Consider the following 115,343-nt stretch of genomic DNA (forward strand, 5'->3'; position numbering starts at 1 on the left):
TATGGTAATACTTATCTCATACAGACGTGTAATGCATAGTACTGAGTATGAAAGTTATAGTGCAGATCAGATTAACATGATTGTAGTTACAGAACTAGACTAATCTCATACAACTGTGAAGAACATCAATTAAATCTGTATTATTATTTTTTATACAGTAATCTGATTTATTTCATTTTATTTTTTTTTTTTTTTTAATGATACGGCGACCACCGAGATCTACACCTCTCTATTCGTCGGCAGCGTCAGAGTTGTATAAGAGACAGCCTGTATCTTGTCATGTTATGTGATGGAGATTTTAGTAGTTGTTTTGGTGGTGATAAAAAGTTCCATCTAAAGATGGGTGTGTTCACAATCCGCTGTTTAGCAGTTTGAGATAGTCGGGACTTTCGGAAATTGAATTATGCCCGACACCTGGTATGACCCGTATCGTTGCCACGCCGTCGGCGAAGTGTCGGTAAAGCCGCTCGGTACTGGAACGCGGTATCACTTCGTCGTGCTCGGCCGCGATCAATAACGTCGGCACCTTGATGCGAGCGGCGTATTTCCAGGAGTCGAAGCTGTCCTTGAGCAGCCATTTCACGGGAAAGATCGGGTACAGCCGGGCCCCGAGTTCTTCGAGACTGTTGTAAGGCGTGATCAGCACCAGGCGCGCCGCCGGCCGTTGGCTGGCGAGGCGCACGGCGACCCCCGAGCCCAGGCTGCGACCGACCACGGCGATATGGGGATGCGTGGCGTAGACCTGGTCGAACAGGGCCACGGCATCGCGCTGGATCGCCTCTTCGGAGGGCGAGCCGGAACTGCCACCGTAGCCTCGGTAGTGCATCAGGTAGAGCGCATGATCGGGGAAGGCCCGGGCGAACCCGGGCAGGCTGCGGGACACGTCCTCGGCATTGCCGCCAAAATAGATCAACGCCTTGGCGCCGTCCCGGGGGCGCACGGTGACCAGCACCTGCGCGTCGTCGACCGACAAGGTGAGCAGCGCTGCCGAAGCGTCGAGGGCGCGTGGTTGCGGGAAATAGATAAGCGCGCGCTGGAACACGAACAGCGCCACACAGAGCACCAGGTACAGCGCTGCGACGATGACGACGAGTGACACCAGGATGCGCGACATTCGGCTAACGTTAGTGGGCGGCATTGACTGCTCTGGGCCTGAAGGCTGCTATCGCCTGATAGCGCTCAGAGTGTAGTCGATCGACAGTGGACGCACCGGAGGGCCCCCATGCCCATCGTTCTGAAGTGGCTCGACGTACGGCCAGCCGAAAGAACGGCGCTGATGTTGGGTTTTGCCTTTCATTTCTGCGTACTCGCCAGCTACTACCTGGTGCGCCCGTTGCGCGATGCCCTGGGGTTGGAGGGTGGCGCCGACAAACTGCAGTGGCTGTTCACCGCCACGTTCGTGGTGATGCTAATGATGGTGCCGCTGTTCGGCGCGCTGGTGTCGCGGTTGCCGGCCATCCGCTTCGTGCCGTTGATCTATCGCCTGATCGCCTTGTCGATGCTGGTGTTTGGCGGCTTGATCGCCAATCACGTCGCGCCGGTCGCGGTAGGGCGGGTGTTTTTCGTCTGGATCAGTATTTATAACCTGTTCATTGTCAGCATCTTCTGGAGCGTGCTGGTGGACCGCTTTTCCAGTGAACAGGGGCGGCGCCTGTTCGGCTTCATAGCGGCTGGCGGCACCCTGGGCACCTTCATCGGGCCTTTGCTGGCCGCGACCATGGCCACGCGCCTGGGCCCGGTGGCGTTGACCCTCGCGGCGGCGCTGCTGCTGGAAGCCGCGGTGCGCTGCTATCGGGCGTTGTTGTCCCGCACGCAATCGCAGTCCGGCAGCCGCCTGCTGGATGATCGGCGCCTGGGCGGCAGCATGCTGGCAGGCATCACCCTGATCGTGCGCTCGCGCTATCTGTTGGGGCTGGTGCTGTTCATGCTGTTGCACACCAGCGCCGCGACCCTGCTGTATTTCGAACAGGGCCGGATCGTCGCCGGTCGCTATGCTGATGTGGCCAGCAGGACGCAATTTTTCGCCGTGGTCGATTTGATTGTGTCGGCATTGACCCTGATTTTTCAGCTGTTGCTGACGGCGCCGTTGATTCGTCTGATTGGCGTCGGCGGGGCGCTGGCCGCCTTGCCGCTGGCGACGATCGTGGCGTTCAGCGCCATGGCCCTGGCACCCGTGCCGACCACCGTCGCCCTGGCACAGGGGTTGCGCCGTGCGGTGGAGTTCGCCATCGTCCGGCCGGCCCGCGAAGTGCTGTGGACCGTGGTGAGCCGGGAGGAAAAGTACAAGGCCAAGAATGTCATCGAAACCCTGGTGTATCGCGGAGGCGATGCCGCCAGTGGCTGGCTGTCCGCCGGATTGACGGCACTGGGCGCCGGGTTCGGCCTGGTGGCGCTGGTGATCGTGCCGTTTGCCGGGCTGTGGGGCGGGTTATGCCTGTGGTTGGCCAGGCAGCAACAGCAAAAGGCTGACAGCAAACATGTGGAAGGACCATTCCATGAGCCAAACTGATGGGTATACGCGTCGACAACTACTCACGTTGGCCGCCGGTGCTTCGGTGGTCTTCACCTTCGATCCGGCCTTCGCAGCGTCCCCGCCGTCGAAGGAAACAGGAGGCAAGAACATGCTGACCCGAGCCATCCCCTCCAGCAACGAGCCGTTGCCCGTCGTTGGCCTGGGCACTTATCGCGGCTTCGATGTCGCGCCTTCGGACCCTGCCTACAAGGACCTGCCCGCGGTGCTCAGTGCGTTGTTCCATAAGGGCGGCACGGTGGTCGACAGCTCGCCGATGTATGGCCGCGCCGAACAGACCACCGGTGAATTGCTGTCGATCCACCGGCCGCGCTCGCCAGCCTTCCTGGCCACCAAGGTCTGGACCCGCGGCCGCGAAGAAGGCATCGCGCAGATGGAAGAGTCTTTCAAATTGTTACAGACCGATCGCATCGATCTGATGCAGATCCACAACCTGCTGGACTGGAAAACCCACCTGCCGACCTTGCGCAAATGGAAGGAAGAAGGGCGCATTCGCTACATCGGCATCACCCATTACACGGCGTCGGCGTATGACGAGGTGGAGGCGGTGCTCAAGGCCGAACAGCTGGATTTCCTGCAGATCAACTATGCCCTGGATGATCGCGGCGTGGAGAAACGGCTGCTGCCGCTGTGCCGGGAGCGCGGCGTGGCGGTGATCTGCAATCGACCCTTCGGGGGTGGTGGCCTGATCGCACGCTTGAAAGGCAAGCCGCTACCGGGCTGGGCCGCGCAAGTGGGGGTCAGCGGTTGGCCGCAACTGGCGCTCAAGTTCCTGCTGGCGCACCCGGCGGTGACCTGTGTCATTCCAGGGACGGGCAACCCGCGCTACATGACGGAAAACGCCGGTGCCGGGTTTGGTCCGATGCTGACCGGGGCGCAGCGCGAGCAGTTGATCGATCTGGTTGGGTAGGTGGATCGTTACCCGGCCTTGGTCCATTTGATCAGATTGTTGCGCAGCGTCACGACTGCCTTCTGCATGTCCATGAACTCCTCCGGCGTCAGCCCGGTGGCGTCGGACAGGCCCAGTTCCGGGCGGCCTTCGCGTAGCTGTCGACCTTCCTTCGTCAGGCTGACCCGCACCTGGCGCTCGTCCTCGGGATCGCGCTGGCGGTGCAGATAACCCATCGCTTCGAGCTTCTTCAGGATCGGCGTCAGGGTGTTCGATTCCAGAAACAGCTTTTCGCCCAGGCTGCCCACGGTCTGGTCGTCTTGTTCCCATAGCGCGACGATGGTGATGTATTGCGTGTAGGTCAGCCCCAGCTGCTCGAGAATCGGCTTGTAGGCCTTGCCGAACGCCAGGTTGGTGGAATAGACCGCAAAACACAGGAAGTCGGAGAGCTTCGGGTTGGCGGGGGCCGTCTTGTCGGTGGTTTTCATGTGCATCCTCGTTGGCCGCGACACGTGGCTGGCAAAAACCTGAATATACCTCGTATGCGATTCTATCGGAATGGTGCCAGCTTGCGGGTTGCGACCGGTTCGCCGGTGAAGGCGAACCGGTCACAGGATGGATCACGCCGTCAGGGCATTAATGACCACATCGATATTGCCTCGGGTCGCCTTCGAGTACGGGCAGATCTGGTCGGCGGCGTGCGCCAGTTCCGTTGCGACGTCCTGGGTCAGGCCCGGCACGCGCAGCGTCAAGCGTGCCTGGAGGAAATAGGCCGCACCGGTCTGGCCCAGATCGACCTCGATAATCACCGCCAGATTGGACGGGAGCGTCACCTTCATGTTTTTCGCCGCCAGCTCGACGGCGGCGGTGTAGCAGGCCGACCATGCGCCGGCGAACAGCTGCTCGGCGGTCGGGTGCGGCACGATGGCGGTGAACTCGTGAGACAGTTTGGCGTTACCGGGCGACGACAGCTGGATGTCGAGGCCATGGGCAGAGTTGCCGGCGTCGCTGAACGTCGTGTGGGTTTTGCCTGTCGCCAGTACTTTTTCGATCTTGTTCATGGATGAGTCCTCATTGTCTGGATGGTTTTTATGATCGCATGCGTTTTAAGCGTATGCGATATATATGGCGTATCGAAGCTGTCGATCGATATCAACGTCGCGCGGTGGATCATGCCGTGAGGACGTTCAGGGCCACGTCAATATTACCCCGCGTCGCCTTGGAGTACGGGCAAATCTGGTCGGCGGTGTGTGCCAGCCTGGTGGCGACATCGTGCGCCAGACCCGGCACGCGCAAGGTCAGTCGAGCCTGGAGGAAGTAGGCCGGACCGGTCTGGCCCAGGTCGACTTCGATGTCGACGGACAGGTCAGAGGGCAGCACCACGTTCATCTCACCGGCTACCAGCCCGACGGCGGCGGTGTAGCAGGCGGACCAGGCGCCGGCGAACAGTTGCTCGGCAGTCGGGTGCGGCTGGGTGGCGGCGAACACGTGGGCCGGTTTCGCGTTGCCGGGGGTCGACAGGGTGATGTCGAGGCTGCCGTCATGGCCGCGCGAGGTGAGGCCAGCTTCGCTGACGGTGGTGTGGGTTTTGCCGGTGGCCAGGACTTTTTCGATCTTGCTCATGGGGTGAATCCTCAGGGGCTGGAGAGTTGTGATTTATTAATCGTGTACGTTTGTATCGTATGCGATGTAAATAATACTCGCGCAGCCAGCGATCGAAGTCAAGCGCTCGTCGGGGGGCTCCCCGACGAGTGGTCGGGCTTCAGGCGGGGTAACGGTGGTGTATCAAGTGCGGGAAGGAAAAGCAGCGGGGCGGCCGTTGGACCGCACCGCTGTGTATGCAGTGAGCCGGGGTACTGACCGCTTTCACCCCAATAGCCGCGAGATCAGCGTTCCGGCAGATTCCAGCGTGTACGCAGGTGCTGATATTGCGTCTCGGGCATTTGTATCAGCAGCGGCGACTGGCGCGGATCCAGCCAACCGAACAAACGGGAAATATCCGCTTGATCCATGGCGGTACAGCCAAGCGTCGGCGAGGAGGGGGCCCGCCAGATATGGAAGAAGATGCACGAGCCCAAGGCGGGGGATGCCGGCGAGTTGTGCTCGATGACAATGCCTTGGCGATACGTGTCATCGTCACGTCGCATGCGTTCGGAACTGTTCCAGTCCCTGGCTGTTGTCGCCCCGTCGACCAGCTCGTTGTAATGTTTGGAGTGGCTGTCATCCACGCATTCGCTGGTCGGGGTTAACGCCAGGTAAGGCAGCTGGGTGTTGGCCGCGCTGTCGTAGCCGAACGCCGTTCCCAGCTTGAATATCCCGGCCGGCGCTTTTCCATCGCCTTCGCGTTTGACCGGGCCTTCGCCTTGCTCGACGCTGGCCGCAAGACCCTTGCCCCAGGCCAGCCCGTTCTTACCCAGAACCACCGGAAAGGGATCGGCGTATTTCTCAAAGGTGGACCCGCGTCGAACATAGCGCTGGGCGGTGCCCTGGATGTCAGTCCAGTTTTTGCTGGTGACCACTATCAGCTGTTGGCTCGTATCGAGAAGGTTGCTTGCCTGCAGCGGCGTGATGGGGAAATCCATGACGTCCTTGCGCGGACCCGCCCCACTGTAGGTGAAGTGCCACCACTCCTTGTCGTACCCGGAAAACCCTTCCTGTTCCATGGTCCGGCTAAGTAGCTGGCGATTTTTCCGGGCGTCGGCGTTGATCAACGAAGTGTCGGTGTGCGCGCGCTCATCGAAGCAGTCGTAACCGGTGCCCATGTCGAGTGCGCCGTCACGCCAACGCTGGCCGTAGGGCGCCGTGCAATCAACTTGCGCGGCCGCGGGCGACCAGGTTTCAGCCGGGAGCGCCTGCGGACCGGTCAAGGTCAGGTCCACGGTCGAGCCTCGGGAGTGATTGGATACGCGGGCCACATAACCCAGGCGCCAGAAGTCCTGTTTGTCTACGCGCGGATAGAATTCGGCTTTGCGCGGGTCACCCGGCTCTGTGGCGAAGCGCCCCATGTCGGCAACCGCACGGCCGGGTCGATAACAGTCGAATACCTTCAACCCATAGCCCTGAGCCCGCAGTGCCTTTTGTACCCGGGCGAGGGCCTGGGCCGCATCCCGCGTCAGCAGGCACTGCGCCGCGGTGTAACCGTCGAGCGGGTGCCCGGTGAAGTTGTGGGCGCTGGCATAGCGGATGTCCTGCTGGATGCCCGGATCGATCGAACGCAGATACACCATGTCCTCGGGGCGTGATTGCGCAGCGGCCATGGCGGCTGCGAAAACGCTCAGGCACAGGATCCAGCGTGGCCATGAGCCTGCGCGCAGCTTCCCCGGACGCTGCACAAATGGCCTGGAGAAAGACGCGGATATGACTCGGCACACAAGGCGCATGCAATGCCTCCGATGATGCGGGCTGCTGCTGGTGGTGTAGGAGCAAGCTTGCTCGCGATAGACGTTAACGATAACGCGTTTCCCCTGAATAAACGCGTCGCCTTTGAGACCATCGCGAGCAAGCTCGCTCCTACAAGCCGCCGTCCACGCTACGAGGCCAGCGCAGCAGGTTACTTTCACGCAGCGCCTCAGGCAGTAAAGCATCAGGAAACCCCTGGTAGCACACCGGGCGCAAGAAACGCTCGATGGACGTCATGCCCACCGACGTGAAGCGACTGTCCGATGAAGCCGGAAACGGTCCGCCATGAACGGTGGCAAAGGTGACTTCCTGCGGATGGGCGAAGGCGTTGACGACGATGCGTCCGGTGCGCCGTTCCAACACCGGCAGCAGGCGCTGGGCCAGTTGCAGGTCACTGTCCTCGAGGTGCAGGGCGGCGCTGAGCTGGCCGCGCAGCGAGCGCGCGACAGCCAGCATTTCATCCGCGTCCCTGACCTTCACCAGCAGTGCGCAGGGGCCGAACACTTCCTGGGCCAGCGTGGGGTCGCGCAGGAAAATGGCGCCGTCGACCTCGAGCAATGCCGATCGGCCGTCAAGCAGCGCATTCACTGCGTAGCCTTCGGCGATGCGACGGGCCCCGGCGTTTTCCATGGCGGTGAGCCCGCTGACATAGGATGCATGGATCCCCGGCGTCAGCATGGGCCGTGCCGCTGCTTCGCCCACGCGCTTGACCATGGCGCTGCGCAGCGCTTCAAAGCCCATTCCTTCGATGGCAATCAGCAGGGCAGGCTTGAGGCAGGCTTGCCCGACATTGACCAGCATGCGTTCGATAAAACCATCACCGATCCGGTCGCCACGTTCAGCCAATGCATCGGGGAGGATGAACGTGGGGTTGACGCTGGTCATTTCGGTAAACACCGGAATCGGTTCGGGGCGTTGCTGCGCCCGACGGTACAACGCCATGCCGCCTTGCTCGGAGCCGGTGAAGGTCACCGCCTTGATCAGGGGGTGATCGACCAGGGCTTCGCCGATCGCATTGCCGTTGCCACGCACCATCGAGAACACGCCTTCGGGCAGCCCGTTGTCCTGCACGGCCTTGCGGATGGCTCGGGCCTGGATTTCCGAGGCGCCAGGGTGAGCGTTATGCGCCTTGACGATGACGGTCGCGCCGGCCGCCAGGGCCGAAGCGGTATCGCCCCCGGCGACCGAATAGGAAATGGGAAAGTTGCTGGCACCGAAAACGGCCACCGGGCCGATCGCGATCTTCTGCAGGCGATGGTCCATGCGCGGGCGTGGCTGGCGATCAGGTTGTGCCGGGTCGATGGCCAGCTGCAGGAAGCGGCCTTGGCGCACGACCTCGGCGAACTGGCGGAACTGGGTGGCGGCTTTTGCCGCCTCGCCCTCAAGCTGGGCGGCAGGCAGACTGGTTTCCAGCGCCGCCCGCGCAGCAAGCTCCTGGCGAACGGCGTCGAGGTTGTCGGCGATGCTGTCGAGGAAGGTCGCACGGCGGGCGAGCGAGGTGTGGCTGTAACTATCAAAGGCCTCGTCGGCGAGTCTTGCAGCCTGGTCAACCTCGGCCACGCCACCCAAGGCGAATTCCGGTTCGATCAACTGGTGGGTGGCGGGATTGAGCGCCTTCATCGTCCCCTCGGTGGGCGGGACGTCGGTTGCGCCGATCAGCAGGGTTCCTGTCAATTTCATGGGGTTACTCCTGCGATGCCAGGGCGGCGATGAGTTCGTCCGTGGCCACAATGGCATGGGCGAACGTCGGGCCATTGAGTTCATGGGCGGCGTGCATCATTTCCGGCTTGAACGCGGCGGTCGCATCACGCACCAGGGTGACGTGGTAGCCGAGCTCGGACGCATAACGGGCGGTTGCCTCAATGCAGGTATTGGCCAGCAGGCCCACGATGATCACGTGGGTGATGCCTTTTTGCTTGAGGCGAAAATCCAGGTCGGTGTTGGCAAAACCACTGGAACCCCAATGCTCCTGAACCACGATATCGCCGTCCCTGGGTGCGAAGTCGGGGTGCCATTCGCCACCCCATTCGCCGCGTGCGAAGTGGTGCATGTGCATGACCTTGCACTGGGTCGGGCTCGGATGATCCCAGTTTTCGTAGTCGCCTTGTTCCCAACGGCGGTGCGGTACGATGACCACCGGAATGTCCCGGGCGCGGACCGCACGGTCGAGGGCGCGCAGGTTGTCGAGCAGGCCGACTTGCGTGGCGATCGGTGCAATCAGGGGATAGACCTTGCCGCCTTCCGACAGGAAATCGTTGTAGGGATCGACTAGCAGGTAAGCGGTTCTGTCGAGTGGATAGTTGGCTTTGGACATGGCGACGTTCTCCAGGGATTTTCGGTGGCCGGTGCCGTGGAGTTGCCATGGCACGCTGTAGATATGATAATCATAGTGACATTGAAAGAGGCAAGTCCATATGTCGGCAAACCCAGGCACTTCACAATCCTTGTGCCCGATTTCAAGGGCCGAGGACATCGTGGGCGACCGCTGGACCGTGCTGGTCCTGCGCGAGCTGTTCATGGGCAGTCATCGCTTCGACGAGATCCAGGCGCAGACCGCAGGCACCCCGCAAATGGTCGCCACGCGCCTGAAAAACATGGAGGCTGATGGCCTCGTCACGCGGCGCCCTTACAACGAGCGGCCACTGCGCTACGAATACCACCTCACCGCGAAAGGCGAGGCCTTCTACTCAGTGGTGCTGGCGCTGCGCGCCTGGGGCGAAACCTGGTGCAAGTCGCCCGAGGAGGGGCTGGCGGTGCGTTATACCCATCAAACCTGCGGCCAGCCTGCCGGGCTCGGGCCGCTGTGCGAGCACTGTGGCGAGCCTTTGCGTCGTGGCGAACTGATCAGCGAGCACAGCGAAGCGTATGCCGCCGAACGAACAGCACGGCGCGCAGCCTTCAAGGGCAATCGTGGGTCGGACTCGGTCTGAATGTCCCGCCGTTAGAGTGATCGGACTGCTCCAGGTATCTTTTAAAGAGATTACTCTGATCATTTTAATTCGCTTCTGAAGATTGCTTCTTCGCGAGTACTGTCCGCCCATCTGAAGAAAAGAAGGGCAGATATGAATAGTGTGAAACCAACCATCGCCAGTGAACCAGCATTGCGACCAGCCTCCGCAGGGTGGAGCACCCTGGCCGGTTTTTGCGCCAGTCTGGTGGGTATCGGCCTGGCGCGATTTGCCTATACGCCGTTGCTCCCGGCCATTATCGGCGCGCAATGGTTTGCCCCTTCGAAGGCCGCTTACCTGGGCGCCGCCAACCTCGCGGGCTACCTGGCCGGGGCGATTTTCGGTCGGTCCATGGCGGCCAGGACGTCAACGGCGTTTACCCTCCGGGCGATGATGTTGCTGGCAAGCCTGGCGTTTTTTGCCTGCGCCTGGCCTGTGTCCTTCGCGTGGTTCTTCGCCTGGCGCTTTCTTTCCGGTACGGCCGGTGGTGCGCTGATGGTGCTGGCCGCGCCCACTGTCCTGGCGCATGTGCCTGCCTCCCGACGAGGACTGGCAGGCGGGGTCATTTTCATGGGCGTGGGTGTGGGCATCGCGGCCTCCGGCACCCTGGTCCCGCTCTTGCTTGAACAGGGCCTGCGGCAAACCTGGCTTGGTCTTGGGCTGATTTGTCTGGTGTTGACGGCCATTGCCTGGCGCGGATGGCCAACGGAGCACGCGCCTGCGGCCACCTCCACGCAGCACCGTCGACCGGCGGCCAACGGCACACTCAAGGCGCTGTACATCGAGTACGCACTCAACGCAGCGGGTTGGGTGCCGCACATGATTTTTCTGGTGGATTTCGTTGCCCGGGGCATGGGCCAGGGCCTGCAGGTCGGCGCCCAGTACTGGGTGCTGTTTGGCATCGGCGCCACGGTCGGTCCTCTGCTGGCGGGCGTATTGGCCGACCGGATCGGCTTCGGCCGCGCCTTGCGCGTGTCTTTCATCATCGAGGCCATCAGCGTCGCCGTACCGGCCCTCGGCCTCGGGAGCATCTGGCTGATGATCTCCAGCGTGGTCGTCGGCGCCTTTGTCACCGGTACCGTGCCACTGGTGCTGGGCCGGGTGCACGAAATACTGGCCAGGCATCCCGCCCAACAGAGTTCCGCCTGGCAAACGGCTACGGTCGGTTTTGCCTTGTTCCAGGCGGTGGCGGCCTATGGCTTGTCGTTTCTGTTCTCGTACAGCGGGGGCAATTACAATGTGCTGTTCATTATCGGCACGTCGGCTATGTTGCTGGCCTTTGTCATCGATGTCGTTGCGGTCAGGAAAACCAATGGCCTATAACGGAGCGTCTCTTCACGTGAGTTATGCCGAGCGCAATCTTGCCTATTGGCGCCGTCGCTTCATCGCGCAAACCCGATGCACTGCCAGCAGCACCTGATCGGGCTATGACGCCAGGGGCATTGGTGCAGCGGCGGCACCGTCCAGGCGAACGCTCTGCAGAAAGGTGCTTAACGCACTGGAAAAATAGCCATCGAGGCGTCGGACAAACACCGTCTCCACGGCGGCGAGTTCTGGCGCGATTTCATGCGCGGCAACCAAGCCCTCGCGCACGGCGTTCGCCACCACGCCTCGGGGCAACAGCGTGACCCCGACTCCGGCGGACACGCAGGCGATGATGGCGTCGATCGAGCCAAACTCCAGCGGCTCGGGGGCCTGGATACCCAGGCTGGCCAGCAGGGAATCCAGGCGCTGTCGGTAAGAGCAGCCGATGCGAAAAACCACGGTCTTCAAGGTGTCGATGCCAGCGACAGCCTCCAGGCTGTGAATTGCCGGGGAGGTGACCAGTACCAGCTCTTCGCGAAACACCAGTTCGCTGTGCAGTTGCGGATGGTTGACCGGGCCCGCGACGAACGCCCCTTCCAGCCTGGAGTCGATGACCGCTTGAATCAGGCTGCAGGTGGTGCCTGTGCGCACCACCGGTCGGACCTCAGGGTAAGCCTTGGCAAATTTTGCGATCAGCTGCGGCAGGCGCAGCGCCAGCGTGGTCTCCAGCGTACCGATCTCTAGCACACCGTTCGGCTGCCCATCGTCGCGCGCGGCGCAAGACGCATCCAGCAACAGCTTCGAAAGCCGTGCGGCGAAGGGCAGCAGGCGGCGTCCCGCGGGTGTGACCTGAACGCCCCTGGCGCTGCGCTGAAACAGCGTCACACCGAGCTCGTCCTCCAGTGAGCGAATCCTCGCGGACACGTTGGACTGCACGGTATTCAGCTCGGTGGCCGCCTTGTTCATGCTGCCATGGCGTGCCACCGCATCCACCACCTTGAGATCCGTTACATCCATCGCGTTCACCTATCTCAAGAACCAATAACTAATCATCAAAAAGACGCTTTCGAGAGATTAGTTTTCAAGGGCGATGAAGGCAAGCAGTTAAGTCGAATTGCGGTGCGCCAGATTCATCAAAACAGATCATACGAATCATTAATGATCGTTTTACATGATCTTTAGCCAGGCATAGGTTGATCAGGCAAACAAACCGCAGCCAGTGGCGGATCGAGTCTTCGAATCCGAGGTTGTGGAACAACAATAATTTCCCACTGCACCACGGAGTCAACGTGAATCACGCATCTGAATCAGCCAGAATTCGCAACCATCCCCGGTACAAGGATTTGGTCTCACGGCAGCGAAGATTCGTCGCTTGCCTGACCGCCGCAACCCTTGTGCCGTACTTCACGTTTATCCTCGTCGCCGCGTTTGCCCCCCAGTTGCTGGCGACGAAGCTTTCCACCACGAGCACGATCACTATCGGTTGGCCGCTGGGTGTCGCTTTCATTATCGGCGCCTGGTTGTTTACCGGCGTGTACATCCTGCGTGCCAATGGCGAGTTCGATGAACTGACCGCAGAAATCCGCGTGGGGGCAGTCGTATGAAACCTGTCGTTCAATACCTCATCGTTCCTGCACTCCTGGGCACGACCGCCATGGGGGCCATGGCCGCCGACGTGTTGCAGCACGTCGAAAAACAACCCCTGAACATCACCGCGATCTCGATGTTTCTGGTCTTTGTGGTGACGACCCTGGGCATCACCTGGTGGGCCGCCTCCAAGACCAAATCCATGGACGATTTCTACACCGCGGGTGGTGGGATTACCGGCTTCCAGAACGGCCTGGCACTGGCGGGCGACTACATGTCGGCCGCGGCTTTGCTGGGTGTCACCAGCATGATTTTCTTTAACGGCTTCGATGGCGTGCTGTACTCGATCAGTTTCTTTGTCGCCTGGCCCCTGCTGTTGTTCCTGTTTGCCGAGCGCATCCGGAACCTGGGACGCATCACCATTTCGGACATTGCCTCGTTTAGGCTCGATCAAAACCGGATTCGAACCCTGACCGCCTTCGGTTCACTGACCGTGGTGTGCTTCTATCTGGTGGTGCAAATGGTGGGGGCGGGGCAGTTGATTCAGTTGCTGTTCGGCCTGCCTTACAACTATGCGGTGATTGCGGTCGGTCTGTTGATGGCGGTCTACGTCTCCTTTGGCGGCATGGTCGCCACCACCTGGGTGCAGATCATCAAGGCCGGGCTGCTATTGGTGGGCGGCACCTTGCTGGCGTTCCTGGCGATGAGCAAGTTCGGCTTTTCCTTTGAACTGCTGTTCGAGAAAGCGGTGGCCGCGCACCACGATGGCGAGCGGATACTGTTGCCCAGCAAACTGGTGGCCGACCCGCTATCGCTGATCTCACTGGCACTGGGCCTGGTGTTTGGCACCGCGGGATTGCCGCATATCCTGATGCGCTTCTTTACCGTGGCGGACGCCAAGCAGGCGCGTAAATCGGTGTTCGTCGCCACCGGTTTCATCGGCTTTTTCTACCTGATCGTTGGCGTGCTGGGCCTGGCTGCGATCGTGATCGTCGGGCAGGACCCGGCCTTCTACGAATCCGGCATATTGGGTGGCAAGCTCATCGGCGGCGGCAACATGCCGGTGATGCACCTGGCCAAGGCCGTGGGCGGCGACTTCCTGCTCGGCTTCATCTCCGCCGTTGCGTTTGCCACGATCCTGGCGGTGGTGTCCGGACTGACCATGGCCGGTACCTCGGCGATTTCCCATGATCTTTATGTGATGGTCTTCAAGAAAAACCGGGCCGATGCCAAGGACGAGCGGCGGGTGTCGCGCCTCGCTTCGGTGGGCATCGGCATCGTCGCGGTGGTGCTGGGTATCTTGTTCAAGGACCAGAACATTGCCTTCCTGGTGGCGCTGACGTTCGGCGTCGCGGCCTCGGTCAACTTCCCGATACTGGTGCTTTCGATGTACTGGAAAGGGCTGACCACCCGAGGGGCGTTGATCGGTGGCATTGCCGGCCTGATCAGCGCCGTCAGCCTGGTCATTCTCTCGCCTGCGGTGTGGGTCAAGGTGCTGGGCAACGCCGACGCGATCTTCCCCTATGACTACCCGGCGATCATCTCGATGAACCTGGCCTTCCTGTTCACGTGGCTGGGCTCGGTCACCGACCGCAGCAGCGAAGCTGCGCTTGAGCGCGCGCGTTTCGATGATCAGCTGATCCGTGCCCGGACCGGGCTTGGCGCATCCCGGGCTGTCAGCCATTAAGGGGCGATCCCCATCATCTCCATATCCTGATTTTGCGCCATCTGCAAAAGGAGTCAGCCATGCAACTACGAGACAATGGCTTGAGATTTTCACCCATTACTGTCGTGCTCCATTGGGTCGTGGCGTTATCGCTGCTCACGATCCTGTGCCTGCAGGTTTCTATCGCCCACGCCACCGGCGAGGCCGCGCGGATGGAGTTCGCGAGGGTTCAAAACCTGATCGGCCTGATTCTGTTTCTGGTATCGATCTATCGGTTCTGGGCCAGGATCACGGCTTACCATCCTCTGCCCGTGGGCACCCCCAACCCCATAGAGGTGATCATCAGTCGCTCCGTGGCGGTGGCGCTCGCCCTGGCGATGGTGCTGCTGCCGATCGCGGTCTGGGCTTCAAGGTCTGCCGCCGGAGAAGCAACGGATCTGCCCTGGGGCTTTTCGATTCCAGCGCTGCTGCCTGCCAATGAAACGCTGAAACACGTTGTCGATGTGCTGTTTGATATCGGCGCCTCGTTGTTCCTCGCCGGCCTGGCCCTGCATCTGTTCGGCGCAGTCAAGAATCACTTTCTCCTGAAGAACGACACGCTCAAGCGGATGCTTGGAAAACATGTGGAGTTGTGAGCAATGAACGAAGACAGATTCGATTTTGCGGGTAATGCCATTACTCGCCTGTGTGGCGTCAAGTACCCGATCTTTCTCGGCGGCATGGCGGCTATTTCCGGCCCGCAACTGGTGGCGGCAGTCGCCAACGCCGGGGGGATGGGCGTCATGGGCGGGCTGCGTCTGCCGCCGTTGGCCTTGCGTCGATGGCTGCAGGAAACCCGCGCGCTGACCGACCAGCCCTTTGGCGTGAATCTGGTACCGCAGTTCGGCGGGCCGGATGTATTCGAAGCGCAATTTCAGGTGGTGCTCAAGGAAAAACCCCGACTGCTGTCACTGTTTTATGCCGAAGCGTATTCCGCCGACATGATCCCCCGGGCGAAAGACGCCGGCCTGGTGGTCATGGTGCAAGTGGGCTCGGTAGCACTGGCGAAAAAGGCGATCGCCCAGGGGGCCGACATTATCGTGGCGCAAGGCAGCGAGAGTGGCGGTCACCTGAATCGCGGCACGATCGGCATCATGCCGTTGTTGCCTTCGATCATTGCCGTCGCCCAAGGGCGTCCCGTCCTGGCGGCCGGCGGCATCACCACCCGCGACGATGTCCGCGCCTTGATGTCACTCGGTGCGTCCGGGGTGGTGGTGGGCACCGCTTTCATCGCCACCGATGAGTCGAATGCGCATCCGCTGTACAAGCAGAAAATCGTCGAGGCGACTACCGATGACTCCGAATACCGCACGGGCTATTCGTTCGGCTGGACTTATGGCACGCCGCACCGGGTAATTCCCAATCGGGACAAGTGGAACCTGCTGCGCTTCATCGGCGGCGGTGCCCGGGCGATCGACAAGCCGCGCATGGCCAGGAAGCTGTCGCTGTACGCGGGTCAGGGTGTGGGGAAAATCCACAGCGTCGTCCCTGCAGCGCAGCGCATGGCTGAACTTGCGTTGGGGTTGCCACTGACCACATTCCGGCCGCAAGCCGGAGAGGGCGGTGCCATCGACTATGCCGCTCAAGGCAGGATCTGTCTGTAGGAGCGAGCTTGCTCGCGATGAACTCAAAGGCGCCGCGTTAATCCTGAAAGCACGCGTTATCGTTAACGACCATCGCGAGCAAGCTCGCTCCTACACAGGCCGGGCAATCTGCTCATGGGCCATCCCAACGAACGCACTCATGGCCGAGGTGAGCATCGAGTCGTTCCTGCGGATGAACACCGTTGAAACCCTGGCGAACTCGGGCGGCAAGGTGTGGCAGCGGATGCCGTGGCGCACACTGCAGTTTTCGGCGATGGCCTTGGGCAGCAAGGTCACGCCCATGCCCGCGGCGACGCAGGACAGGATACCGTCGAGCGTGCCCAGTTCCATGATCTGGTTGGGCACCAGCCCGACCTGGTAGAACCAGTTTTCCAGGGTCGAGCGATAGAAGCAGCCCGTGCGGAATACGAGCACGGTTTGCTGGGGCATTTTATCGATCAACGCAGCCAGTGAATCGAACTGACTGCTGCTGACCAGCACCAGTTCTTCCTGGAAAACCTCTTCCTGCGCCAGCGCCGAGTTCTGGTGGAACCCACCAACGAAGGCACCGTCGAGTCGATGCGCTTCGATCGCCTTGATCAGCTCCACCGTGGTACCGGTGAGGAGCGACAGCTGCACGTCGGGGAATTTTTCGCGGTACCTGGTGAGGACCTGGGGCAAGCGAATGGCGGCGGTGGTTTCCATCGAGCCCAACCGCAGCAGCCCTGTCGGGCTACCGGTGTCCATCAAGGCGCTGCGACTCTCTTCGGTGAGTTGCAGGATGCGCCGCGCGTAACCAAGGAAGGTTTCGCCCGCCGAGGTCAGCACCACCCCGGACTTCTTGCGGATGAACAGTTCGCGGTTGAGCTCGGCTTCCAGCTCCTTCACCCGCATGGTGACATTGGACTGCACGGTGTTCACGTTGACCGCCGCGGCGGTGAAGCTGCCCAGCTCGGCCACCGCGCAGAAAATCTTCAGCTGGCGCATTTCCATGATCATTGTTACCTATCATAAAAAGTGATGGATGGCATCACGAGGCATCATTTTACTGGCTTTGTCGGCGGTTAGTAAAGTGAACAAAACAGGACTGACGAGCGGGGCATGACGATGACACCGACTTCACACATTGACCATGTCTTTGCCGGTGGCCTGGACGTGTTGAAACCCGAGGGGCAACGCACGGGCATCTTCAAACGGAAAATCTCAGGCCCTGCTCGAGTGGAGCTGAACGGGATTGTCGGTGACCAGCACGGCGATACCAGGGTTCATGGCGGGCCGGAAAAGGCGGTGCATCAATATGCGGCGCAGCACTACCAGCGATTGGCCCAGGCGTTTGCGCACAGTGCCCCGGAGCTGAATCCGGGCAGCCTGGGGGAGAATGTTTCAGCGCATCAGCTCTCTGAACGGGATGTGCATATCGGTGACGTGTTCCGGATGGGCAGTGCGGTGTTGCAGGTCTCTCAGCCGCGCAGTCCGTGCTGGAAAATCAATCATCGCTTCGATGCCGAGCGGATGTCGATGTTCGTCGCCAAAGAGCGAATCACCGGTTGGTATTACCGGGTCATCCAGCCGGGATTCATCGAGGCGGGGGACGGCATAGAACTGCTGGATCGGCACACCGAGCGCTTTTCCATCGACGAGTTCTGGCAGGTGCAGCTGTCGCATCGGCCGGTGATCGATGATCTGCTGGCGTTGGCAACAACCCATGGTTTGGCCGAAGACTGGAAGCAACGTCTGACGAAACGGGCAGAGTGGCTGCAAAAGACGTTCAGGACTGAGACAACGGCACAGCTACAAACACAGCTTCATAAGTTGTGATCAAAAGATCATTAATCATCATTTTACATGATTCATTTTTTACAGGTGGTGCCATGTCGAATCCTCTGCTGTCCCTGCTGAACATCGAACTTCCGATTATTCAATCGCCCATGGTCGGCGTTTCCACCCCAAGACTCGCGGCTGCAGTGTCCAATGCCGGTGCGCTGGGCTCCATCGGCATCGGCGCGAGCAACGTCGAACAGGCGCGGGCCATGCTGCGAGAGACGACGGCGCTGACAGACAAGCCCTTCAATGTGAATGTGTTCTGTCACCAGCCTGCCGTCCATGACGAGGTTCGAGCGTCGCAGTGGTTGAATGTCCTTACTCCGTTTTTTGCCGAGTTCGGGGCGCAGCCGCCTGCCTCGCTGCGTGAGATCTATACCTCGTTCGTCGAGGACCCGGACATGCTGCAGATGCTGCTGGAAGAGCAGCCAGCGGTAGTCAGCTTCCATTTTGGCTTGCCTGCGCAACCGGCGATCGATGCTCTCAAGGCCGTCGGCATCGTCCTGTTATGTTCGGTGACCAACCTGACCGAAGCGCGGTTGGCCGAACACGCAGGGGTGCATGCCCTGGTGGCTCAAGGTTACGAAGCCGGGGGACATCGCGGGGTATTCGACCCTGAGCAGGACACTGAAATGGGAACCTTCGCGCTGGTACGCGTGCTGAGCGCCGAATGCAGCCTGCCGGTAATTGCGGCGGGCGGCATCATGGACGGCGCAGGGATCACGGCAGTGATGCAGCTGGGAGCCAGTGCCGCGCAGTTGGGTACGGCGTTTATCCTCTGCCCGGAATCTTCCGCCAACGGCGCTTATCGTGAGGCCCTGAAAGGTCCGCGGGCACACCAGACCCAGGTCACCAGCGCCATTTCCGGCCGTCCCGCCCGGGGCATGGTCAATCGCAACTTCACTGGCCTGGAGGTGACTGGCGCGCTGCCGGATTATCCGCTCACCTATGACGCCAACAAGGCGCTCAATGCGGCGGCAAGCGCCCGCGCCAACACGGATTTTGCCGTACAGTGGGCGGGGCAGGGGGCTCCACTGGCCCGGGAGATGCCGGCGGCGGCGTTGGTCAAGCTGCTGGCGGCGCAGATGAGATTCTGATTCGCTACAGCCGTTTCCCGGGTGCGGAATTCATGACCGGCGGTCAGTTGCCTGGAATTTTCAATGATGCCCGTACTCGACCGTTCGATCAGCAATGGCTTTTCAATGGCGGTGATTTCCGCCCGGGGCACACGCAATGATATCGGTCGAAGACTTCAGGACCCAATCCCACGCACTGCTGATCGAACTGGATGCCGCCACGATGGGCATGATGGTGCTGGTTTCATCCAGATGCGTTTCAGGGCCGGCGTGGGACGATGCGACCAAAAGACATCACGATGCGTACGAGATCTGGAACGCCTTTCTCAACGTGCCTGATTCCGTTCCGCCTACTCACTGAACTCATCACCCTCTGACCAAGGACGGCTTTGGGGCGATACGCCACGCCAGTAGACGGGGAGCGCCAGGCATCGACGCCCGATCCGGTGAATTCCTGGACTGAAGGATTTTTGCGTTTCAGCGCAACGATCGGAACGCCGTGCGCAGTTCCTCAATAAACAACTGCGGCTGTTCCCAGGCCGCGAAGTGGCCACCCTGTTTCGCCTGGTTGAAGTAGATCAGGTTGCCATAAGCGCGCCTTGCCCAGCTTTCCGGCGGGTAATAGACATCATCCGGAAACACCGTGACGGCCACCGGCAACTTGATCTCAGTAGTTTTCTGCGCGGCCGAAGAGAGCGGGCTGCGGCCCATGTTCTCCCAGTAGAGCCGTGCTGCCGAAGCGCCGCTGTTGGTCAGCCAGTACAGCGTAATGTCATCCAGCACTTGATCCCTGGTCGGCGACTGCCGAGGGTCGGCGCCGTATGTCCATTTGGCGAAACCTGGATGCACCAGCAGCAGCGCCGCGAGGAACACCGGCGAGTCCGTCGCGCCGTAGCCGATCATTTGCGGCCGTGCGGCCATCATCGTGCTGTAGGCCAAATTGCCCTGTTTGACCAGGGTGGCGACAGCGTCGAAAGTCGCGCGCTCCTCCTCGGAGAATCCCGCCGGCGCCGGCCCGCCGACAGCCAGTGCCGCGCCGGCCTCCGGCGGAATCGTCGCCGGCAGATTCAGATGAATGCCGCGCAACCCGGCCGGTGCCTGTCGCGCCATCGCGCTGGTGATGGGGCCACCCCAGTCGCCGCCCTGGGCCACGTAGTGGGTGTATCCCAGGCGCTGCATCAGCTGCGCCCAGACCCGCGCGATCCGGTCCGGGTCCCAACCGGGGCCAGCCGGTTTACCGGAGAAGCCGTAACCTGGAATGGACGGTATCACCAGATCAAATGCATCGGCGGCCTTGCCCCCGTGTGCGGCCGGGTCGGTGAGTGGGCCGATCACCTCGATGAACTCGAACACCGAGCCAGGCCAACCGTGGGTCATGATCATGGGCAGCGCGTTCGGACTGGGCGAGCGCACCCAGATGAAGTGGATATCGACCCCGTCAATGGTGGTCATGTACTGCGGCAACGCATTGAGCTGCGCCTCGGCCTTGCGCCAGTCGTAATCGGTGGCCCAGTAACGAACCAGATCCTGCAACTGCGCCAGCTGTGCGCCCTGGGAGCGATCGGTAACCGTTTCCTTGTCCGGCCAGCGGGTTGCGGCAATGCGGGTGCGCAGGTCGGTGAGGTCCTTGTCCGCGATGGCGACGTGGAAGGGGCGGACGGCGTTCGCGTCGTCGGTGGGCGCTGTACTGGCGGGGGGTGGAATGGAAAGCGAGAGGACAGCCAGAACGACCGCGAGTAGGTGCTTCATCTTCACTACCTCGGTTGAGGGGCAGGATGAGTTCGCTCGTGATCAGCATAGCATCAGTGAAGAATGGGTCTTTCAGCCCGTGCACAGGGCGCATCGTTTTCCAGCTTGAGGGAGCGGATCGGCAGAACCGCGCATCGGGGTTCTGCCGCCACTCTCAGTCATTCACGCACGTTCTGGTACAGCATCAACCTCGACGTTTCATGCATACCCCGGGTCAACTCGACCAAGCGCTTGAACTCGTCCGGGTTTTTCTCTGCCACGTTGTCCAGCGGCGTCTTCGAAGCCAGGTCGTGGAGTGTCGGCGAGCTGCCGTCGTGTTCCATCTGCACCATGTAGTGCTGGGTGACGCCGGCAATCAGCGGGAAGGTGCCTTCGCGCAATACCAGCGGCACGACACGTTCACCCTCGGGTGCGGGTTGCTGGATGTCCCGGCCCATGCCGCTGTTGCGGAATTCGAGGCCGGCCATGCCTGCCACCGTCGGCAGCAAGTCCACCAGGCCCACGGCTTCCTTGACGGTACGCGTGCCGAGCAGGCCCGGGGCGTGGATGATCATCGGTACCGCGTTGCTTTCCAGGCCCAGTTGCTCGTAGGCCGGGGCCAGGAACGGGATCTGCGCGATACGGGTGTTGTGGTCGCCGAACAGCACGAAAATGGTGTTGTCGTACCAGCCGCCTGCCTTGGCGATTTCCATCAGGCGACCGATGTTGAAGTCCAGCAGGCGCACGGCGTTGTACTGTTCGACACTGCGCGATCCGGCGGCCTGTACTTCTTCCAGGGTAGGGTGCTTGACCTCGAAGCCGTCATTGGTCTTGGGAATGGTGAAGGGGCGATGGTTGCCGGCTGTCTGCACGTAGGCGAAGAACGGTTTGTCCTTGGGCAGTGCCTGTAGGATCTGGTCGGTTTCCTTGAACAGGTCCAGGTCGGAAATGCCCCATACGTCCACCACCGGGGACTTCCAGTCACGCTCTTCGAACAGGCGGACGCCGTCGATGCTCTGCCGGATCAAGGCATTCATGTTGGCCCAGCCGGAGTTGCCGCCAATGGTGTAGAGCTTCTCGTAACCGGTGAAGGCGTTGATCAGGGTGTGCTGCTTGGTGATCAGCGGGTTGCGGGTCGCGGTTTCCTGACGAGTGACGTCAGGCACCCCGCTGATACTGGCCCAGACGGTTTTCGCGGTCCCGGTCACCGGCACATAGAAGTGCTCGAAGAACCAGCTCTGGGTGGCCAGGCGATCGATGTTCGGCGTCGGATTGATCGGGTTGCCATAGGCGCCGACGGCGCTGGTACCCAGGGATTCGAGCATGACGAACATCACGTTCGGTGGTCGGTTACCCGGTACCTTGTAAGGCTGTGGTGCTTGGTGGCGCACGAAATCAAGGCGTTGCGGGTCAGGCTGTGCCACCCCCAGGTACTTGGCCATGGCGGGATAGTGTTCACGCACCTGCGCTTCGTCGTAGCGCGATTGGCCGACCTTGACCGTGTCGTACAGGAAGATCACCGGATTCAGGCCCAGTGCGGCGACCTGGTTGTTACCCGAGAAGAACGCATCGCTCCAGCGCAGCGGCACCGGGTTTTCCAGGTTCATGTTCTCGACTCGGCCCAGAATGCCCAGCAACACCACCACCACCATCACCGCGCTGCCCCATGTGACGGAGAGCGGGTGGATGACTTTGCGCGGGCGGTCCAGGGTTACGCGTTCCAGGCGCACCAGGGCCAGGGTCACCAGGGCGACGGTTGCCAGCCAACCCAGTGAAATCCAGATGACCGGGTAGGTCTGCCAGACCATGTCCCGGGAGATTTGCGCATCTTCGATAAAGCGCAGCACGGTGGCGTTGATTCTCACGCCCAGGTACGCGTAATGGCCGAAATCGATGATGTAGATCAGCAGCATGACGCTGAGGATCGCGGCCAGGTACACCCGTGCGATCCGGCGCAGCAGGCGGCTGGTGGTGAGGTTCCAGCGCGGAATCCAGGCCAGCAGCGCCACCGGCAACATCACCAGGATGGCCAGGCGCAGGTCGAAACGAAAGCCGATGCCCAGGGTTTCCAGCACGGCCGGTTCAGCGCTCAACGCGTTGGCGTCAAAGCCGGAAAAGCCGAAGAAGAACACCACCCGCAGCAGTGCAAACAGTCCAAATGCTATGGCTATTGCGCCCAGCCAGTAATGTAAACGTCGCGATTGCAGCCAACCCATCCGTGTTCCCCTAAAAAATGTCGTGAATCTAATTTCGCAATGAGCCGCGCAGCGTGTTCAACCAGCCAAAGGTCCAGCGCAAGGCCAACACCAGCAGTGCCAGGCAGCAATACAGGCCCAGCAGCGGATCGACCAGGTAGTCCCAATAATTGTGCGATGGCTTGATGCCGACGAGGAACGCCAGGGTCGCGCCGGCCAGCATCACGACGGCCAGGTAGTTGCGCAGGTAAAACAGGCCGAGTGTCAGCAATGCGACGAACACCAGCATCGGGCGCGGGCTGAAGCCGAACCGATAGGGGTCCAGGTCGCTCAAGCCCAGGGTGGCCGGGTACAGCACCAGGGCCATCACGGCAAAGAGGATCAATACGCTGGTTTGACCCTGCTGCGCAGGCGGCAGGAGATCCATTCGACGCAGGCAACCCCAGGCCATGAACACCAGGGTGGTGACGGCAAGGTCATCGATGTGGCTGCGCAAGTACGCGGCCAGGGTCAATCCGTCCAGCGGGATGAAGCTGACGGCCAGCAAGGCGAGCAACAGCGCGACACGCCAGGCCTTGTTCAAGCCAAAGGACGGCAGCAGCAGGAAGAGGATCATTGCGAAGCTGAGATGGGCTTGCCAGAGGTTGATCAATGGACACGCTCCGCCAGCCAGGCATCGTTGAAGGTCACGTGCTTGATGAAGGTGTTGTTCCAGGAATACACCAGGTGATACATACCGTCGGGACTGCGGATGAAGTAGGGGTATTCATATTCGAATTCGCAACCCTGGCTTTTGCAGACACGGGTGTCGAGGTTGCTCAGGAACTGGGCTTCCAGCGGTTGGCGGAGCGCGCCACTGGAACCGCGAAATTCCTGGCCGATGATTTCCTTATAGGCCTCGGGTGAAAACGGCGCACCCAATGGATCAGGGGATTTGTCCAGGTCCCGGAGCGAACGCCAATCGTCCATCTCTGCGTCGGTACCGTACAGGCTCAGCTTGAATCGCCCCTCCTGCAGGTCATTGAGCGCTACCAGCAACCCGTGTTCGGGGGTCGCGACCGCCGCCAACGAGGAGTTCGGATTCGATGGATCGAGCGGGTAGGGTTCACTCCAGGTTTGCCCGGCATCTTCAGTGCGGGTCGCCAGCACCCGGTGGTGGACGTTGCCGGCGTAGCGCAGCAAGGCCACACCGCGCTGCCCATCCAGCGGAACCACCGTAGGTTGCAGGGAGTTATTGCCGTGGCTGATGCGGTATTTGTCGATCACATTGCCGTCCGCACTCAAATACAGGTACTCGGCAAATTTGCCGAGAAACTCGTGATAGACCGGCAGGCCGATCGAACCGTCGGCATGAAACACCGGTGCCGAGCGGACCAGGGTGCTGATGTTCAGGAAGGGGGACGTGATCAATTGGCGCGGTTCGGACCATTGGCGGCCAAAGTCGTCCGAGACCATCACATTGACCGCACTGCCGGCCCAGCCGCCCATGGACACGGACACGTAGAACAGCCAGAGGCGATTGTCCGGCGCGAGTGCGACCACCGGATTGCCCAGCTTGCGAATGTATTTGCGGGTGCCCTGTTGAGTCGAGTCACGCGTCGCCAGGACCTGTTCCGCACCCCACTCGCCGGAGTTGGCGTCGAAGCGGGCGGAGCGCACCTGCACGTCGGCCGCGCCTTCGCGAGTGCCGGCGAACCAGACCGCCATCAGGCTGCCGTCAGGCAGGGCGGTGACCGCCGAGGAGTGCACGAAGTCTACCAGGCCGGACGAGGCGAACCGGCTGGTATAGATGGGCTTGGCCACTTGATCGGCCACCGCCATGACCGGTTTCATCAGGGCAAAGGACGAATGCACAGGGGCCGGGTGGCTGAACCATGCGCCCGCGAACAGGCAGGCAAGGGCAAGGTAGGCACCGAAGGCAGGAAGACTGGGAAGATTGATGCGCATAATTAAGGCAGAAGAGCATCTCATGGCCCGGGCAAGCGCCGTAACCTATCACTAGTAGCCGACAGCTCGGTGTTTAACGAGTCATTGAATTGTAAGTAAATGTTTTAATGATCAATATCGACCGAAAACGGCTGATGCGGTAGCGCCTAGCGCCAGTGTTTGCGGCGTTTAACCGGTGTATGACCGTCAGTCTGAAACTCCGTTTGCCCAGGCAAACATCACCGGGTTTTGTTCGTTTCTTGCCGCTGCCGCATTATTTTGGCCATTCCCGGGTCTCGTTCATTGTGCTTCGCCAATGCCTGGCGTTTTTCCCTGCTCAGGAACAGGCTCAACAGCACCGAGGCCAGGATGATGCCGGCGACCAGCGCCAGCGACCATTGGATCGGCAGATGAAACCACGGCATGAGCAACATCTTGCCGCCAATGAATATAAGGACGATGGCCAGGGCGTATTTGAGCAGATGAAAACGCTCGGTCATGTCGGCGAGCAGGAAGTACAGGGCGCGCAAGCCCATGATCGCGAAGATGTTGGAGGTGAACACGATAAAGGGGTCGGTGGTCACGGCGAAGATCGCCGGGATGCTGTCGACCGCGAATATCAGGTCGCTGGCCTCGATCAGGACCATCACCAGAAACATCGGCGTCGCCCAGCGCACGCCATCGAGCACCACGAAGAACCGCTCGCCGTGAAAGCCGTCGGTCACGCGCAAATGACCTCGCAGCCAGCCCAGTAAGGGGTTCCTGGCCAGATCGGGCTGCTGGTCGGCGAAGATCAGCATCTTTGTCCCGGTGATCATCAGGAACGCGCCGAAGACATAGAGCAGCCAGGCGAATTGCGACACCAGCCAGACCCCGGCGAAAATCATCAGGGTGCGCATCACGATGGCGCCCAGCACGCCATACAGCAAAACCCGGCGCTGCAACTCCGGCGGCACAGCGAAGTACCCGAAGATCATGACGAAGACGAACATGTTGTCGATCGACAGTGATTGCTCGATCAGGTAACCCGTGAGGAATTCAAGGGTTTTGCGCTGGGCGACCTGCGCGCCGAAGGTGTCGTTCAGGTACCACCAGAGCAGGGCGGCGAAAACCAGTGCCAGGCCGCTCCAGGCAATGACCCAGGACAGCGCCTCGCGGACGGACACGCGATGCGCCTTGCGTCCACCGAACACGAAAAGGTCCAGCGCCAGCATGCAGACGATGAAGGCGATGAAGCTGGCCCACATCCAGGGTTCGCCGATGGTCATGGAGGACATGCGATTTTTCCCGACTGATCGAGGCAGGTGCAGGTCATGCTATCGATCAGGTGGCTTCAGGAAAAATCGTTTATTTTTTGCTGATCCTTCGTTATTTTCGAAGTATTGCAGGCTCTGGCGACCGGCCCGTCGGCGCGCTCCATGCTACTTCACCGCGTCAGTCCTGCACTCCATGCGCCTGTACAGGGTGCTCAAATCCGCGCCAGCGCCTGGCTCAAGTCCGCACGCAGGTCCTCCACATCCTCGACCCCCACCGACAGACGCACCAGCGCATCGCCGATGCCAAGCTGCGCACGGGTCTCGGCAGGAATGGTCGCATGGGTCATGATCGCCGGGTGCTCGATCAGGCTTTCCACGCCACCCAGGCTTTCGGCCAGGGCAAAGATCTGCACACTTTCGAGGAAGCGCCTGGCGCCTGCCAGGTCGCTGTTGAGGTCGAGGGAAATCATCCCGCCGAAACCGCGCATCTGCTGCCGCGCCAGTTCGTGCTGCGGGTGCGATGGCAGCCCTGGATAATAGACGCGCGCCACCTGGGGCTGACGCTCCAGCCATTGCGCCAGCTCCAGTGCGTTGCTGCAGTGGCGTTCCATGCGCAGTGCCAGGGTTTTCACCCCGCGCAGGGTCAGAAAGGCGTCGAACGGCCCGGCGATAGCCCCCACCGCGTTCTGCAGGAAACCCAGGCGCTCGGCCAATTCGGCGTTCTGGCCGACCACGGCGATGCCGCCGATCACGTCGGAGTGGCCGTTCAGGTACTTGGTCGTCGAGTGCAGCACGATGTCGAAGCCCAGTTCCAGCGGGCGCTGTATCCACGGGCTGGCGAAGGTATTGTCGGCCACACAAATGATGTCTCGGTCACGGCAGATGCGCGCGATGGCCGCCAGGTCAGTGAGGCTCAGCAGGGGATTGCTCGGGGTCTCGACCATGACCATGCGCGTGTCGTCCTGCAGCGCCGCTTCGAAAGCCGTCAGGTTCGAGAGGTCGACGAAGCTGAAGCGAAGCCCGGCGCTGCGCCGACGCACCTTGTCGAACAGACGGAAAGTCCCGCCGTACAGATCGTTGCCGGAGACGACGTGCGCCCCGGTGTCGAGCAGTTCCAGCACCGTGGAAATCGTCGCCAGCCCGGAGGCGAACGCGAAAGCCTGGGTACCGCCTTCAAGGTCCGCGACGCAGCGCTCCAGGGCAAAGCGCGTCGGGTTGTGCGAGCGTCCGTAGTCGAAGCCCTTGTGCACGCCGGGGCTCTGTTGCAAGTAGGTGGAGTTGGCGTAGATCGGCGGCATCAGCGCCCCGGTGGTCGGGTCCGGCACCTGCCCGGCGTGGATCACGCGGGTGGCGAAGGCGCGGGTTGCCGCGTTTTCATCGTGTTGACTCATGTCAGCGCTCTCCGTAAGTGGTTGAGCAGGTCGACTCGGGTAATCAGGCCGTGGAAGCCCGACGCATCGGCGATGATCGCCACCAACCCGCGGTCAAGCTCCGCCTGCAGTTCAGCCAGGCTGGCGCCAGGCGGCAGGGTTTGCACCTTGTCCGTCATCGCGCTGGCCACGCTCATGCGAAAGTGCGAGGGATCTTCCTGCATGCCGAGCAGGATATCGGACTCGTCGATCACCCCGACCAGTCGCTGGCCGTCCACCAGCACCGGCAATTGCGACACATCCGCCAGGCGCATGCGCTGGAACGCGGTGAGCAGGGTGTCGTCCGGGCCGACGCTGATCACCCGGCCATCCTCGAAGCGCCGGGCGATCAGGTCGCGCAGATCGTCATAGTGCTTGTATTGCAGCAGGCCCTGATCGTTCATCCACTGGTCGTTATAGACCTTGGACAGGTAGCGGGTGCCGGTGTCGCAGACAAAACTGACCACCCGTTTCGGCTCGGTTTGCTCGCGGCAATAACGCAGTGCCGCGGCCAGCAGGGTGCCGGTCGAAGAGCCGCCGAGAATGCCTTCGGCGCGCAGCAGTTGACGGGCGTGATCGAAGCTTTCCTCGTCGCTGATCGAATAGGCATGGCGAACGCTGCTCAGATCGGCAATCGACGGAATGAAATCTTCACCGATGCCCTCGACTGCCCAGGACCCGGGTGTACCGAGAGTGCCGCTGCGGCTGTATTCGGCCATCACCGAACCGACCGGGTCGGCCAGCACCATGGCCAGCTCCGGCTGCACCCGGCGGAAGAAACGGGTCAGCCCGGTCAGCGTGCCGGCCGAACCGACGCCGACGACGATGGCGTCCACATCATGTTGCGTCTGCGCCCAGATCTCCGGCGCGGTGCTGCATTCATGGGCCAGCGGATTGGCCGGGTTGTTGAACTGATCGGCGAAGAAGGCATCGGGAATCTCTCGTGCCAGTTTCGCGGCAACGTCCTGGTAGTACTCGGGATGGCCCTTGCCGACGTCGGAGCGGGTGATGTGCACCTCGGCCCCCATGGCCTTGAGGTGCAGGACCTTCTCGGTGGACATCTTGTCCGGCACTACCAGCACCACCCGGTAGCCCTTGGCCCGGCCGACCAGCGCCAGGCCCAGGCCGGTGTTGCCGGCCGTGGCCTCGACTATGGTGCCGCCCGGTCGCAGGCGGCCATCGCGCTCGGCGGCGTCGATCATCGCCAGCCCGATGCGATCCTTGATCGAACCGCCGGGGTTCTGCGATTCAAGCTTGAGAAACAGGGTGCACGGGCCGGTATCGAAGCGGCTGATACGCACCAGCGGCGTATTGCCGATCAGTTCGAGCACGGCGGGGCGGGAGTCGTTCGGCATGTTGTCACCTCGCTGCAAAAATCTGCACTGGATGGGACAGCAACCCGCGGCGAGTTCTCGCGCGCCGGTCGCAAGCAAATGCGTCGTTTGGAACATAGGCCGGGATTGCCCCTCTCGCAACCGCGCACGGCCATTTGTTAGCGTCGGCTCCGAAAACGCGGTTCCTGCCGTTAGTCGGCGAACGAAAGTAGCGTCTTTCTCCGGACACAGATATTGGCCATTGCGATCCCCTTTTGGCCAACCCCGCACTGTGATCCGCCCAGACGGTCGGCAAGAATCAGGGGCGAGCGCCGATTCACACGCACCAGCGAAACCACAACCATACTCTTCTTGCTCCTTCAATTTTGCAGGCCGCTGCCGTGTACAGAACATAAAAACCATCGAGCTAACGCCACACTTGGGGAAAATCCATGGACACGATGAAACGCATGCTGGGCGTCACTGTTTGCGGGCTGACGCTGCTGGCCGGCGCAGCACAGGCCGAACAGCGCGAACTGAGGGTGTACAACTGGGCGGATTACATCCTGCCCTCGGTGCCCAAGGACTTCGCCCAGAACACCGGCATCAAAGTCACCTGGGACACCTTCGACACCAACGAGTCCCTGGAAGCCAAGCTGCTGACGGGCAATTCGGGGTACGACCTGGTGGTGCCGTCGAACCAGTTCATCGAAACCCAGATCAAGGCCGGCGTGTTCCAGAAACTCGACAAGTCTAAACTGCCGAACTGGCAGCACCAGGACCCGGCCCTGCTCAAGCTGCTGGACAAGAACGACCCCGGCAATCAATACGGCGTGCCCTACATGTACGGCACCGTGCTGATCGGCTTCAATCCGGACAAGGTCAAGGCCGCGCTGGGTGAAAACGCACCGGTGGACAGCTGGGACCTGGTGTTCAAGCCCGAGAACATGGAGAAGCTCAAGGCCTGTGGCGTGGCGATGCTCGACTCGCCTTCGGAAATCCTGCCGCTGGCCCTGCATTACCTGGGGCTCGACCCCAACAGTCAGAACCCGGACGATTATGAAAAAGCCAAGGCGCTGATGCTGAAGATTCGTCCCTACGTCACCTACTTCAACTCGGCCAAGTACATGACCGACATCGCCAATGGCGACATCTGCGTCGCCATCGGCTACTCCGGCAGCTTCTACCAGTTCGGCAATCGCGCCAAAGAGGCCGGCAACGGCGTGGTCGTCGACTGGCGCCTGCCGAAGGAAGGCGCACCGATCTGGTTTGACACCTTTGCCATTCCCAAGAGCGCGAAGAATGTCGACGAGGCCCACGAGTTCCTCAACACCTTGCTCGACCCCAAAGTCATCGCCCCGATCAGTGACTTCCTCGGGTACCCCAATGCCAACAAGGACTCGATCGCGCTGATCAACAAGGAGATCACCGGCAACCCGAACCTGACGCCGACCAGTGAGGCGTTGAAAACGCTATACGTGGTGCAACCGTTGCCGCAGAAGCTTGAGCGCGTGCGGACCCGGGTTTGGACCAGTATCAAGTCCGGCAATTAAACGCCACCCTGACTCTTGTGGCGAGGGAGCAAGCGCCCTCGCCACAAGTCACTCACCCGGTTCGTGCAACTGCCATGGCGCGCCGCGTGCAAACCGTGCCTCGATCCACTGCTTGAAAGCCGTCGTCGCTGCCGTGTTGTAGCGGGCTGAAGGACGCACCAGATAAACACCGGCATCGGCATCCAGCTGCCAGTCGGGCAGCACTCTGACCAACTGACCGCTAGCGAGGTCTCGGGTCATCAGCCATTCACCCCCGGCAAGGATGCCCAGCCCCATGCGCGCAGCGGATAGCAGCGCCTCATTGTCGTTACTGACCATGGTGCTGCGCACCTTGATGGATTGCTGGTCGTCAGTACGGGCGAGCTTCCATTCCGGGTACGAATGCAGCCCGGTGAAACCCAGGCAATTGTGATCGGCGAGGTCCGCCGGTGTATTCGGCTCGCCATGGCGCTGCAGGTAGGCGGGGGCCGCGCAGAGGATTCGGCGGTGATCGCACAACTTGCGGGCGACCAGTCGGTTGTCTGCCAGCTCACCGATGCGAATCGCGGCATCGAAACCTTCGGCGACGATGTCCACGAAACGCTCCGCGTATTCGACCTCCAGCGATACCTCGGGGTAAGCCAGGGCGAACTCCGAGACCATTGCGCCGAGCCATAACCGACCCATCGCGGCCGGCAGGGCGATGCGCAAACGGCCCCTGACCTGTGCCGCGCCCTGTGCCGCATCCTGCTCTGCCTGCGCGATCAGATCCACGGCATGACGCAGCCGCGAGACCAGGCGTGCGCCTTCGTCGGTAAACCGCAGTTGCCGGGTGGTGCGTTCGACCAGACGTATCCCCAGGCGAAGCTCCATGGCGCCGAGCCGCTTGGACAGTACCGACGGGTGCCGTTGCAGCATCCTTCCGGCGGCGGCAAAAGAGCCGTGTTCGGACAACGCCAGGAGTGTGGCGAGTTCATCTGCCTGCCGGCTATCGAACAGATCCATGCAACCACACACCTCGCCAAATCACGCAGACATCAGGTCCTGATCACGCCTCGGATCAGGGTATGAGGACGATTGCACCTTGCGCCCGTCCACTTTCCATCTCGGCATGCGCCAGGGCTACGTCAGCCAAGGGATAGCGCCGCCCGATTCGAGGCTGAATGATACCGCTGGCGACCGCTTGCAACACCTCTTGTGCGCGTTGCTGATAGTCCAGCGCAGTGGCGGTATGCGCGGCGAGAGAGGGGCGGGTCAGGAACAGCGAACCTTTGGCGTTGAGGGTGCTGACTTCCACCGGCGCCGGAGCGCCCGAGGCCATGCCGAAAGACACCATCAAACCGCGCGGGCGTAGGCTGTCGAGCGATGCTTCGAAAGACACTCTGCCGATGGGGTCATACACGACGTCAACCTTATGCCCGCCGGTCAGCTCCGCCACCTGGGAGGCCAGTGTCGCGGCGTCGAAAACCAGCACTGCATCACAACCGGCTGCCTTGGCGCGCTCGACGCTGTCGGGTTTCGAGACCACACCGATGACGAAGGCGCCGAGGTGTTTTGCCCAGGGCACCATGATCTGCCCCAACGCGCCCGCGGCGCCATACAACAGCACTCGGGTGCCCGGGCCAACGGGACAGGTAGTCTTGAGCAGGTAATGGGCAGTGATCCCCTTGAACAGGAGGGCCGCCGCTTCGTCGTAACCCAGTTCATCGCCGATCTTCACCAGTCGATTGGCCGGAAAGAGGCGGGCGCTGGCATAGGCACCCAGCGGGCCGGTGGCGTACGCGACCCTGTCGCCCACGGCAAACCCGGTCACGCCCGGCCCGATCGCCATCACCTGTCCGGCGCCTTCAAGGCCAAGTCCGCAGGGCAGGGGCACACGGACAGCGCCGCTGCGTTGGCTCAAGTCCAAAGGATTGAGCCCGATCGCTTTTTGCTCCAGCCAGACTTCGCCGACGCCCGGTGCTTGCGCCGTGGAGTGCTCGAACCGCAAAACCTCGGGCCCGCCTGTTTCATGAACGACAACGGTGCTTACCATCTTCGACTCCGTACACATTGGGTGTGTCAGAAGTGTGGATTGTACGACGGTGGAGCACTAGTCGGAGCAATTGCAGTTCATAATTGCACCCGATGCAGCAATCGCCAGCGCTCAACCGGACCCGTAGGAGCCAGGCTTGCCGGCGAAGGCGATCTTGAGTACGCCTTCGCCGGCAAGCCTGGCTCCTACAGAAAGCGGTTTACAGGCGATAGAACCAGAAAGCGGTTTACAGGCGATCGAACCAGAAAGCGGTTTACAGGTGATAGAACCAGAAAGCGGTTTACAGGCGTTAGAACCAGAAGCGCTTTACAGGCGTTAGAACGCAGGGGTGTATTTCACGCTGAACATGACGTTTCGCGGGTCACCAAAGTAGTTGTTGCCATTGAGCTGGTTGTACCCAGCCGTGTAATAGTTCTTGTCGAACAGGTTGTTGGCATTCAATGCCAGGTCGATTTCCGGGGTGAGTTGATAGCCCAGGCGAGCATTCCATACGGTGTAGCCGGGTATCTCGTAGGTGCGTTCGTAACCCAGGGTGTGGCTTTGGGTGGTGAAGCCCAGCCCGGTGCTGACCCGGCTCCAGTCGCCGCTGAACTGATAGTCGCTCCAGACCCGCAGCATGTGCTTGGGCGTCCACTGGCTGAAGACCCTGCCTTCGTCGACCGGATCTTCGAGATATTTGGTGGTGTTGTAGGTGTAGCCGGCGAACAGTTGCAGGCCGCTGAGCACTTCGCCGCTGATTTCCGCCTCGATCCCCTGGCTGCGAACCTTGCCTGAGGCGGTCGAGCAGTACCAGCCGTCGCAGGCGAAACCCGAGGCGACGTCGTTGACCGCACGATTCTCCTGGTCGTAACGGAACACCGCCAGGGACGTATTGACCCGGCCATCCATCAGCTCGCCCTTGAGACCGATTTCGTAGTTGCTGCCGATCACCGGCTTAAGCACCGAGCCGCTCGTGGTACGTGAGGTCTGTGGTTCGAACACGTCGGTGTAGCTGGCATAGACCGCCCATTCGCGGTTCAGGTCGTAGACGATGCCGGCGTAGGGCGTGACTTCTCCGGTTTCGTTGGTGGTGCTTGGCGCGTCGTCGATAGCGACGTCGCTGAACGCGGCCTGGGTCGCCGACTTGTAGCTGTAGTCATACCAGCTGACCCGGGCGCCGAGCACCAGGGTCAGCGGCTCAATCGGCTTGACCCGCCAGCTGCCGTACAGGCCTTTTTGCCGGATGTCGTATTTGCTCGGGGTCGCGCGGCCACCGGGGGTATTGAGCAAACCGTCGTAGCTGATTTCGGGGCGGTCATGATCGATGCCGAAGATGGTGTCGCTGCTGTCGTTGAAGGTCCGCGCAAAACGGTCGTCCGAGGTGAACTTGGAGTAGTTGCCGCCGAGCATGATTTCCTGCTGCATCGACAGGGCTTCGAAACGTCCGGTGAGGTTCATGTCCAGACCGACCTTGGTGGCGTCGAAGTCCGACACGAAATCGGCATATTGCACGCCACTGCCATCGGCATTGAGGCCGTCGTCGATGGTTTGCAGCCGTTGGTTTTTCGCCTGGTTGTCTTCCGTCATGCGCACCGCGCCGACCTTGAACGCCCAGTCGTCGTTGAACCGGTGCTCCAGATCGGTGTAGACCGTGGTGACATCGATATCCGAATGGTTCCAGCGCGCACCGGTGTAGGTCGAACGCGACACGTCGACTGGGCTGCCGTCAGCGTAGCGGGGCAGGCCGCGGATCATCGGTCGCGACTCGCCGTCGGAGCGGCTGACGGCCAGGCCCAGGGTAGTGTCTTCGCGCAGATCGAAGTCCAGCGCGCCGTACAGCGAGTGGGTCTTGCTCCATTCGTAGTCGGTGAAGGATTGGCTCTGGTCTTCATCGGCAACGAAGCGGCCACGCACGGTGCCGGTCTGGTTCAGCGGTCCGCCGGCGTCCAGTTGCAGGCCGTAATGATCCCAGGAACCGGCCTTTGCGGTGAGGGTCACGGTCGGTGCGTACTGGCCGCGTTTGCGCACCAGGTTGATCGCACCGCCGGGGCTGCCGGTACCCTGCAGCAAGCCGGACGCACCGCGCAGCACTTCCATGCGATCGAAAAAGATCAGGTCCTGGGTGGCCCAGTTGCCCAGCGCGTAGGTGTTGCGCGGGATCGGCACGCCGTCGTACTGCCAGTCATCGATCTGGAAGCCGCGCGAGGTCAGGATCATGCCTTTGCCCACGCCCTGGACGCCGACCAGTCCGGTGGTCTGGTTGGCGGCGTCTTTAAGATCGGTGAGGCCCTGGTCGTCCATCTGCTTGCGGGTCATCACGGTGACCGACTGCGGAATTTCCTTCAAGGTATGAGTGCCCTTGCCGATGGTCACCGCCCGTGCCGCGTAGGAGCCCGAGCCTTCGGTAGTGGCATCGACACTGCGTTCGACGATGCTGGTGACACCCAGTTGCAGCGCGGCGTTGCTGTCCGTGGCCGGTTCGACGCTGAAGTTGCCTTGCTCGGTGACGCGCAGCTGCAGGTCGCTGCCGGTCAGTGCCCTTTGCATCGCCTCGGCGGCGGGCATCCGGCCAATCACCGCCGGTGCCTGTTTGCCCTGCACCAGCGAAGGTTCCAGGGAAACGATATGCCCGCTCTGGCTGGCGATGGCATTCAGCGTGCTGGCGAGGGGGCCGGCCGGCAGGTTGAAGGACAGGTCTTGGGCCTGTGCCAGGGCAGGGCTGGCCAGGATTGCCAGGGCAACGGCAGCGGAAAGGGTGTGGGGCCACGGGTTGAACACAGCATTCTCCTGATGGTGTGGAAGTGTCAGGAGATAGGTGGGACGAGAAATGAAAACCGGACACGAATGAGAGTGATTTTCAAAAAAAATTTATCTGCACGGCTATTTCGCCCGAATCAGCGTCAACCAGGGGCTGTAGCGATCCACCCGGATGGGCAGGGTTTCGGCCAGCGCGGTGAAGGTCCGGTCGGGGTCGTCGAGCGGGAATACACCCTGGACGCGCAAGTGACGAACCTCGGGCGAGACCCGCACAAATCCGCGGCTGTACGGGCGCAGCGCCTCGACCACCTGCTCCAGGGGTTCGTCCAGCACATTCAGGCGTCCGCTGAGCCAGTCGGCGCGGTGGCGCTGGTCGCCGGCAACGGCGCTGATCTGCCGGGCCGACAGCAGGGCCGACTGACCTTCCTGCAGGTCCAGCGTGGTGCCGTCGAACAACCGGGCTTGAACCGAATGCTGCAGCACGACCACGCGACTGGCGTCCGGCTCCTGAGCCACCAGGAAACGCGTGCCCAATGCGCGTATTTCACCCTGGGCGGTGCGTACGCGCAGGGGACGCCGGGGATCGGCCGCCACCTGAATCATCAATTCGCCGTGACGCAGAACCACCAGCCTTTGCCGGTCGTCGAACTGCAGGTCCACCGCGCTGTCGGCATTCAGGCTCAGGCGGCTGCCGTCGGCCAGGTTGAAATCCTGGCGCTGCCCGCGCCCGGTGTGCAGGTCCGCCAGCAGCGAGTCACCCAGCGGGCTGCGCGCACCCAGCCACAAGCCGCCACCGAGCAGGCCCAGGCCGGCGATCACACGTAATGCGTCGCGCCGCGAACCATGGGGCTGCAGCAGCAGTTGGCGCGCCTCGCCGGCTTGTCCGGGCACGCGTCGATCCAGCGCGCGCACCGTGTTGAAGGAACCATCGAGTCGCTCCTGCAATTTCGCCCAGGCCTGGGCATGCGCAGGATCCATCGCCAGCCAGGCGTTGAATCGCGCCTGCAACGCGGCGTCCGGCGTGCCGGCGCGCAGGCGCACCATCCAGTCGATGGCCTGCTCGCTGACGGGGTCCAGGCGCGTCTTGTTCATGGCGCCATCTCGCTGAGGTAGCACTGACGCAGTGCCTGTTTCATGTAGCGGCTGACCGTGCGTTCCGACAACCCGAGTTTTTGCGCAATGGCCACGTAACTCAGCCCGTCCAGTTGGCTGTAGAGGAAGGTCGCCTTGACCACCAGCGGCAAGCCGTCGATCGCCCGGTCGATGGCGACCAGTGCTTCAATCAGCTGCAACTGTTCTTCGGGAGAGGGCGCCAGCGCCTCCGGCACAGTGGACAGGCGTTCCAGGTAGGCCAACTCCAGCTTGCGCCGCCGATGCCGATCGAAAATCAACCGGCGGGCGATGGTCGACAGGTAGGCGCGAGGCTGTTCGATGCTGTCGGGGTCGACGCGGGCGGTCAGCATCTGGCAGAACGTATCGGCGGCAGTGTCCTCGGCGTCCGCGTGATTGCGCAGGCGTCGCTGGATATGCTGCAGCAGCCAGCGATGATGGTCGCTGAAAAAGAAGCCCAGCTTGCTGGTCGGAGGAGATTGCACCGGTGGCTTTCCAGATGTGAGTGTGAATCGTTCTCAATACTACCTGTGAGAGGATCGCCACTGCAATCTCCAGGTTTGCAAACGCCGAGGCGTGTGGTTCGTCTGAAAAAAATAAAAAGCTGCGGCCACGGTCGCGGCGCATGAGACATCTTTAAATTATGAGCTAATGTCTAGTTGTTCCCCTCGCCAGTCGCGGCCCAATCAGCTCGTCCCTGACGTGCTGGCGAGGCGGACACCACTGATCAGCCTGCCTGCCTTTTTTATAAGCCTGCTTTTCTTAGTTGCCATCCGCCACCTTGCGTTCTATCTCGGCAATTTTTTTGCTGAGCTCCTCAGCGTCCTGCTCCTTGGTCCGAGTGGAAGAGGGCGTAATGCTTTCATCCACCCCCTGGGTGTCACTGTCCCTGTCCTCGATATCCCGTTCCACCACATTGACCGGCTTGCCGGACGTATCAGTGGGCGGGGCGTTCGACGTTGTTTGTGATTCCACGTCGTTGTCGCGGTCATCGTTGTTCATCGCGCTTACCTCGGTTGGCCTACACATTGGATGCAGCGCCTGGGCCCGAGTTCGAGTTTTTTACCAGCGCGTTCGCACCTCTTATCGGTCCTCATGAACCTATGTCGAATCCTGTTGATCCATTGCCCAAATGACTCGGGAATCCCACCGCCATGAACTCTCTCAGAAACCTGCTGACGCTGGCCGAGGAACGCCGACTGCGTGCACTGGATGCCTGGCATCGGGCGCTGGAAAACATCGCGCTGCGCATGGAATCTCCGGATGCCTACCATGAAGAGCTGCTACGCCAGTCGGATGAGCTGGATCGCCAGGGGATCGTTACCTGGGAGGAGTGGCGCGACCTGCGAATCGAGGCGGATCAGGCGTATTTGCGCGCGGTTGCGGGAGAGGACTATCACTGAGGTTCGCATGGATGAACAGATACCTGAATTTCGGTATTGAAGAGGAATACTTCATCACCGACCTGGAGACCCGGCGTATGTCCGGCAAGCCCTCCGGCGCCGCGATTGAAGCGTGCAAGGCAGTGCTGGGCGATTGTTTTGCCCTTGAGATGTTCCTGGGGCAAATCGAAGTCGCTTCCCCCATATTCACCAGCCTGCCGCAAGCGGCGGATTACCTGGGTACCGCTCGCCAAAGCTTGCGGCTCGCGCTCGAACCTCATGGCTTGGGATTGCTCACTGCCGGCAGCCACCCTTTGGCCGATTGGCGCACCCAACAGCCCACAGACCAAGCGCATTTTCTTCAGCTGTTCGAAGACTACCAGCACGTGGCCCGGCGTAGCCTGCTCTGCGGTCTGCACGTGCATGTTGAAGTGCCCGGCCATCTGGATCGCATTCACGTGATGAACGAAATCTTGCCGTGGATGCCGTTGTTGCTGGCGCTGAGCAGCTCCTCGCCCTTTTGGAACGGTGCCGACAGCGGCTTCATGAGCTATCGCCAGACGGCCTGTGACGAGTGGCCGAGGATGGGAGTTCCGGAGTATTTCGCAGATCAAAATGCCTATGACGCCTACGTCGACTTGCTGATCCGTACCGGCGCCATCCGCCAGGCCGGCGAATGCTGGTGGGGTGTACGACCCGCGAGCCGGTTTCCGACCCTGGAGCTGCGGATGACGGATGCGTGCCCGCGCCTGGAGGATGCTTTGTGCATTGCCGCTATGTTTCGATTACTGGTCGCCTGTGCCATCGATCAACCCCGCCCGGGATCGAGCTGGTCACAGCAATCGCGGTGGATCCTCCAGGAAAACCGCTGGCGCGCGAAGCGATTTGGCATCCACGCGTCCTTCATTGTCGAGGGTTACGACCGGCCTTTCTCTGCCGAGCAGTGGTTGTTCATGGCCGAGCAGATCTTTGGCGACGCCGCGCAGGCAATGGGCGTGGAGGAGGTCTTTACCCAGGCGCGCCGGATACTGCGGGATGGTACCAGTGCCGAGCGACAGCGCACCCTCTACCGGCAAGTCTTGGGGAGCACCGGGGATGTACAAGCCGCGCTGTCGGCGGTGGTGGATCTGTTGCTGATGGAGACGGCGGAGCAACCCTGCATCAATCGAGCAATGTGTGAGTCATGACTCGAACTCACCGCTAGACCAGATACCGCCGAAACCACCCCAGCGTCCGGTCCCAGGCCAACCGCGCCGCCGCGTCATCGTACCGGGGCGTGGAGTCGTTATGGAAACCGTGGTTGGCGCCCGGATAGATATAAGCTTCATAGGTCTTGCCCGCGGCTTTCAACGCCTTCTCATAGGCCGGCCAGCCTTCGTTGATACGGGTATCCAGTTCGCCATAGTGCAGCATCAACGGCGCCTTGATGCGGGGGACGTCCTTGGCCTCTGCCTGGCGACCATAAAAGGACACGCCAGCCCCCAGTTCCGGATAAGCCACGGCCGCGGCATTGACCACGCCACCGCCGTAACAGAACCCGGTGATGCCGACTTTGCCAGTGGTTGCGTCGTGCTTCATCAGCCACTCGATCGCGGCGAAAAAGTCATTCATGAGCTTTTCAGGGTCGACGGTCGCCTGCAGCTCCCGGCCTTTGTCATCGTTTCCCGGATAGCCGCCGACCGACGTCAGGCCATCGGGGGCGAGGGCGATGAAACCGGCTTTGGCCACGCGTCGCGCGACATCCTCGATGTACGGGTTGAGCCCGCGGTTTTCATGCACGACCACCACCCCTGGCACCTTGCCGCCGGCCTTCGCCGGGCGCACCAGATAACCACGGACCTGCCCGTTGCCCTTGGGCGAGGGGTAAGTGACGTACTCGGCGATGATGTCCGGGTCGGTAAACTCGACCTGCTCGGCAAGCGCATAGTTCGGGCTCAGCGCGGCGAGCAGGGCGCTGGCCGTCAAACCGCCCAGGGTGAACAACGCCGCACGATCGAGAAACTCGCGCCGGTTGATCTTGCCGTGGGCGTAATAGTCGTACAGTTCGAGCAGTTCCGGGGCAAAGTCTTTCGCAGTGAGACGGGTCATCTGTGCGCTTCCTCTGGGGCGGGTCGAGTGGCTGCCGGCTCGACGATGTGAGCGATAACTACCGAGCGTAGTCGCTCAAGAACAAGTGCTGAAGTGAGATTAAGCGATAGAACAGCCTTTGTGTCCGGATCAAGTGGTAAAAATACCCGCAAAAAATACATAAAGTTGCTTCGTGTACCGTATACGAGTACATTTGATGGCGCGAAACAGATTTTGAATTGGTGTTCGATTTTTACCTGTATATGAGTCATAAGATGGCTTTAGGGCTTATATGAGGGTATAAGTATTGTATTAAGCTTCCTCGCTGCCAAATTTTTTTTATCGTCTGAGCATTCAATCATGGCCAACCGCGTCTATTCGCCCCACACCGTCAAGGCACTCGAGATTCTGGGGAAACTGATCCAGCTCAAGCGAAAAGAGCGTGGGTTGACCTTGCAGGAACTGGCTGAGCGGGCCGGCGTCTCCCGCAGTCTCATCCAGCGTCTCGAGAAATGTGAGCCAGGCTGTGAAATAGGCGTCGCGTTCGAGGTGGCTCATCTCCTGGGTATCGAGTTGATTGAGTCGCCGGTGGACCAGGGCACCTTGACTGGCATTCTCACGGATAAAATCGCCTTGCTCCCGGCTTCTGTCCGCAGCTCGAAAAAGGAGGTGAGCAATGCCTTCTGAAGATCAAGTCTGTTACATATGGACGTGGTTGCCGGGCAGCACAGAGCCTGTTGTCGCCGGCAGGTTGGTGAGGCGACGCGATGGCCAATTTGCTTTTCTTTACGGTCAAAGCTACCTGAAGAATCCGCAGGCCATCCCTCTGAACAACCTCGAGCTGCCGCTGGGTACTGAAATGATCGAGCCGCCAGCCGGATTGAAAATTGCCAGCGGGATACGGGACGCGTCTCCCGATGCCTGGGGGCGACGCGTCATCATCAATCGCCTTTACGGGAAAGCCGGTCTCGCGGCTTACGATCAAGACCTGGATGAACAGACGTATATGCTCGAGTCCGGCTCTGACCGTATTGGCGCCCTGGATTTTCAGTTGTCACCGACCGAGTATGTGTCACGTAGCAACGACAATGCCACGCTTGAAGAACTGCTCAATGCTGCCGAGCTGGTAGAGAAGGGAATTCCTCTGACGGCCGAGCTGGATCAAGCTCTGCGCCATGGATCATCTATCGGTGGCGCACGGCCCAAAGCACTCATCAAGGCAGACGATGCGAAGTATGTAGCCAAGTTTTCTGCATCTAACGATACGGTCAGTGTCGTCAAGTCGGAGTTCATCATGATGCGCCTGGCACACTTGCTGGGACTTGATGCCGCGCCGGTAAAGATCCAGCAGGTTTTGGGCAAGGATGTACTACTGATCGAGCGCTTCGACCGTGTCCCGCAACCGGGAGGCTGGGCAAGGCGCATTATGGTGTCGGCACTGACGCTGTTAGGGCTGGATGAGATGATGGCCCGCTACACGAGCTATGAAGACCTCACGCACCTCATCAGGAAATATTTCCACGACCCCAAGCGAGATTTGCATGAGCTGTTTTCCCGGCTAGTGTTCAACATCCTCTGCGGGAACACAGATGACCATGCACGTAACCATGCGGCATTTTTTGACGGCAAAGCCTATAGCCTGACACCCGCCTATGACATCTGCCCGCAGAATCGCTCGGGGAACGTGGCGAGCCAGGGCATGCTCATCATGGGGGGCGCCAACCAGAGCCAGATTGCCCTGTGCCTGGACGCCGCGCATCTGTTCCTGCTGGACCGTGGCCGGGCCAGGCAGATTGTCCTGAAGCAGATCGAAGGTATCCGGGCTTATTGGGAGCTTGTGTGTCAGGAGTCCGGGGTCAGCCAGGTTGACCGCAACGTACTGGCCACTCGGCAGGTATTGAATGCGTTTGCTTTCGAGAATCTGCAGGAGGATGACCAGGATATCCGGGCGCTGGCCGAGGATGTGAGACGCATATTGCCAGTCCGGTAGTTCTAAATATTAGCTTGGCTGGAGGTGGGTGAAATCGTCTCTAAGATACACTAAGAAACAAATGGCTTGTTGAGTCGTAATGTAACTAAGTTATAGAAGTGTTTTTTTCTTCCAGGGAGGGAAGTTGATTTTTCTTACAAGAAAAGGAGTTTCGTTAATGGCATTAAGAGGAGAGACAGCACAACGAGGATCAAAACGCTGGTTAGGCCTAAGCGTGCTGATGCTACCTGTATTACTGGTGACAGTTGACAACACAGTACTTGGATTTGCGTTACCAAAGATCGCCGAAGCCCTGCACCCGAGCGCCACCCAGCAATTGTGGATGATCGATGCTTACTCGCTGGTGTTGGCGGGATTGCTGGTGTCGATGGGTAGTCTGGGGGATCGAATCGGCCATCGTAAGTTGCTGCTGGCCGGTTCTTTGGGTTTTGCCATAGTGTCGGTGCTGACTGCGTATTCCGATACCGCCATGCAACTGATTGCCGGGCGAGCGTGTATGGGCGTTTTCGGTGCGATGTTGATGCCGTCAACTCTGGCGTTGATACGTTCGGTGTTCGAAGATCGAGAAGAACGGAGATTGGCGGTCGCGATCTGGGCAACGACCTTGACCGTGGGATCGGCACTCGGTCCTTTGGTGGGTGGGGTGTTGTTGGAGTTTTTCAGTTGGGGGTCGATTTTCCTGTTGGCGGTACCCGTGTTGGTACCGCTGCTGGTGCTGGGGCCTCTGTTGTTACCCGAATCCGAACCAGACTCCTCAGGGCCGCTGGATCCGATAAGCATTCTGCAGTCGATGGCAGCACTGGGCGCCGTTGTTTATGGCATTAAACACAGCTCCAGTAATGGTATCGACTGGATGGCGTTGTCAGCATTTGCAGCAGGCACCGTTGCGGGCTGGATGTTTGTGCGTCGGCAGTTACGATTGCCTGTGCCGCTGATGGACCTGAGTTTGTTACGCAACGGCACCTTTAGCGGTTCCGTGCTGATCAATCTGATGAGCCTGGCATTCCTCGTAGGCTTCGTATTCTTCACTACTCAGTTCTTGCAGATTGTTCTGCAGATGTCGCCCTTGAGTGCCAGTCTCGCGTTAGTGCCGGGTCAGGTCATGGCGATTGTGGTGGGGATGGCGGTCGTGCCTGTCGCGCAGCGAGTTCAAGTGCATGTGCTGGTACCGATTCTCATGGTGTTCACTGGAGCGGCGTTTTTGCTGGTCGCGAGCATGGGCAGCAGCCTGACCGTTTTGGTGGTGGCGTTTGCCTTGCTGAATATCGGCGTGGGTGCGATCGCGACGGTGTCCAATGATGTGATCTTGTCAGCCGCGCCGCCGGCAAAGGCGGGTGCGGCGTCGGCCATCAGCGAAACGGCCTATGAAGTGGGCGTGGTGTTGGGTACGACAGTGCTCGGTGGTCTCGTCACTGCCTACTATCGCGGTGCATTGCAACTTCCGGGATTTCTGAATGATGTGCAGATGATGCTGGCGAGTGAGACGCTATCTGGCGCCCATCATGTGGCGGCAGACTTGTCGGGAGATCAAGGGAGAGAATTGATGGCGCAGGCCGCGAGGGCATTCGAGGGTGGGATCGGGCTGGTTTCGTGGGTGACGTTCGGCTTGGCGCTCATGGCCATTCTGATTGCTCGGCGTACTTTGCGCATACCAACCCCAAAATTTTCCGAGGGGTAGTGATCGAAGGTCGGGTCGTTTACCGGCACGGCCCGACAATTGTAGGATCGAGTTTACCAGCGAAGGCGGCCTTGAGCCTTGCAGCGTCCATGAAGACGCCTTCGCCAGCAAGCCGGCTCCTACGGGTTCAGCGCTCCATCACACAGTATTTATCAAGCGCGAGCCGCGCCCGGTTCATTTCAGGCTTTGCGCCCCGGCCTTGGCCACTTGTGCATCCTGCTCGGCCTTGACCCCGGACACCCCGACGGCCCCGATGACCTGGCCGTCGACGATGATCGGCACGCCGCCTTCCAGGGAGGTCAGCAGGGGGGCCGACAGGAAGGCATGGCGCCCACCGTTGACCATCTCTTCATAACCTTTGGACTCGCGCCGGCCCAGGGCCGAGGTGCGGGCCTTTTCGGTGGCGATGTAGGCGCCGATCGGGGCGCAACCGTCGAGGCGTTCGAGGGCCAGCGGGTGACCGCCGTCGTCGACGATCACGATGGTCACGGCCCACTGGTTGTTCTGTGCTTCGGTGCGGGCGGCAGCGAGGATCTGGCTGACTTCGGTCTGACTCAGTACGGCTTTGCTTTTCATAAGACTCTCCAGGGTTGGGTTAAGGCAATGCGGCTTCGACCAGTTCGATCCAGTGCCTGACCGGGGTTCGGCCCGCACCGTCGAGGTGCGACTGACAGCCGATATTGGCGGTGACGATGACTTCGGGGTGTCCGCTTTCCAGCGCATTGAGTTTGTTGTCGCGCAATTGCCGGGACAGTTCGGGTTGGGTCACTGAATAGGTACCCGCCGAGCCACAGCACAGGTGACTGTCGGGCACGGGGGTGAGGTTGAAGCCCAGGCGGGTCAGGATGGCCTCGACCGCACCGCCGAGTTTCTGTGCGTGCTGCAAAGTGCAGGGGCAATGGAACGCGAGGCGCTGGTCGCTGTGCACGCCGAGCTTTTCCAGTGGCTCGTCGCGCAGCACTTCGACCAGGTCCTTGGCCAGGGCGCTGACCTTTTTCGCCTTCTCGGCATAGGCCGGGTCGGTGCTGAGCAGGTGCCCGTAGTCCTTGATGAAGGCGCCGCAACCGCTGGCGGTTTGTACGATGGCTTCGGCGCCGTTTTCGATGCTTGGCCACCAGGCGTCGATGTTGCGCCGGGCGCGATCGAGGCCGGCGGCCTGGGCATCGAGGTGATAGTCCACGGCGCCGCAGCAGCCTGCCTCGCGGGTGGCCGTGACGCTGATCCCCAGTCGATCCAGGACGCGCGCGGTGGCGGCGTTGGTATTGGGCGACAGGCTCGGCTGCACGCAGCCTTCGAGCATCAGCACCTGCCGGGCGTGGCGGGTGACCGGGCGCGGCTTGGCCGGGTAAACGCGACGCGGCAGTTTGGCCTGCAAGGCGGTGGGCAACAACGCGCGGAACACCTGGCCGCTGCTGACCAGCGCCTTGAACAGTCGCGGATTGGGCACGACGCCGCGCAACCCTTCACGCAGCAGGCGCTGGTCGAGCGAACGCGGCACGGCGGCATCGACCACCGCGCGGCCGATGTCGAGCAAGTTGTGGTAGTCGACACCGGAAGGGCAGGTGGTTTCACAGTTGCGGCAGGACAGGCAGCGATCCAGGTGCTGTTGGGTTTTCTGTGTGACTTCGTTGCCTTCCAGCACCTGTTTGATCAAATAGATACGACCGCGGGGGCCATCCAGTTCATCGCCGAGCAACTGATAGGTCGGGCAGGTAGCGTTGCAGAAACCGCAGTGCACACAGGTGCGCAGGATGCTTTCGGCTTCTTCGGCGCGGGGCAGTTGGCGAGCCTGTTCGCTCAAGGTGGTTTGCATGGGTCAAAGCTCCGCGTACAGGCGACCGGGGTTGAAGATGCCCCGAGGATCGAGTTGTTGCTTCAGGCTGCGGTGGTAGCGCATCAGTGCCTCCGGCAGCGGCTGGAACGGGCTGTCGATCAACCCGTGGCTGTAGCAGGTCACATGCCCGCCGGCCTCTTCGACGATCGCGCGGATGAACGAGGCCTCGGCGTCGGATTTGAGCCAGCGCTGTGCGCCGCCCCAGTCGATCAACTGCCGGCCGGGCAAGGACAGTCGAGGGGTGTTGTGCGGAACCGACAGACGCCAGAGTGGCTGGTCCTCGTCGAAGAAACTCAAGCGATGTTCATTGAGATCCCCCCAATAAGAAGCATCCAGTACCTCGCCACCCAAACGGTCATGGGCCGCCGTCACCGAACCTTCGCCACCCTCGAGCCGCAGGTGCAGGCGCTGGCCGTCGTGACAGGCAGCGCTGATCGGCAGCGGTTGCTGGCCCCATTCCGCCAGGCGCAGCAGGGCGCGATCGCTGTCCATTTCCAGACTGATGCTCAAGCACTGCCGCGGTTTGGGCAGGACCTTGAGCGAGACTTCGGTGATCACCCCCAGGGATCCGTAGCTGCCCGCCATCAGGCGCGACAGGTCGTAGCCGGCGACGTTTTTCATGACTTCGCCACCGAAACGCAAATGCTTGCCGTGGCCAGTGATGACCCGGGTGCCGAGCACGAAGTCCCGCACCGAGCCGGACCAGGGACGGCGCGGCCCCGACAGACCGCTGGCGATCATGCCGCCCACGGTGGCATCGTCGCCGAAGGACGGCGGTTCGCAGGGCAGCATCTGCTGCGCCGCGTCCAGCACCCCGGCCAGCTCAGCCAATGGCGTGCCGCAGCGGGCGGTAATCACCAGTTCGGTCGGGTCGTAGCTGACGATGCCCCGGTGCGAGCGCGTGTCGAGCACTTCGCCGGCGACGATGCGCCCCAGGAACGCCTTGCTGTTGGAACCCTGAATGCGCAACGGCGTGGCGTTTTGCAGCGCCTGGTTGACCTGTTCCAACAGGGTGCGGCTGTCATCCATATCGTGTTCGCCAAGCATCAGAAACGCTCCAGTTCAGGGAAGGGCATCTGCCCCATGTGAACGTGCATGGCGCCAAACTCGGCGCAACGGTGCAGCGTCGGTATGTTCTTGCCGGGGTTGAGCAAGCCGCTCGGATCGAAGGCCGCCTTGACCGCATGAAACAGGGTCAGCTCATCGCTGTTGAATTGCGCGCACATCTGATTGATCTTCTCCCGGCCCACACCGTGTTCGCCAGTAATGCTGCCACCGACCTTGACGCACAATTCGAGGATCTTGCCGCCCAGGGCTTCGGCGCGATCGAGTTCGCCGGGTTGGTTGGCATCGAACAGAATCAGCGGGTGCATGTTGCCGTCACCGGCGTGGAACACGTTGGCCACCCGCAGGTCGTACTCGGCCGACAACGCGGCAATGGCTTGCAGCACGCCGGGCAGTTCGCGACGCGGGATGGTGCCGTCCATGCAGTAATAATCCGGGGAGAGGCGGCCCACCGCCGGGAAGGCATTCTTGCGCCCGGCCCAGAAGCGCACGCGCTCGGCCTCGTCTTTAGCCAGGCGCACTTCGGTGGCGCCGGCCTGTTCCAGCACCTGGCACACGCGGTCGCAGTCGTCATGGACGTCGGCTTCGACGCCGTCGAGTTCGCACAGCAGAATCGCTTCGGCATCCACCGGATAGCCCGCGTGGATGAAGTCTTCGGCGGCGCGGATGGCCAGGTTGTCCATCATTTCCAGGCCGCCGGGGATGATGCCGGCGGCAATGATGTCACCCACGGCGCGCCCGGCTTTTTCAACGGAGTCGAACGCCGCCAGCAGCACCTTGGCGGTCTGTGGTTTGGGCAGCAGCTTGACCGTGACCTCGGTGATGACCCCGAGCATGCCTTCGGAGCCGGTGAACAGCGCCAGCAGATCGAACCCCGGCGAGTCGAGGGCGTTCGAGCCCAGGCTCAGGTGCTCGCCATCGACCGTGAGGATGTCGACCTTGAGCAGGTTGTGCACCGTCAGCCCGTACTTCAGGCAATGCACGCCACCGGCGTTTTCCGCCACGTTGCCGCCGATGGAACAGGCGATCTGCGAGGACGGATCCGGCGCGTAGTACAGGCCGAACGGTGCCGCCGCCTGGGAAATCGCCAGGTTGCGCACCCCCGGCTGGACCCGGGCAGTGCGGGCGGCGGGGTCGATGTGCAGGATGTTGTTGAAGCGCGCCATCACCAGCAGCACGCCTTTTTCCAGGGGCAGCGCACCACCGGACAAACCGGTGCCGGCGCCGCGGGCGACCACCGGGACCTGCAGTTCATGGCAGACACGCAACACGCCTTGCACCTCGTCGAGGTGGCGGGGCAGCACCACCAGCATCGGTGTGGTGCGGTAGGCGGAGAGTCCGTCGCATTCGTACGGTTTGAGTTCTTCGCGCTGATGCAGGATTTCCAGCGCCGGCACGCGCGTTTGCAGCGCCTGGATCAGGGCGGTTCTGTCGACATCAGGCAAGACACCGTCGACGCGTTCATCGTAGAGGATGTTCATAGGCGGTTCACGGCACTCGGTTGTTTTTATTAGAGCCTTGTTTGCGGATAACGCTCACTTGCATCATTGGCCGGAGACGGTCTACTGTCTATGCGTTGTTTGACTGGTCGAACCAGTTTTTTATTCGCTATTTTTTGGTATGGATAAAAAATGCTAAATAAAACATAAGCTTATAAGCATGGTTGCATAGGCATGATTAGGCTGGTTCGACTGGTCATACCAGTTGGAGGGGTGATGGAAAACGTAGAAGCGGGTCGTAACCCACAAGTCGCGGACGTGGTCTGTGAGCGTATAGAACGACTGATTGTCGATGGGGTACTCAAGACCGGGCAGTTGTTGCCATCGGAGCGACGCCTGACCGAAAAGCTCGGCGTCTCACGCACGGCGCTGCGCGAAGGGCTGAAGCTGTTGCGCGCCCGCGGCATCATCAGGACCGAACAGGGCAAGGGCTCATTCGTCGCCGACCTTTCCGGTCACGGTGGCGTATCACCACTGATGCACCTGTTCGGCTCGCAGCCACGCACCCTTTATGACTTGTTCGAAGTGCGCAGCCTGCTCGAGGGCGAATCCGCGCGCCTGGCCGCCCTGCGCGGAACCGACGCCGACTTTGTCCTGATCACCCGCGCTTACGAGGCATTGCTCGATGCCCACAGCCGTTCGCTGCCGGCGTGCGACCATGCCCGGCTCGATCATGCATTTCACCTGGCCATCTGTGAGGCCTCGCACAACCCGGTATTGGTGCAGACCTTGCGCTCGCTGACCGACTTGCTGCTCAACACCGTCTTTGCCTCGGTCAACAACCTCTATCACCGCGAACCGCAAAAACGCCAGATCGACCGCCACCACGCGCGACTCTACAACGCCGTGACCGGGCGCATGCCGGAGCAGGCGCGCAAGGCGGCCATCGCGCATATCCAGAGCCTGTGCGACAACCTCAAGGAAATCGAAGGCGAAGAGCAACGGCTGGTCCGGGCCACGCTGCGACTTGAGGGGTGGACCTGATGCAGCACCTGGATCACTTGTCCTTGCACCTGTTCATCCTGGTCTGCGACGAAGGCACCATCGCCCGGGCCAGCGAGCGGGCCTTCCTCGCACCCTCGGCGGTCAGCAAGCGCATTTCCGACATCGAGGCGCGCTTCGGCACACCGCTGCTCAAGCGCAGCAAGCGCGGGGTCGAACCGACGCCGGCGGGGCTGGCTTTGCTGCGGCATGCGCGGTCACTGACCCGGGCGATGGAACGGCTCGACAGCGAGCTCGGCGAATATGCCGAAGGGGCCCGCGGGCACGTGCGGGTCTTGGCGAACGTGTCGTCGATCATGGAGTTTCTGCCGGAAGAACTCTCCGCGTTCATGCTGGACAACCCGCGCATCCAGGCCGACATCGAAGAGCGTTTCAGCCCCGACGTTGTACGCGGGGTGGCTGAGGGCAATGCCGACCTGGGCATCTGCCGGCGCTCGATGGCCGTGGGCGATCTGGAATTCCTGCCTTACCGCCAGGACCATCTCGCGGTAGTGGTGGCTGGGGGGCATCCCTTGGCCGATCGCAGCAGCATTGCCTTCGAAGAGACGCTGGATTTTGATCATCTTGGGTTGTCGGCCTTCGCCACCCTCAATACCTTCATGCGCGAAGACGCGGTCAAGCATGGCCGGGAGCTGCGTTTCCGCTCCTACGTGTCGTCATTCGATGCCGCGTTCCGCCTGGTGCAGTTCGGGCTGGGCCTGGCGGTGTTCCCGCTGGAAGCGGTGGCGCGCTACGCGCCTCTGTTCGACCTGCGCATCATCCCCCTGACCGACGATTGGGCGCTGGGCGAGTTTGTGATCTGCGTGCGCGATCGTGAGGCCTTGTCGCTGTCGGCGCGTCGATTACTGGACCATCTGCTGCTGCGTGCACCGCCGCGCCAATCGGCGCACTGATCCATCCATCGCGGTTGACGATGGATCAGGCCGTGAATCACGTCTTTTCGACGCCTCGCTGTCTCTCTAGTCTGGGCCTGTGCTTCAGCCTGTGAGAGAACTTCATGACAACAATAACGATCAACGAAGTCGGCATGCGCGATGGTTTGCAGAGCCTGCAAGCCATCATGCCTACCACCGCCAAGCGCCAATGGATCGATGCGGCCTATGCCGCCGGCGTTCGCCATATGGAAGTCGCGTCCTTCGTGCCTGCCAGACTGCTGCCGCAAATGGCCGATGCCAGGGAAGTGGTGGCCCATGCCCTGAGTTACCCCGATCTGGTGGTCTCGGTCCTGGCACCGAACCTGCGCGGCTGCCGCGATGCGCTGGAATCCGGCGCCCACCGTATTATCGCGCCGGTCTCGGTCAGCGCCGCCCATAGCCTGGCCAATGTGCGACGCACTCCGCTGGAAATGGTCGAGGAGCTGGCGCGGATGTGCCAGTTGCGGACCGAGATGGGCTTGCACACTGTTCAGCTGATTGCCGGAATGTCGGTCGCCTTCGGCTGCACCCGCCAGGGCGATGTGCCGCTGAGCGACCTCTGCGAGTTGACCGGCCACGTGCTCGAAGCGGGTTGTGATCTGGTGTCCCTCGGCGACACCACCGGCTACGCCAATCCCGGCCAGGTGGCGACGACCTTGCAGGCGATTCGCGCCATTGCCGGGGACAAGCTCAGGGCCGCGCATTTCCACGACACCCGCGGCCTGGCGCTCGCCAACAGTCTGGTGGCGGTGCAGCAGGGCATCACCGAACTCGATTCGTCCCTGGCCGGGCTGGGCGGTTGCCCGTTCGCCCCGGGCGCCTCCGGCAACACCGTGACCGAAGACCTGGTGTTCATGCTGCAAAGCATGGGCTACGACACCGGCATCGACCTGGCCGCCCTGATCGCTTCACGGCAGGTGCTGCGCGACGCCTTGCCCGACGAAGCCCTTTACGGCTGCATTGCCCGCGCCGGCCTGCCGCTCAATTACACCCCGGCCGCCAGCCGCGCCTGAACCAGTGACGAGGAAAACAATAATGTCCAGACTTCCATTGGACGGCATTCGTGTCGTCGAAATCTCCCACATGGTGATGGGGCCGACCTGCGGGATGATCCTCGGTGATCTCGGCGCCGAAGTGATCAAGATCGAACCGACCCGCGGCGACGGAACCCGCCGGCTGCTCGGTGCCGGCGCCGGGTTCTTTCGCACCTTCAACCGCAACAAGCAGTGCATCGCCATCGACGTCAACACCGCGCAAGGGCGCGATGCCGTACTGGAACTGATCGACACCGCCGACGTGTTCATCGAGAACTTCAAACCCGGGCGCATGCAGGAGCTGGGCTTCGGTTACGAGGCGATTCGTCAACGTAACCCGCGCCTGATCTATGCCTCGCACAAAGGCTTTCTCAATGGGCCGTATGACAATCGCCTGGCCCTGGACGAAGTGGTGCAGATGATGGCTGGCCTGGCCTACATGACCGGTCCCGTCGGCCGTCCGTTGCGCGCCGGCAGCTCGGTGAACGACATCATGGGCGGCATGTTCGGTGCCATCGGCGTGCTTGCCGCGCTCAACGACCGCCACGTCACCGGCGTCGGCTGCGAGGTGCAAAGCGCGCTCTACGAGAACTGCGTGTTGCTCGCCGCCCAGCACATGCAGCAGTACGCCGTGACCGGCCAGGCCGCCGCCCCGATGCCAAACCGCATCAGCGCCTGGGCGATCTATGACGTGTTCGAGTTCGCCGGCGGTGAGCAGATGTTTGTCGCCGCCACCGGCGAAGGGCAGTGGAACGCCTTGTGCCAACTGCTGGGCCAGACCGCGCTGCTCGATGACCAGACCCTCGCCACCAACAACGACCGCGTGCTGCAACGGCCACGGTTGCTGGCGCATCTGGCCGAAGTATTCGCCACCATGGACGCCCAGGCCCTGGCCTTGCAGCTCGAAGCCCACGGCATTCCTTTCGCGCCGATCCGTCGCCCGGAAGAGCTGTTCGAAGATCCGCACCTGCTGCAAAGTGGTGGCCTGGCGAATCTCGAACTCGAAGACGGCTCATTCACGCCCATGCCGTTACTGCCTTTGTCGTTGGATGGCGAGCGCCTGCAACCCCGTCAATCGATTCCGCGCATTGGCGAACATACCCACAAGGTCATGCGTGAGCTCGGATACAGCGACGCGCACATTGCCGAACTGTGTGCCGCTGGTGTTTTGAAAACCGACGCTCGGGCCTGAGGACAAGTTGCCATGGCTATCTATCAATACGACAGGCTGGTCCCCGTGATCCACGCCGAAACCTTCGTCGCCGAAGACGCCACGGTCATCGGCAACGTGACGCTCGAGCAGGGCGTCAGTATCTGGCCCCAGGCCGTGTTGCGCGGCGACAACGAGCCGATTCGCATCGGCCAGCACAGCAACGTGCAGGAAGGCGCGGTGCTGCACGCCGACCCCGGCTTTGCATTGACCGTGGGCGAGGGCGTCACCATCGGCCACCAGGCCATGTTGCATGGCTGCACCATCGGCGACGGTGCGCTGATCGGGATTCAGGCGGTGGTGCTCAATGGCGCGGTGATCGGCAAGAACTGCCTGGTCGGTGCCGGCGCGATCGTCACCGAAGGCAAGGTGTTCCCGGACAACTCGCTGATTCTGGGGGCGCCGGCCAAAGTGGTGCGAGAACTGACCCCTGAAGCCATCGCCGGCATGCATGGCAATGCCCGGGACTATGTCAGTAAAGGCCAGGCCTTCAAGGAAAAACTGATTCGGATCCGTTAAACCCCGTTGAGCAACGTCCTGCAGGATTTTGCTTCTCTCCAATAATTACAAAAACGGAGAAACACCATGGTTGCCATGACTGGCGAAATGGCGCTTGCGCGCAACGACGAAACAATCAACGAGCTACTGCTGTATCGGCGCGTGGCCTGGCGCATCATGCCGCTGGCCATTATCTGCTTTCTGTTTTCCTATTTTGACCGGATCAATATCAGCTTCGCCAAGGTCCAGATGCAACAGGAACTGGGCTTGTCCGATGCGGCCTATGGCCTGGCGGCGAGCATGTTTTTCGTCGGTTATGTACTGTTCGAAGTACCTAGTAGCCTGGGCCTCAAGCGCTACGGCGCGCCGGCCTGGATCTGCCGGATCATGATCTCCTGGGGCCTGGCCACCGCGGCCCTGATGTTCGCCTACACCCAATACACCCTGTACTTCCTGCGTTTTCTGATCGGCGTCATGGAAGCCGGTTTCGGCCCGGCGATCCTGTTCTACCTGGCCTGCTGGTTTCCGAAAAAGCACCTGGCGAAGATGAACGGGCTGTGGTTCCTCTCGGTACCGCTGGCCGGTGCCTTGGGCGGACCTGCGGCCGGTTTCCTGCTTGGGACTATGGATGGCGTGCTCGGCCTGGCGGGCTGGCACTGGTTGTTCCTGATGTCCGGCTTGCCCTGTGTGTTGCTGGGCCTGCTGGTGCTGTGGAAGCTGGACCGCGATATCGAATCGGCCAAGTGGTTGAGCCGGGGCGAGAAAGACCTGCTGGCGGCCAACCTCGAACATGACAGGGCCAGAGCCAAACTGGTGCATGGCTCGCTGTGGCGCGTATTGCTGACCCGGGAAGTGGCGATCATGGCGCTGATCTACTTCGTGATCAAAATGGCCTCCTACGGCATCAATTTCTGGATGCCGCACCTGATCAAATCGTCCGGGGTGCAAAGCGTATTCTGGGTCGGCATGCTGTCATCGCTGCCCTACATCGTGGCGTGCATCGGCATGATCTGGCTGACCCGCCTCTCGGACCGCACCGGCGAGCGCAAGAAGTACCTGGTGATGTGCCTGTTGCTGGCGGCCGTGGGGTACTTGCTGGCCTGCCTGTTCTCCGATTCGTCCTGGGCGATGATGGCGGCGCTGGTGCTGGCCACGGCGGGCACCTTTATCGCGATCCCGATCTTCTGGACCATTCCGCAATCGACCTTCTCCGGGTTGGCGATCGCCAGCGGCACGGCGGCGATCAACTCCATCGGCCAGCTCAGTGGCATGGTCGCACCGGTGATGGTCGGCAAGATCAACGATGTCTCCGGCACCAGCTACATGGGCATGCTCTCCATCGCGCCGATGATTCTGCTCGCGTGCATTGTGGTCGTGTGTTTTGTCAGGAATCCGAAGGCCTGACCCGGTTGTTAAAACAATCTCGCTCCTGACAACAACAATAAAACAGGCACAAACATGACTCCATTCGTTATGCAGCGAGCATCGTTGATGCTCGCGACGGTTTGCTGCGCCTTTCATTCAGCGGCTCAGGCCGGTTTTGTCGACGATGGCAAAGGCAGTCTGGAGCTGCGTAACTTCTACTTCGATCGTGATTTTCACGGTGACTCGGCCACCCAGTCCCGGCGTGGCGAGTGGGCTCAGGGTTTCATGCTGAAGTTGCAATCGGGGTTTACGCCCGGCCCGCTGGGCTTTGGTCTGGATGCCGTGGGCATGCTGGGGATCAAGCTCGACTCCAGCCCGGATCGCTCCGGCAGCGGGTTGTTGCCAAGGGGGGCGGATAAACGTGCGGTCGACGATTATTCAAAAGCGGTCGGCACGTTCAAGGCCAGGCTTGCGCAGACCGAGGTCCGGGTGGGCGGCCTCAGCCCGCAGCTGCCGCTGCTGGCTGCCAATAACAGCCGGCTGTTCCCGCAGTGGTTCAACGGTGCCCAGTTGGTGAGCAAGGACCTGGACAACTTCACCTTCACCGCGCTGGAAGTCGATGCGACCAAGCTGCGTGACTCCACCGATTTCGAAGACCTGACAGCGATGGCGCAACAGGGGGCTTATTCGGCCAGTGTGACGGGTGACCGTTTGTACTATGCCGGTGCTGACTATCAGCCCCTGAAGAATCTAACGCTGAGCTTGCACACCAGCCAGCTGGAAGACCTGTTTCGGCGCGATTTTGCTGGGTTCAAGTACAGGATCGGGCTGGGGCCCGGCGATGTGTTTACCGAGTGGCGCTATTTTTCCGCCCGTGAAACCGGGCGCGAGTTGTTGGGCAAGGTCGATAACCGGACCTTGAGCACCCATTTCGGTTATTCGATCAAGGGCCATACCTTCAGCGGCGGCTACCAGAAAGTCCGTGGCGACACGGCTTACGCGTACGTCGGCGGCACCGACACTTATCTGTTCAGCGAGCAGCAGGTCAGCACCTTCGCCCTGGCCAATGAACGGGCCTGGATGATGCGCTATGACTACGACTTCGCTGCGCTCGGTGTTCCTGGGCTGACTTTCAATGTGCGTTATGTGAAAGGGGACCAGGTCGACCCGACGACTATCAGCAGCGTCAAGGCAGGGGACTTGCGCGCTTCGGGTGGAGAGGGGGAGGAGTGGGAGCGGACGACGGATCTGAGCTACGTCATACAGTCCGGGGCCTTGAAGAATGTTTCGCTGCGCTGGCGAAACGCGACGATGCGCTCGAACTTTGCCGATGCGGCGGATGAGAATCGAGTGATTGTTGGGTACACCATTAACTTTTAGGCGTAGTGATCGTTCCCACGCTCCGCGTGGGAATGCAGCCAGGGACGCTCTGCGTCCCAAGAGCCGAACGCGGAGCGTCCGTTGAAGCATTCCCACGCGGAGCGTGGGAACGATCATACGCGTGGGAACGATCAAATACGCCGCCTTCGCTGCGGTGCGGCGATCCGACAAGCCAGCTTCTACAGGGTTTTGCGTCAATCACTTACCGCCGACCACCATACTGCTGAACGGCTCCACATACGCCTGCAACGTCACCAGGCCACCGACCAGGATGGCCAGAATGATCGAATGGAAGAACACATAACGCAGGATCTCGCCTTCATGGCCGTACCAGCGCGTAGCGGTCGAAGCCACCACGATCGACTGCGCATCGACCATCTTGCCCATGACCCCGCCGGAACTGTTGGCCGCGGCCATCAACACCGGGCTAAGCCCCAGTTGCTCGGCGGTCACCCGTTGCAAGCCGCCAAACAGCACGTTGGAAGCCGTATCCGAACCGGTCAAGGCCACCCCGAGCCAGCCGAGCAAGGTGCCGAACATGGGATAGAAAATGCCCGTCGCGGCGAAGGCCAGGCCCATGGTGGCATCCAGCCCCGAGTAACGCGTAAGGAAACCGAGGGCGAGCATTGCCACGATCGTGATCAGCGAATAACGCACCAGCCAGATCGTTCGCAGGTAATGGTGAATCAGTTGAGGAATGGAGTACCCCATCAACAACCCGCCGAGGATCGCCGACAGCAGGATGCCGCTGCCGGTGGCGGTAAACCAGTTGAACTTGTAGATCGCTTCTTCGGTTTTAGGCACAGGCACCACCGGCGGCACTTTCTCGATCTGCTGGTGAATGGTGGTGAAGGTCAAGGTCGGGGCGAAGATCGGGTTGGCCTCGCGCATCGGCTTGCCTTGCGGGTCAAGTTTGGCCGAATTAGTGACCGGATCGATTGCCGCACGGGTATCGAACATGTTTTTGAAACTCTGGGTGCCCCAGGCGAAGACGAACACCGTGAGGACGATCCAGGGCATCCAGGCACGCATCACGGCCGAGCGGTTTTCGCTGTTGAAGGTGGCGGTGGCCGTGGGTTCGACCTCGTGCTCATCGTCAATCTTCGAGTTGTCTACCCGGCCTGACAGCGCCGCCGAAGTATGGATGGTGGCCGGTTTCCAGACCTTGATAAAGCCGGTCAGGCAGGCCATGGAAATCAGCGCGGCGATCACGTCCACCAGCATCGGCCCGTGGTAGTTGGACACCAGGAACTGCGGCACCGCAAAACTGACCCCGGCCACCAGGATCGCCGGCCAGATTTCCAGCATCTTGCGCCAGCCGGCAAAGGCCCAGATCAGCCAGAACGGCACGATCACCGAGAAAAACGGCAACTGCCGGCCGACCATCATCGACAGTTCCATTTCATCCAGCCCGGTGACCTTGGCCAGGGTGATGATCGGCGTACCCAGGGCGCCGAACGCCACCGGCGCGGTGTTGGCGATCAACGCCAGGCCCGAGGCCGCCAGCGGCGAGAACCCCAGCCCGATCAGGATGGCCCCGGTCACCGCCACCGGCGTGCCGAACCCGGCGGCCCCTTCGAAGAATGCGCCGAAGCAGAAGGCGATCAGTAGCAACTGCAGCCGTCGATCGTCGGTGATGCGGGCCAGCGAGTCCTGCAGCACCTTGAACGAGCCGTTCTCGGTCGTCAGCCGGTGCAGGAAAATGATGTTGAGCACGATCCAGCCAATCGGCAGCAAACCGTTGGCGGCGCCGTATAGTGCGGCGGAACCGGCCATGGTCGCCGGCATGTCGAAGGCGAAGATGGCAATGATCAAGGCCGACCCCAGCGCCATGAGTGCCGCCAGGTGCGCCTTGACATGGAAAAACGCCAGGGCTGCCAGCATCACCACCACCGGCACTGCCGCCATGATGGTTGAAAACACCGGGTTATTGAACGGATCGTAGATTTGCTGCCAGACCATGTTCCACCTCTGCTTTTTATTGTTGGGCATGCAGACCCCGAAGGGGCGGTGGCTTGTAGTATAGGTGGCATTGCGCCGCTGTCCTGGCCGTCCTGCGAGCGGGCTGCACTGAGCTAAGATGGCCAATAGGTGAATGCGCTACTCGCACGTCAACGGGAGGAATGCAGCAATGACTGAACGCCATATACACCACAAGGAAACGCTTTCCAACGGATGCAAGATCGAGGTTAAAGCCGAGATTCTGAAGGACGGATCCCTTGGGATGTTTATCGGTGTTTACCTACCTGACGGTACGGTCATCAATGAAAATCATGACCCAAAACCGCACATGATGGATATGGAAGCCGCGATGGACTGGGGCATCGATATCGCCAAGGGCATCGGGAATAGCCAGAGAACCCTGTGACGTGCGCGGGCCCCTTGTAGGAGCCGGCTTGCCGGCGAAGGCGGCCTCGAGCCTTGCAGTGCCAGTGAAAACGCCTTCGCCGGCAAGCCGGCTCCTACAGGGAAGGCGGTCTCCAGCCTTGCAGCGCTAGTGACAACGCCTTCGCCGGCAAGCCGGTTCCTACAGGGGGTGCGGCGTCAGCTTCCTGCCTGTTTGTTCAACGCCGCTTCCGCCGCGGCGATTTGCGCCTGGCGCTTGACGATCATCTCGCCCACCGGCGGCCCCTGGAAGCGTCGCGCTTCAAAGCCGAACCAGATGATGGCCGTCAGCACCAGGAACCCGATGGTGATGTACAGCGCCCAATCGTTCGGCGGCTGGATGCCGATGACGAAAATGATCACCATCGACAGGATCGACAGGATGGCAAAGAACGAGTACCAGAAGCGCCCCATGTTCCACGGGCCCATGGTCGGCCACTTCGCGGTGCCGTAGGCGAACAGGCCGAGCACAATGGGGATAACGAAGGAGAAGAACAGAAAGATCACCGTGCAGGACACTACGATGGTATAGACCGGCGTTGCACCAATCGAAATCACCGACGAGCCCCAGACGAACAACACCGCCAGGGTTGCCCCGGTCCAGATCGCCGGCACCGGGCTGCGGTGGGTCGGCGAGACCGTGGCCAGGGCTTTCGAGAACGGCAGGCCGCCGTCGCGGGAGAAGGCGAAGATCATCCGCGAGACCGAGGTCACGGTGGCCAGCCCGCAGAGAAACTGCGAGATGAAAATCGCCAGGTACAGCGCCGTCTTGACGGTCGGGTTGACCTGAGTGTCCATCGCCCAGAAAAACACGTTCCATCCCTTGGTCGCCGCTTCGTCCATGCTCGGCAACATCAGCACGAACGAGCTGAGCATCAGCCAGCCAAACAGCAGCGACCAGACCACCGACATGACCATGCCGACCGGTACCGACATCGCCGCGTTTCGGGTTTCCTCGGAGGTATGCGCGGAGGCGTCATAGCCGGTGATGGTGTAGATCGGCAAGAGCAGCCCGAGCATGAAAATCCAGGCGTTGGAGACTTGTGGCCAGACGCTGCCGCCGGCCTCCCCGGAATAGTTGCCAAAGGTCACCAGTCTGACGAATTCATAGCTGGGGGCCGCGATCAGGCACACGATGGTCAGTGCGATCGCCGTCGCGAAGATCAGATAGCCCGAGAAGTCGGTGAGCTTTGCGGTCAGGCCGATGCCGAAATGGTTACACAGGGCCTGGATGCCGGTGAGGATCGCCAGGAAGATCACCCGGGTCGTGGTCGTATCTTCCATGCCCAGGGCCGGTCCGAAAGCCCCGAAAAAGAAGTAGTAAGTGCCGACGTTGATCGCACCGAGCACCGTCACCAGCCCCAGCAGGTTGAACCAGGCCGTCAGCCAGCCGGTGAAGCGGTTACCGAGAATCGAACCCCAGTGATACAGACCGCCAGCGGTGGGGTAGGCCGAGGAAATCTGCGCCATGGCCATGGCAAAGACCCCGGAAATCAGGCAACCGATCGGCCAGCCGATGCCGATTGACGCACCACCCGCACCCGAGGTGCCCTGGGCCAGGGAGTTGATGCCCCCCGAGAGGATGCAGATGATTGAAAAGGAAATGGCAAAGTTGGAGAAAACCCCCATTCGTCGCGAGAGCTGCTGGGCATAGCCCATGCTGTGCAGCACCTTGACGTCATCGTCTTGCGGCGCGCCGGTGCCGGGCTGGCTTGCTGGGTTCATTTGGTGTGCTCCTTCAGTTTCTGGAACAGGCCGAACTTCGCCGCCGTAGGCTGCAGCCCTGGTTTTATGTAGGAGCGAGCTTGCTCGCGATGGACGTTAACGAAAACGCGTGCTTTCTGAATAAACGCGTCGCCCTTGAGTCCATCGCGAGCAAGCTCGCTCCTACAGACGGCCGTGAAAAGCCGCGTCGAAAATCTCGGCCGCGCCGGCCCGGGTCAACGGCAGCGGGTTGCCGCCGGCCGAGGGGTCGACAACCGCCATGTCCGCGATCAGGTCGGCCTGTCGATCATCCACGCCCAGCTCGAACAGCGTGTGCGGCACGCCGATGTCCTTGCGCAGTTTGAGCACGAACGCGAGGAAGCTGTCGAAACCCGGGGAGGGCAGGCGCAGCCAGGCCGCCAGGCGCGTGATGCGTTCTTCGATGGCCGGGCGATTGAACTTCAGGACATAGGGCATCAAGGTGGCGTTGGTCATGCCGTGATGGGTGTCGTACAGCGCGCCTATCGGATGGGCGAGGGCGTGCATCCCGCCCAGGCCTTTCTGGAACGCGGTGGCGCCCATCGCCGCTGCCGCAAGCATCTGCCCGCGCGCCTCGAGGTCGGAGGGCATGTGCACGGCCCGGACCAGGGCGTTGGCCACCAGGCGCATGCCTTCCACGGCGATGCCCTCGGCCATGGGGTGAAAACCGGGGGCGCAGTAGGCCTCCAGGCAGTGCGAAAACGCATCCATGCCGGTACCGGCGGTGACCTTGGCCGGCATGCCGATGCTCAGGGCCGGGTCGCTGATGACCACCCGCGGCATCATTTTCGGGTGAAAGATGATGCGTTTGGTGTGGCTGCCCTCGTCGATGATCACCGCTGCGCGGCCCACTTCCGAGCCGGTACCCGCCGTCGTCGGCACCGCGATCACCGGCGCTATGCTGTCTTCGTCGGCCCGGGTCCAGTAGTCGCCGATGTCTTCGAAATCCCAGACCGGTCGCGTCTGGCCGCTCATGAAGGCGATGAGCTTGCCCATGTCCAGGCCGCTGCCTCCGCCGAAGGCGACCACCCCATCGTGCTTGCCGGCGCGCCAGGCATCGAGCCCGCCCGCCAGGTTGGCTTCGACCGGATTGGGCTTGAGGTCGCAAAACAATGCCACGCCAAGACCGGCGGCACGCAGGGCCTCCAGTGCGGCGGTGGTGATCGGGGCGCGGGCCAGGCCACTGTCGGTGACCAGCAACGGTCGCTCGATGCCCTGGCTGCGGCAGGTCTCGGCCAGTTCGGCAATGCGGCCGGCACCGAAGCGGATGCTGGTGGGGTAGTTCCAGTTCGCGGTCAGGCTCATGGCTCAGCTCTCATGTTTCAACCCTCATGCCTCAAGTCTCGTGGCGCAAATGAAAGGACTTCGCCCGGGTCAGATGTTCGTAGCCCAGACGCGATAGCGTGACGCCGCGCCCGCTGTTCTTGACCCCGGTCCAGGCCAGGGCCGGGTCGAGGTAATCGCAGCGGTTCATGAACACCGTGCCGGTGTCGATCTGGTTACCTAGGTGTTCGGCGGCGGCGAGGTGTTGGGTCCAGATGGACGCGCTGAGCCCGAACTCACTGTCGTTCATCAAGGCGATGGCTTCATCGTCGCTGGCCACCGGCATGATGCCGACCACCGGCCCGAAGCTTTCCTCGCGCATCACCGACATCTGATGGCTGACATCGACCAATACCTGCGGTGCGAGGTAGGCACTGCCCGGCGCATCGGCGGGAAAGGCCCTTGGGTCGATCAGCGCCCGGGCGCCCTGTGTCAGGGCTTTGGCGATCTGATCGCGGACGAAATCAGCGGCGCCACGCGACACCATCGGGCCGAGCGTGGTGGCTTCGTCCAGCGGATTGCCCAGCACGTACTGGCGAGTCAAGGTAACGAATCGCTCGACAAAGGCCGGGTAGAGTTGTTCATCGACATAGATGCGCTCGACCGCGCAGCAGCTCTGTCCGGAGTTGAAGAAGCTGCCGTCCACCAGGCTTTCCACCGCGTGCTCAAGGTTGGCGTCGGCCCGGACATAGGCCGGGTCTTTGCCGCCAAGCTCCAGGCCCACCCCGACGAACTCTCCGAGGGCAGCGTGTTCCATGCTCTTGCCACCTTCCACTGAACCTGTGAAGTTCACCTGCCGCACACGTCCAGAGGCAATGATCGCCCCGGTATAAACATGACTGAGCAGCAGGTTCTGAAACAGCCCATCGGGCAGATGGGCGCGGCGAAACGCCTCGGCAAACCGTTCGCCGACCAGCAGCGTTTGTGACGCGTGTTTGAGGATGACGCTGTTGCCGGCCATCAGCGCGGGAATGATGGTATTCACTGCCGTCAGATAGGGGTAATTCCAAGGGGCGACGACCAATACCGTACCCAGCGGCTCGCGCTTGATAAAACGCCGAAAGCCCGCGATGGGCGTGGGCTCGAGCGCTGCCAACGCTTCAGGCGCAATGGCGATCATATGCCGGGCACGCTCTTCGAACCCGCGCAGCTCGCCTGCACCGAAGCGCACCGGGCGGCCCATCTGCCAGGCCAGTTCCGGCACGATTTCAGCCTGCATGGCCAACATGGCGTCCACTGCGGCGCTGCAGAAGGCGGCGCGTTCGCCCAGGGGCCGGCGTTTCCATGACGCCTGGGCCGCTTGCGCAGCCACCAAAGCCTCGTCGATCTGCCCGGCATCGGCGCAGCGGCGTTCGGCATAGACCCGGCCATCGACCGGCGAGATGAGCTGAATCGTTGAGGTCATGATCTTCTCGATAAAGGCTGCTCAGTAGCGCTCGAAACCGCGCTGCAGTTCCCAGTCGGTAATCCGCCGGTCGTACTCCTTCTGCTCCCATTCGGCGGTATGCACGTAGTGGTCGATCACGTCATCACCGAATGCCTCGCGCAACATGCTCGACGCCTGGAGCGCGGAGCAGGCATCGCGCAGGGTCTTGGACACTTCCGGCAGGTGCTCGTCGACGTAGGCATCGCCTTCAAAAGGCGGCACGAGCTCAAGCTTCTCGTCGATACCGGCCAGGCCCGCGGCAATCAAGGCGGCGAACGCCAGGTACGGGTTGAGGTCGGCGCCGCCGATGCGACATTCGATGCGGATGGCTTTGCTGTCCTCGGCGCACAAGCGAAAGCCCGCAGTGCGATTGTCCCGGCTCCAGACCGCCCGCGTCGGGGCAAACGTGCCGGCCTGGAACCGCTTGTAGGAGTTGATGTAGGGCGCGAGAAAACAGGTGATGTCATTGGCGTACTTGAGCTGCCCGGCGACCCAGGCGCGCATCAGCTTCGACATGCCGAACTCGGCCTTGGCGTCGAAAAAGAGCGACTTCTTGCCATTTTTGTCCCACAGCGAATTGTGGATGTGGCTGCTGGAACCGGCCGCGTCATAGCGCCACTTGGCCATGAAGGTGATCGCCTTGCCCTGCAGCTGCGCGATCTCCTTGCAGGCGTGCTTGATGATGACGTGGTGGTCGGCCATGGTCAGGGCATCGGCATACCGGATGTTGATCTCTTCCTGGCCTGGGCCCCATTCGCCCTTGGAGTTTTCCACGGGAATACCCGAGGCCTGCAGGTGCTTGCGAATCGCCCGCAACACCGGTTCCTCGCGGGTGGTCTGCAGGATGTTGTAATCCTCGATGTAATGACCGGCCGTCTTGGGCTGGTGGTAGTTGCGGTTGTGGATGGCCTCGTAGCTCTCGTCGAACAGGTAGAACTCCAGTTCCGAGGCGAACATGCCGGTATAATCGCGCTGGCGCAGTCGCTCGATCTGCTTTTTCAGAATCGCCCTCGGGCTGTGCGGCAAGTCCTGGCGATGGTGATGATCGAGTACGTCGCACAACACCAGTGCCGTGCACTCCAGCCACGGCACCCGGCGCAACGTGGCCATGTCCGGCTTGAGCACGAAGTCGCCATAGCCTTTACTCCAGCTGGCGGCGGCGTAACCCGGCACCGGCTCCATGTCGATGTCGTCGGCCAGCAGGTAATTGCAGCAGTGGGTTTCTTCATGGCCACTGTCGATGAAAAACTCGACCTGGAAGCGCTTGCCGACCAGTCGCCCCTGCATGTCGGCCATGCACACCAGCACGGTATCGATTTCGCCGGCAGCCGCGGCACGCTTGAGTTGGTCGAAACTGAGGAGGGGCTCGGTCATCACGTCAGTCCTGCACGAGGGGGTTGGACCTTTCCGAATAGCTGTTGCAGACGCTCTCCAGAAAAAACCAAAACCTGCAGACACGAGCATCGTGGGCAATGAGCTGTTCTTAGCTTAGCTTACTGTTGGAATGCGCAAGTTTCGCCAATCGACGCCGGACAAATCGGGCCGAACAGGCTCGCGAGGAGACAGAGATGGGTAAGAAAAGAGAGCACAACACCTACCGACAACTGAAAAAGCAGTACCCGGATTACCTGGCCGCCGTGCAAGCTCTGGGTACGGCGGTGCGGCATGCCGGCCCACTGGACGATGCAGTGGTCCAGCTGATCCAACTCGGTGCTGCGGCAGCCATTCGCTCCGAAGGCGCCGTGCACAGTCATGCCAGGCGGGCACTGGAAGCGGGCGCGACGCCAGAGCAGATCCGTCACGCATTGATCGCGCTGACGAGCACGATCGGTTTCCCCACCGTCGTCGCGGCCATCAGCTGGGCGGAGGATGTGCTCGAGCAATGAACGGGCAACCATTTACCTTGTTTGCTTCGCGCGGCTACACAGGGCGATGGCCAGTGCCGTGACGATCAGCCCCAGCGCGACGGCGAAGGTGATCCGCATGCCGTTGGCAACCGCCTCGGGGTGCGCCTTGGTGATCTCGGCCGTCGCCGAGGCCAGCGCAAACACCGCGCCCAAGGCGCTGGCCCCGGTGATGAGTCCCAGATTGCGCGAGAGGTTGAGCAGGCCGGAAATGACGCCCCGCTGATCCGGCGCCACATCGGCCATGACTGCGGTGTTGTTGGCGGTCTGGAACAGCGCGTAGCCGAGGGTGACGAACACCATGGGCGCGAGGTAGCCGCCGATGCCAAGCGTCCGGGGCGACACCGCCAGCGCGAGGCAACCGGCCGCCATCGCGATGAGCCCGGCGAGGGTCATGCGTTGCGCGCCAAACCGGTCGGCGATCCGGCCTGCGGGCACCCCCGTCAGCGCCACCACAAACGGTCCGGCCGACAGCACCAGCCCGACCCTGACGGCATCCAGTCCGAGTGCCTGCGAGAGGTAGAAGGGGCCGACCACCAGCGTCGCCATCATCACCGTCGCCACCAGTGTGCTCATGGTGAGGCTGGCGCTGAGCAGCGGGTCGAGCAGCAGCGCCAACCGGATCAAGGGTGAGCCGACTCGGGACTGGACGAAGACGAAGAGGGCGCCGCCCACACCCGCCGCCACCAGCAACGCCAGGTTGAGGTGACCGAAGCTGCCGCGTCCGAGCGTCATGGCCAGGGCGTAGGCCCCAAGCGTCAGCGCCAACAGTAGTGTGCCCAGCGAGTCGAAGCGGGCGTGCCCGGACCTGGCTATCTGGCGATCAGCGGGCAAGTGGCGATGCGCGAGCCATCCCGTCAGCAAACCCAGCGGCACGGTGATCAGGAAGAGCGCCTGCCAGCCGAAACCGGCGATCAGCATGCCACCCAGGGACGGCCCCATCGCGGTGCCAATGGCCGACATCGTCCCCAGCAACCCCATGGCGCTGCCGGTTTTGTCCTTCGCCACCGTCTCGCCAACGAAGGCCATGGTCAGCGCCATCATGATTGCCGCGCCGAGGCCCTGCAGTGCCCGGGCGCCAATCAGCAACCACAGGGTCGGCGCCAGGGCGCACAAGGCCGAGGCCAGGGAGAACAGGCCGATGCCGCCCAGCAGCAGGCGTCGACGACCGATGAGGTCGCCGAGCCGACCGACGCTGACGATCAGGGTGGTGATCGCCAGCAGATAAGCGAGGACGACCCATTGCACCTGCTGAAACGGGGCGTCGAATACGGCGGCCAGGGTCGGCAGGCCGACATTGGCGATGCTGGTGCCGAGCGAGGACAGCAATATCGACAGCGCCAGGCTGGCCAGTGCCCATCGTACCGAAGCCGTGGTTTGCACGGAGTCTGCTACTGCAATAGTTGGCTTCATCTTGCCCCTCTTTCATGAAGTCGCTCCCGAAGTGGAGCTGTCACAAAGGTACGCTCGGGCCTAACATGGCGGAAGGCGCAGCAGTTGAAGTTGATAAGTGCGTCAAACGCCATATCACCACCGCCCAGGGGCGATCCATGTCCACTCCCGATTTCAATCTGCTGGTCACCCTCGATGTGCTGCTCGCCGAAGGCAGCGTTGCGCGCGCCGCCAAACGCTTGCGGCTGAGCCCGTCGGCGATGAGCCGGGCGCTGGCGCGCTTGCGCGAAACCACCGGTGATCCGCTGCTGGTCAGGGCCGGACGGGGCCTGGTGCCGACACCCCGGGCGCTGGAACTGCGCGAGCGGGTCTGCCAGTTGGTGCAGGACGCGGAAGCGGTGCTGCGGCCGGCCGAGCAGCCGGACCTCAGCCAACTCAGCCGCACGTTCACCCTGCGCAGCAGTGAAGGTTTCGTCGAGAATTTCGGCGCGGCGCTCATCGCGCGCATGGCCGGGCAAGCGCCAGGGGTGCGCCTGTGCTTCATGCACAAACCCGACAAGGACAGCACGGCATTGCGCGACGGCACGGTCGATCTCGAGACGGGCGTAGTGGGCAAGTCGGCCAGCCCCGAACTGCGGACACAGGGCTTGTTTCGCGACCGATTGATTGGCGTTGTACGCAACGGACATTCACTGGCTCAGGGCGAAATCACGCCCGCCCGGTTTGCGGCGGGCAGCCACATCAGCGTGTCCCGGCGGGGGCTCGACAGGGGGCCGATCGATAACGCCCTGACGCCGCTTGATCTGGAACGGCAGATAGTGACCATCGTCGCCGGTTTCTCGACCGCTTTGGCGCTGGCCCGGGCCACGGACCTGATCGCCAGTGTTCCTGAACGGCATACGGCCAGCCTGCGCGAAGGGATGCACAGCTTTGCTTTGCCCTTTGCTGTGCCGACGTTCACCGTGGCCATGTTGTGGCACCCGCGGCTGGATGCGGATCCTGCCCACCGGTGGTTACGCAGCTGTGTTCGTGAAGTGTGTACGCAGCAAGGGAGCGTGACGTTGCCAAGTTGATCTCCTGTATATATATTCATTGTTGTTAAGTTTATGTAACGCTCTAAGACGCTTAGTGTCGCTTGTCATAACGGCACATCATTTCGATATAATAGTATTTTGAACTTATTAATTGAGATGAGGTATAGAGAGGTGCGCTCTTGCTGAAAGTGTGAAGCTTTCTCTTTTGCAATCAGGTCAACGTTATATGGCTTATTGCTATCGATCGTGGCAATCAAGAAGTGGAATGTAATAGGGTCTATTGATGTGGCGGTGGTCTGCTAACTGCATGAATTAAAAATAAATCTATAACTTTTGAAGGTGCGGTTTTCCGGCTTGAATTATAAGTCGCGACGATGGGCTTTCGCGTTCGTCGAATTCAAGCGAGCAACTTCGCAATAACAGATGCATTTTTCCGTCTTGATGCTAGTGTTGTTTATCTTCCTGTCACCCATGCGCTTATCTACCTCTAGAGGCGAGCGTGATGCCGACTTCACATCCGCGGATTGCGATACTCGGTCACAGGGGTTCAGACTTGAACCTTGCGCAGCATGAACACTTTACCGATCTCGGCAGCCTGCTGGCGGTGGCCGTGTTTGATGTATTGCTGCTGGACATGCCAGGGGCCTATGCCGGACGAATGTTGCGCAAGTTACGTTTGCTGCCCCCTTATCGCTACCGCCTGATTTACTGTTGCCGCGATCAGGACGGCTGGTGCGAAGCCTTGGGTGATGGCGTCTGTCCTATGGAGCCCAGCGAGATAAAAGCACGCTGGGACCTGTGGCAGGAGCGTTTCAGTTTGCTCAGGCAGGGACCGGCACCAGAACGCTTTGAAAGTCGGGTACTCGCCTGGCTGTGGTTGCGCGACGCTTCCCAGGTGTATGCCCTGCGGGACCCGGAAGTACCCCAACACTATCGCTACCCATTGCTGGATGCCCTGGCTGACAGCGAACAGATCAATTCATTCGCCTGGCTCGCGTTGATGGTGCAACAGGATTGGCTGGAGGAGGGGGTGCTGGTCGATCGCGTTCGCCTGTGCCCGGACTGTGGTTCGGGCCGGCTCAACTTCATTGACGTGTGTACCGAATGCCAGGCCCTGGATATCGCCCGCCAGCCGTCCTTGCACTGTTTCACCTGCGGGCATATCGGCGCGCAGGAATCCTTTCTCAAGGACGGGGTGTTGCTTTGCCCCAACTGCCTGAACCGCTTGCGCCATATCGGCAGTGACTACGATCGGCCGATGGAGAACTATCGTTGTCGCTCGTGCCAGGCATTTTTTGTCGATGCCGATGTGCAGGCGCGCTGCCTGGACTGCGGCTTGGCACACACCCCTGACCAGTTGCGCGTGCGCGAAGTCAGGGATTTCCGCCTGGCCGAGGCGGGTCGCTTCCGCTGTCGCCAGGAGTTCAGCGATCGCTCGGGCCGGCACTTCGGTCGGCTCAATTTGCTCGGCGGCAAGGACTTCTATGATCTGTTGAGCTGGCAGATCCTGCTCGCGCGGCGCTACCCACCGCCGGCTTTTTCGTTGATAGGCCTGCGCTTCGTCAACCTGGCCGGGACCTTGTCGCTCCTTGGCGAGCACCGCTGCCATGCCTTCATCGATAGCCTGGCGGACCGGTTAAAGGAGTCCGTGCGGGAAACCGACCGGTGTTCGCGCAGCACCGAAGAGTTCTTCTGGATCATGCTCCCGCATACCGATGCCAAGGGGCTGGAATGCGTAAAACAACGCCTGGGCCGGGTGGCCGAGCTGTTTTCCGCGCCGGAAGTCAGTGACATTTCCCTGCGCGTCATCACCCTCACCGCACCCCAGGACCTGCTCGATCAGGAAAATGGCGAACTGTTGCTGGCCCGTCTGGCCAGTGAGCTGGGGTGAGGGGCATGGGCCCGCTACTGGAGCAGCTCTACTATGCACTCGGCGAGCTCGCGGGGCCGGATGGCTTGAGCCGCCTGTTCTATATGTTGTTTCCCTTGTTCATGATCTTTGAATTGCCCATGACGATCATGGTGCTGCTGGGCGTGTTGCGCTGGTTTGCCCGGCGGCGCAGCAGTGTGCCGAAGATCAGTACATACCGCCCCAGGGTTTCTTGCATCATCACCTGCTACAGCGAGGGGATGGACGTGCAGACCACCCTGTTGAGCCTGTGCGAGCAGACCTACCCCGGCCACATCGAAATGATTCCGGTGGTGGACGGGGCCACGATGAACCAGGCGACGCTCAACGCCGTGCGCCGTTTCCACGTGGATCCGCAGCTTTATCCCCGGCGCCATTTGCGCCCGATCGCCAAATGGCAGCGGGGCGGGCGGGTGTCGTCATTGAACGCCGGCCTGTCGCTGGCCAGCGGTGAAATCGTGATGGCGCTGGACGGCGATACTTCCTTCGACAACAACATGGTCAGCGCCATCGTGCGCCATTTCGAGGACCCCTCGGTGCCGGCGGTCGCCGGCAGCCTGCGCGTGCGCAACGTCTGGGCCTCCTGGGTCACGGCGATGCAGGCGCTGGAATACCTGTTGTCGATCCATATGTCGAAAATCGGCCTGGCCGAATGGAATCTGGTCAACAACGTCTCGGGGGCTTTTGGCGCCTTCCGCCGCAGTTTTCTGGTGAAAATCGGCGGCTGGAACACTCACACCGCCGAGGATCTGGACCTGACGCTGCGCATCAAAAGCTACTTCAAGCGCCACAACCTGCGGATCCCCTTCGAGCCGGAAGCGATCGGCCATACCGACGCACCGGCCACCCTGCGCCAGTTCCTGATGCAGCGCCTGCGCTGGGATGGCGACCTGTTTTTCCTGTACGTCAGGAAGCACAACCACAACATCGACCCCAAGTTGCTGGGCTGGCCGAGCTTTTTGATGATCCTGGTCAGCGGCTTCTTTTTTCAGTTGGTGCTGCCGTTCATCATCCTCAGCTACACCTTGCTGGCGTTGTTCATCCTGCCGGGCAGGACGCTGCTGTTCCTGTTCGTCCTGATCTATCTGCTGTACCTGCTGATCACCGTACTGATGTTCGGCGCCATGATGTTGCTGGTGTCGGACCGGCCGCGACAAGACATGGTCCTGGGATTGCTGGTGCCGGTCTTTCCGCTGTTCATGCTCCTCATGCGCTGCTGGAGCGCGGTGGCCATGCTCAACGAGATGTTTCGTCGCGGCCATGAAGAAAGCTCGATGGCGCCCTGGTGGGTACTTAAACGGGCCACGAGGTTTTGATATGCGCTCGCTGCTGCTGGTCCTGACGCTGTCGTTATCCCCGGCGATGCTGTTCGCACTGCCGCTGACGCATCAGGCGCCGGGACCGGACAAGTGGTCCCAGGCCAGCTATGTCTGGGACAGTGAAGCGTTGCTCGATCCCGGCCAACGCCAGGCGGAGCTCGAAGCACTGCGCAAGGCCGGGATGGACAAGATCTACCTGGGCCTCAAGGCCGCTCAGATCGATGACCTGGCCACCACCCGCCGACAGCTCGAGCAGTTGCTGCAGGAAGCGGCCAGCGAGCAGTTGCAAGTGAGCCTGTTGCTCGGCGATCCGGCCTGGATCGAGCCGCAGGAACGCCATCAGCTCACCGATTTATTGAGCAAACTCAAAGGACTTTCCTTCACCAGCCTGCACCTGGATCTGGAAGTCGAGCAGTTGGGCGTGCCAGTGCCGGATCAGCACTTGAAGAACTGGCTCGAGACTTTGCGTGCGGCTGCCAAAGCCAGCCCATGGCCGGTGGAAATCTCCAGTCATCACCGCTGGTTCACCGAGACCAGGCCCGGACGAACCTGCGTGCCCTGTGCACTTCCCGAAGCGGGCGTGCACCGGGTCAGCCTGATGATCTACACCCGCAATCCGCACAACAGTGCGCGCAAGGCCGAGCAGATCGCCATGCGCTGGCCCGGCCTGCAATTTCGCCTGGCGCAAAGCACGGAGCCACAACTGGATGCCACGCAATCCTGGGCCGGCGCTTCGACCGAACAGCTGCAACGCCAGACCAGCGCCTGGCGCGAACAACTGCAACCACGAGGCATTGCCGGCATCGACTGGCAAGCCTGGCGAGACTTTCCAAAACGGTGAGCCGTCATGAAAATCCGATTCGACAGTCGTAAAGAACTCCACCCGACCCAGGAGCAGGGATTGACCGTGCTCTACGCGCCGAGCAAGCGCGCGGCGTTTCGTGTGCGCTGGTATTTGATCCTGTTGCTGGTGGCCAGTCCCTTGATCTGGCTGGGCGGAAAACTGGCCTACGGCATGTTGATGATCGACGCACCGGCGCAACTGCGCCTGCAGATTCTCGAAGTGCGCGCGCGGGAAGCCGGCCGGGTCGAGCAGCTGTTTGTCATGGCCGGCGACCAGGTGCGGGTCGATCAGCCATTGGTTCATCTGGACAATCCGGAATGGCGTGCCCGGCTGTCGCAACTGGCGGCGATGCCCAAGGACACGACGCGCGCCGCCAACACCCAACTGGACGGCAAGGAGCGCCAGTTGCTCAAGACCCGGGTGAGCAGGGCGGAGCAACGGGTGCAGACCCTGGAAGAGCTGGTGTACCGAGGCGCCGTCTCCCGTGGTGAAGTGCTGGCGGCCGAATCCGAACTCGATGCCTTTCGCGCCGACCTGCTGGCGTTGGAGCGCCGCGAGCAACTGGCGCGCCAGTCGCCCTTGAGCGTCGAGCGCGAGATCAGTCAACAGAACGCCGAGCAGCAATGGCTGAAAACGCGCCTGGCGGCGTTGTCGATCAATGCCGCCCAAAGCGGTCGGGTTGCCGAAGTGTTGGTCAATCCCGGCGAAAACGTCGGTGCCGGGACCTTGATGATGCGCATCGAGCGACTGGAGGAGCCGCTGCTGTGGATCTATCTGGAACCGCTGAACATCAGCTACGCGGCGGTTGGCCAGCCGTTGCGCGTGCGCATGCCGGATGGCGAGTGGCTGATGGCCCATGTGGTCCAGTCCGTGGACAGCGCCGGGCGTACACCGACGGTGTTGCGTGGGCCGTTCGCGGCCAGCCAGATGGGCTTGCAGGTCGCCGCCCGGTTCGATCGACCGCTGTCGCCACGCTGGCGAATCGATCAACTGCCGTTGAATGTGCGCTTTCCGACCGACTGGCAACAGATGTTCAGCGACAGCCGTGAATTTATCGAACAGTTGAACGGGTTCATCGCAGACCGAACCACCCGCACTGCACCGGAGAGTCAATGAGCAAGACTGGCGATGGCTTCATCGAAACGGTCAATGCCGTGCGTCCGCTGAGCGGTGGACGCCATGACCTGATGGAACTGTTGCAGCGAAGTGGCCGTCAATCGAGGGAAAGGTCACCGTCCGCATGCCGAGGGCAAACCGAAGCGTGGCGGGCCGTTATCCTGCGAGTCATCTGCCGGAGGGTTTGTTCATGAGGATCGCCCAGATCGCGCCGCTCGCCGAGCGTTGCCCGCCCCATCTGTACGGAGGCATCGAGCGCATCGTGTCGTATCTGACCGAAGAGCTGGTCCGGCAGGGGCATGATGTCACGCTCTTCGCCAGCGGCGATTCGCAAACCTCGGCACGCCTGGCGTCCGGATCGCGGCAGGCGCTCAGGCTCGATCCTGATGTGAAGGATACGATCCCGCATCATATCCTGATGCTGGACCAGGTCATCAGGCAGGCAGATCAATTCGACATCATCCACTTTCATGTCGATATCTTTCATTTTCCGCTGATCCGCCATCTGGCTGGGCACAGTGTGACCACGCTGCACGGACGGCTGGATGTCGCCGACTATCAATCGTTTTACGGGCACTTTCCCGAGGTGCCACTCGTCTCGATATCCAAGGCGCAACGGCTGCCGTTGATCGGCAACGTCAATTGGGTGGGCAATGTCTATCATGGCATCCCGGCTGATCTTCTGCCGTTCAATCCGCAGCCCAAAGGTGATTACCTGGCCTTTCTTGGGCGCATTTCCCCCGAGAAACGTCCGGACCGGGCGATAAAGATTGCATCGATGGCCGGCCTGCCCTTAAAGATCGCAGCGAAGGTGGACAAGGCGGACCAGGCTTATTGGGACAATGTCATCGCGCCGCTGATCGCGACCCACCCCAACATCGAATTTCTCGGCGAAATCGACGAGTGCCAAAAATCGGACTTCCTCGGTAACGCCAAGGCGCTGCTGTTTCCCATCGACTGGCCTGAGCCTTTCGGCCTGGTCATGATCGAATCCATGGCCTGTGGCACGCCGGTCATCGCGTTTCGTCATGGCGCGGTGCCGGAAGTGATCGACGACGGCGTGTCCGGCTACATCGTCGACGACATGGAAGGCGCATTGAAAGCCGTGCAGCGCCTGGGCGAACTGGACCGGGGCAGGGTGCGGGCCGCGTTCGAGCAACGGTTCACGGTCGAACACATGACCGAGCACTATCTGGACCTGTATCGCCATCTGACGGCAGGCAACGGCGTCGCGCAACCGGGCAGTACATTCGATATTCCGGCGTCCGCGTCGTTGCAGGAAATGCGCCTGCGCACGCTCAAACACAACGACACGTTCGGCGTATTCGATCCCAATGGCGACGTGTTGGTGACAGAGGACAGCCCACAGGGACTGTTTCATACCGACACCCGGCACCTGTCGGGACTCTACCTGACGATCAATGGCGCGCGCCCGCTGCTGCTCAGTTCGACACTGCGTGACGACAATACAATGCTCACCTGCGACCTGACCAATCCGGACCTGGTCGATGCCAAGGGCAAACGAGTCCTGCATCACGACTTGATTCATCTGCGCCGCTCGCGTTTTTTATGGGACGGGGCCTGCTGCGAACGCATCACCCTGCGCAATTTCGACGAGTACCCGCAACGCCTGCAGTTGCGCATCCAATTCGTGGCCGACTTCAAGGACCTCTTCGAAGTTCGCGGCGCCCGCCGCTCGCAGCGCGGAGAAACCCACCGGGCGGAGATTGCCAACGAACAGGTGCTGTTGTCTTACACCGGTCTGGACCATAAGCGGCGCACCACCCGGTTGCGCTTCGATCCGGTGCCGGCCAGCCTGACGTGTGACCAGGCGCTGTTCGAGGTGGAGTTGGCGCCAGGGCAGATCCAGTCGTTCTTCATGGACATCAATTGCGGGGTACAGAACCCGCCTTATTCGGTGCGTCACGGGTTTTTCGTGTCGTTGCGTGACGCCCGTCGTCAGTCGCGGGCGTTCTTTGCCCGTGCGGCCTCTGTCACCACCTCTCATGACGTGTTCAACGAAGCGGTAAACCGCAGCATCGCGGACCTGAACATGCTGATGAGCAACACACCCCATGGCCTGTACCCGTACGCGGGCATCCCCTGGTTCAGCACGGTATTCGGACGTGATTCCTTGATTACCGCGTTGCAAATGCTCTGGATCGATCCCGGGATCGCCTGCGGCGTGCTGAGGTACCTGGCCGCCAATCAAGCGATCAGCGTCGACCCCGCCGCCGATGCCGAGCCCGGGAAAATCCTGCATGAGGTTCGCCTGGGGGAAATGGCCGAACTCGGTGAAGTGCCCTTCAGGCGTTACTACGGCAGCATCGACTCCACGCCGCTGTTCATCATGTTGGCCGCCGCCTACCTTGAGCGCACACAGGACCTGGAGACCTTGCGCGAGCTGTGGCCAAACATTGAGGCCGGACTGGACTGGATCGATCAATACGGTGATCGCGATGGTGACGGCTTCGTCGAATATGGCCGGCAATCAAGCGAAGGCTTGATCAATCAGGGCTGGAAGGACAGCCACGACTCGGTGTTTCACGCGGACGGGCGCCTGGCCGTGGGCCCGATTGCGATTGTCGAGGTTCAGGCCTACGTCTATGGCGCCTGGAACGGTGCGGCACAAATTGCTCGCCGCTTGGGCGATTCAGACCGGGCGCAAGGCCTCAAAGAGAAAGCCCGGCACCTGCGGCAACGGTTCGATGCGCAGTTTTTCGACGAAGAATTGGGCACCTATGTCCTGGCGCTGGACGGGGACAAAATGCCTTGCCGGGTCAAGGCTTCCAATGCCGGCCATGCCCTGTTCGCCGGCATCGCGCTACCTGAGCGCGCGCCATTAGTGGTGGCCGCGTTGATGGACCGTTCATCTTTTACAGGATGGGGGGTGCGCACGCTGGCCTCTTCGGAGGCCCGCTATAACCCGATGAGTTACCACAACGGTTCCGTGTGGCCCCATGACAACGCGCTGATCGCGGCCGGATTTGCCCGCTACGGTTACCGGCAGGAAGCGGCGCGGATTTTCGAGGGCCTGTTTGCCGCGTCAACTTACATCGATCTGCGCCGTCTGCCTGAATTGTTTTGCGGCTTCCGCCGGCAGCGCAACCAGGGCCCGACCTTTTACCCGGTGGCCTGCTCGCCCCAAGCCTGGGCAGCCGCGGCGCCGCTGTCATTGATTCAATCTTGCCTGGGCCTGAACTTCAATCCGAAGAAACGCACCATCATGTTCGATGAGCCGGTCATGCCAGCCTTTCTGAACACCATCGCCCTCAGTCGTCTGGCCATCGGGGCAGAGTCGGCTGATGTGATGCTCAGGCGCGCAGGGGAGAACGTCATGGTCGAAGTGCTCAATCGCCAGAGCGGAGTACGGATCATGAGCACCAGTTAGTAGCGCATGGCAGCCGAATGCCGAGTCAGTTCGGCGTCCAGCAGATGCTCGACCAGCACGTCATTCAAGAAGCGGAACTGATCGTTGAGCCCGATCACTTCGTTGTTGAAGTGATGCGTGGCGGCCGGCATCAGCAAGGCCTCGAAGTCCTGGTCGAACACCAGCGACAGTTCTTTGCGCGAGACGACTTGCTGGGCGTAATAGTTGTTGCCGAACACCGGAAAACTCACGGCCAGGGTGACGGAGTGGATCATGACGTGCGCTCCTCGGACAGGACATACCAGGAAAAAATGCTCAGGGTGACGGCCGTCAGGGCCAGGCAGGTCAGGAGATGGATGATCATGATGTGCCCCTCCGGTTCGGGGTTTGGTGTTGGGGGTGAGATTGATCCTACGCTGACGGGTTTTTAGCGGAAGGCATTCGTGGCGATGGTGGATATCGATGTGAATGATGGTCGGGTTTTGTGGTGTTTTTGAGGGCCTCTTCGCGAGCAGGCTCGCTCCCACAGTGGATTTGTGGTGGGACACTGTTTCGTGAACGACACACCCCCCTGTGGGAGCGAGCCTGCTCGCGAAGAGGCCTCACGCCCCGCCACAACATCCAGACGAATGGCCAATCACTGCCACCTATACTCAAATCAGAAGGCTTCCAATCCCCAAACATCCTGTTCGGGGGAGACTGTAGGACACCAAGATCTTGAACCTGCGTTCGCTGATCGTCGCCGTGCTGGTGGTGTTGGCGGGGTGCGTCACGCCTGCGCGCGCGCCAGTGCCAGCCCCGCCGCCGGTGGTCATATCCCAGAGCACCTGGCAGCAGGTGGACCGGGAGATCGTTGCGGCGTCGCAATCGGCCACCGAGCAGGCCAAGATCTACTCGCGCGGTGCCATGGATTACTGGCGGACCCGGGTCTATCAACTGACCGAAGAGAACTTCATCCCCTGGTTCAGCAGTTACTGGACCCAGGAATGGCTATCGATGAAGGTCAGTTGGTACAGCCTCAGCGCCCAGGGCGAGCAGGATGCCTCTGCCAAGCGCCTGGCCGCCTATCTGCTGGAGCAATACCAGCAGCGGGTGCTCGCGCCGGTCGCGGTGGAAATCGATCCCGACCAGATTCTCAGCCTGGCTATGGCGTTCTACGTGGACATACTCCAGGAAGAGCTGCAGCGTATCTCCCAGCGTCACGGGGTGCCGATGGCCCAGCTCAATGGCCGTATCCAGAAGATCCCAGCCATCGCCCTGGGACCGCCCACGGCACGGAACGCCTCGCTTTACCAGGTGGTGAATACCCAGCCGCTGAATACCTTGCCGGCCTATGCGGCGCTGATCGACAAGATCCACAAGGCGGGCGGCGACAAGGGGGTGGAAAATACCGACACCGCCATGGCGCCGGTAGCCAGGCGTGCGAGCAAACGGATCGAAGCCGAAATGGCCCCGCGGGGAGCGGCCAGTGCCGTGGCCGCGGCGGCGGGGAAACTGGCCGGGGCGTTGATTTCCGTGGGGGTGGCGGGCGTACGGGCGATCATTCAGGCCAACGACCGGCCCGACAGCGAAGCGCTGATTCGCAGCAGCCTGGGCAATACGTTCGACAAGGCTTGGGTGAAGCTGGTGCAAAACCCGACGACCGGCGTGATGGCGGGGACGCTGTACATGGCGGCGCAGATCGAAGGCAACCTGGCGAGCAGCGCCGAAATACCGTCGGTCAGTTCGGGCAGCGGATCGGTCGATTGGACCGCGACCCAGTCGACTAACCAGCAGATGGCCCCATGACCCAAGGAGAACGACCATGTCCTACGTAGATGGCTTTGTGATCGCTGTACCCACCGCCAATCGCGAGCAATTCAAGAAACACGCCGAGTCCGCCGCCGCCGTGTTCATCGAGAACGGGGCGCTCAGCCTTGCCGAATGCTGGGGCGACGATGTGCCTGATGGCAAGGTGACGTCATTTCCCATGGCGGTAAAGCTCAAGGACGACGAAACCGTGGTGTTTTCCTGGATCGTCTGGCCCGACAAGGCCACCCGGGACAAGGGCATGGAAAAACTCATGGCCGATCCGCGTCTGCAGCCCGACGTCAACCCGATGCCGTTCGATGGCCAGCGCATGATCTTCGGCGGTTTCGACATGCTCGTGAAGGCTTGATACCACGGCAGGATCACTCCGGCGTCGGGGTGATCCTGCAACTCTTGCGTTGACGAATCTCGCTGTCCGAGGGCCGCTCCCTGACAAACTCGAAGCGCGGCTCACCTTCGTTGTAATGGACCAGCCAGCCCCATTCCAGCTCGGTTTCATCCTGACCGGGTTTCGGTGGCTCGGCCCACCATGGCTCCTTGCTGATGATTTCTCGCATGGCCCCCTCCAGTTGAATCCTGTGCATGAACTATAACTTGGATGTCAGGAGGTGCCACGCATGAGCGACGAATCCCACGAGCCGTTGAAACGACTGTTTTTTGCCCTGGACTGCGCGCCTGCCCAGCGCAAGGCGATTGCCCAGTGGCGCAGTGATCTTCAACTCAGGAACGGACGCCCGGTGCCGGTGGAAAACTTTCACCTGACGCTGTTGTTTCTGGGCGCGGTCGGCGTGGCCCGGATTGGCGAAATCTGTACGGCCGCCGCGAAGGTCCGAAAACCGGGCGTGCCATTGCGGGTTCTGCTGGATCGTCTGGAGGTCTGGCGCAGGGCAGGGGTGTTGGTGCTGGCGCCTGAGCAGGCACCGCCTGCGTTATTGCGCCTGGTGTATGCGCTGGAACAGGCGATGCTGCCGTTCCGGATGGAAGATGCCCCGAAGGAATTTCGCCCCCACCTGACCTTGATGCGCGACTATCGGATGCCGGTGCCTGAGTCCGGGACTCCACCCGAGTTCTTTTTGCGGGCGGAATACTTCACCTTGTTCGAATCCCATAAAGGGCGCTATCGGGCACTGGCGCAATGGCCGCTGGGTCCGACCTAGCACACACAAAAAAAGGCGCCCGAGGGCGCCAAACTTCACCTTAACCGAGGAAGCCAGGTGAGGCCGTTCGTCAGAGAGGAGGGCAGCGGTGGTAAGGCGCTGCGTGAACGGAAAAAGGAAAATGCTGAACTCTTTGTTGTGATCGTTCCCACGCTCTGCGTGGGAATGCCTCCACGGACGCTCCGCGTTCGGCTCTGCAAGGGACGCGGAGCGACCCGGGCTGCATTCCCACGCGGAGCGTAGGAACGATCGGTATACAGCAGAGAGACCAAGTGAATTACTGACCGAGCTTCACCCGCGTCCACCCCCGGGTCATCACCCGCTGCACGCCAATCGGCATATCCGGAATCGCATACAAGGTCGCCATCACCGCCTGCGACGGATACGACCCCGGATCATCCCGAATCGCCTCATCCACCAAGGGCGTCGCCGCCGCGTTGGCATTGCTGTAGCCGATGTTGTTGGTGATCTCGGCGATGATGTCCGGGCGCATCAGGAAGTTCATGAACAGGTAGGCGTTTTCCACGTTCGCCGCATCCCGCGGGATGGCGACCATGTCGTAGAAACTGCCGGCGCCCTCCTTCGGAATGCTGTAGTCGATTTTCACCTTGTCGCCGGCTTCCTGCGCGCGAGCCTTGGCTTGCAGCACGTCGCCCGAGTAACCGACGGCGACGCAAATGTTGCCGTTGGCCAGGTCCGAGATGTACTTCGACGAATGGAAGTACGCCACCGATGGCCGGATCTTCATGAACAGTGCTTCGGCTTCGGCGATCTGCGCCTTGTCCTGGGAATTGACCGGGTAGCCCAGGTAGTGCAGGGCGGCCGGGAGCATCTCGGTCGGTGAATCGAGGAAGCTGATGCCGCACGCTTTCAGCTTTTCCGCGTTTTCCGGTTTGAACAGCAAATCCCAGGAGTTGGTTGGCGCATTGGCACCCAGCACTTCCTTGACCTTGTCCGGGTTGAAGCCGATGCCGATCGAACCCCACATGTACGGGAAGGCATGACCATTATCCGGGTCGCTGGCGGAGGCGTTTTTCAGCAGGACCGGGTTGAGGTTTTTCCAGTTGGGCAGCTTCGATTTGTCCAGTTCCTGATACACGCCGGCCTTTATCTGCTTGGCCAGGAAACTGTTGGACGGCACGACGATGTCGTAGCCGGATTTGCCGGCCAGCAGCCGCGCTTCCAGGGTTTCGTTACTGTCGAACACATCGTAGGTCACGCGGATGCCGGTCTCGTCTTCGAACTTCTTGACGGTGTCCGGGGCGATGTAGTCCGACCAGTTGTAGACGCGCAGTACCTTGTCATTGGCCTGGGCGCAGGTTGCGATTGCGCCCAATAAGGACAGTGTCAGCAGAGTCCTGCCAAACATTTTCATCGGTACAACTCCATTTCTTTTTTATTCAAAAATCACACACGCCCACTGTAGGAGCGAGCTTGCTCGCGATGGACGTTAACGATGACGCGGGCTGCCTGGAAGTACGCGGCTCCCTGTAGGAGCGAGCTTGCTCGCGATGGACGTTAACGATGACGCGGGCTGCCTGGAAGTACGCGGCGCCCTGGAGTCCATCGCGAGCAAGCTCGCTCCTACACGGTGGCTTCCAGCATTTGTTTTTTCGGTTGCTGCCAGGATTCGCTGGCGGTCTGGTCCATCGCTTCCTGGATCGCCCGTTTGCGGGTGGCTTCAGCACGGCGGCTGAAATACCAGACCATGAAGGTCACGATCGATACCGCCAGCAAAATCAGGCTGGCCACGGCGTTGATCTCGGGCTTCACCCCCAGCCGCACCGCCGAGAACACTTCCATCGGCAGGGTCGTCGAACCCGGGCCCGAGACGAAGCTTGCCAACACCAGGTCATCCAGCGACAGGGCAAACGACATCATGCCGCCCGCTGCCAGAGAGGGCGCGATCATCGGAATGGTGATCAGGAAAAACACCTTGAACGGCTTCGCCCCGAGGTCCATGGCCGCTTCTTCGATGGACAGGTCCAGCTCGCGAAGGCGGGCGGAGACTACCACCGCGACATAAGCGGCACAAAAGGTGGTGTGGGCGATCCAGATCGTGACGATGCCACGCTCCATCGGCCAGCCGATCATTTGCGCCATGGCCACGAACAGCAGCAACAGCGACAGACCGGTGATCACTTCCGGCATCACCAGGGGCGCCGTCACCAGGCCCCCGAACAAAGTGCGGCCTTTGAAGCGCGTCACCCGAGTCAGCACAAACGCCGCCAGGGTCCCCAGCGCCACCGCGGCAATCGCGGTATAGCAGGCGATTTCCAGCGAACGCACCACCGAGCCCATCAGTTGCGAGTTGTCGAGCAGCCCGGCATACCACTTGAACGACCAGCCGCCCCACACCGTCACCAGCTTGGAGGCGTTGAACGAGTAGATCACCAGGATCAGCATCGGCAGGTAGATAAACGACAGGCCGAAAATCAGCATGAACTTTGAAAATCCGAAGCGTTTCATCCCCGACCCTCCATCTCTTTGGCCTGGCTACGGTTGAACAACAGGATCGGCACAATCAGGATCAACAGCATCACCACCGCCAGGGCAGACGCCACCGGCCAGTCGCGGTTGTTGAAGAACTCCTGCCACAGCACACGACCGATCATCAGGGTCTCGGGACCGCCCAACAGTTCCGGAATCACGAACTCGCCGACCACCGGAATGAACACCAGCATGGCGCCTGCGATGATCCCGTTCCTGGCCAGCGGCACGGTGATTTTCCAGAAGTTGTTGAAGTTGCTCGAACCCAGGTCCGACGCGGCCTCCAGCAAGCTTTGATCATGCTTGACCAGGTTGGCGTACAGCGGCAGCACCATGAACGGCAAGTACGCGTAAACAACCCCTATATAGACCGCGGTGTTGGTGTTGAGGATCTCGATCGGGTGGTCGGTCAGCCCGGTCCACATCAGGAAGCCGTTGAGCAAACCGTTGTTGCTGAGAATGCCCATCCACGCATAGACGCGGACCAGGATCGCGGTCCAGGTCGGCATCATGATCAGCAACAGCAGGACGTTCTGGGTTTCCTTGTTGGCCTTGGTGATCGCATAGGCCATCGGGAAGCCGAGCACCAGGCACATCAGCGTGCTGAAAAACGCGACCTTCAACGAGCCGAAGTAAGCCGAGATGTACAACTCATCCTGGGTCAGCAGCGAGTAGTTGCCGAGGTTCAGCAGCAGCTCGAATTTCTGCTCGGCGAAGGTGTAGATCTCGGAGTAGGGAGGAATGGCCAGCGCCGCTTCCGAAAAGCTGATCTTCATCACCAGGAAGAACGGCAGCATGAAGAAAAGGCACAGCCAGAGGAACGGAATCCCGATGACGAGCTTACGACCACTCGGCATCAGCCGCAGGAACTGCTGATTGAGTGTGTTCATGAGCGCAGTACCACGCCGCTGTCGTCTTCCCACCACACGTAGACCTTGTCGTCCCAGGTCGGACGCGCGCCACGGCGTTCGGCGTTGGCCATGAACGACTGCACGACCTTGCCCCCAGGCAGCTCGACGTAAAACACCGAGTGACCGCCGAGGTAGGCGATGTCATGCACCTTGCCCTGGGACCAGTTGTAGCGGGTCTCGGGCTGGGTGGTGCTGACCAGCAGTTTTTCCGGGCGGATGGCGTAGGTGATCGACTTGTCCTGCACCGAGGTGCTGACGCCGTGGCCGACGTAGATCTTCTGTTCCAGGTCCGGACTGTGAATGATCGCGTGACCTTCCAGGTCTTCCACCACCGTGCCGTCGAAGGCATTCACGTTGCCGATGAACTCGCAGACCATGCGGCTGACCGGCGCCTCATAGATGTCGACCGGGCTGCCGATCTGCGCGATCCAGCCCAGGTGCATGATCGCGATGCGCTGGGCCATGGTCATGGCCTCTTCCTGATCGTGGGTCACCATCACGCAGGTCACGCCGACGCGCTCGATGATCTCGACCAGTTCAAGCTGCATCTGCGAGCGCAGCTTTTTATCCAGCGCGCCCATGGGCTCGTCGAGCAGCAGCAGCTTCGGCCGCTTGGCCAGGGAACGGGCGAGGGCCACACGCTGACGCTGACCGCCGGACAACTGATGGGGTTTGCGCTTGGCGTACTGGGTCATGTGTACCAGGCGCAGCATCTCTTCAACGCGGGCGTCGATTTCGCTGGTGGGCAAACGGTCCTGCTTCAGGCCGAAGGCAATGTTCTGCGCCACCGTCATGTGCGGGAATAGCGCGTAGGACTGGAACATCATGTTGATCGGCCGTTCGTACGGCGGCATGTCGGTGATGTCGACACCGTCGAGCAGAATCCGTCCTTCGGTCGGGCGCTCGAAGCCGGCGAGCATGCGCAGCAGCGTCGATTTACCCGAGCCGGAACCGCCGAGCAGGGCGAAGATTTCCCCTTGATGAATCTCGAGCGAAACATCGTCCACCGCGGTGGTTTCGTCGAATTTCTTGGTGACGCGGTCGATTTTCACCAGCACCTTTTTCGGTGCCTGGTGACCTTCAAGAGCCTTCCTGTAGACGCTGGAGGCGTTTGCCATGTGAAACTCCCAACAGGTTTCAGTCGTCGGGCCAACGCGGCCTGACTTAAGAGTGGATTGCAAGCCCGGGCCGCCCCTGTAGGAGCTGGCTTGCCAGCGAAGGCTTCCTTTCAGCCAACAATGATGTCGACTGGAAGGGCCCCTTCGCTGGCAAGCCAGCTCCTACAGGGGACCGTGTCGCCCGGGCTTATTCGGCACCGCCGTCCTGGCTGCCTGTTCGTACTTGTTGTTATTGCAGTGTGTTGTTTCGCAAGTCACGGACGCGCAAGGGCACGCCCGCCAGACTCACGGGGGCAGTAAATCGATGTTTCAGGTCAGCGGGTTTTACGCAACGCGGCCCGTCGTCGGCACGCCTCGCCAAACGCCTGGAAAATTCTCAAATACGGAGGATTCGAAAGCACCTGCCACTCCGGGTGCCACTGCACACCGACGGCAAAGCCCAGGCTGTTTTCCAGCGAAATCGCCTCGATCAAACCGTCCGGCGCCACCGCTTCCGAACGCAGGCCGGGCGCCAATCGATCGATGCCCTGACTGTGAATCGAATTGACCTGGAACACCGGCGGCAGCTCCAGCGCTTCAAACACGCCACCCGGTTGCACCGTCACCCCGTGCGCCGGTGCGTACTGCACCGCCAGCTCCGGACTGTCCGCTTCCCGGTGATCGAGCATGCCCGGCAGTTCGTGCACCTTCTGATGCAGACTGCCGCCGAACGCCACGTTCATTTCCTGAAAACCGCGGCAGATGCCGAACACCGGAACACCGGCGGCAATGGCTGCACGCAATAAAGGAAGGGTCGTGGCATCCCGCGCCGGATCGTGATCCGTGCCGGGGGCGCTGGCGGGGCCTTGATAGTGGAAGGGTTCCACATTCGACGGCGACCCGGTGAGCAACAGGCCGTCGAGCTGCGCGAGCAGGTCCTCGATGTCGGTCAGATCGCCCAGGGAAGGTATGACCACAGGCAGCCCCAGCGCCGCGACGCTGACAGCACGCAAGTACTTGTCGCCGCTGACGTGGTAGGGGTGCAGGCCAATCTGTTTGACGCACGCTGTAACGCCGATCAATGGCTTGAGTGCCATTTTTATCACCTCGAAGTTTCACACTTGAACGAGCTTTTCCGGAGCTTAGCCTTGTTGATTTTAATTAACAACTCTCATGTAAAAAATTCTAAACGCCACACGTCCGATCCTCAGGAATTACGCGGTGCTCTAAGCCGATCTGGCGCTCTCGTGCCCATAAAAGGCCCGAAAATAAAGGTTGAAAGGCCAAGTGTTCGCTATTGACTTCACTTTGCCTTTCGGATTGACTGGGCTCGTGACAAGGTAGTGAACATAATAATTAACAGCTAATAGGTGCATCATGTCGGTCCCTCTGCGTGCCGTTCAACTCAACGAAGCAAACGCATTCCTTAAGAAATATCCTGAGGTTTTGTACGTCGACCTTCTGATTGCGGATATGAACGGTGTGGTGCGCGGCAAGCGCATCGAGCGCACCAGTCTTCATAAGGTCTACGAAAAAGGCATCAACCTGCCGGCGTCTCTGTTTGCCCTGGACATCAACGGTTCTACGGTGGAAAGCACCGGCCTGGGTCTGGACATCGGCGACTCGGACCGGATCTGCTTTCCCATCCCCAACACCCTCAGCATCGAGCCCTGGCAGAAGCGCCCGACCGCGCAACTGCTGATGACCATGCACGAACTCGAAGGCCAGCCGTTCTTCGCCGACCCCCGCGAAGTGCTGCGTCAGGTGGTGAGCAAGTTCGATGCAATGGGCCTGACCATCTGCGCCGCGTTCGAGCTCGAGTTCTACCTGATCGACCAGGACAACGTGAACGGCCGTCCGCAATCGCCACGCTCGCCGGTCTCCGGCAAACGTCCGATCTCGACCCAGGTGTATTTGATCGACGACCTCGACGAATACGTCGACTGCCTGCAAGACATCCTCGAAGGCGCGAAAGAGCAGGGCATCCCGGCCGACGCCATCGTCAAGGAAAGCGCCCCGGCGCAGTTCGAAGTGAACTTGCATCACGTCAATGACCCGATCAAGGCCTGCGACTACGCGGTGTTGCTCAAGCGTCTGGTGAAGAACATCGCCTACGACCACGAGATGGACACCACCTTCATGGCCAAGCCGTACCCGGGCCAGGCGGGCAATGGTCTGCACGTGCACATTTCGATTCTCGACAAGGAAGGCAACAACATCTTTGCCAGCGAGGATCCCGAGCAGAACGCCGCGCTGCGACACGCGATCGGCGGTGTGCTCGAGACCCTGCCGGCGCAGATGGCCTTCCTGTGCCCGAACGTCAACTCGTACCGGCGTTTCGGCGCACAGTTCTACGTGCCGAACTCGCCGAGCTGGGGCATCGACAACCGCACCGTGGCGGTGCGTGTGCCGACCGGTTCGCCGGACGCGGTGCGCATCGAGCACCGGGTTGCCGGCGCCGACGCCAATCCGTACCTGCTGATGGCGTCGGTCCTGGCCGGTATTCACCATGGCCTGACCAACGAAATCGAGCCGGGCGCCCCGGTGGAAGGCAACAGCTACGAGCAGAACGAGCAGAGCCTGCCGAACAACCTGCGCGATGCCCTGCGCGAACTGGACGACAGCGAAGTCATGTCGCGCTACATCGACCCGATGTACATCGACGTGTTCGTGGCGTGCAAGGAAAGCGAGCTGGCCGAGTTCGAGAACTCCATCTCGGACCTTGAGTACAACTGGTACCTGCACACTGTCTGACGGCCCCCCTGTAGGAGCCGGCTTGCCGGCGAAGGCGGTGGATCAAACAAATCGATGTGGCCTGACCCACCGCTTTCGCTGGCAAGCCAGCTCCTACAGTTGATCGCTGTCGTCCACATCTTTTGCGTACGACGCAAACCCTGTAAGAGCCGGCTTGCCGGCGAAGGCGCCAGACCAGTCACCACCCATGTCCCCCGACACCGAATACCCATCGGCAGACAACCCAACAATCTCCTGCGTCGAGTCACAACCATGACAAACACTCGCAGCGACTGGGAACAACGCTTCCAGTCCCTAACAATAGAAAGCCGCGCCTTCATCGACGGCCAATACCGCCCGGCACTCAGCGGTGACACCTTTGAATGCATCAGCCCGGTCGACGGCCGCTTCCTGGCCAACGTCGCCAGCACCGACGAAGCCGACGCCAATGCGGCCGTCGCCGTCGCGCGCCGCACGTTTGAATCCGGCATCTGGGCCAGCCTCGCCCCGGCCGAACGCAAGCGCATCCTGATCCGCTTCGCCGACCTGATCCTGGCCAACCAGCAAGAACTGGCCCTGCTCGAAACCCTCGACATGGGCAAACCCATCAGCGATTCGATGAACATCGACATCCCGGCGACCGCCAACGCGATCCGCTGGAGCGCCGAAGCCATCGACAAGCTCTACGACGAAGTCGCCGCCACCCCCCACGACCAACTCGGCCTCATCACCCGTGAACCGGCAGGCGTCGTCGCCGCCATCGTGCCGTGGAACTTCCCGCTGATCATGGCCAGCTGGAAATTCGCCCCAGCCCTGGCAGCCGGCAACTCGTTCATCCTCAAGCCTTCGGAAAAGTCGCCACTGACCGCCATCCGCATCGCCCAGCTGGCGCTGGACGCGGGCATCCCCAAAGGCGTGTTCAACGTCCTGCCGGGCTATGGTCACACCGTCGGCAAGGCGTTGGCGTTGCACATGGACGTCGACGTGCTGGCCTTCACCGGGTCCACCGCGATCGCCAAGCAACTGCTGATCTACGCCGGTCAAAGCAACATGAAGCGCGTCTGGCTCGAAGCCGGCGGCAAGAGCCCGAACGTGGTGTTCGCCGACGCGCCGGATCTGCGCGCGGCCGCACAAGCCGCGGCCAGTGCCATCGCCTTCAACCAGGGCGAAGTCTGCACCGCCGGTTCGCGTTTGCTGGTCGAGCGTTCGATCCGCGATCAGTTCATCCCGCTGCTGGTGGAAGCGCTGCAAGCCTGGAAACCGGGGCATGCTTTAGACCCGGAAACCACCGTCGGCGCCGTCGTCGACCAGCGCCAACTGGACAACGTGCTGCGCTACATCCAGGTCGGCAAAGACCAGGGCGCGCAACTGATCGCCGGCGGCAGCCGCACCCTCGAAGCCACCGGCGGCCTGTACGTGGAACCGGCGATCTTCGACGGCGTGACCAATGCCATGACCATCGCCCGGGAAGAAATCTTCGGCCCGGTGCTGTCGCTGATCACCTTCGACACCTTCGATGAAGCCCTGGCGATTGCCAACGACAGCATCTTCGGCCTGGCCGCCGGCGTCTGGACCAGCAACCTGAGCAAGGCCCACACCTTCGCCCGCGGCCTGCGCGCCGGCAGCGTCTGGGTCAACCAGTACGACGGCGGCGACATGACCGCGCCGTTCGGCGGGTTCAAGCAATCGGGTAACGGTCGGGACAAATCGCTGCACGCGTTCGACAAATACACCGAACTCAAAGCGACCTGGATCAAGCTCTGACACCTCTACAACGGCGGCCGCCGACACGTATCGGCGGCCATCGGAGAAACCTATGAAACAGACACATGTAAACAGCTACTACGCCGCCACCCGTAACTTCACCGGCGATTTCCCGGTACTCGAACACGCGGTGGACTGCGACGTCTGCGTGATCGGCGCCGGCTACACCGGCTTGTCCTCGGCCCTGTTCCTTGCCGAAGCCGGCTACAGCGTCACCGTGCTCGAAGCCGCCAAAGTCGGGTTCGGCGCCAGTGGTCGCAACGGCGGTCAACTGGTCAATTCCTACAGCCGCGACGTCGACGTGATCGAAGAACGCTACGGCGACAAGACCGCCGAAGTCCTCGGCAGCATGATCTTCGAAGGTGCCGACATCATCCGTCAGCGCATACAGCACTACGACATCCAGTGCGACTACCGCCCGGGCGGCATCTTCGCCGCGCTGAACAAAAAGCAACTCAAAGGCCTGGCCGAGCAGAAAAGCAGCTGGGAACGCTACGGCAACAAAAACCTGAAAATGCTTGACGCCACCGAGATCAAGCGCGAAGTCGGGTGCGACAACTACGTCGGCGGCCTGCTCGACCTGCAGGGCGGCCACATCCACCCGCTGAACCTGGCCCTCGGCGAAGCCTCGGCCATCATCGGCCTGGGCGGCAAGATCTACGAACAATCCGCTGCAGTGGAAATCACCTACGGCGAACCGATCACCGTACGCACCGCCAAAGGCGTAGTGCGGGCCAAGTACCTGCTGATCGCCGGCAACGCCTACCTGCCGCAAGACCTCGACAACCGCGTCACGCGCAAAAGCATGCCGTGCGGCTCGCAAATCGTCGTCACCGAACCCTTGTCCAAGCAAGTCGCGCGCAGCCTGATCAAAAACAACTACTGCGTCGAAGACTGCAACTACCTGCTCGACTACTACCGTCTCACCGCCGACAACCGCCTGCTCTACGGTGGCGGCGTGGTCTACGGCGCACGCGAGCCGGACGACATCGAACAGCTGATCAAACCGAAAATCCTCAAGACCTTCCCACAGTTGAAGGACGTGAAGATCGACTACCGCTGGACCGGCAACTTTCTGCTGACCATGTCCCGCATGCCGCAGTTCGGCCGCATCGAGAAAAACGCCTACTACATGCAAGGCTACAGTGGCCACGGCGTCACCTGCTCGCACCTGGCCGGCAAACTCATCAGCGAAATGATCCGCGGCGACGCCGAACGCTTCGATGCTTTTGCATCCCTGCCGCACATGCCCATGCTCGGCGGCCGCACCTTCCAGGCCCCGCTGACCGCCATGGGCGCCGCGTACTACGCGCTGCGCGACCGGTTTGGCATCTAACCCAACCCACCCGGCGGCCACACTCAAACCTGGCCGCCAACACCCCAGCGCAATACCGCACCACCCACAACAGCCAGCACCACCACCCCCCCTGTAGGAGCTGGCTTGCCAGCGAAAGCGCCAGATCAGCCACCATCAATGTTCCTGACACACCCCCAGCGCAATACCGCAGCCACCCACAACGGCCAGCACCACCACACCCCCTGTAGGAGCTGGCTTGCCAGCGAAAGCGCCAGATCAGCCACCATCAATGTTCCTGACACACCCCCAGCGCAATACCGCAGCCACCCACAACGGCCAGCACCACCACACCCCCTGTAGGAGCAAGCTCGCGATGACGCCAAACCAGCCACCATCAATGTCACCTGACACACCGCTATCGCGAGCAAGCTTGCTCCTACAGCAACACCCCCAAACGTGATTTAATACCCGCCTTTCACATTTCCGGGACAGGGAAGCGGTACCTTCGCGGCCAAAAGTCGCCCGCCATCCACCCCCATAACCCTTAAGTATTCCTCGCATAAGGCTGTCATGGACACGGGCTCACGACTCAAACTAGTACGCGAAAGCTACAAACTCTCCCAGCGCGAGCTGGCCCGGCGTAGCGGCGTCACCAATGCCACCATCTCCCTGATCGAACAGAATCGCGTCAGCCCCTCCGTCAGCTCACTGAAAAAACTGCTCGAAGGCATCCCCATGTCCTTGGCGGACTTCTTTACCTTTGATCAGCCGCCGCGTGAGCATCAATACGTGTTTCGGGCTAATGAACAGCCGGATCTGGGGCGTCATGGGTTGCGGTTGCTGTTGATTGGGGCTTCGGTGCCGAGTCGGCAGATGCGCTTGTTGCGCGAGCAGTACGCGCCTGGGGCGAGTTCGGGGGAAGAGCCGATTGTGCATTCGGAAGGGGAGGAGTGTGGGCTGGTTACCCGTGGCACCGTTGAGCTGACGGTTGATGGGCAGATCAGTGTGCTGAATGCCGGGGATGGGTATTACTTTCCGACGACGCTGCCGCATCGGTTTCGCAACATTGGGGCGGATGAGGCGGAGATTATTAGTGCGAATACGCCGGCGAATTTTTGATTAGAGAATTGCTTTTGTTCAGTTAAATGTTGCATTTTTTAATTTTCGTTCTGTAAGGAACAGTAATGCGTCATTTCATACACATGCTTGGTTTTTTTACTTTGATTTTGTGTGCTCAGCCGACTTTGGCCCAAGTTGCTACTACTTCTACCGGCAAACAGTCTACCGCTGAGCTCGCGAAATTAGCTTCTCAGATGCCTATCGCTGAAGAATTACAAACCGCAAAGCAACAAATAAAAATTCTTGAATCGCAACTTCAGATGACACGTGACTACCAAGGCTCGTTGCTTGATACGGTGTATTGGGCACTGGGTGCAGTTTTTCTGCTAGTTGGCCTACTGCTCGGTTTTGGTTGGTTTGCCAACTTTCGAGTGTACGAGCGCGATAAGGAAATACTTAAAGCCGAGCTTGAGGGGGCTGTTCGCTCAAAAGCTGACGATCTTGAGAAGTCGATTTCACTGCAGACCGATAATATCTCAAGAGTTGTTATTGGCAAAATTGATGAAAAAATCAAAATAGCTGAAACGAGTTTAAATTATTCGCTGCAGAAAATAGATGGTCGATTGTTTGATCTTGAATTTGTGCGTCTTCACGATAAGATGAATGCTAATGGTAGTGATAATATGGCTCTTACCGATGCGCTTCAACTTTTAGATATCTGTATTAAAAGGGATTTTTATAAGGTTCCAGATGTAATTCACTTTATGCTAAAAACAATTGATAAGGGCGGTAAGTTTACGGCTGGAGAAATCACAAGGCTGAATGTGCTCTTGGACTCTCTTCCTTCTCAATATCGAGCTCTATTAGAAAAGCTAGGTGCAAAGCTCGTTGCAGCAGATATTTTTTAAGTCGGGTCTAATTAGGTCCGGTAAAAATTTCGGAACAAGATTGAAAAAGGTGGCATGAAAAAGGTGGCAGATTTGTTTATTTAAATCATGAAAAAGGTGGCCATGAAAAAGGTGGCAGATTTGTTTATTTAAATAGATCTGCCACCTTTTTATATTTAAATCATGAAAAAGGTGGCAGATTTGTTTATTTAAATAGATCTGCCACCTTTTTATCTATATTTAAATAGATCTGCCACCTTTTTATCTAGGGCAAGGAGTTATGAGGTAACAAAAACCCGCGTCAACGCGGGTTTTTTGAACTGAAATTCGGTCACTGAACCTTGGGGGTATCGAACCCGCGCTGCTCAATCACTCGAAACACATCGCTCACATCCTGGAGCAAAATCCTGGCGATATTGGCGACGGTGTTGATGTCGTTTGCGGCGTAGTCGGGCAGGTTGGTGCAGCCCATGAGCTGGAGATAGGGGAGGACGGCGTTGAGGCGTTCGCTGACGCAGTTGTGGAGGTCGCGGAGTGGGGCGTCGCTGTCGATGAGCAGGACGGGGTAGTCGGTGGCGAATTGGGACATGGGGGTGAAGCGGCGGGGCGGGTGTTGAGTTGTCATGGTGTAAATCCTTATAAAAAGAAGAATTGCCACCTTTCTGCTGCGAAACAAATGGGTGGCAGCTGTGCGCGGGTTCGCAGACCGGAGGATTTACACCAAGACCCGGCAGACCCGAGGGCCTCCCGCGCACAACCGCCATAAAACATTAAGCAGGCGGAGCCGGCTGCATCATGCCTGACGGTGCTTTGGTGTCAATCTTCAGGGCTGCGAAACCCTATCGCTGATTGCTGTCTGCGACGGGGCGAATATAGGCGTCAATATTGGTGCCCACAACCGGGCTGTAGGACGCTTGGGCGGGCATTTTGGCAAGGCGGATTGCCTTTGATTGACGGCGGAGTCGTTGGAGTCGGCGTAAACCGGGCGATGAGGAGTGTCTTAGGAAATCAGTTACCGGTTTTGGGGCCGCTTCGCGGCCCAACGAGGGTAAACCCCCTGTCCACAAGGGGTAAATTCCTACACTATTTTCGGACGTCAGGATCAAAAGATCGCAGCCTTCGGCAGCTACATTGATCGGGTGATGGGTGTTCAAATTGTTGTGTCGGTTAGAAAAGACAAAGCCCCGAATCATAGGGGCTTTGCCATTTCGAATTGTGCAGTTTCCAAACCGTTATTGCACACCCTCTGACATCATTGCCTGGCTTGCGGTGAATGGGGATTGTATTCAGTGTGTTTCGGCCCAGCCAATGCCCACGCCAGCACCCCGAGCAGCGGCACAAACACGATCACCACTATCCACAAGAGCTTGTTACTCGATTTTCCCTGGGCTTTACGTACCCTGTTGATCGCCCACAACTCGACCAGCAAAAGCACTGCCGCGAGTACGATCCAGATTGTTTCGATTTGCATTAGCCACCTCCTGATAGTCATTCAGTTAGGTGCGCGCTGGCGGGCAGGGTTCATTTTATTGGGCATTTTTGGCTTCTCTGCAGGAAGTGTCCTACAGCTCGAGGCTGGAACAGAATAGGACAGGTCTGATTCTTCTCTCTAACGATATTTCGACAGGCAATGACTGAGTTAAAACGCCGTACATTCACTCCTGAAAAATAGAAAAGCGATTCCATCACCCAGGAGAGAACGTATGGCGTTTGACGCATTTGTCAAAATCGAAGGCATTCCCGGCGAAGCCCTGGATGAGAAGTACCGCGATTGGATCGAGGTCAGTGGTTACAGTTTCGGCACTCATCAGAGCACTTCAGCCACGGCCAGTTCCAATGGCGGTGCGAGCTCTGGCCGTACGACGCTGAGCAACTTCACGTTCACCAAAGTGTTGGACAAGTCCAGCTGCAAGCTGATGGAGGCCAGTTGTGCCGGGGAGCATCTGAAAGAGGTCAGTCTGGTACTGAGCCGAGCGGCTGCCGAGAAGCTCAAATACTTCGAGATTATTCTCGAAGAGGTCATCATTTCCGACTACGCGCAAAATGCCTCCGCCGGCATTCCGGTAGAAATCGTGCAATTGAATTATGGACGGATCAAAACCATCTACACACAGCAAAAGCGCAGTGATGGTGCCGGTGGCGGCAACATCGCGGGCGGCTGGGATCGCATCAGCAACAAAAAATATTCGTGAGGCTGAAATGGCAGAGCCTCTAGCGTTTATCAATTCTCGAACCCAGACTTACGAATCGTTGAAGGCTCAATTGGGTCTGACGGGTGTCTCCAAAAGCAAGTTCGATGCGCTCAACAGCCATATCGCCAACACGGTGGTGCTGGCCGGTGAGCTGGTCATCATCGGCGATGTCTCGACCTCATCCAGTACTAGCCAAGAGGCCTACTTGATGGCCAAGGCACGGGACATCCATATCGGCTTGTTGACGAACCAGGTCGATGCTGACGACTTTTTCCTGGACAACTTCGAGCTGCTGAAGGAGGTACTCACCTACAGTTCCATTGGCGCCGGGGTCGTCAGTGACGGGTGGAGCAAACACATGTCCGCGATTGGGAAAACCCTGGAAGAGATCGAGCAGTTGCATAAGGAATTTCTGCGTACAGGATCAGAAACCGCCAGGAAAAGGTTTTTAGCCGAGCGCGCCATCTTGTTCAGCAGGCTGGAGGTACAGCTGGCAAAGGCAGCCTCTTATGGCTCAGGGCTTCGACATCAAGGTTCGATCAAAAGACTGCTTGGGATTTCGACCAAGAGCTATTTGCATACGGGTGAGATTGTGGGGTATGCGGAAAAAGTCGATGGCGTGGCCAAGGCTGCAAAATTGATCAAGAGCGGTACCTATATTGGTGCGGCGCTGACGGTTGCTTCGTCCGGGCTGGCGATCAGGAACGCGTGTGCGCTGGGGCGGGAGGATCAGTGTACGAGGGCCAAATATGTGGAAGGCTTTTCATTGGCTGGGAGCTTGGGAGGAAGTGCTGTATTTGGCTCTTTAGGAGGCTTTTCAGCAACTTACGGTTGCATACTAGCGCTTGGCATCGCTACTGGAGGTCCTGGGGCGCTGGTTTGCGGCGTAGTAGGCGGCGCGGTAGCTGGGTATGTGGGGGGAAAGATCGTCGGTGACGAGGGTGGGAATTTCGGTGAATACCTTTATGGAAAAATGGCGCAATGAGTCATGAGTCACTCGGGCTGATATCGCTAATGTTATTCACGCCCTTTTTGCTGTTGGCGATTTGGCTGGTTTACATGGTTCATATCTATACAGAGAGAGCCGAGGCCTTGATGATAAATAGTAGTTTTGTAAAGGCTAATAGGTCGCTATTTTCTCCAATGGGTTTGGTTGGAAAAGCCATGCGCAATGGTTTGCTCACTTTGGTCTTGCTAACGCCAACCCTCGCTGCAAAGCGCGGGCTAGTGAATATCGCTGATGTGAAAAATTTCCCGATAGGTTTGAGGCGAATATTGTTTTTGTCTTGGGGTTCCAGTTTTGTATTATCAGTCGCACTCATCGCGCTTAATGTTTTTCGCAGATATTCATATTGAATAGTTGATTGTGGATGGAAGTGGAGAGTGAATCAGGTCGAGCCAGGATTGTTATTCTATTAAGCCACTGGAGGTCCCGGGGCAATTCTGTGTGTCGTGGTCGGAGGTGGAATCGGAGGGGAGATTGTCGCCGAACACCTGTATGGAGAAATGAGGGAGTGCACCACATACCGCTCGGCCTGATTGGACTCTGCATCGGCATTGCCCTGATCCTTACGGAAATATGGTTGATTTACATGGTTCATGCATACACAGAAAAAGCCGAGGCGCTGTTGCCGAGAAGCAGTTTTGTGGAGGCTAATAAAGCAGCATATTCACAAGCCGGATTTATTGGGAAGGGGATGCGAAATGGCTTTCTTACCCTGGTATTAGCAATACCTGGAATTTGCGCCAAGAGAGGTATTTTGGACATCTACGACGCAAGAGCTTTTCCGAAGAAATTAAAACGGATGTTGTTTTAGTCGACTAATACTGAAACCAAAGTGCTTGGTCATCTTTTTTGCAAATGCGGTTTTGTTTCCTGGTCCACGCTTACCCAGTGCGTTTGATATTTCTTTTAAACGATCCCATGGTTTGTTGATTGTCTGCTCAGGTTGTAGTTCATTGAAATCATTAGTGCCTAGCCATTTATTCATTGCGCTCGAGTCAGCTAGAAACCACCCTTCCAATGCTTTCACAGCAACGAAAATGCTGTTTATCCGTGCGTTTGAGATACGTTCTCTGACCAGTTCAACCGAGGCTTCGTCCTCGAGATCGGTCAGCACTACGATAATGTCTACCGTTTGATGGTCCAAACGTCCCAAATAGGCATCGATGTTTTGCGGCAATAGATTGCCCCCACCTTTGGCATTGACAACAGGATTGATCAACTCAAAGTTTTTTCTTGTAAGAACGCTTTGAAGTCGGGGGACTCGATAACGATTTTTTCGCTATCCCCCTCAACAATGAATCCCACTTTTACCATGGAAGACCCCCATCAAAAAGATTAGTCAGCCACGCTGTATCTAGTGGTATTTCCTTTTTATTCACCGCTGATTCCGAAGCGCATTTAACCTTGGTCTTGCCGTCCTCTTTGTTCACCAACCAAAGCTCCTCTAGACAGTCTCTATTGAACACTCGGCTTTCCAACCCAAAAATTGCGAGTTTAATTTTTGACTCGGGTGCCTTCAAGCAATCGATTTGCCACATTTTGACAGACGAGAAAAAAGGAGGAAAACCCGCCGAAGCGGGTTTTGATCTCTGGAATTGTCACTCTACCTTAGGCACCTCAAACCCCCGCTGCTCAATCACTCGAAACACATCGCTCACATCCTGGACCATGATCCGGGCGATGTTGGTGACGGTGTTGATGTCGTTTTCGGCATAGTCGGGGAGGCTGGTGCAGGCCATGAGGTGCAGGTATTGGAGGACGGCGTTGAGGCGTTCGCTGACGCAGTTGTGGAGGTCGCGTAGCGGAGCGTCGCTGTCGATGAGCAGGACGGGGTAGTCGGTGGCGAATTGGGAGATGGGGGTGAAGCGGCGAGGCGGGTTGTTCATGGTCATAAGTAGTTCTCTATGGAAGTAAATAGAGGCACCACCTTTTCGCTGCGAAACAATTGGGTGGCAGCTGTACGCGGGTTCGCAGACCGAGAGATGACCGACACCCGGCAGACTCGAAAGTCTCCCACGCACAACCGCCATGAAATGAAACGCGGGCGGATTCTGCCAGAGTTCTCATTTGACGGTGTAGTCATCTCTTTTAGGGCTGCGAAACCCTATCGCCGATTGCAATCGGCGACGGGGCGAATATAGGCGGCTATTTTGGTACCCACAACCGGGCTGTAGGACGCCTGGGCGGGCATTTTGGCAAGGCGGATTGCCACTGATTGGCGGCGGAATCGTTGGAGTGGGCGTAAACCGGCTGATGCGGGGTGTCTTAGGAAATCGGTTACCGGTTCTGGGGCCGCTTCGCGGCCCAACGGGGTAAACCCCCTCGCCATAATGAGTAAATTCCTACACGATTTTCGGACGTCGAGATCAAAAGATCGCAGCCTTCGGCAGCGCCCACGCCGATGGGATGTTGGCTGCTGACTCAGGCGATGAGTGCCGCCCTCACGGCACTCTCGTCGGTCGGACATCCTGGCCCGTAGCTAAAGCGCTGCGTTCGGCATTCGGCCAAGGGTGCGTTCGTATTCAACCTGCGCCGTCTGCTCGGAAAACTCTCCCGCCCATCTCGACACCACTACCGTGGCCACGCTATTGCCAATGGTGTTGCAGAGCGCGTTTGCCATGGACATAAATCGGTACACCCCGAAAATCAGCGCCAGGCCCTCGACCGGCAGCACGCCGATGGCGCTCACGGTGGCTGCGAACACTACGAAGCTGCCGCCATTCACGGTCGCCGCGCCTTTGGATGTCAGCAGCATGATCGCGAGTATTCCCAGTTGCTGGTCCCAGCTCAGTGGCACGCCATAGGCATTGGCAATGAACAGTACGCAAAGCGACATGTAGATCGAGGTGCCATCCAGGTTGAACGCGTACCCCGTGGGCAGCACCAAGCCGACGCTTTGCTTGGAACAGCCAAATTTCTCCAGTTTTTGCAGCAAGCGCGGCAGGACACTTTCCGATGAGGCGGTACCCAGGACGATGAGGATTTCGTCCTTGATATATTTCAGGAATCGCCACAGGCTGAACCCGGACAGGCGGCATATCGCACCCAGAATGACCAGGATGAAGAAGGCGACCACCACGTAGAACATCAGCACCAGATTGGCCAGTGACATCAGCACCGCGCTGCCGTTACTGCCGACGGCGTAGGCCACGGAACCGAAAGCGCCAAGGGGAGCAAGCTTCATGATCAGGTTGATGAATTCGAAGAAGCACTCGGAGATCCGATGCAATCCGTCTTCAATGAAGTTCCGCCGTTCCGGTTTCAGGGCCAGCAGGGCGAAGCCGAACACCAACGAGATGATCAGCACTTGAAGCATTTGCCCGCCGGAAAACGCACCCACGAAGTTGTCCGGGAAAATACCGTAGATGAATTCCATGGTCGATGCAGGGGCGTGGGATTTGGCTACGGCTGCATTGGCCGCCGCCGTGGCAGCGCTGTTGGGGTGGGCGCCATGCATGTCGGCGCCTATATCCAGCAGGTTGCCCCACAGCAGGCCAATGGCCAATGCGAGGGTGGAAACCACCTCGAAATAGATGATTGCCCGCATGCCGACTTTGCCGACTCGTTTGATATCACCGGCTGAGGCAATTCCTTGCACCACCGTGAAAAATACCAAGGGGGCCACGGCGGTTTTGATGAGTTTGAGAAAGATGTCGCCGAAGATCTTGAACTTGGTCGCCAGTTCCGGTGCGAGGAAACCTAAAGCGATGCCCAGCCCCATGGCGACGACGACCTGAAAGGTCAGGTTTTTATAAATAGGCTTTTTTTCTTTGGTGGACATGTCTGTGGTCTCGTTGTTGTTATTGGCACGTAATGACGAGGAGGATTACAGAGGTAACCCACGCAGCAGACAATCGAGTTTTTCGCCTCTGGTGGTTGAGGAAAAATCAAACCTGAGGTGGAGGAAAAGTTGCTATCCAGGAGGTGTTTTAACGGCGTCTTAGCCATTGATTTTTTATCAAGCGAATCGCGACTTTATATCGCTTGAGCCGACCTGAGGCTTGTTTGACGATCTCCGGAAATCAGGACAAAACAATAAAGTTACCTTCCGGCTGAGGACGTTATGGAAAATAAAAACGAGAACATCACCTTTGAGTTGGCGTCTCTGGCAGTCAGCATCCGGTTAGAGGAGATTCCCCCGCAGGTGCTGAGCATTGCTCGCCAGGCTGTGCTGGACTGGCTGGGCGTCACCGTGGCTGGCGCCGATGATTCGGTTACGCAGATCCTTGCCGGGTTCATGGTGTCGCAAGGAGGTCATCCTCACTGCACGCTTATAGGTCAGGTGGATCGCCTTCCTGCTTCTGCTGCAGCGCTGGTCAATGGCACGGCATCCCATGCGCTTGACTACGATGACGTCAATTTTTCCGTTCCTGGTCATGCAACTGCGCCAGTACTTGCGGCGGCTCTAGCACTGGGTGAAAACATCCAGGCCAGCGGTGCACAGCTATTGGAGGCGTTTATTGCGGGTTATGAAATTTCCTGCCGAGTCGGGCAGTTGGTCGCCCCCAATCATTATTCGAAGGGCTTTCATGCGACGGCGACTATGGGTTGTTTCGGGGCGGCTGCCGCGGCGTCTCGCTTACTGGGCCTCGACGCGGAAACAACTGAACGGGCGTTGGGAATTGCGTCGACGCGTGCCGCAGGGTTAAAGGCGGCATTCGGATCCTCGTGCAAGGCGTTGCAGGTTGGAGAGGCTGCACGTGGCGGTCTGGTCGCTGCGATTCTGGCCCAGAGAGGCGTAGATGTGTCCGAGAATATGATAGGCCACCGCCTCGGATTCGCTCGGACGCACTCGACCGACATGAACGTGCATTCCGCTCTGAGACCACCTCGTTACGTCGCCGACTTTGCTGTGGAGACCACGGACGCAGCGCCCGCTTATGTCTACCATCTGGAAACCAATCTTTTCAAGTATCACAACTCTTGCTACGAAACTCATTCGGCCATTGAAAGTGTCCTGTACCTCGTTCGCACTGAGGAGTTGAAGGTCTCTGATATCGTGGAGATTGATATTTGCGTCAATCCCCATTGCGATGACATCTGCAATATTGCCTGGCCTGACACGCCATTGCAGGCGAAATTCAGCCTCAAACACACGGTGGCGATGGCCTTACTCGGAAAGAACACCGCAGACCCCAGTGCATTCAATGATCAAAATTTGGGGGATCCGCAGGTTCTGGCTTTGCAAGAGTTGGCATGCGTGATTCTGGATCCGGCATTGCGGGTGCCGGAAACGATTGTGCGGATCAAGTTGCGAGATGGGCACGAGCTAGAGCGACGGCATGATTCCAGCCGTCCGGAAACGGATCTTAAAGCGCAGCAAGACCGGCTCACGAATAAATTTCGGGCGCTGTGCGAAGGGCGTCTTCCTCTATCTACGATTGCTGCGCTGGAGCGGACTGTTATGGGGTTGGAGTCGCTGGCTGACGTTGGCGAACTGGTACGGCTTACGGCAAAGCGGGCGGGGTAGGCGATCCGGGCAGAACTGGTTTTGCGCGTGATATTCGGAGTGGAAGATCAAAAGATCGCAATCTTCGGCAGCTCCGTTAATCGGGTGATGGCCGTGCAATTCGCTGTGTCGGTTAAAAAGACAAAGCCCCGAATCATCGGGGCTTTGTCGTTCTGAATTGTGCAGTTTCCAAATCGTTATCGCACACCCTCGGCCATCATTGTCTAGCCTGCGGCGAATGCGGATTGTGTTCGGTGTGTTTCGGACCAGCCAATGCCCACGCCACCACCCCAATCAGCGGCACGAACACGATCATCACTATCCACAACAGTTTGTTGCTCGATTTGCCTTCGGCTTTGCGCACTTTGTTGATTGCCCATAGCTCGATCAGCAACAGAATTGCTGTCAGCACGATCCAGATTGTTTCGATTTGCATTGGTCACCCTCCAGATAGTCTTTGCTTTAGGTGGGTGGGTTTGGGCAGGGTTCATTAAAATTTGCGGTTTTGTGGGTGAGGCGTGAATCGGGTTGCTCGCGATGGGGGCTGTCAGCTGAATCAATGCTGGCTGTAAGGGCCTCATCGCGGGCAAGCCCGCTCCCACAGGGGGGGTGGGGGGTAGTTAGATCGAGTTGGCCAGTTTTCCGGTGGCGAGGCGGCGTTTGTAGGCGGTGTCGCGGTTGGCCAGCCAGTAGTAGAGCGGGGAGGTGATGAGCAGGCCTACCAGCCAGGACAGGTCCGCGCCGTTGATGTGTTCGGAGATCGGCCCGACGTACAGCGGCGTGTTCATAAAGGGGATCTGCACCACGATGCCGATTGCGTAAGCCAACAGTGCTTGCGGGTTGTAACGGCCGTAAATCCCGCCATCGACCTTGAAGATCGAGTTGATGTCGTACTTGCCTTTGTGAATCGCGTAGAAGTCGATCAGGTTGATCGCGGTCCACGGCACCAGTACCACCAGCAGCACCAACACCATGTCGACGAAGTGGCCGATGAAGTTGGCGGAGGCGCCGACGGCGGCGAAGCAGCAGGCGGCGAGGATGATGAGCGAGAGGATGGCGCGGCTTTTGGCGGTGGGGATCCAGCGGTAGGCGAAGGTCTGGATCAGGGTGATCAGCGACAGTACGGCGCCGTAGAGGTTGAGGGCGTTGTGGCTGATGACGCTGAGCAGGAACAGCACCAGCATCAAGGGGCCGATGGAGCCGGTGGCGAGTTTGACCGCGTCCATGGTGTCCATGCCCACGGGGGTGGCGAGGACGGCGACGGCGCCGAAGATGAACGAGAGGCTGGAGCCGAGCACGGTGCCCAGATAAGTGGTCCAGAAGGTTGCGGCCACGGGCACGTTGGCCGGCAGGTAGCGCGAGTAGTCGGAGACGTAGGGGGCGAAGGCGATTTGCCAGAGTGCGGCGAGGGACACGGTGGCCAGCCAACCGGAAATGTTGAAGCTGCCGCGGGTGAGGAAGTCGGCGGTCTGCACGTGGGTGAAGATGTAGCCGAAGCCGAGTACGATGCCGGCGCCGAGTACCCATGTGCCGATGCGGTTGAGCACGTGGATGAAGCGGTAGCCGATGATGCCGATGATGCCGGAACCGAGGGCGCCGATGACGATGCCGACCGGCACCGGCACGCTGTCGACCACGCCGTGCAGGGACTTGCCGGCGAGGACGATGTTGGAGGCGAAGAAGCCGATGTACATGATGCCGGCGATCAGCACTACCAGCAGGGCGCCGAGGGAGCCGAACTGGGCGCGGCTCTGGATCATTTGCGGGATGCCCATCTGCGGGCCCTGGGCCGAGTGCAGCGCCATGAGCACGCCGCCGACCAGGTGACCGACGAGGATGGCGACGATGCCCCAGACCAGGTTGAGGTGGAACATTTGCACGCCGAGGGCGCCGGTGACGATGGGCAGCGGGGCGATGTTGCCGCCGAACCAGAGGGTGAACAGGTCACGGGTCTTGCCGTGGCGATCTTCGGGCGGCACGTAGCCGATGGTGTGTTTTTCGATGAGCGGGGCGGAGGTTGTTGCTGCGGTAACCATGACGGACTCCAAGGCAATTTGAGTACGTGGACGTACTTCGGTGAGCGCTGCGTGGGCGACGCTTTTCTTGTTGGAGTTGATGATGTGCGGTAGGGCCGGATAGATAAATTAGTAAGATTGTGGGTATAGACGTTAAAAAATGTAGGTCGTTTTGGGGTGGGTGGATGGGTGGTTTTCCAGCGTCCGCGCGGAGGCGGACGGACCAGAATGTGTAGGAGCGAGCTTGCTCCGGGCGGCGTTCCGACGATGGTCGCCAACGATAACGCTGCAAACCTGACACCGCGCGGCGTTCTTGGGTTTTTCGCGAGCAAGCTCGCTCCTACAGGGAATTTTGCGGTGTTCAGAATCTTTGCTATTCGCTGATCGATGACAGCATCCGTTGCAACATGGCATCGCAGGCGGTGAGTTGCTCGAGGCTGACGAATTCGTCGGGTTTGTGGCCCTGATCCATGCTGCCGGGGCCGCACACGACGGTGGGAATGCCTGCGGCGTCGAATAGACCGCCCTCGGTGCCGAACGCCACTGTGCCGAATTCCCGGGAGCCGGAGAATGCCGCGATCAACTCGGCCGCTTCACTGCGCGCATCCGTCACCAGACCGGGATAGGCCGACAGCTCGCTGAAGCGAATTTCACTCTGATCACTCACAGCACGCATGCGCGGCAGTACATGCTGCTCGGCGTAGGTCTTCAGCTCTTGAGCAACCTCGATGGGATCATGGGAGGGCAGGGCGCGGATTTCGAAGTCGAAGCGGCAATCGGCGGGGACGATGTTCAAGGCTTTGCCGCCGGATATCACTCCGGTTTGCACCGTGCTGAACGGCGGGTCGAAACGGGCGTCGTGGTGCTCCGGTCTTTTGAGCCGGTTGCCGATCCGCCCCAGTTCACCGATCAGTTCGGCGGCGTATTCAATCGCATTGACCCCGAGCGGTGCATAGGCGGAATGGCAGGCTTCACCGTGAATATCACAGCGCATCGCCAGTTTGCCTTTATGGCCGAGCACCGGTTTGAGTTCGGTCGGTTCGCCAATGATGCACAGCATCGGTTTGACGGGGCGCTTCTCCAACGCCGACAGCAGCGAGCGCACGCCGAGGCAGCCGACTTCTTCGTCGTAGGACAGCGCGATGTGCACCGGCAGTCGCAGCGTGGCGCTCACCAACGACGGGACCAGGGCGAGTACGCAGGCGATATAGCCTTTCATATCCGCCGTGCCGCGTCCGTACAGTTTGCCGTCGCGCTCAGTGAGCTCGAACGGCGCGACGGTCCACGGCTGGCCGTCGACGGGCACCACGTCGGTGTGCCCCGACAGCACAATGCCGGGCTTGTCCGCCGGGCCGATGGTGGCGAACAGGTTGGCCTTGCTGCGCTGCTCGTTGTAGACCAGCTCGCAAGGCACATCGAATTCTGCGAGGTAGTCGCGGACGAACTCGATGAGGTGCAGGTTGGATTCGCGGCTGGTGGTGTCGAACGCCACCAGGGTGTTCAGCAAATCGCGGCTGCTGCTCATCGGTCGTCTCCGGCGACGCCGTAGCCAGGGGACTTGTCGGGGGCTAGGGCGCGGTCGATGTAGTCCTGGACTTGGGGGCGATAGGCGTCCCACAGTTTCTCAAGCTGGGCGATTGGATTATCGTCGGCCCAGTCGATCCGCAGGTTGATGATCGGCCAGGTCAGTTCGCCGACTACCACCAGCGCCGCCGAATGCACAGGCCCTGCTTCGCCACCGGCGGCGATGGCGGCTTGCATGGCGGCGAGCAAGCGGTCGGCCAGTTGACCTTCGCCATGTTCGAACGCTTCGACCATGGCCTCGATGACTCCAGGATCCGCCAGCATGTTGCCGGCCGCCACGCATTGCTCGCCGGACAGGGCATTGTGGTTGCCCAGGGTTTCGCTGCCGCTGAAGTGGGCGGTACGACCGAGGTGGTCGATGGCGGTGATCTGGCGGTATTGGCTGTAGCCGTTGCGAGTCAGGACCTTGTCGAGGGCCTCGAAGGGCGCCAGGCCTTGCTCCATGAGGGCGAGGGTTTCCGGGCCGAGGGAGGGCAGGGTGATGTTTTGCGTGGAGACGGCGCCGACACCGGGCAGCAGCCAGGGGCAGCGGGCGCCGACGGCGATGCTGGAGGAACTGATGGCGATGCCGAACTGGCCGGTGTCGGGGCAGCGGGCGGCGATGGAGAAGGTCATGGGTTTGGCTCCTTGGTTGGCCTTGGCGAATAGGGCGTATGGGCGGGCGCCTTCGCGAGCAAGCTTCGCTCCTACAGGGGATCCGGGGGATGCGAAGATCTTCTGTAGGAGCGAAGCTTGCTCGCGAAGGCCGCGACTCGGTCTGTTGCCTTACTCCGGAATCACCGCAATCACATCAATCTCCATCAACCACTGCGGCTGCCCCAATGCCGACACCACCAACCCGGTCGAAATCGGAAACACCCCTTTAAGCCACTTGCCCACTTCCTGATAAACCGGCTCGCGATACCGCGGATCGATCAGGTAGGTGGTGGTTTTGACGATGTGGCTAAGGTCGCTGCCGGCCTCTTCCAGCAACTGTTTAACGTTGCGCATGGCCTGCTCGGCTTGCGCCCGCGGGTCACCCAGGCCGACCAGCCTGCCTTCGAAATCGGTCCCGACCTGGCCGCGAACATAGACGGTGTTGCCGGCGCGCACGGCCTGGCACAGGTCATTGTCCAGGCTCTGGTTCGGGTAAGTTTCCTTGGTGTTGAACATGCGAATACGGGTATGGGTTGGCGTGGACATGTGAAGCTCCTGAAAAGTCTTAAGCACTGACAGTGGTTTTATGGGCGACCGGGACGATTTCAGCCTCGCGCTGCAAGGGGGCGCGGTATTCGAGGTACGAACGCTGGATGGCGATGTGGTCCGCCACGTACTTGGCATCGTGCCAAACGCCCCAGATGAACGAGGAGCCGCGACGGGACTGCCACGGCAGGCCGAGGAAATACACCCCAGGTTCGTTCGACACACCGCGCTGATGCTGCGGCTTGCCGTTGTCGTCGAAGGCATCGACCTTGAGCCAGCTGTAATCGGTGGCGAAACCGGTGGCCCAGATGATCGAGGTCACGCCGGCCTTGGCCAGATCGAGTTCAAGAATCGGGTTGGTCACGCACTCCGGATCCGGGAAGGTGTGGCGCGCTTGCGGTTCCTGCGGCAGGTCCAGGCCGTTACGCTCGATGTAGGCGTCGGCGGCATTGAGCAGCGCCAGGTAGTTCTCGTCGCCGCGCGCCAGGTTCTCGGCCAGATTCGCCTGGAAAGTCGCCACAGTACCGTTGAACGCCTGGGTCAGGCCCACCAGTGTCATGCCGCGATGGGCCAGACCGCGGAAGTCCACGGTGCGGCCGCCATGGGCGCCACTCACCGCGATGGTCACGTGTTCCCGACCGGGTTTCATCGCCGCCTGATCCCATTCGCCGAGCACCCCCAGCCACCAGCAGAAATCCCGGTTGCGATAGGCGCGGGGAGGGCGGTCGTGGGCGCCGACCGAGAGGTAGACTTTTTTGCCGGCACGCTGCAATTCATCGGCGATCTGCACGCCGGACGAACCCGCGCCGACCACCAGCACAGCACCTTCGGGCAGTTGTGCAGGGTTGCGGTAGTCGGCGGAGTGGATCTGCAGGAAGGGCTGATCCTTGGGCGCGATCGGCGGAATCACCGGACGCTGGAACGGTCCGGTGGCGGCCACTACACGGTTGGCCTCGATCACACCTTCGGAGGTTTCAACGGTGAAGCCTGGGCGACCGACATTGCGCTGGACCTTCTTCACTTCCACGCCGGTACGGATCGGGGCCTTGAACTTCTTCGCATAGGCTTCGAAATAATCGGCGACCCGCTCTTTCGGGGCAAAGCCGTCGGGACTGATGTCATCAAACTCAAGGCCGGGAAAACGATCGTGCCAGGCCGGCCCGTTGGCCACCAGCGAATCCCAGCGCCCGGTGCGCCAGCGCTCGGCGATACGGCTGCGCTCCAGCACCAGGTGCGGTACGCCGAGTTTGCTCAGGTGTTCACTCATGGCTACGCCAGCCTGACCGGCGCCAACAATCAGCGTATCTGTTTTTATTTTTTCGGTGGTCATCTCTATACCCTTCGAAGTTGGAGTTAGGTCGCTAACGGCCTGCCATTTCTTGGGCTCAAGACTAGGGATGACCCTGGTATCGGTAAAATATTATTAAGCTGGCATTTGAGTATAAATAACTGATGCAGAGGCTTCGGGCCTGCGTATATGCTCGCGGCGATTTCGAAGCTTATCTTTGAGTAGAGCTGATAATGGACAGATGGACGCTGCACTGGCTGGAAGCCTCAGGGCACCTTGGCGAATGGCGCGCCGAGGTGATCGGCGAATTCGAAGCGGCCTGCAAGACGGTTTCTCGCCTGATAACCCCACCACGACTTGATGTGTTGATCCAGCGCCTGCCTGGCGAGACCCTCCCCGAGATGGGGCTGATGGGGCGAGCGTATCGAAGCACCATGTTCTCGATGACCCTAGATCCGGATAACCCGAATTGGTTGTCCAGCCTGCGCAGCGGCGCGCTGCATCGGCAGATCGTGCATGAGGTCCATCATTGCTTGCGCATGGCGGGTCCGGGTTACGGCTGGACGCTGGGTGAAGCCTTGGTCAGCGAGGGACTGGCCGGGCAGTTTGTCCGGCATCTGCTCGGCAGCGATCCGGAGCCCTGGGAGCATGCCGTCAGCAGCGCCGATCTTTTACGCGCCCCCGCAGACCTGAAGGCCCTTCAATCAACGTACTACAACCACAGCGAGTGGTTCTTCGGAACCGGCGCTCTGCCAAAATGGTTGGGTTATACGCTCGGTTATCAGATGGTCGGGCGCTGGCTGGCGTCGGTTGGCGAGATCGATGCAGCCACCTGGATCAACGTGCCCGCCGCCGATATTGTCGCCTCGGCGCTTGAGGAAGGTTATGTGTTGCACAAGCCCTGAGTCGGTTGCGCGAGTTCATGGGCGGCTCGGTGTGTGGCGCACCGGGCAACCCCGGTGACCAGCCATCTGGCAGACTGGTACTGACGAACACTTTGAGGTCGAAATCTGACACGTCTCGTTGATCCCTGACGCCGACAATCCGCCTTGGTTGCAACAACCTTGAACGCGGTGTGCGGGGATCAATGATGGTTATCAGTGTTTTTGACGAGTCCAAGTCTGGATTGCGTACCTCCAGTTCCCATCCCGGTGAATCTGACCGACCCCAACCACCGCCGCTGCGTATCGGCTTCTGGCTGATGGAAGCCTTCGATTTGTTCACCCTGGCCAATGCGCTGGAGCCGCTGCGCCTGGCCAACCAGGTGGCCGGGCGGGCGCATTGCCAATGGCAGATGCTCAGCCTGCAAGGCGGGCAACTGCACGCCAGCAACGGCATCGCCACCGCCACGGCGCGACTGGATCAGGCCCAGGCCCTGGATGTGTTGATCCTCTGTGGTGGCGATAGCTTGCACGCCGGTGCCGATCAGCTGGACTTTCGCTCGCAGCTGTGTCACTGGGCCCTCCAGCCGATCAGCCTGGGGGCCTTGGGCAAGGCCGGTTGGCTGCTGGCGCAGATCGGGGCGCTGGACGGCTATCGCTGCAGCTTGCCAGAGCCCGATTCGCTTGCGCCCCAGGCAGCCTTCAATGATTTGACCCCGGTGGCCGCGCCGTTCTGCGTCGATCGCCAACGCCTGACCTGCGTCGGGCCTCAGGCCGTTCAAGGGCTGATGCACGAACTGCTCTCCCGGACCCACGGGCGTGGTCTGGTGCTGCGCTTGGAAAAACATGCCGCTCGCCAGGCCAGGCCGCTACAGCCCATTCATAACGCTCCGGCACGGCTGCAAGCGGCGCTGGCGTTGATGGGGGATCATCTGGACCGCACCTTGGGCATCGACGAACTGGCGGAGGCGATGGGCATGTCTCGCCGACATCTGGAGCGGTTGTTCAAGCGCAGTCTGGGGTGTTCGCCGTCTCGGCATTATCTGGATTTGCGTCTGCAGCGGGCGCGTCAGTTACTGCAGGCCGGGGGGCAATCGATGGTGGAGGTTGCCCATCAGTGCGGGTTTGTCTCGGTGCAACATTTTGCTCGTTGCTATCGCCAGTACTTCGGTGCGCATCCGCGGGAGGATGTGGGTGGGGAGTTGCGAGTGATTGCGGGGTGTCAGTCTGCCGCTATTTTGCCTGTGCCGGCCTCTTCGCTGGCAAGCCAGCTCCTACAGTAGATTTTCAGTGGGCACTGGTTTTGTGCATGACACCGATCCCTTGTAGGAGCGAGCTTGCTCGCGATGGAGGTTAACGATAACGCGTGCTTTCTGAATCAACGCGGCGCTTTCAAGTCCATCGCGAGCAAGCTCGCTCCTACATTGACCCGTGTGAATTTCTGAACCAATGCCTCCGTCCGACGGGGGCATTGTTGTTTTTACCGGATGAGTTTGGTCCCGACTTGCCAAAGAGCGGATCTGACCAACTACAGGTCGGATTCGCGCAAAAAACCTCGCTTGGCATCTGTTCGAATGATCTTCAGCGGCCCGCCAGAGTGGCGCCTTCTGTTGCAATCACTGACAAGGATAAATGACATGCAAATGCCGAAAACCATCCAGATCAAGAACGGCGAAAAAGTGACTCCGACCTTCTCGGCTCAGGAATATGCCAATCGCCAGGCCAAATTGCGGGCTTACCTGGCGCAGAACAATATCGACGCAGCGGTCTTCACCTCGTATCACAACATCAACTACTACAGCGATTTCCTGTATTGCTCGTTCGGCCGTCAATACGCACTGGTGGTGACCCAGGACAGCGCCGTCACCATCAGCGCCAACATCGATGGCGGCCAGCCTTGGCGCCGCACCGTCGGCACGGAAAACATCGTTTATACCGATTGGCAGCGTGACAATTACTTCGTCGCGATCCAGCAAGCCTTGCCCAAGGCCGGGCGGATCGGCATCGAGTTCGACCACCTGAACCTGCTCAATCGCGACAAGCTCGCCAGCCGTTACCCCCAGGCCGAACTGGTGGACATCGCGGCACCCTGCATGCGCATGCGCATGATCAAGTCCGCCGAAGAGCACGCGATCATTCGCCACGGCGCCCGCGTGGCGGACATCGGTGGCGCGGCCATCGTCGAAGCCTTGCGTGACCAGGTGCCGGAGTATGAAGTGGCACTGCATGCGACCCAGGCGATGGTGCGCGAAATTGCCCGTACCTTCCCCGACTCCGAGCTGATGGACACCTGGACCTGGTTCCAGTCCGGCATCAACACCGACGGCGCGCACAACCCGGTGACCTCGCGCAAGGTCAACAAGGGCGACATCCTCAGCCTCAATTGCTTCCCGATGATCGCCGGGTACTACACCGCGCTGGAACGTACCTTGTTCCTGGATCACTGTTCCGACGAGCATCTGCGTTTGTGGGAGGTCAACGTCAAGGTGCACGAGGCCGGCCTGAAACTGATCAAGCCGGGCATGCGCTGCTGCGATATCGCCCTGCAACTGAACGAGATTTTCCTCGAGCACGATCTGCTGCAATACCGCACCTTCGGCTACGGCCACTCGTTCGGCACGCTGAGCCATTACTACGGCCGCGAAGCCGGGCTGGAACTGCGCGAAGACATCGACACGGTACTGGAGCCGGGAATGGTGGTGTCCATCGAGCCGATGATCATGCTGCCCGAAGGCCTGCCGGGCGCCGGTGGTTATCGTGAGCACGACATCCTGATCGTCAACGAGCAGGGCGGCGAAAACATCACCCATTTCCCGTATGGCCCGGAACACAACATCATCAAGAAGTAAGACGAGCGCCGCACAGTGAGCCTGTGCGGCGTTTTTTGTTGCAACTGATGCATGCGCGCCCAAGAACGCGCAGCATCTACAGACCCATAACCCTGCCAAGTAAAACAATAGAGGGGTTTTGCCATGATCCACGTCCCGACTTTCCTTATCCAAAACCGCACCTCTACCACCGGAGGTGCGCAATGAGCACCCAGAGCGCGAGCCTGACACCCACCCTGGAACAGCAACGTGAACTGACGTCCGAGCGCAAGGCGTTGCGCCGCGCGGCCAGTGCCAGCTTCATGGGCAACTTCGTCGAGTGGTTCGATTACGCGGCCTACGGCTATCTGGCCACGGTCATCGCCCTGACGTTTTTCCCGCAGACCGACAAGGCGACGGCGTTGCTGGCGACCTTCGCGGTGTTCGCGTTGTCGTTTATCGTGCGTCCGCTGGGCGGGCTGGTCTGGGGGCACTTTGGTGACAAGTATGGGCGGCGCAGTGCGCTGTCCTGGTCGATCCTGATCATGTCGGTGTCGACCTTTTGCATCGGCATCCTGCCCACCTACAACCATATCGGCCTGTGGGCACCGGCCTTGTTGTTGCTGATCCGCCTGTTCCAGGGTTTTTCCGCTTCCGGCGAATACGCCGGGGCGTCGGCCTTTCTCGCTGAGTACGCTCCTGAAGGCAAGCGCGGGTTGTATACCAGCATCGTTCCGGCGAGCACCGCGGCCGGCCTGCTGTTCGGCGCGGTGTTCGTGGCCGGTCTGCATGCCTGGATGAGTGTCGAGGACCTGCACAGCTGGGGCTGGCGCCTGCCGTTTCTGTTGGCGGCTCCGTTTGGTCTGGTGGGGCGTTATATCCGCATGAGCCTGCAGGACACGCCCAAATTCCTGGAAATGGAAAAACGCCTGGAAGCCAAGGAGTGCGCGACCCATTCGCCGGTGCGCGAACTTCTGACCGTGCACCGGCGCAGCGTGATGATCGGGATCGGCGTGACCTGCCTGAACGCGGTGGCCTTCTACCTGTTGCTCAGCTACATGCCGACCTATCTGTCCACCGAGATGGGCATGAGCGAGAGCGATTCGTTCCTGGCGTCGACGGTGTCGCTGGCGACCTATATCGGGTTGATTTTCCTGATGGGCAAGCTGTCGGACCGCTTTGGTCGCAAGACCATGTTGCTGACGGCTTCGGTGCTGTTCCTGGCGCTGACATTCCCGCTGTTCGGGATGCTGGAGAACCAGCCGCTGATAGTGATTCTGATGATCCAGATCGCCTTTGGCGCGATCCTGGCGATGAACGACGGCACCTTGCCGTGCTTCCTCGCCGAGATCTTCCCGACCCGGGTGCGCTTCAGTGGTTTTGCCTTCAGCTTCAATATCGCCAATGCGGTGTTCGGCGGTACCGCGCCGTTTATCGCGACCTGGCTGATTCAACTGACCGGCAACAAAATGGCGCCTGCCTGGTATCTGCTGGCAGCCGCGGCGGTGGCGCTGGTGGCGATGCTGGCGAGTCGGGAAACGGCGCATAAGGCTTTGCAGGACTGAGTCGATTTTTCAATTGTGGACATAGCTGCTTGTGATGGCGATCTTAAGGACGCCTTCGCCGGCAAGCCGGTCTCGCTCCCACAGGTTGCGGTGGTGTACACAAGATTTCGGCACGATACCTATCCACTGTGGGAGCGAGCCTGCTCGCGAAGGGGCCAGTCCCGCCAACATCAATGCTGAATGTCAGTCCGCCTTCGCGAGCAGGCTCGCTCCCACAGGTTGCAGTGTCGTACACAAGACTACGGCAAAACACCCATCCACTGTGGGAGCGAGACCGGCTTGCCGGCGATGGGGCCAGTCCAGCCGACATAAATCCTGAATACCGACCCTCCCTCGCAAATAATCCGCCCCACCCCAATCAATGCACCGCAGCCACCTGCTTGCGCTCTCCAATAGGCGATACGCCGAAAAACCGGCTGTAGCATTTGGAGAAGTGCGCTGGCGATACAAAGCCGCACGCCAGGGCGATATCGCGCACTTGCGACTCGCTGCGCAGCAGCAACTGCCGCGCCCGTGACAGGCGCAGTTCCAGGTAGTACTGACTGGGCGTGCGTTGCAGGTGCTTGTGAAACAGGCGCTCCAGTTGCCGCACCGACACCTCGTTCAACCGCGCCAGTTCTTCAAGGCCCACCGGCTCCTCGAGATTGGCCTCCATGATCGCCACCATCTGGCTGAGCTTGGGCTGCGAGGTGCCCAGTTTCTGCCGCAACGGCACACGCTGTTGCTCCCGCGCGCCCCGTACCCGATCACACAGCAGCAATTCCGCCGCATGGGCGGCGATGTCCCGGCCCCCCGGTTCGCGGGCGATCAGCTGCAGGGTCATGTCCATCGAGGCCACGCCGCCGGAGCAGGTGTAGCGGTCGCGATCGAGTTCGAACAGCTGGTTGGAAATGATGATCCCCGGGAAACGCTCCTTCAGCGCCTCGATGTCTTCCCAGTGAATCGTGCAGCGGTAACCCTTGAGTAGATCGGCCCGTGCCAGCAAGTGGCTGCCCGTGCAAATTCCACCGAGCGGCACCTGATCGTGCGCCAGCTTGCGCAGCCAATTGAGCAGCGGTCGGCTGCTGTGGTTGGAAACGATCGGGTTGGAGCCGACCACGAACAGCATGTCGAGCCTGGGTGCCTCGGTGATGGCATAGTCGGGCAGGATACGCATGCCGTTGCTGGCCGTGACCGGGTCCAGGCTGGCGGCGATGATGACCGTACGAAACATCGGTTCGCGCGCCGCCATGTTGGCCATGCGCAGGGTCTCCACGGCGGAGGCGAAGCCGATGGTGGTGAAGTTGGGGATGACCAGGAAACCCACGGTTTTCACCGGCCGTTGTTCTTTTGCCGAACGTCCTGCGGCGGGTTTCGCCACCTGGAGTTTCGCCATCGTTACCGCTCCTCAACTGTAATAGTGACGCGCTCTGCGGCAAGCTGCCGACAGCTGGCAATGTCATCTCGATTTTATGGTAATCAGCCCTGCATTCGGGTTACTGGATATTACACCCAGAGCCTTATGAATAGGCATCCGAGACCCGTTATAGGTGATCAGAAGGGGCGGGACAGGAGGGGGAGGGGAAGGGCGAAAAAAAACGGCCCGCTCCGTGGTGGTAAGCGGGCCGCAAAGAGGTGAAAGGTCAATCGTCGGAGCGTGGTTCAAGCGCGCCGTCGAGTGTGTGTTCGTTCAAGCCAGTTCGGCTTTCTGCAAGGTGCTCTTTTTGGCGTTGAAGATTGCACCCATGCAGATAATGGAAAGCGTCAGGGCCCCGGTAGCAATCACTTCCATGCGGTGCTCCGGCAAAATCAACATCACCACCAGAATGCTCAAGATGCTGGCGATCACCAGGTAACTGAGCCAAGGGTAAAACCACATCTTGAAGGCGATCGGCTGTCCTGAAGCGTTCATCTTCTTGCGCAGTATCAATTGGGAAATCGCAATGGCCAGATAGACCAGCAGCGCAACGGCCCCCGAACTGGCCAACAGGAAGGAGAACACTTCATTGGGTGCAAAATAGTTCAGCGCCGTGGTCAGGAAGCCCACTGCCGTGCTGGCCAGTACCGCAAAGTAAGGCACCCCTGACGCCGAAGTCTTTTGCAGTACCCGAGGGCCATCCCCGCGTTTGCTCAACGAGAAGACCATGCGCGAGGCGGTATAGATGGCCGAGTTCAGGCAGCTGGCGACGGCGATCAACACGACGATATCGACAATCATTTTCGCGTAGGGAATATTCATCAACTCCAGCGCCCGCTGATAAGAGCCGACCTGCACCAGCATCGGATCGTTCCAAGGCACGATGGAGACGATGAGGAACACCGAGACGATGTAGAAAATCCCCATGCGCCAGACGACGGAGTTGGTCGCGCGGGTAATCTGTTTCGACGGGTTCTGCGATTCGGCGGCGGCGATCGTGACGATTTCCGTGCCCATGAAACTGAACACGGTGGTCAGCATCGCACCGACCACGGCGGTCATGCCGTTGGGCATGAAACCCCCGAATTCATGGCTTAATTGCACCACACCGCTGACGGTCGTGTCCGGCAACCCGCCCGCCAGGGCCAGCGCGCCAAGCGCGATAAAGCCCAGGACCGCAATGACCTTGAGCATGGCAAACCAGAATTCGAACTCGCCGTAGCGCGCGACACTGAACAGGTTCGTCAGGGTCAGCAATCCGGTGACCGCTATCGCGAATTCCCAGGTCTGGATCGACGGGAACCAGGCGTTGAGAATGGCAGCGGCGGCGATGGCTTCGATGGGAATGACCAGCACCCAGAACCACCAGTACAACCAACCGATGGTAAAGCCGGCGCTGCGTCCCATGGCGCGCTCGGCATAGGTTGAAAAGGATCCGGTGTCCGGCGAGGCGACCGCCATTTCTCCGAGCATGCGCATCACCAGCACGACCAGGGTGCCGGACATGATGTAAGCGAGGATCGCCGCCGGGCCAGCGGAGGCGATGGCGTGTCCCGAGCCGATGAACAGGCCGGCACCGATGGCGCCGGCTATGGAGAGCATGGTGACGTGACGCTGCTTGAGCCCTGGGGCCAAAGTGGAGGTGCTGGACATGAGAGGTACCCTTTTTATTATGTTCTGGAGGGTGCAGCGTTAACGGCGGGTACTTGTTGGCGCCCGCTGTTGTCTCTTCAAGTGGTTAAATCAAAGGCCTCCCTGACGGCAGCGCTGATGCCGGACACACAGACGTCCAGGATCAATTCGCCTTTCTCGCGACTGGAGCCTTTGGGGGAGGACAGTGTTCCGCACGCCGGGGTGCGCTCCGGGATGATGGGAAACACGTCATATGGGGGAAAGCGGGCGGGCGGATGGTCAACGGCGCGACTCAGATCGACCTTGTCCGGGTGAAGTGCCAGCATCAGTGAAGTTTCAAACACACCGCCATGTTCGATATCCCAACCGAGGAAACCATCGGGATACAGCTGTTTGATAACGGCAGGATCGTTGACGAAGTCCCAATAAGACAACACCACAACTTTGAAGTCATCGATGCCGCCATAGCGAAGTTCGCGAAGTGCCAGATCAATGCCCTCGACAATGAACATCGAGTTTTCATAGTGACCGTTCATCATCACCAGTTTGCGTGCGCCATGGCGGGCCAGTTCGCGGATGATGTCCTGCACGGTGTGGGTCAGCGTGGCGCCATCGAGGCTGGTGGTGCCGGGGAAGTGGTTGCCGCCGCCGGATTTCTGCTGGGATTTATAGCCGTAGGCCAGGGCCGGCAACACCAGGCCGCTGACGTTCTGCGCGACCGCCTTGCAGATCGCGGTGGGCAGCAGTACGTCGACCTCCATGCACATGTGATGGCCATGCTGTTCCAGGGCGCCCACTGGCAGAAAGATCGGGCAGCCGGTGGCGACCTTCTCTGCGTACTCTGGCCAGGTGAGCTCGCCAATAACGACACTGTTGTTCATCTATGGACTCTCTTGAGTGATTGACGCTGGAAGCGTTCGCCTTTTCCTTGAGCCATCTTTTGGACGGCAGGGATCGAACGTGGCGCATGGAATGATTCCATCAGATAGAAGCGGCATCGATTTGTCTAAAACCGACCCAAAATTGACCAAACACCCTTTGTTTTGGCTTTTCTGACAAGGCGCGGTCTTTCGGTGTGGCGCTTTTGGGCAAGGAAGGGCGATGGGTCGGATCTGACAAACTTAAGGTCGGACGCATGCAAAATCGGGTGATGGCGATCTGCTGCAATGGCGCTTGCCAGCCAATGAGGCGCGGGGCCGGCAGATCGACCAGCAAGCGGCAAGACCACAAGGACGAGAAGGACAGAGGCCACTTTCCATCACCTGGGAGAGACAATAATGAATAATCGCATCGACCTTTCGCGCCGTACCTTCCTCAAGACCACCGGCATCCTGGCAGGCACCGCGGCGCTCTCCGGTTTGCTGCCGTTGAGAAGCTTCGCCGCCGCGGAAAAAGAGCTGGTGATCCTGGCCTGGGCCGGGCACGCCGAGCCGGACATCGTCGCCGATTTCGAACGCCAGTATGGGGTCAAGGTCAAGGCCAAGTACTACACCGGTGGCGACAACATGCTGGGGCTGATCTCGCAATCGCCGCCCGGCACCTTCGATCTGATCCTGTCCGACGCCGAATATGTCCAGCAACTCAATGCCGCCGAATACATCGAGCAACTCGACCCGGCCGATTACCCCTTCGACGACTTCTATCCGGAGTTCCAGCACTTTCCCGGTCACTGGGAGGGGGACAAGCTCTATTCGGTGCTGATTCGCTTCGGCTTTCTCGGCATCGCCTACAACACCCAGCTGGTGCCCGAAGCCAAGGTGCGCAGCTACGACGTGTTCTGGGACGAAAGCCTCAAGGGCAAGGTCGGCCACTTCGACTGGCACCTGCCGAACCTGGGGCAGATCAGTTTGCTCAATGGCAATGCCCGCCCTTACGACATCGATGCCGGGCAGTGGAAGGCCGTCCAGCAGAAGATGATGAGCCTGCGCCCGCAGATCGGTGGTTTCTTCGATTACGGCGGTACCTTCTCTTCGCTGAAAAACGGTCAGGTCCATGCCATGTGCGGCATCGGCGACTGGATCACCGGGGTCTTGCAGCGCGCTGGCGCTCCGGTGAAAACCGTGTTGCCCCAAGAGGGCGGGTTGCAATGGACGGAGTCCTACTGCATCGCCAGAAAAGCCCATAGCCCGGAGCTGGCGAAGAAGTTCATCCAATACATCACCTCACCCCAAGGCCAGGTCAAGTCGGCGAAGATGGCTGCCTACCCGGCGTTGATCCCGAGCAAGAAGGGTTGGGAACTGCTCAACCAGACCGACCCCGCCGAAGCCAGGCGCCAAGGCATGCTGCTCGGTCAGCGCAACGTCATGGACGATATCCGCGACGGTCGCATCAAGTACCGCGAACTCCCGGTCCGGCAGAGCCTGGATGAGTGGAACG

General features: G+C 60.4%; 104 protein-coding genes (1 of these 104 running past the window's edge). 48 read left to right on the forward strand and 56 right to left on the reverse strand.

Annotated elements, in window-relative coordinates:
- Positions 1–349: 349 nt before the first annotated feature.
- Entirely contained in the window at positions 350–1,138 is a 789-nt protein-coding gene (locus F8N96_RS09810) for an alpha/beta hydrolase (protein WP_150797619.1), read from the reverse strand.
- A gap of 84 nt (positions 1,139–1,222) precedes the next feature.
- On the opposite strand from F8N96_RS09810, the gene F8N96_RS09815 reads away from it, so the two are divergent.
- Both F8N96_RS09815 and F8N96_RS09820 read left to right on the forward strand, forming a co-directional pair.
- On the forward strand, positions 1,223–2,509 hold the full coding sequence (locus tag F8N96_RS09815) for an NTP/NDP exchange transporter (protein WP_150797620.1): 1,287 nt from the start codon (positions 1,223–1,225) through the stop codon (positions 2,507–2,509).
- A complete protein-coding gene (locus F8N96_RS09820) occupies positions 2,496–3,440 on the forward strand; it encodes an aldo/keto reductase (RefSeq protein WP_150797621.1) in 945 nt (314 codons plus the stop codon). The genes F8N96_RS09815 and F8N96_RS09820 overlap by 14 nt, the downstream gene beginning before the upstream one ends.
- Positions 3,441–3,448: 8 nt before the next feature.
- Here the strand turns inward: F8N96_RS09820 and F8N96_RS09825 are convergent, their stop codons facing one another.
- From F8N96_RS09825 to F8N96_RS09850, 6 genes are all read right to left on the reverse strand, one after another.
- Positions 3,449–3,907, reverse strand: coding sequence for a MarR family winged helix-turn-helix transcriptional regulator (locus F8N96_RS09825; RefSeq protein ID WP_150797622.1), 459 nt, complete (start codon positions 3,905–3,907; stop codon positions 3,449–3,451).
- A 132-nt stretch (positions 3,908–4,039) separates the two neighbouring features.
- Positions 4,040–4,480, reverse strand: coding sequence for an Ohr family peroxiredoxin (locus F8N96_RS09830; RefSeq protein WP_150797623.1), 441 nt, complete (start codon positions 4,478–4,480; stop codon positions 4,040–4,042).
- 109 nt (positions 4,481–4,589) lie between these two features.
- Entirely contained in the window at positions 4,590–5,042 is a 453-nt protein-coding gene (locus F8N96_RS09835; protein WP_150797624.1) for an Ohr family peroxiredoxin, read from the reverse strand.
- Positions 5,043–5,305: 263 nt separating this feature from the next.
- Positions 5,306–6,676 (reverse strand): M15 family metallopeptidase, encoded by a 1,371-nt coding sequence (locus F8N96_RS09840; protein ID WP_412071809.1) that lies wholly within the window; start codon positions 6,674–6,676, stop codon positions 5,306–5,308.
- A gap of 253 nt (positions 6,677–6,929) precedes the next feature.
- Positions 6,930–8,498 carry an aldehyde dehydrogenase (NADP(+)) gene (locus F8N96_RS09845; protein ID WP_150797626.1) on the reverse strand — a complete coding sequence of 523 codons (1,569 nt, stop codon included), beginning with the start codon at positions 8,496–8,498 and terminating at the stop codon, positions 6,930–6,932.
- Positions 8,499–8,502: 4 nt separating this feature from the next.
- On the reverse strand, positions 8,503–9,132 hold the full coding sequence (locus F8N96_RS09850; RefSeq protein WP_150797627.1) for an isochorismatase family cysteine hydrolase: 630 nt from the start codon (positions 9,130–9,132) through the stop codon (positions 8,503–8,505).
- 100 nt (positions 9,133–9,232) lie between these two features.
- Between F8N96_RS09850 and F8N96_RS09855 the strand changes: the two genes are divergently transcribed.
- Positions 9,233–9,748, forward strand: a complete 516-nt coding sequence (locus F8N96_RS09855; RefSeq protein ID WP_150797628.1) for a winged helix-turn-helix transcriptional regulator — start codon at positions 9,233–9,235, stop codon at positions 9,746–9,748.
- A gap of 132 nt (positions 9,749–9,880) precedes the next feature.
- On the forward strand, positions 9,881–11,089 hold the full coding sequence (locus F8N96_RS09860) for a YbfB/YjiJ family MFS transporter (RefSeq protein WP_150797629.1): 1,209 nt from the start codon (positions 9,881–9,883) through the stop codon (positions 11,087–11,089).
- Between the two features lie 102 nt (positions 11,090–11,191).
- Here F8N96_RS09860 and F8N96_RS09865 read toward each other — a convergent pair whose 3' ends face one another.
- Positions 11,192–12,088, reverse strand: a complete 897-nt coding sequence (locus F8N96_RS09865; protein ID WP_150797630.1) for a LysR family transcriptional regulator — start codon at positions 12,086–12,088, stop codon at positions 11,192–11,194.
- Between the two features lie 272 nt (positions 12,089–12,360).
- Between F8N96_RS09865 and F8N96_RS09870 the strand changes: the two genes are divergently transcribed.
- Genes F8N96_RS09870 through F8N96_RS09885 form a run of 4 tightly spaced genes read left to right on the forward strand, consistent with a single transcriptional unit; the run spans position 12,361 to position 15,967 of the window.
- Entirely contained in the window at positions 12,361–12,675 is a 315-nt protein-coding gene (locus tag F8N96_RS09870) for a DUF485 domain-containing protein (protein ID WP_150797631.1), read from the forward strand.
- Positions 12,672–14,345: a cation/acetate symporter ActP gene (gene actP / locus F8N96_RS09875; protein WP_150797632.1), complete on the forward strand. Its 1,674-nt coding sequence runs from the start codon at positions 12,672–12,674 to the stop codon at positions 14,343–14,345. Before F8N96_RS09870 ends, actP begins: the two co-directional genes overlap by 4 nt.
- 59 nt (positions 14,346–14,404) lie before the next feature.
- Positions 14,405–14,959, forward strand: coding sequence for a cytochrome b (locus F8N96_RS09880; RefSeq protein ID WP_150797633.1), 555 nt, complete (start codon positions 14,405–14,407; stop codon positions 14,957–14,959).
- 3 nt (positions 14,960–14,962) lie between these two features.
- Entirely contained in the window at positions 14,963–15,967 is a 1,005-nt protein-coding gene (locus tag F8N96_RS09885) for an NAD(P)H-dependent flavin oxidoreductase (protein WP_150797634.1), read from the forward strand.
- A gap of 90 nt (positions 15,968–16,057) precedes the next feature.
- On the opposite strand, the gene F8N96_RS09890 is transcribed toward F8N96_RS09885, so the two are convergent.
- Entirely contained in the window at positions 16,058–16,939 is an 882-nt protein-coding gene (locus tag F8N96_RS09890) for a LysR family transcriptional regulator (RefSeq protein ID WP_150797635.1), read from the reverse strand.
- Between the two features lie 108 nt (positions 16,940–17,047).
- Between F8N96_RS09890 and F8N96_RS09895 the strand changes: the two genes are divergently transcribed.
- The gene (locus F8N96_RS09895; protein ID WP_224794085.1) at positions 17,048–17,764 is read left to right on the forward strand and encodes an MOSC domain-containing protein; all 717 of its coding nucleotides are present in this window, start codon (positions 17,048–17,050) and stop codon (positions 17,762–17,764) included.
- 53 nt (positions 17,765–17,817) lie between these two features.
- A complete protein-coding gene (locus F8N96_RS09900; RefSeq protein WP_150797636.1) occupies positions 17,818–18,864 on the forward strand; it encodes an NAD(P)H-dependent flavin oxidoreductase in 1,047 nt (348 codons plus the stop codon).
- Positions 18,865–19,320: 456 nt separating this feature from the next.
- Here F8N96_RS09900 and F8N96_RS09910 read toward each other — a convergent pair whose 3' ends face one another.
- The 7 genes from F8N96_RS09910 to F8N96_RS09940 form a co-directional block, all read right to left on the reverse strand.
- Positions 19,321–20,592 (reverse strand): epoxide hydrolase family protein, encoded by a 1,272-nt coding sequence (locus F8N96_RS09910; protein ID WP_150797638.1) that lies wholly within the window; start codon positions 20,590–20,592, stop codon positions 19,321–19,323.
- 158 nt (positions 20,593–20,750) lie between these two features.
- Entirely contained in the window at positions 20,751–22,787 is a 2,037-nt protein-coding gene (locus F8N96_RS09915) for an LTA synthase family protein (RefSeq protein WP_150797639.1), read from the reverse strand.
- A gap of 28 nt (positions 22,788–22,815) precedes the next feature.
- Entirely contained in the window at positions 22,816–23,418 is a 603-nt protein-coding gene (locus F8N96_RS09920; RefSeq protein WP_150797640.1) for a hypothetical protein, read from the reverse strand.
- Positions 23,415–24,713: a sialidase family protein gene (locus F8N96_RS09925; protein WP_150797641.1), complete on the reverse strand. Its 1,299-nt coding sequence runs from the start codon at positions 24,711–24,713 to the stop codon at positions 23,415–23,417. The genes F8N96_RS09920 and F8N96_RS09925 overlap by 4 nt, the downstream gene beginning before the upstream one ends.
- 218 nt (positions 24,714–24,931) lie before the next feature.
- Positions 24,932–25,969 (reverse strand): TerC family protein, encoded by a 1,038-nt coding sequence (locus F8N96_RS09930; RefSeq protein ID WP_150797642.1) that lies wholly within the window; start codon positions 25,967–25,969, stop codon positions 24,932–24,934.
- A 191-nt stretch (positions 25,970–26,160) separates the two neighbouring features.
- Positions 26,161–27,339 carry a cystathionine gamma-synthase gene (locus tag F8N96_RS09935; protein WP_150797643.1) on the reverse strand — a complete coding sequence of 393 codons (1,179 nt, stop codon included), beginning with the start codon at positions 27,337–27,339 and terminating at the stop codon, positions 26,161–26,163.
- Positions 27,336–28,712, reverse strand: coding sequence for a pyridoxal-phosphate dependent enzyme (locus F8N96_RS09940; RefSeq protein ID WP_150797644.1), 1,377 nt, complete (start codon positions 28,710–28,712; stop codon positions 27,336–27,338). Before F8N96_RS09940 ends, F8N96_RS09935 begins: the two co-directional genes overlap by 4 nt.
- Before the next feature lie 410 nt (positions 28,713–29,122).
- Between F8N96_RS09940 and F8N96_RS09945 the strand changes: the two genes are divergently transcribed.
- Complete coding sequence (locus F8N96_RS09945; RefSeq protein ID WP_064678213.1) at positions 29,123–30,223, forward strand: polyamine ABC transporter substrate-binding protein; 1,101 nt, start codon at positions 29,123–29,125, stop codon at positions 30,221–30,223.
- Positions 30,224–30,271: 48 nt separating this feature from the next.
- Here F8N96_RS09945 and F8N96_RS09950 read toward each other — a convergent pair whose 3' ends face one another.
- From F8N96_RS09950 to F8N96_RS09975, 6 genes are all read right to left on the reverse strand, one after another.
- Entirely contained in the window at positions 30,272–31,207 is a 936-nt protein-coding gene (locus tag F8N96_RS09950) for a LysR family transcriptional regulator (protein ID WP_150797645.1), read from the reverse strand.
- Between the two features lie 55 nt (positions 31,208–31,262).
- Positions 31,263–32,237, reverse strand: a complete 975-nt coding sequence (locus tag F8N96_RS09955; RefSeq protein WP_150797646.1) for a quinone oxidoreductase family protein — start codon at positions 32,235–32,237, stop codon at positions 31,263–31,265.
- A gap of 315 nt (positions 32,238–32,552) precedes the next feature.
- Complete coding sequence (locus F8N96_RS09960; RefSeq protein ID WP_150797647.1) at positions 32,553–34,994, reverse strand: TonB-dependent siderophore receptor; 2,442 nt, start codon at positions 34,992–34,994, stop codon at positions 32,553–32,555.
- 102 nt (positions 34,995–35,096) lie between these two features.
- Positions 35,097–36,065, reverse strand: coding sequence for a FecR domain-containing protein (locus F8N96_RS09965; RefSeq protein ID WP_150797648.1), 969 nt, complete (start codon positions 36,063–36,065; stop codon positions 35,097–35,099).
- Entirely contained in the window at positions 36,062–36,568 is a 507-nt protein-coding gene (locus F8N96_RS09970) for a sigma-70 family RNA polymerase sigma factor (protein WP_128869840.1), read from the reverse strand. The genes F8N96_RS09965 and F8N96_RS09970 overlap by 4 nt, the downstream gene beginning before the upstream one ends.
- A 277-nt stretch (positions 36,569–36,845) precedes the next feature.
- Entirely contained in the window at positions 36,846–37,085 is a 240-nt protein-coding gene (locus F8N96_RS09975) for a hypothetical protein (protein ID WP_150797649.1), read from the reverse strand.
- Positions 37,086–37,237: 152 nt separating this feature from the next.
- Between F8N96_RS09975 and F8N96_RS09980 the strand changes: the two genes are divergently transcribed.
- Positions 37,238–37,486 carry a hypothetical protein gene (locus F8N96_RS09980; protein ID WP_150797650.1) on the forward strand — a complete coding sequence of 83 codons (249 nt, stop codon included), beginning with the start codon at positions 37,238–37,240 and terminating at the stop codon, positions 37,484–37,486.
- Positions 37,487–37,497: 11 nt separating this feature from the next.
- Positions 37,498–38,652 (forward strand): carboxylate-amine ligase, encoded by a 1,155-nt coding sequence (locus F8N96_RS09985; protein WP_150797651.1) that lies wholly within the window; start codon positions 37,498–37,500, stop codon positions 38,650–38,652.
- A 13-nt stretch (positions 38,653–38,665) separates the two neighbouring features.
- On the opposite strand, the gene yghX is transcribed toward F8N96_RS09985, so the two are convergent.
- Complete coding sequence (gene yghX, locus F8N96_RS09990; RefSeq protein ID WP_150797652.1) at positions 38,666–39,553, reverse strand: YghX family hydrolase; 888 nt, start codon at positions 39,551–39,553, stop codon at positions 38,666–38,668.
- 339 nt (positions 39,554–39,892) lie between these two features.
- On the opposite strand from yghX, the gene F8N96_RS09995 reads away from it, so the two are divergent.
- The 3 genes from F8N96_RS09995 to F8N96_RS10005 all read left to right on the forward strand — a co-directional run bounded on the left by F8N96_RS09995 (position 39,893) and on the right by F8N96_RS10005 (position 43,200).
- A complete protein-coding gene (locus F8N96_RS09995) occupies positions 39,893–40,219 on the forward strand; it encodes a helix-turn-helix domain-containing protein (protein WP_150797653.1) in 327 nt (108 codons plus the stop codon).
- Positions 40,209–41,522 (forward strand): type II toxin-antitoxin system HipA family toxin, encoded by a 1,314-nt coding sequence (locus tag F8N96_RS10000; RefSeq protein ID WP_150797654.1) that lies wholly within the window; start codon positions 40,209–40,211, stop codon positions 41,520–41,522. Before F8N96_RS09995 ends, F8N96_RS10000 begins: the two co-directional genes overlap by 11 nt.
- A gap of 157 nt (positions 41,523–41,679) precedes the next feature.
- Complete coding sequence (locus F8N96_RS10005; RefSeq protein ID WP_150797655.1) at positions 41,680–43,200, forward strand: MFS transporter; 1,521 nt, start codon at positions 41,680–41,682, stop codon at positions 43,198–43,200.
- Positions 43,201–43,374: 174 nt separating this feature from the next.
- Here F8N96_RS10005 and F8N96_RS10010 read toward each other — a convergent pair whose 3' ends face one another.
- The 4 genes from F8N96_RS10010 to glcD are packed head-to-tail and all read right to left on the reverse strand — an operon-like array spanning position 43,375 to position 47,580.
- A complete protein-coding gene (locus F8N96_RS10010; RefSeq protein WP_150797656.1) occupies positions 43,375–43,776 on the reverse strand; it encodes a heme-binding protein in 402 nt (133 codons plus the stop codon).
- Positions 43,777–43,795: 19 nt separating this feature from the next.
- Positions 43,796–45,013, reverse strand: coding sequence for a glycolate oxidase subunit GlcF (gene glcF / locus F8N96_RS10015; protein WP_150797657.1), 1,218 nt, complete (start codon positions 45,011–45,013; stop codon positions 43,796–43,798).
- 3 nt (positions 45,014–45,016) lie between these two features.
- Complete coding sequence (gene glcE, locus F8N96_RS10020) at positions 45,017–46,081, reverse strand: glycolate oxidase subunit GlcE (protein ID WP_150797658.1); 1,065 nt, start codon at positions 46,079–46,081, stop codon at positions 45,017–45,019.
- Positions 46,081–47,580, reverse strand: a complete 1,500-nt coding sequence (gene glcD / locus F8N96_RS10025) for a glycolate oxidase subunit GlcD (RefSeq protein WP_150797659.1) — start codon at positions 47,578–47,580, stop codon at positions 46,081–46,083. Before glcD ends, glcE begins: the two co-directional genes overlap by 1 nt.
- Before the next feature lie 234 nt (positions 47,581–47,814).
- Here glcD and glcC point away from each other — a divergent pair, with 234 nt between their 5' ends.
- The 7 genes from glcC to F8N96_RS10060 all read left to right on the forward strand — a co-directional run bounded on the left by glcC (position 47,815) and on the right by F8N96_RS10060 (position 55,001).
- Positions 47,815–48,582 carry a transcriptional regulator GlcC gene (glcC, locus tag F8N96_RS10030; protein WP_150797660.1) on the forward strand — a complete coding sequence of 256 codons (768 nt, stop codon included), beginning with the start codon at positions 47,815–47,817 and terminating at the stop codon, positions 48,580–48,582.
- Complete coding sequence (locus F8N96_RS10035; RefSeq protein ID WP_150797661.1) at positions 48,582–49,493, forward strand: LysR family transcriptional regulator; 912 nt, start codon at positions 48,582–48,584, stop codon at positions 49,491–49,493. The genes glcC and F8N96_RS10035 overlap by 1 nt, the downstream gene beginning before the upstream one ends.
- A 104-nt stretch (positions 49,494–49,597) precedes the next feature.
- A complete protein-coding gene (locus tag F8N96_RS10040; RefSeq protein WP_150797662.1) occupies positions 49,598–50,527 on the forward strand; it encodes a hydroxymethylglutaryl-CoA lyase in 930 nt (309 codons plus the stop codon).
- Between the two features lie 22 nt (positions 50,528–50,549).
- Positions 50,550–51,740: a CaiB/BaiF CoA transferase family protein gene (locus tag F8N96_RS10045; RefSeq protein WP_150797663.1), complete on the forward strand. Its 1,191-nt coding sequence runs from the start codon at positions 50,550–50,552 to the stop codon at positions 51,738–51,740.
- 12 nt (positions 51,741–51,752) lie between these two features.
- Positions 51,753–52,277, forward strand: a complete 525-nt coding sequence (locus tag F8N96_RS10050) for a gamma carbonic anhydrase family protein (RefSeq protein WP_150797664.1) — start codon at positions 51,753–51,755, stop codon at positions 52,275–52,277.
- Between the two features lie 66 nt (positions 52,278–52,343).
- Entirely contained in the window at positions 52,344–53,660 is a 1,317-nt protein-coding gene (locus F8N96_RS10055; protein WP_150797665.1) for an MFS transporter, read from the forward strand.
- A gap of 54 nt (positions 53,661–53,714) precedes the next feature.
- Positions 53,715–55,001, forward strand: a complete 1,287-nt coding sequence (locus tag F8N96_RS10060) for an OprD family porin (RefSeq protein WP_150797666.1) — start codon at positions 53,715–53,717, stop codon at positions 54,999–55,001.
- Between the two features lie 198 nt (positions 55,002–55,199).
- On the opposite strand, the gene F8N96_RS10065 is transcribed toward F8N96_RS10060, so the two are convergent.
- Positions 55,200–56,963: an L-lactate permease gene (locus tag F8N96_RS10065; RefSeq protein WP_150797667.1), complete on the reverse strand. Its 1,764-nt coding sequence runs from the start codon at positions 56,961–56,963 to the stop codon at positions 55,200–55,202.
- A 169-nt stretch (positions 56,964–57,132) separates the two neighbouring features.
- On the opposite strand from F8N96_RS10065, the gene F8N96_RS10070 reads away from it, so the two are divergent.
- A complete protein-coding gene (locus F8N96_RS10070; RefSeq protein ID WP_150797668.1) occupies positions 57,133–57,369 on the forward strand; it encodes a hypothetical protein in 237 nt (78 codons plus the stop codon).
- Between the two features lie 176 nt (positions 57,370–57,545).
- Here F8N96_RS10070 and F8N96_RS10075 read toward each other — a convergent pair whose 3' ends face one another.
- From F8N96_RS10075 to F8N96_RS10090, 4 genes are all read right to left on the reverse strand, one after another.
- Positions 57,546–59,111, reverse strand: coding sequence for an amino acid permease (locus F8N96_RS10075; RefSeq protein ID WP_150797669.1), 1,566 nt, complete (start codon positions 59,109–59,111; stop codon positions 57,546–57,548).
- A gap of 162 nt (positions 59,112–59,273) precedes the next feature.
- Entirely contained in the window at positions 59,274–60,434 is a 1,161-nt protein-coding gene (locus F8N96_RS10080) for an iron-containing alcohol dehydrogenase (RefSeq protein ID WP_150797670.1), read from the reverse strand.
- Positions 60,435–60,465: 31 nt separating this feature from the next.
- Positions 60,466–61,857, reverse strand: a complete 1,392-nt coding sequence (locus F8N96_RS10085) for an aldehyde dehydrogenase family protein (RefSeq protein WP_150797671.1) — start codon at positions 61,855–61,857, stop codon at positions 60,466–60,468.
- Between the two features lie 21 nt (positions 61,858–61,878).
- Complete coding sequence (locus tag F8N96_RS10090; protein WP_150797672.1) at positions 61,879–63,252, reverse strand: glutamine synthetase family protein; 1,374 nt, start codon at positions 63,250–63,252, stop codon at positions 61,879–61,881.
- A 194-nt stretch (positions 63,253–63,446) separates the two neighbouring features.
- Here F8N96_RS10090 and F8N96_RS10095 point away from each other — a divergent pair, with 194 nt between their 5' ends.
- On the forward strand, positions 63,447–63,764 hold the full coding sequence (locus F8N96_RS10095) for a carboxymuconolactone decarboxylase family protein (RefSeq protein WP_064678190.1): 318 nt from the start codon (positions 63,447–63,449) through the stop codon (positions 63,762–63,764).
- Between the two features lie 12 nt (positions 63,765–63,776).
- On the opposite strand, the gene F8N96_RS10100 is transcribed toward F8N96_RS10095, so the two are convergent.
- Positions 63,777–65,195: an MFS transporter gene (locus tag F8N96_RS10100; RefSeq protein WP_150797673.1), complete on the reverse strand. Its 1,419-nt coding sequence runs from the start codon at positions 65,193–65,195 to the stop codon at positions 63,777–63,779.
- Between the two features lie 137 nt (positions 65,196–65,332).
- Between F8N96_RS10100 and F8N96_RS10105 the strand changes: the two genes are divergently transcribed.
- The 6 genes from F8N96_RS10105 (at position 65,333) to F8N96_RS10130 (ending at position 74,787) form a co-directional block, all read left to right on the forward strand.
- A complete protein-coding gene (locus F8N96_RS10105; protein WP_150797674.1) occupies positions 65,333–66,247 on the forward strand; it encodes a LysR family transcriptional regulator in 915 nt (304 codons plus the stop codon).
- Between the two features lie 463 nt (positions 66,248–66,710).
- Positions 66,711–68,099, forward strand: a complete 1,389-nt coding sequence (locus tag F8N96_RS10110) for a diguanylate cyclase (RefSeq protein WP_150797675.1) — start codon at positions 66,711–66,713, stop codon at positions 68,097–68,099.
- A 5-nt stretch (positions 68,100–68,104) separates the two neighbouring features.
- Positions 68,105–69,433, forward strand: coding sequence for a glycosyltransferase family 2 protein (locus F8N96_RS10115; RefSeq protein WP_150797676.1), 1,329 nt, complete (start codon positions 68,105–68,107; stop codon positions 69,431–69,433).
- 1 nt (position 69,434) lies between these two features.
- The gene (locus F8N96_RS10120) at positions 69,435–70,277 is read left to right on the forward strand and encodes a hypothetical protein (protein WP_150797677.1); all 843 of its coding nucleotides are present in this window, start codon (positions 69,435–69,437) and stop codon (positions 70,275–70,277) included.
- 6 nt (positions 70,278–70,283) lie between these two features.
- A complete protein-coding gene (locus tag F8N96_RS10125) occupies positions 70,284–71,396 on the forward strand; it encodes an HlyD family secretion protein (RefSeq protein WP_150797678.1) in 1,113 nt (370 codons plus the stop codon).
- 190 nt (positions 71,397–71,586) lie between these two features.
- Positions 71,587–74,787, forward strand: a complete 3,201-nt coding sequence (locus tag F8N96_RS10130; RefSeq protein WP_191635341.1) for a glycogen debranching N-terminal domain-containing protein — start codon at positions 71,587–71,589, stop codon at positions 74,785–74,787.
- Here F8N96_RS10130 and F8N96_RS10135 read toward each other — a convergent pair.
- The gene (locus F8N96_RS10135; protein WP_150797680.1) at positions 74,784–75,041 is read right to left on the reverse strand and encodes a hypothetical protein; all 258 of its coding nucleotides are present in this window, start codon (positions 75,039–75,041) and stop codon (positions 74,784–74,786) included. The two genes, F8N96_RS10130 and F8N96_RS10135, sit on opposite strands and share 4 nt — an antisense overlap.
- Before the next feature lie 442 nt (positions 75,042–75,483).
- On the opposite strand from F8N96_RS10135, the gene F8N96_RS10140 reads away from it, so the two are divergent.
- Positions 75,484–76,554, forward strand: coding sequence for a hypothetical protein (locus F8N96_RS10140; RefSeq protein WP_150797681.1), 1,071 nt, complete (start codon positions 75,484–75,486; stop codon positions 76,552–76,554).
- A 16-nt stretch (positions 76,555–76,570) separates the two neighbouring features.
- On the forward strand, positions 76,571–76,924 hold the full coding sequence (locus F8N96_RS10145) for a DUF1428 domain-containing protein (protein WP_064678178.1): 354 nt from the start codon (positions 76,571–76,573) through the stop codon (positions 76,922–76,924).
- Between the two features lie 13 nt (positions 76,925–76,937).
- On the opposite strand, the gene F8N96_RS10150 is transcribed toward F8N96_RS10145, so the two are convergent.
- Positions 76,938–77,132 (reverse strand): hypothetical protein, encoded by a 195-nt coding sequence (locus F8N96_RS10150; protein ID WP_150797682.1) that lies wholly within the window; start codon positions 77,130–77,132, stop codon positions 76,938–76,940.
- A 60-nt stretch (positions 77,133–77,192) separates the two neighbouring features.
- Between F8N96_RS10150 and thpR the strand changes: the two genes are divergently transcribed.
- Complete coding sequence (gene thpR / locus F8N96_RS10155) at positions 77,193–77,732, forward strand: RNA 2',3'-cyclic phosphodiesterase (RefSeq protein WP_150797683.1); 540 nt, start codon at positions 77,193–77,195, stop codon at positions 77,730–77,732.
- Between the two features lie 277 nt (positions 77,733–78,009).
- Here the strand turns inward: thpR and F8N96_RS10160 are convergent, their stop codons facing one another.
- The 5 genes from F8N96_RS10160 to F8N96_RS10180 all read right to left on the reverse strand — a co-directional run bounded on the left by F8N96_RS10160 (position 78,010) and on the right by F8N96_RS10180 (position 83,327).
- Entirely contained in the window at positions 78,010–79,107 is a 1,098-nt protein-coding gene (locus F8N96_RS10160; RefSeq protein ID WP_150797684.1) for a polyamine ABC transporter substrate-binding protein, read from the reverse strand.
- A 209-nt stretch (positions 79,108–79,316) separates the two neighbouring features.
- The gene (locus F8N96_RS10165) at positions 79,317–80,201 is read right to left on the reverse strand and encodes an ABC transporter permease subunit (RefSeq protein WP_150797685.1); all 885 of its coding nucleotides are present in this window, start codon (positions 80,199–80,201) and stop codon (positions 79,317–79,319) included.
- Complete coding sequence (locus F8N96_RS10170) at positions 80,198–81,079, reverse strand: ABC transporter permease subunit (protein ID WP_191635343.1); 882 nt, start codon at positions 81,077–81,079, stop codon at positions 80,198–80,200. The genes F8N96_RS10165 and F8N96_RS10170 overlap by 4 nt, the downstream gene beginning before the upstream one ends.
- 29 nt (positions 81,080–81,108) lie before the next feature.
- Positions 81,109–82,251, reverse strand: coding sequence for a polyamine ABC transporter ATP-binding protein (gene potA / locus F8N96_RS10175; RefSeq protein ID WP_150797687.1), 1,143 nt, complete (start codon positions 82,249–82,251; stop codon positions 81,109–81,111).
- A gap of 314 nt (positions 82,252–82,565) precedes the next feature.
- On the reverse strand, positions 82,566–83,327 hold the full coding sequence (locus F8N96_RS10180) for a gamma-glutamyl-gamma-aminobutyrate hydrolase family protein (protein ID WP_150797688.1): 762 nt from the start codon (positions 83,325–83,327) through the stop codon (positions 82,566–82,568).
- A 280-nt stretch (positions 83,328–83,607) separates the two neighbouring features.
- Here F8N96_RS10180 and F8N96_RS10185 point away from each other — a divergent pair, with 280 nt between their 5' ends.
- From F8N96_RS10185 to F8N96_RS10205, 5 genes are all read left to right on the forward strand, one after another.
- The gene (locus tag F8N96_RS10185) at positions 83,608–84,984 is read left to right on the forward strand and encodes a glutamine synthetase family protein (protein ID WP_150797689.1); all 1,377 of its coding nucleotides are present in this window, start codon (positions 83,608–83,610) and stop codon (positions 84,982–84,984) included.
- Between the two features lie 252 nt (positions 84,985–85,236).
- Positions 85,237–86,727, forward strand: coding sequence for an aldehyde dehydrogenase (locus F8N96_RS10190; RefSeq protein ID WP_150797690.1), 1,491 nt, complete (start codon positions 85,237–85,239; stop codon positions 86,725–86,727).
- Between the two features lie 52 nt (positions 86,728–86,779).
- A complete protein-coding gene (locus F8N96_RS10195) occupies positions 86,780–88,063 on the forward strand; it encodes an NAD(P)/FAD-dependent oxidoreductase (protein WP_150797691.1) in 1,284 nt (427 codons plus the stop codon).
- A 531-nt stretch (positions 88,064–88,594) separates the two neighbouring features.
- Positions 88,595–89,143, forward strand: coding sequence for a cupin domain-containing protein (locus F8N96_RS10200; RefSeq protein ID WP_007895886.1), 549 nt, complete (start codon positions 88,595–88,597; stop codon positions 89,141–89,143).
- A 65-nt stretch (positions 89,144–89,208) separates the two neighbouring features.
- On the forward strand, positions 89,209–89,991 hold the full coding sequence (locus F8N96_RS10205; protein WP_150797692.1) for a hypothetical protein: 783 nt from the start codon (positions 89,209–89,211) through the stop codon (positions 89,989–89,991).
- 310 nt (positions 89,992–90,301) lie between these two features.
- On the opposite strand, the gene F8N96_RS10210 is transcribed toward F8N96_RS10205, so the two are convergent.
- Both F8N96_RS10210 and F8N96_RS10215 read right to left on the reverse strand, forming a co-directional pair.
- Positions 90,302–90,595, reverse strand: a complete 294-nt coding sequence (locus tag F8N96_RS10210) for a fructose-bisphosphate aldolase (RefSeq protein WP_150797693.1) — start codon at positions 90,593–90,595, stop codon at positions 90,302–90,304.
- Between the two features lie 627 nt (positions 90,596–91,222).
- Positions 91,223–91,441: a PLD nuclease N-terminal domain-containing protein gene (locus F8N96_RS10215; RefSeq protein ID WP_150797694.1), complete on the reverse strand. Its 219-nt coding sequence runs from the start codon at positions 91,439–91,441 to the stop codon at positions 91,223–91,225.
- Between the two features lie 232 nt (positions 91,442–91,673).
- On the opposite strand from F8N96_RS10215, the gene F8N96_RS10220 reads away from it, so the two are divergent.
- Both F8N96_RS10220 and F8N96_RS10225 read left to right on the forward strand, forming a co-directional pair.
- Positions 91,674–92,162, forward strand: a complete 489-nt coding sequence (locus F8N96_RS10220; RefSeq protein ID WP_150797695.1) for an Hcp family type VI secretion system effector — start codon at positions 91,674–91,676, stop codon at positions 92,160–92,162.
- 7 nt (positions 92,163–92,169) lie between these two features.
- Positions 92,170–93,147 (forward strand): hypothetical protein, encoded by a 978-nt coding sequence (locus tag F8N96_RS10225; protein ID WP_150797929.1) that lies wholly within the window; start codon positions 92,170–92,172, stop codon positions 93,145–93,147.
- A gap of 85 nt (positions 93,148–93,232) precedes the next feature.
- Here F8N96_RS10225 and F8N96_RS10230 read toward each other — a convergent pair whose 3' ends face one another.
- Entirely contained in the window at positions 93,233–93,484 is a 252-nt protein-coding gene (locus tag F8N96_RS10230) for a hypothetical protein (RefSeq protein WP_150797696.1), read from the reverse strand.
- Positions 93,485–93,676: 192 nt separating this feature from the next.
- Between F8N96_RS10230 and F8N96_RS10235 the strand changes: the two genes are divergently transcribed.
- Positions 93,677–93,979 (forward strand): hypothetical protein, encoded by a 303-nt coding sequence (locus F8N96_RS10235; RefSeq protein WP_150797697.1) that lies wholly within the window; start codon positions 93,677–93,679, stop codon positions 93,977–93,979.
- Here F8N96_RS10235 and F8N96_RS10240 read toward each other — a convergent pair.
- The 3 genes from F8N96_RS10240 to F8N96_RS10255 all read right to left on the reverse strand — a co-directional run bounded on the left by F8N96_RS10240 (position 93,959) and on the right by F8N96_RS10255 (position 96,949).
- The gene (locus F8N96_RS10240) at positions 93,959–94,387 is read right to left on the reverse strand and encodes a DUF4276 family protein (RefSeq protein ID WP_224789587.1); all 429 of its coding nucleotides are present in this window, start codon (positions 94,385–94,387) and stop codon (positions 93,959–93,961) included. The genes F8N96_RS10235 and F8N96_RS10240 overlap by 21 nt on opposite strands.
- A gap of 379 nt (positions 94,388–94,766) precedes the next feature.
- Complete coding sequence (locus F8N96_RS10250) at positions 94,767–95,060, reverse strand: fructose-bisphosphate aldolase (protein WP_150797699.1); 294 nt, start codon at positions 95,058–95,060, stop codon at positions 94,767–94,769.
- 587 nt (positions 95,061–95,647) lie between these two features.
- On the reverse strand, positions 95,648–96,949 hold the full coding sequence (locus tag F8N96_RS10255) for a cation:dicarboxylate symporter family transporter (RefSeq protein ID WP_150797700.1): 1,302 nt from the start codon (positions 96,947–96,949) through the stop codon (positions 95,648–95,650).
- A 282-nt stretch (positions 96,950–97,231) separates the two neighbouring features.
- On the opposite strand from F8N96_RS10255, the gene F8N96_RS10260 reads away from it, so the two are divergent.
- A complete protein-coding gene (locus F8N96_RS10260) occupies positions 97,232–98,638 on the forward strand; it encodes an MmgE/PrpD family protein (protein ID WP_150797701.1) in 1,407 nt (468 codons plus the stop codon).
- 196 nt (positions 98,639–98,834) lie between these two features.
- Here F8N96_RS10260 and F8N96_RS10265 read toward each other — a convergent pair whose 3' ends face one another.
- The 6 genes from F8N96_RS10265 to F8N96_RS10290 form a co-directional block, all read right to left on the reverse strand.
- Positions 98,835–99,053 carry a PLD nuclease N-terminal domain-containing protein gene (locus tag F8N96_RS10265; protein WP_150764280.1) on the reverse strand — a complete coding sequence of 73 codons (219 nt, stop codon included), beginning with the start codon at positions 99,051–99,053 and terminating at the stop codon, positions 98,835–98,837.
- A gap of 184 nt (positions 99,054–99,237) precedes the next feature.
- Positions 99,238–100,653, reverse strand: a complete 1,416-nt coding sequence (locus F8N96_RS10270) for a purine-cytosine permease family protein (protein WP_150797702.1) — start codon at positions 100,651–100,653, stop codon at positions 99,238–99,240.
- Between the two features lie 352 nt (positions 100,654–101,005).
- Complete coding sequence (gene argE, locus F8N96_RS10275) at positions 101,006–102,157, reverse strand: acetylornithine deacetylase (protein ID WP_150797703.1); 1,152 nt, start codon at positions 102,155–102,157, stop codon at positions 101,006–101,008.
- A complete protein-coding gene (locus tag F8N96_RS10280) occupies positions 102,154–102,831 on the reverse strand; it encodes a DUF1028 domain-containing protein (protein ID WP_150797704.1) in 678 nt (225 codons plus the stop codon). The genes argE and F8N96_RS10280 overlap by 4 nt, the downstream gene beginning before the upstream one ends.
- 150 nt (positions 102,832–102,981) lie before the next feature.
- Positions 102,982–103,398 carry a RidA family protein gene (locus F8N96_RS10285; RefSeq protein ID WP_017338215.1) on the reverse strand — a complete coding sequence of 139 codons (417 nt, stop codon included), beginning with the start codon at positions 103,396–103,398 and terminating at the stop codon, positions 102,982–102,984.
- 19 nt (positions 103,399–103,417) lie between these two features.
- Positions 103,418–104,728 carry a flavin-containing monooxygenase gene (locus F8N96_RS10290; protein WP_150797705.1) on the reverse strand — a complete coding sequence of 437 codons (1,311 nt, stop codon included), beginning with the start codon at positions 104,726–104,728 and terminating at the stop codon, positions 103,418–103,420.
- A gap of 191 nt (positions 104,729–104,919) precedes the next feature.
- Here F8N96_RS10290 and F8N96_RS10295 point away from each other — a divergent pair, with 191 nt between their 5' ends.
- The 4 genes from F8N96_RS10295 to F8N96_RS10310 all read left to right on the forward strand — a co-directional run bounded on the left by F8N96_RS10295 (position 104,920) and on the right by F8N96_RS10310 (position 109,939).
- Positions 104,920–105,591, forward strand: coding sequence for a DUF2268 domain-containing putative Zn-dependent protease (locus tag F8N96_RS10295; protein WP_150797706.1), 672 nt, complete (start codon positions 104,920–104,922; stop codon positions 105,589–105,591).
- A gap of 185 nt (positions 105,592–105,776) precedes the next feature.
- Entirely contained in the window at positions 105,777–106,850 is a 1,074-nt protein-coding gene (locus F8N96_RS10300; RefSeq protein WP_150797707.1) for a GlxA family transcriptional regulator, read from the forward strand.
- A 354-nt stretch (positions 106,851–107,204) separates the two neighbouring features.
- Positions 107,205–108,416 (forward strand): M24 family metallopeptidase, encoded by a 1,212-nt coding sequence (locus F8N96_RS10305; protein ID WP_150797708.1) that lies wholly within the window; start codon positions 107,205–107,207, stop codon positions 108,414–108,416.
- A gap of 182 nt (positions 108,417–108,598) precedes the next feature.
- Complete coding sequence (locus tag F8N96_RS10310; RefSeq protein WP_150797709.1) at positions 108,599–109,939, forward strand: MFS transporter; 1,341 nt, start codon at positions 108,599–108,601, stop codon at positions 109,937–109,939.
- A gap of 358 nt (positions 109,940–110,297) precedes the next feature.
- Here F8N96_RS10310 and F8N96_RS10320 read toward each other — a convergent pair whose 3' ends face one another.
- The 4 genes from F8N96_RS10320 to F8N96_RS10335 all read right to left on the reverse strand — a co-directional run bounded on the left by F8N96_RS10320 (position 110,298) and on the right by F8N96_RS10335 (position 114,182).
- Positions 110,298–111,314 (reverse strand): GlxA family transcriptional regulator, encoded by a 1,017-nt coding sequence (locus F8N96_RS10320; RefSeq protein ID WP_064677489.1) that lies wholly within the window; start codon positions 111,312–111,314, stop codon positions 110,298–110,300.
- 294 nt (positions 111,315–111,608) lie between these two features.
- Positions 111,609–112,988 (reverse strand): GABA permease, encoded by a 1,380-nt coding sequence (gabP, locus tag F8N96_RS10325; protein ID WP_150797711.1) that lies wholly within the window; start codon positions 112,986–112,988, stop codon positions 111,609–111,611.
- 77 nt (positions 112,989–113,065) lie between these two features.
- On the reverse strand, positions 113,066–113,848 hold the full coding sequence (locus tag F8N96_RS10330) for a creatininase (RefSeq protein WP_150797712.1): 783 nt from the start codon (positions 113,846–113,848) through the stop codon (positions 113,066–113,068).
- A gap of 100 nt (positions 113,849–113,948) precedes the next feature.
- Positions 113,949–114,182 (reverse strand): hypothetical protein, encoded by a 234-nt coding sequence (locus tag F8N96_RS10335; protein WP_150797713.1) that lies wholly within the window; start codon positions 114,180–114,182, stop codon positions 113,949–113,951.
- Between the two features lie 62 nt (positions 114,183–114,244).
- Between F8N96_RS10335 and F8N96_RS10340 the strand changes: the two genes are divergently transcribed.
- A protein-coding gene (locus F8N96_RS10340; RefSeq protein WP_150797714.1) for an extracellular solute-binding protein crosses the window boundary here: on the forward strand, positions 114,245–115,343 show its 5' portion. It continues 29 nt past the right edge of the window; only the first 1,099 of its 1,128 coding nucleotides appear in the window; its start codon is at positions 114,245–114,247; the stop codon falls past the right edge of the window.

It is taken from the genome of Pseudomonas fluorescens, from assembly GCF_902497855.1.
GTDB classification, from domain to species: domain Bacteria; phylum Pseudomonadota; class Gammaproteobacteria; order Pseudomonadales; family Pseudomonadaceae; genus Aquipseudomonas; species Aquipseudomonas fluorescens_BI.

Bases quoted from the DNA above. Each gene is read 5' to 3' on its own strand.
- F8N96_RS09810 (WP_150797619.1), bottom strand. From the start codon at position 1,138: ATGCCGCCCACTAACGTTAGCCGAATGTCGCGCATCCTGGTGTCACTC.
- F8N96_RS09815 (WP_150797620.1), top strand. From the start codon at position 1,223: ATGCCCATCGTTCTGAAGTGGCTCGACGTACGGCCAGCCGAAAGAACG.
- F8N96_RS09820 (WP_150797621.1), top strand. From the start codon at position 2,496: ATGAGCCAAACTGATGGGTATACGCGTCGACAACTACTCACGTTGGCC.
- F8N96_RS09825 (WP_150797622.1), bottom strand. From the start codon at position 3,907: ATGAAAACCACCGACAAGACGGCCCCCGCCAACCCGAAGCTCTCCGAC.
- F8N96_RS09830 (WP_150797623.1), bottom strand. From the start codon at position 4,480: ATGAACAAGATCGAAAAAGTACTGGCGACAGGCAAAACCCACACGACG.
- F8N96_RS09835 (WP_150797624.1), bottom strand. From the start codon at position 5,042: ATGAGCAAGATCGAAAAAGTCCTGGCCACCGGCAAAACCCACACCACC.
- F8N96_RS09840 (WP_412071809.1), bottom strand. From the start codon at position 6,676: ATGGCCGCTGCGCAATCACGCCCCGAGGACATGGTGTATCTGCGTTCG.
- F8N96_RS09845 (WP_150797626.1), bottom strand. From the start codon at position 8,498: ATGAAATTGACAGGAACCCTGCTGATCGGCGCAACCGACGTCCCGCCC.
- F8N96_RS09850 (WP_150797627.1), bottom strand. From the start codon at position 9,132: ATGTCCAAAGCCAACTATCCACTCGACAGAACCGCTTACCTGCTAGTC.
- F8N96_RS09855 (WP_150797628.1), top strand. From the start codon at position 9,233: ATGTCGGCAAACCCAGGCACTTCACAATCCTTGTGCCCGATTTCAAGG.
- F8N96_RS09860 (WP_150797629.1), top strand. From the start codon at position 9,881: ATGAATAGTGTGAAACCAACCATCGCCAGTGAACCAGCATTGCGACCA.
- F8N96_RS09865 (WP_150797630.1), bottom strand. From the start codon at position 12,088: ATGGATGTAACGGATCTCAAGGTGGTGGATGCGGTGGCACGCCATGGC.
- actP (WP_150797632.1), top strand. From the start codon at position 12,672: ATGAAACCTGTCGTTCAATACCTCATCGTTCCTGCACTCCTGGGCACG.
- F8N96_RS09880 (WP_150797633.1), top strand. From the start codon at position 14,405: ATGCAACTACGAGACAATGGCTTGAGATTTTCACCCATTACTGTCGTG.
- F8N96_RS09885 (WP_150797634.1), top strand. From the start codon at position 14,963: ATGAACGAAGACAGATTCGATTTTGCGGGTAATGCCATTACTCGCCTG.
- F8N96_RS09890 (WP_150797635.1), bottom strand. From the start codon at position 16,939: ATGGAAATGCGCCAGCTGAAGATTTTCTGCGCGGTGGCCGAGCTGGGC.
- F8N96_RS09895 (WP_224794085.1), top strand. From the start codon at position 17,048: ATGACGATGACACCGACTTCACACATTGACCATGTCTTTGCCGGTGGC.
- F8N96_RS09900 (WP_150797636.1), top strand. From the start codon at position 17,818: ATGTCGAATCCTCTGCTGTCCCTGCTGAACATCGAACTTCCGATTATT.
- F8N96_RS09910 (WP_150797638.1), bottom strand. From the start codon at position 20,592: ATGAAGCACCTACTCGCGGTCGTTCTGGCTGTCCTCTCGCTTTCCATT.
- F8N96_RS09915 (WP_150797639.1), bottom strand. From the start codon at position 22,787: ATGGGTTGGCTGCAATCGCGACGTTTACATTACTGGCTGGGCGCAATA.
- F8N96_RS09925 (WP_150797641.1), bottom strand. From the start codon at position 24,713: ATGCGCATCAATCTTCCCAGTCTTCCTGCCTTCGGTGCCTACCTTGCC.
- F8N96_RS09930 (WP_150797642.1), bottom strand. From the start codon at position 25,969: ATGTCCTCCATGACCATCGGCGAACCCTGGATGTGGGCCAGCTTCATC.
- F8N96_RS09935 (WP_150797643.1), bottom strand. From the start codon at position 27,339: ATGAGTCAACACGATGAAAACGCGGCAACCCGCGCCTTCGCCACCCGC.
- F8N96_RS09940 (WP_150797644.1), bottom strand. From the start codon at position 28,712: ATGCCGAACGACTCCCGCCCCGCCGTGCTCGAACTGATCGGCAATACG.
- F8N96_RS09945 (WP_064678213.1), top strand. From the start codon at position 29,123: ATGGACACGATGAAACGCATGCTGGGCGTCACTGTTTGCGGGCTGACG.
- F8N96_RS09950 (WP_150797645.1), bottom strand. From the start codon at position 31,207: ATGGATCTGTTCGATAGCCGGCAGGCAGATGAACTCGCCACACTCCTG.
- F8N96_RS09955 (WP_150797646.1), bottom strand. From the start codon at position 32,237: ATGGTAAGCACCGTTGTCGTTCATGAAACAGGCGGGCCCGAGGTTTTG.
- F8N96_RS09965 (WP_150797648.1), bottom strand. From the start codon at position 36,065: ATGAACAAGACGCGCCTGGACCCCGTCAGCGAGCAGGCCATCGACTGG.
- F8N96_RS09975 (WP_150797649.1), bottom strand. From the start codon at position 37,085: ATGAACAACGATGACCGCGACAACGACGTGGAATCACAAACAACGTCG.
- F8N96_RS09980 (WP_150797650.1), top strand. From the start codon at position 37,238: ATGAACTCTCTCAGAAACCTGCTGACGCTGGCCGAGGAACGCCGACTG.
- F8N96_RS09985 (WP_150797651.1), top strand. From the start codon at position 37,498: ATGAACAGATACCTGAATTTCGGTATTGAAGAGGAATACTTCATCACC.
- yghX (WP_150797652.1), bottom strand. From the start codon at position 39,553: ATGACCCGTCTCACTGCGAAAGACTTTGCCCCGGAACTGCTCGAACTG.
- F8N96_RS09995 (WP_150797653.1), top strand. From the start codon at position 39,893: ATGGCCAACCGCGTCTATTCGCCCCACACCGTCAAGGCACTCGAGATT.
- F8N96_RS10000 (WP_150797654.1), top strand. From the start codon at position 40,209: ATGCCTTCTGAAGATCAAGTCTGTTACATATGGACGTGGTTGCCGGGC.
- F8N96_RS10005 (WP_150797655.1), top strand. From the start codon at position 41,680: ATGGCATTAAGAGGAGAGACAGCACAACGAGGATCAAAACGCTGGTTA.
- F8N96_RS10010 (WP_150797656.1), bottom strand. From the start codon at position 43,776: ATGAAAAGCAAAGCCGTACTGAGTCAGACCGAAGTCAGCCAGATCCTC.
- glcF (WP_150797657.1), bottom strand. From the start codon at position 45,013: ATGCAAACCACCTTGAGCGAACAGGCTCGCCAACTGCCCCGCGCCGAA.
- glcE (WP_150797658.1), bottom strand. From the start codon at position 46,081: ATGCTTGGCGAACACGATATGGATGACAGCCGCACCCTGTTGGAACAG.
- glcD (WP_150797659.1), bottom strand. From the start codon at position 47,580: ATGAACATCCTCTACGATGAACGCGTCGACGGTGTCTTGCCTGATGTC.
- glcC (WP_150797660.1), top strand. From the start codon at position 47,815: ATGGAAAACGTAGAAGCGGGTCGTAACCCACAAGTCGCGGACGTGGTC.
- F8N96_RS10035 (WP_150797661.1), top strand. From the start codon at position 48,582: ATGCAGCACCTGGATCACTTGTCCTTGCACCTGTTCATCCTGGTCTGC.
- F8N96_RS10040 (WP_150797662.1), top strand. From the start codon at position 49,598: ATGACAACAATAACGATCAACGAAGTCGGCATGCGCGATGGTTTGCAG.
- F8N96_RS10045 (WP_150797663.1), top strand. From the start codon at position 50,550: ATGTCCAGACTTCCATTGGACGGCATTCGTGTCGTCGAAATCTCCCAC.
- F8N96_RS10050 (WP_150797664.1), top strand. From the start codon at position 51,753: ATGGCTATCTATCAATACGACAGGCTGGTCCCCGTGATCCACGCCGAA.
- F8N96_RS10055 (WP_150797665.1), top strand. From the start codon at position 52,344: ATGGTTGCCATGACTGGCGAAATGGCGCTTGCGCGCAACGACGAAACA.
- F8N96_RS10060 (WP_150797666.1), top strand. From the start codon at position 53,715: ATGACTCCATTCGTTATGCAGCGAGCATCGTTGATGCTCGCGACGGTT.
- F8N96_RS10065 (WP_150797667.1), bottom strand. From the start codon at position 56,963: ATGGTCTGGCAGCAAATCTACGATCCGTTCAATAACCCGGTGTTTTCA.
- F8N96_RS10070 (WP_150797668.1), top strand. From the start codon at position 57,133: ATGACTGAACGCCATATACACCACAAGGAAACGCTTTCCAACGGATGC.
- F8N96_RS10075 (WP_150797669.1), bottom strand. From the start codon at position 59,111: ATGAACCCAGCAAGCCAGCCCGGCACCGGCGCGCCGCAAGACGATGAC.
- F8N96_RS10080 (WP_150797670.1), bottom strand. From the start codon at position 60,434: ATGAGCCTGACCGCGAACTGGAACTACCCCACCAGCATCCGCTTCGGT.
- F8N96_RS10085 (WP_150797671.1), bottom strand. From the start codon at position 61,857: ATGACCTCAACGATTCAGCTCATCTCGCCGGTCGATGGCCGGGTCTAT.
- F8N96_RS10090 (WP_150797672.1), bottom strand. From the start codon at position 63,252: ATGACCGAGCCCCTCCTCAGTTTCGACCAACTCAAGCGTGCCGCGGCT.
- F8N96_RS10095 (WP_064678190.1), top strand. From the start codon at position 63,447: ATGGGTAAGAAAAGAGAGCACAACACCTACCGACAACTGAAAAAGCAG.
- F8N96_RS10100 (WP_150797673.1), bottom strand. From the start codon at position 65,195: ATGAAGCCAACTATTGCAGTAGCAGACTCCGTGCAAACCACGGCTTCG.
- F8N96_RS10105 (WP_150797674.1), top strand. From the start codon at position 65,333: ATGTCCACTCCCGATTTCAATCTGCTGGTCACCCTCGATGTGCTGCTC.
- F8N96_RS10110 (WP_150797675.1), top strand. From the start codon at position 66,711: ATGCCGACTTCACATCCGCGGATTGCGATACTCGGTCACAGGGGTTCA.
- F8N96_RS10115 (WP_150797676.1), top strand. From the start codon at position 68,105: ATGGGCCCGCTACTGGAGCAGCTCTACTATGCACTCGGCGAGCTCGCG.
- F8N96_RS10120 (WP_150797677.1), top strand. From the start codon at position 69,435: ATGCGCTCGCTGCTGCTGGTCCTGACGCTGTCGTTATCCCCGGCGATG.
- F8N96_RS10125 (WP_150797678.1), top strand. From the start codon at position 70,284: ATGAAAATCCGATTCGACAGTCGTAAAGAACTCCACCCGACCCAGGAG.
- F8N96_RS10130 (WP_191635341.1), top strand. From the start codon at position 71,587: ATGAGGATCGCCCAGATCGCGCCGCTCGCCGAGCGTTGCCCGCCCCAT.
- F8N96_RS10135 (WP_150797680.1), bottom strand. From the start codon at position 75,041: ATGATCCACTCCGTCACCCTGGCCGTGAGTTTTCCGGTGTTCGGCAAC.
- F8N96_RS10145 (WP_064678178.1), top strand. From the start codon at position 76,571: ATGTCCTACGTAGATGGCTTTGTGATCGCTGTACCCACCGCCAATCGC.
- F8N96_RS10150 (WP_150797682.1), bottom strand. From the start codon at position 77,132: ATGCGAGAAATCATCAGCAAGGAGCCATGGTGGGCCGAGCCACCGAAA.
- thpR (WP_150797683.1), top strand. From the start codon at position 77,193: ATGAGCGACGAATCCCACGAGCCGTTGAAACGACTGTTTTTTGCCCTG.
- F8N96_RS10160 (WP_150797684.1), bottom strand. From the start codon at position 79,107: ATGAAAATGTTTGGCAGGACTCTGCTGACACTGTCCTTATTGGGCGCA.
- F8N96_RS10165 (WP_150797685.1), bottom strand. From the start codon at position 80,201: ATGAAACGCTTCGGATTTTCAAAGTTCATGCTGATTTTCGGCCTGTCG.
- F8N96_RS10170 (WP_191635343.1), bottom strand. From the start codon at position 81,079: ATGCCGAGTGGTCGTAAGCTCGTCATCGGGATTCCGTTCCTCTGGCTG.
- potA (WP_150797687.1), bottom strand. From the start codon at position 82,251: ATGGCAAACGCCTCCAGCGTCTACAGGAAGGCTCTTGAAGGTCACCAG.
- F8N96_RS10180 (WP_150797688.1), bottom strand. From the start codon at position 83,327: ATGGCACTCAAGCCATTGATCGGCGTTACAGCGTGCGTCAAACAGATT.
- F8N96_RS10185 (WP_150797689.1), top strand. From the start codon at position 83,608: ATGTCGGTCCCTCTGCGTGCCGTTCAACTCAACGAAGCAAACGCATTC.
- F8N96_RS10190 (WP_150797690.1), top strand. From the start codon at position 85,237: ATGACAAACACTCGCAGCGACTGGGAACAACGCTTCCAGTCCCTAACA.
- F8N96_RS10195 (WP_150797691.1), top strand. From the start codon at position 86,780: ATGAAACAGACACATGTAAACAGCTACTACGCCGCCACCCGTAACTTC.
- F8N96_RS10200 (WP_007895886.1), top strand. From the start codon at position 88,595: ATGGACACGGGCTCACGACTCAAACTAGTACGCGAAAGCTACAAACTC.
- F8N96_RS10205 (WP_150797692.1), top strand. From the start codon at position 89,209: ATGCGTCATTTCATACACATGCTTGGTTTTTTTACTTTGATTTTGTGT.
- F8N96_RS10210 (WP_150797693.1), bottom strand. From the start codon at position 90,595: ATGACAACTCAACACCCGCCCCGCCGCTTCACCCCCATGTCCCAATTC.
- F8N96_RS10215 (WP_150797694.1), bottom strand. From the start codon at position 91,441: ATGCAAATCGAAACAATCTGGATCGTACTCGCGGCAGTGCTTTTGCTG.
- F8N96_RS10220 (WP_150797695.1), top strand. From the start codon at position 91,674: ATGGCGTTTGACGCATTTGTCAAAATCGAAGGCATTCCCGGCGAAGCC.
- F8N96_RS10225 (WP_150797929.1), top strand. From the start codon at position 92,170: ATGGCAGAGCCTCTAGCGTTTATCAATTCTCGAACCCAGACTTACGAA.
- F8N96_RS10230 (WP_150797696.1), bottom strand. From the start codon at position 93,484: ATGAGTGCGACTGATAATACAAAACTGGAACCCCAAGACAAAAACAAT.
- F8N96_RS10250 (WP_150797699.1), bottom strand. From the start codon at position 95,060: ATGACCATGAACAACCCGCCTCGCCGCTTCACCCCCATCTCCCAATTC.
- F8N96_RS10255 (WP_150797700.1), bottom strand. From the start codon at position 96,949: ATGTCCACCAAAGAAAAAAAGCCTATTTATAAAAACCTGACCTTTCAG.
- F8N96_RS10260 (WP_150797701.1), top strand. From the start codon at position 97,232: ATGGAAAATAAAAACGAGAACATCACCTTTGAGTTGGCGTCTCTGGCA.
- F8N96_RS10265 (WP_150764280.1), bottom strand. From the start codon at position 99,053: ATGCAAATCGAAACAATCTGGATCGTGCTGACAGCAATTCTGTTGCTG.
- F8N96_RS10270 (WP_150797702.1), bottom strand. From the start codon at position 100,653: ATGGTTACCGCAGCAACAACCTCCGCCCCGCTCATCGAAAAACACACC.
- argE (WP_150797703.1), bottom strand. From the start codon at position 102,157: ATGAGCAGCAGCCGCGATTTGCTGAACACCCTGGTGGCGTTCGACACC.
- F8N96_RS10280 (WP_150797704.1), bottom strand. From the start codon at position 102,831: ATGACCTTCTCCATCGCCGCCCGCTGCCCCGACACCGGCCAGTTCGGC.
- F8N96_RS10285 (WP_017338215.1), bottom strand. From the start codon at position 103,398: ATGTCCACGCCAACCCATACCCGTATTCGCATGTTCAACACCAAGGAA.
- F8N96_RS10290 (WP_150797705.1), bottom strand. From the start codon at position 104,728: ATGACCACCGAAAAAATAAAAACAGATACGCTGATTGTTGGCGCCGGT.
- F8N96_RS10295 (WP_150797706.1), top strand. From the start codon at position 104,920: ATGGACAGATGGACGCTGCACTGGCTGGAAGCCTCAGGGCACCTTGGC.
- F8N96_RS10300 (WP_150797707.1), top strand. From the start codon at position 105,777: ATGGTTATCAGTGTTTTTGACGAGTCCAAGTCTGGATTGCGTACCTCC.
- F8N96_RS10305 (WP_150797708.1), top strand. From the start codon at position 107,205: ATGCAAATGCCGAAAACCATCCAGATCAAGAACGGCGAAAAAGTGACT.
- F8N96_RS10310 (WP_150797709.1), top strand. From the start codon at position 108,599: ATGAGCACCCAGAGCGCGAGCCTGACACCCACCCTGGAACAGCAACGT.
- F8N96_RS10320 (WP_064677489.1), bottom strand. From the start codon at position 111,314: ATGGCGAAACTCCAGGTGGCGAAACCCGCCGCAGGACGTTCGGCAAAA.
- gabP (WP_150797711.1), bottom strand. From the start codon at position 112,988: ATGTCCAGCACCTCCACTTTGGCCCCAGGGCTCAAGCAGCGTCACGTC.
- F8N96_RS10330 (WP_150797712.1), bottom strand. From the start codon at position 113,848: ATGAACAACAGTGTCGTTATTGGCGAGCTCACCTGGCCAGAGTACGCA.